The organism is Microbacterium sp. B35-04, from assembly GCF_010634885.1.
Classification (GTDB): domain Bacteria; phylum Actinomycetota; class Actinomycetes; order Actinomycetales; family Microbacteriaceae; genus Microbacterium.
The window spans coordinates 1-115,343 of the sequence record NZ_MWLP01000008.1; the positions used below are offsets into that span (position 1 = coordinate 1).

Consider the following 115,343-nt stretch of genomic DNA (forward strand, 5'->3'; position numbering starts at 1 on the left):
GCTCAACGACCGGGTGGGGACGTCGACTCCCGGCCGTTGAGCGAGCTTGCGAGTCGAAACGCCCCGGACGCCGACCCCGCCTCAACCCGAAAGGACGTGCTGGCGTGAACTTCGACGGCATCCTCTTCTTCCCCGTCACCCCGTTCGACGCCGACGACCGCGTCGACGAAGACCTGCTGCGGCAGCACCTCGACACAACGCTCGCGCACGCCCCCGGCGGCGTGTTCCCCGCGTGCGGCACGGGCGAGTTCCATGCCCTCTCCACCGAGGAGGCCACGCGCGTCGTGCAGGTGGCGACCGAGACGGTCGCGGGCCGCGTGCCCGTCGTCGCCGGCACCGGCGGGCCCCTCGGCCACGCCAAGACGCTCGCCCGGGCAGCCGCAGACGCCGGCGCCGACGCACTGCTGGTGCTGCCGCCATACCTGGTCGGCGGTCCCCAGGCGGGACTCGTCGCCTACGTGGAAGCGGTGGCTGCGGCATCCGATCTTCCCGTCGTGATCTACCACCGCGGCACCGCGCAGTATTCGGTCGACTCGGTGCGCCGGCTCGCGCAGAACCCCAAGGTCGTCGGCTTCAAGGACGGCGTGGGCGACGTCGGTCTCGCCCAGCAGATCGTGCGCGCCGTCGCCGCCGAGGGCCGCGACGACTTCGCGTTCTTCAACGGCCTCCTCACGGCGGAGCTGACGCAGGGCGCGTACCGCGGCATCGGCATCCCGCTGTACTCGTCGGCGGCGTTCGCGATGATCCCCGAGGTCGCGGGCGCCTACTACCAGGCGTACGTCGACGGCGACGAGGTGCGCCGCGCGGCGCTGCTCGACGGCTTCTACTCACCGCTCGTGAAGCTGCGGGACGAGACCCCGGGCTTCGGCGTCTCGCTGATCAAGACGGGCCTGCGGCTCGGCGGCCTGCCGGTCGGCTCGGTGCGTGCGCCGCTGGTCGACCCGACTCCCGCGCAGGAGGAGCGCCTCGCCGAGATCCTCGAGGCCGGGCGGGCGCTGCTGTCATGACGAACCCTGCGGAGGCCGGCGTGGTGGCGGACGCCTCGTCCACGGCCGCGCTCGGCGCGGGCGCGGCGTCGTTCGACGCGGCGCCGACGATCGCCGCTTTCGACGCGCGGCTGCTCCGCGTGCCGCTCACGCGCCCGTGGGGCGCCGACGTCACGACGATCGGCGTCATCGCGACGCACGTCGTCCGGTCGGACGGCGCGGAGGGCTGGGGCTTCTCCTGGACGCCGCAGATCGGCGCCGAGGCGGTGCACGCCCTGCTCGCGAACGACATCACCGCCTTCGCCGTCGGCCGGCCGGCCGACCCCGGCTCGGAGTGGCTCTCGCTCTGGCAGCACCTCCACGAGGCCGGTGGCGGCGGGATCACCACCATCGCCATGGCCGGGCTCAATCTCGCACTGTGGGACGCGGCGGTGAGGGATGCCGGAACCTCGCTCACCGGCTTCCTCGGCGCCCAGCGCGAGAGCGTCCGGGCCTACGGCTCGGGCGTGAACCTCCACTACACGCCGGACGAACTGGTCGCCCAGGTGCGGCGCTGGGTCGCCGCCGGGTTCGACGCGGTCAAGGTCAAGGTCGGAAAGCCCGACGTCGCCGAGGACCTCGACCGCATGCGCGCCGTCCGCGAGGTGCTCGGCCCCGATCGCGCGCTCATGATCGACGCGAACCAGCGCTGGGAGCTCGACCGCGCCACGGCGTCGCTCGAGGTGCTCGCCGAGGTGTCGCCGGCATGGATCGAGGAGCCGCTGCGCGCCGACGATCTGTACGGGCACATCGAGCTCTCGAAGCGGCTCGGCGCGTCGAGCCGGATCCCGATCGCGGTCGGCGAGAACCTGCACAACGTCTTCCGGTTCGACGACTTCCTCCGCACCGGCGCCGCGCAGATCGTGCAGCCCAACATCGTGCGCGTCGGCGGCATCACACCGTTCCTGGGCATCGCGGCGATCGCCGCCGAGCACGGCGCCGCGGTGCACCCCCATCTGCTGCCCGAGCTGTCGGGCCAGCTCGCCCTGTGCCTGCGCGCCGTGCCCGGCGTCCCCGAGCCGATGACCGAGGACGTCGAGGACGCCGGCTTCGGCTCGCTCGGCGCTCTCGTCGACGATTCGCCCGTGCGCATCGCGGACGGCATACTCACCGAGGTCGACCACGCCGGTCTCGGCATCCGCTTCTCATGACCGAATTGCGAGCCTCCGGAGGACTCTCATGACCACCGCCATCACCACCACCTCAGCCACCGAACTCGACGCTCTCGCCGCTGCCGCCGCCGCGGCGGCCCCCGTGTGGCGGGCAGCGGATGCCGTGACCCGCGCGTCGTGGCTGCGTGCAGCGGCCGACGCGCTCGACGCGCACACCGACGAGCTCGTCGCGATCGCCGATGAGGAGACCCGCCTCGGCGAGACCCGCCTGCGCGGCGAGGTCGGACGCACCACGGGCCAGCTGCGCCTCTTCGCGAGCGTGGTAGAGGAGGGCTCGTACCTCGAGCTCACCGTCGATGACGCCGACGCATCGGCCGCCCCGCCGCGTCCCGAGCTGCGCCGCATGCTCGTCGGTGTCGGCCCGGTCGCGGTGTTCTCGGCCTCGAACTTCCCATTCGCGTTCTCGGTCGCCGGTGGCGACACCGCGTCGGCGCTCGCGGCCGGCAACCCGGTCATCGTCAAGGCGCACTCGGGGCACCCCCGCCTGTCGGAGCGCACGGCCGCGATCGTCTCTTCCGCGCTCGTGGCGGCCGGTGCGCCCGAGGGTTCGCTGGCGCTCGTCGAAGGCCGTGAGGCAGGCAACGCGCTGGTGCAGCATCCGGTGATCCAGGCTGCCGGTTTCACCGGCTCGCTCACCGGCGGCCGCGCCCTCTTCGACCTCGCGGCGGGGCGCCACGACCCCATCCCGTTCTACGGCGAGCTCGGCTCGGTCAACCCCGTCGTGATCACCTCGACGGCGGCCGCCGCGCGCGGCGAGGCGCTCGCGCAGGGTCTCGTCGGATCGTTCACGCTCGGCGTCGGACAGTTCTGCACCAAGCCCGGCGTGGTGTTCGTGCCCGCCGGCGCGGGCTTCGAAGAGCTCGTCGCCGGCTTCGCTTCCGGAGCCGCCGGCGGACCACTTCTCACCGACCGCATCACCGACGCCTTCCCGGCCGGCATCGAGCACCTGGAGTCCGACCCGTCGGTGTCGGTCGTCGCGCACGGGCTTCCCGTCGAGGCGGGAGCGGCGCAGCCTGTGGTGCTGACGACGGATGCCGCAGCCGTCGCCGCGCGCCCCGAAACGCTGCTCGAGGAATGCTTCGGCCCCGTCACGCTGCTGGTGCGCTATTCGTCGGCCGAGGAGTTGCAGGCCGCCCTCGAGGCGGTGCCCGGGTCGCTCACCGCGACCCTGCACTCGGAGCCCTCCGACGAGGTGGCGGACGTGCTCGAGGTGCTCACCCGCAAGGCCGGCCGCGTGCTCTTCGCGGGCTGGCCGACCGGCGTCGCGGTGACCTGGTCGCAGCAGCACGGCGGCCCCTGGCCCGCGACGACGTCGCTGCACACGTCGGTCGGTGCCACGGCGATCCGCCGCTTCCTCCGGCCGGTCGTGTTCCAGGACGCACCCGAGGCGCTCCTGCCGCCGGTGCTCCGCGACGAGTCCCTCGAGCGCCTGCCGCACCGCCGCAACGGCGTCCTGCAGACCGGGCGCTGAGCCGGCCGGTCCGCGAGCCGATCGGTCCCTGAGCCTGTCGAACGGCGTCCAGGGAGCGGGCTGGCGCTTCTGGACCGCCCGACGCGTTTCGTCTCGCTCGTTCCTCGCTCGCTCAACGACCGGCACCACCGGAGCGCGTGGAAATCCGGACGCGATCCGTCTCCCGGCGCCAAGGACCGGAGACGCGGAGTACCGGGACTGCGGACGCCGTCGATCTCGCTCGCAACACGCGTGATTCCGGTCGTTGAGCGGAGGGCGCTCTAGCGCCCGCAGACGAAACGCCTTGAACCGCCGCGAAGCCCTGGCTCGGATGCGAGTCAGCGGTCGGAGACGGCCCGCGCGAGCTGCGCGCCTGCCTTTTCGAGCCAGTGCCCGGCATCGGCCATCGCCGCCGCACCGGAGCCGGCGAGCTCCGTGAGCGACGCGGTCGCCGCGAAGCCTGCGACATCGGCGTCCGCTGTGATCCGCCCCGCGACCAGCGCGACCGGCACGCCCGCCGACGCGGCGATCGCCGCCACGTGGGCCGGGACCTTGCCGGCGGCCGACTGGCCGTCGTACGAGCCCTCCCCCGTGACCACGGCGGCCGCGTCAGCCACCGCCGCGGCGAGACCCACGAGGTCGGCGACCGCAGCCGATCCGGGCACGAGCGTCGCGCCCCACGCGAGCAGGCCGAACCCCGTCCCGCCGGCGGCGCCTGCGCCCGCGGCATCCGGATCCGTGCCGGTGAATGCGGCCAGCCCCGCGAGCCGCGCCAGCCCAGCGTCGAGCAGGGCGATGTCGTCGGCCGCCGCCCCCTTCTGCGGGCCGAACACCGCCGCCGCGCCCCAAACGCCGAGCAGCGGGTTCGTCACGTCGCTGAGCACCGTCGCACCGTGGGGCGGGAGCGGCGAGAGTCCCGACAGGTCGGCCGATGCCACCGTGGCGAGACCACGGGCGCCGTCCGCGATCGGCGAGCCCGCGGCATCCGCGAATCGCGCACCCAACGCCGTGAGCATGCCCGTTCCGCCGTCGGTCGACGAGCTCGACCCGATGCCCAGCACGAGCCGCGACACCCCGTGGTCAAGGGCGTCGGCGATGGCCTCGCCGAAGCCGCGCGTGTGCGCGTCGAACGCCCGGAGGCGCGGCGGGGTGCCGAGCAGCTCGATGCCACTGGTGTTCGCGAGCTCGACGACGCCGGTTCCGCGCGGCGCGTCAGGGCTCGGCGGAAGGAGGACCCAGGATGCCGCCACCGCCGTGCCCTCCGGACCGGTCACCGTCACCGGCATCCGGCGTGCCCCGGGCACCGCAGCGGCGAACGCGTCGACCGTGCCCTCTCCGCCGTCCGCCATCGGCAGCAGCCGCACGTGGTCGGAGGGGCGCTCGGCGCGCCATCCGGCGGAGAGGGCCGCTGCCGCGGCCGCGGCTCCGATCGTGCCCTTGAACGAGTCGGGCGCGATCACGACGATGCGGGTCATGGCGTCATTCTCCTCGGGCGTGCCGGCGCGTCACTCGCCCGGGTGACGACCGGGCGGAGACATTCGTGCGGGAAAGCGTTATCCTGCCGATCATGGTATCCATGGACTCTGCGGAAACCCAGCCCGAGCGCCCTCGCGCGACGATCGCCACCGGCACCGGGCGCTACGCCGATCCGTGGCATCCGTTCCCCGAGACGTCCGCGTGCATCGCCGCAGCCCTGCGCGACGACGGCTGGAACGTCACGATCGACGACGACGTCGACCACGCCCTCGCGCGCCTCGACGGCGTCGACCTGCTCGTCGTCAACGCCGGCGACCCGTGGCGCCACGGAGACGTCGAGCTCGAGCACTTCGCCGACCCCGTCGCGGACGCGGGGCTGACGGCCGCGATCGCTCGCGGCATCGGCATCGTCGCCGTGCACGCCTCGCTGTCGACGCTGCGCGACCATCCCGCCTGGCGCGAGGCCATCGGCGGCGAGTGGGAACCCGGACGCTCCTGGCACCCGCCCATCGCCGACGCGCACGTGCGGGTCGTCGACGCCGATCACCCGGTGACGGAGGGGATGCCGGGGATCGACGTGTTCGACGAGCGCTACAGCGACCTGGCCGTCGACGACGGCGCCCGCGTGCTCGCCGAGCACGACGTCGACGGCACCGCCCACGCAGCGGTGTGGGTGCGGGAGCAGCCGACCCGGGCGGTCGTGTCGTCGCTCGGGCACGACGCGCGCGCGTACGACTCCCCCGAACACGTGGCGCTGATCCAGCGCGCGGCGCGCTGGGCCGCGCGGGTCTGACGCCGGGCGCCCTCGACAGGTCAACCGCGCTTCCACAGGAGGCTGAATCGAATCAACCTCCTGTGGAAGGCCGGTTGACCTGTCGAAACGCGGGCCGCGGCATCCGTCCCCCCTGTCAGCGGACAGAGGCGCCGCACCGGAGCGGACACAGGCGCCGCACGAGAGCGGGCAGAATGGGATGCGGCGCCGCTCGGCGACCCGAACCCCACGGAGTGACATGACCTGGCTCGTGACCGGAGGCGCCGGCTACATCGGCGCCCACATCGTCCGCGCTCTCGCCGGCGCCGGGCTGACGCCCGTCGTCATCGACGATCTCTCGAGCGGACACGCCACGTTCGTGCCCGAGGACGTGGCGTTCGTGCGCGGCTCGATCCTCGACGTCGACCTCGTCGAGCGGACGCTCCGCGAGCACCAGGTGGACGGGGTCATCCATCTCGCCGGGTTCAAGTACGCCGGCGTTTCCGTGCAGCGACCGCTCCACACCTACGCGCAGAACGTCGAGGGCACGCGCGTGCTCCTCGAGGCCATGCAGGCGGCGGATGCCGCGAACCTCGTCTTCTCGTCGTCGGCGGCCGTCTACGGCACGCCCGACGTGCCGCTCGTGACGGAGGAGCTGCCCAAGCGTCCGGCCTCCCCGTATGGCGAGTCCAAGCTCATCGGCGAGTGGCTCATCCGCGATCAGGCCATCGCGACCGCCGCCTCCGAGCATGCCCTCCGCTACACCGCGCTGCGCTACTTCAACGTCGTCGGCTCCGGCGACCCCGGCGTCTACGACACCAGCCCGCACAACCTGTTCCCGCTCGTCTTCGAGGCGCTGGTCGAGGGACGCACGCCCCGCATCAACGGCGACGACTACGACACCCCCGACGGCACGAACGTGCGCGACTACGTGCACGTGGCCGACATCGCGGCGGCCCACGTCGCGGCGGCGCAGCGCCTTCTGGCGAACCGGCCGATCGAGCCGGCCTATAACCTCGGGTCGCAGAACGGGCTGAGCGTGCGCGAGATCATGGACGCGATGGCACGCGTGACCGGCATCGACTTCACGCCCGAGATCGCCCCACGCCGCGCCGGCGATCCCGACCGCATCGTCGCCACCGGCGAGCTCGCGGCGCGCGACCTCGACTGGAAGAACCGGTACACGGTGGACGAGATGGTCCGCTCCGGCTGGGAGGCCCGCCAGGCCGCTCGCTGACCCGGCCCCTCGCCCGTCGACAAGCTCAGGGACCGCGTCAGCCGGCTCGGGCGAACTCAGCGGGCGGGCGCCGTGCTCGCCCGCACGACGAGTCGCGTCGGCACCGTCTCGAACGCGGCGGGAGCGCCGGCCTCGATCCCGTCGACGAGCGCGGCGACCGCACGCGCCCCGAGCGCGTCGAAGTCCTGATGCACGGTCGTGAGGGGCGGGCGGTAGTCGGCGGCATCCGCCACGTCGTCGAACCCGACGACGCTCACGTGATCCGGCACCGCATGGCCCGCCTCGGCCAACGCGCGGAGCAGCCCGAGCGCCATCTGGTCGTTCGCCGCGAAGACGGCGGTCACACCGTCGATGAGCAGAGCGGATGCCGCGGCGAAGCCCGACGCGGATGTCCAGTCGCCCCGCACCACCGCCGGCACCGTGGCACCGGCTGCCTCGAGGCCGTCCCGCCAGCCGCGCTCGCGCTCCGCAGCGGCGAACGAGCCCGCGGGGCCGGCCAGATGGTGGACCGTCTCATGCCCGAGTTCGAGGAGGTGGTTCACCGCCCCACGCGCGCCGCCGGCGTGATCGGTCTCGATGATGCCGAAGCGGTCGTCGCGCGGCGAGTCGACCACCACGAGCGTCAGCCCCGCCGCGCGGAGGTCGGCCTCCCGCACCCGCTCGGTCGCCTCGTTCAGCACGATCGCACCGTCGACGCCCTGGTCGGAGAGGCGCTCGAAGGCCGCCGACACGTCGCCGTCGGCGCCGAGCGTCACGACGGTGAGGGCGTAGCCGCGGGCGGCTGCGGCATCCGCCACCGCCTGCAGCATGCGGGAGTTGCCGACCGACGCGAGCGTCGAGACCACGAGCCCGATCGTCTGCGTGCGCCCGGTGCGCAGCGCACGGGCGGCGCGGTGCGGGCGGTAGCCGAGCTCGGCCATGGCGGCCTCGACGCGCGTCCGCGTCTCAGGGTCGACGCGAGGGCTGCCGTTGACGACGCGTGACACCGTCTGGCCGGAGACGCCGGCGCGTGCCGCGACATCGGCCATCGAGACCCGTCTCGCCGTCATCTCCCCCGCTTTCCTGCCCCTGAACGGCCCAGAGGTTCTCGGGCACCGACTCGGTCAAAAAGCCACATCACCCGTCCATGTTGACGCTAACATAGCGCGGTTGGTACCGTGTTGACGTGAACACACCTGAGTTTCTGTCAGACGGTGCCGTCCGCGCCGCCGACATCACGTCGCAGACGCTCGGCGCCGGCGTCGTCAAACGCTCGACACGCCTCGCCGACGGACGCGAGCTCATCTACTACGACGACCCGGGCACGACTCTCGGACCCGAGCGGGCGATCGACGCCCGCGAGCTCGCCCCCCGCCCGGACACCGCCACGATGCGGCGCGACGTACTGACGGGCGACTGGGTGTCGGTCGCGGCAGCGCGGCAGAATCGCGCGTTCCTCCCGCCGGCCGAGCTCGACCCGCTCGCCCCGCAGACGCCGACCAACCCCTCCGAGATCCCATCGCGCTACGACGTGGCGGTCTTCGAGAACAAGTCGCCGTCATTCGGCCCGGCACTCGCCGTCGCGCACGGCGATGCACCGGCGGGCCCTCTTGGCGAAGCTCTCATAGGCACAGACGCGCCGCGCGATCTCGACGACCTCGCCGCTCCCGGACTCGGCCGCACGCGCACCAGCGTCGGCCGCTGCGAGGTCGTGTGCTTCAGCCCCGAGCACTCCGGCTCGTTCGGCTCGCTCACCCCGACGCGGGCGCGCACGATCATCGAGACCTGGGCCGATCGCACCGCCGCGCTGTCGGCGCTGCCCGGCGTCGAGCAGGTCTTCCCGTTCGAGAACCGCGGCGAGGCGATCGGCGTGACGCTCCCCCACCCGCACGGGCAGATCTACGCCTACCCGTACATCACGCCGCGCACGACGAGCCTCCTCGCGTCGATCGATCGCGAGGGTCCCGACCTGTTCGCCCGCATCCTCGACTTCGAGCGCGCCGGCGACCGCGTCATCCACGCGGGCGAGCACTGGACCGCGTTCGTGCCGTTCGCCGCTCGCTGGCCCATCGAGATCCACCTGCTGCCGCACCGCCACGTCGCCGACTTCGCCGAGACGACGGATGCCGAGCGCGACGAGCTCGCACCGCTCTACCTCCGACTGCTCCGCGGCATCGATGCGCTCTACGACTCGCCCACTCCGTACATCGCGGCGTGGCACCAGGCGCCGGTGCACCGCGGGCGCGACACCGCGCGCCTGCACCTGCAGCTCACGTCACCCCGCCGCGCGGCCGACAAGCTCAAGTTCCTCGCCGGATCCGAGGCCGCCATGGGCGCCTGGATCGGCGACATCCCGCCCGAGACGGCCGCCGCAAGGCTGCGCGAGGCCGTCGCATCCGTCCCCGAGGAGACCCTGTGACCACCACCGACACCCGCACGCCGCGGGCGCGCGACACCGCCGACGCCGCCCGCGCGCTCTTCGCCGAGCGCTTCGGCATCGAGCCCGTCGGCACCTGGTCGGCACCCGGCCGCGTGAACCTCATCGGCGAGCACACCGACTACAACGACGGGTTCGTGCTGCCGTTCGCGATCCAGCACCGCACGCACGTCGCCCTCGCGCCGCGCACCGACGGCCTGTTCCGCGTGCGCGTCGCGTCGACGTTCGACGACGCGACGGCCGAGGTCGAGCTGGACGAGCTCGACGCGCTGTTCCCCGACCGGCGCGACGACGTGCCGGAGTGGGCCCGCTATCCCCTGGGCGTGGCGTGGGCGCTGCTCGCAGCATCCGATACCGACCCCTCCACCGTCACCGGCGTCGACCTCGCCTTCGCCTCGAACGTGCCCATCGGCGCCGGCCTGTCGTCGTCGGCGGCGATCGAAGGCGCGACCGCCGTCGCCCTCGCCGAGACGTGGGGTGTGGTCCCACTCGACCTCGTCGCGCTCGCGAAGGTCGGCCGTCGCGCCGAGAACGAGGCCGTCGGCGCGCCCACCGGGATCATGGACCAGATGGCGTCGCTGCTCGGCCGCGCCGACGCCGCGATCTTCCTGGACTGCCGCTCGCTCGAGGCACAGGTGATCGACCTCGGGTTCGCGGATGCCGGTCTCGAGCTCGTCGTCATCGACACCGGTGTGAAGCACTCGCACGCGACCGGAGGCTACGGCGAGCGCCGCGCGGCGTGCGAGCGGGGCGCGGCAGCGCTCGGCGTTCCCGCGCTGCGCGACGTGACGCCCGACGACCTCCCGCGCCTCGCCGAGCTCGTCGACGACGTGACCTTCCGCCGCGTCCGGCACGTCGTGACCGAGAACCAGCGCGTGCTCGACACGGTCCGCACCCTGCGCGAACAGGGACCCGCCGCGATCGGCGACCTCCTCGTCGCGTCGCACGCGTCGATGCGCGACGACTTCGAGATCTCGGTGCCCGAGCTCGACACGGCGGTCGAGGCGGCGCTGTCGGCCGGCGCCGTGGGCGCCCGCATGACCGGCGGCGGCTTCGGCGGCGCCGCAATCGCGCTGGTGTCGCACGACCGCGTGCAGGCCGTGACGGATGCCGCCACCGCCGCCTTCGCCGCCGCGGGATTCGCCGCTCCGACGATCTTCACGGTGTCGCCCTCCGCCGGCGCCGCCCGCGACTGACCCCCTCGACCCCTCGCCTCCTGCCCCGCCCGCCCGCGGTTTCCTCGTCTCGACCCCTTGTTCACTTGCGCTGAACGTACGCCGATCCCGCGTGAGAGCGTACGTTCAGCGCAAGTGAAATCGCGAGGAACGAGGGGACACACCGAGCGCAAGCCCTGGCGGGAATGGATAGGAGCGGCCTAGCGTCGAACGCAGGGCCGCGGCATCCGTTCGCGGCGTGGAAGGAGCGATCGTGGCGTACATCACCGTCGGAACCGAGAACTCGGTCGACGTCGACCTCTACTACACCGACCAGGGGCCCTCCGATGCCCAGCCGGTGGTGCTGATCCACGGCTTCCCGTTGAACGGCGAGTCGTGGGGCAAGCAGCAGGCCGCGCTGCTCGATGGCGGGTTCCGGGTGATCGCGTACGACCGCCGGGGCTTCGGCGCGTCGACGAAGGCGGGTGCGGGGTACGACTACGACACGTTCGCGGCCGACCTGCATGCGCTCATCGAAGACCTCGACCTGCGCGACGCGGTGCTCGTCGGCTTCTCGATGGGCACCGGTGAGATCGCACGCTACCTGGCGCGGTACGGCAGCGGCCGCGTCGCCAAGGCGGCGTTCCTCGGCTCGCTCGAGCCGTACCTGCTCAAGACCGACGAAAACCCCGACGGAGCGGGTCCGCAGGAGTTCTTCGACGGCATCGCCCAATCGGTGCGCGACGACCGCTACGCGTTCATCACCGCGTTCCTGAAGGACTTCTACAACCTCGACGACAACCTCGGCACGCGCATCTCGCAGCAGGCCGTGGACGCCAGCGCACAGGTCGCGAACCTCGCCGGCAACACGGCGATCGCCGCCGCGCCGCTGACGTGGCCGACGGACTTCCGGGCCGACATCGGCGCGGTCGACGTGCCGGCACTCATCCTCCACGGCACCGCCGACAACATCCTGCCGATCGACGCGACTGCGCGCCGGTTCAAGGACCTCCTCCCCGACGCGACGTACGTCGAACTCCAGGGCGCCCCGCACGGGCTCCTGTGGACGCACGGCGCGGAGGTCAACGAGGCCCTGCTGGCGTTCCTCCACCGCTGACCGCACGACGCGACGGATGCCCCGGCACCAGGTGCCGGGGCATCCGTCGTTCCGATGTCAGGACTGCACGCGGCGGCGGCGCAGCACGACCGCGAACGCGCCCGCGGCGATGAGGGCGGCGGCGAGCCCGGCGGTCACCGCCAGTCCGGCGCCGTCGGCCCCGGTTGCGGCCAGAGGGCCGGTCACGGTCACCTCGGTCCAGCCGATGACGTTGCCGTCGGCGTCCAGCACCACCAAGCGGTGCTCGCCCGGGGCGACGCCCGCGGGCAGGGTCACCGTCACGGTGCCTGCGGCGCTCACCACGTGGGCACCGAGCAGGATCGGGGCGGAGTGCAGCCACACCCACACGGTGTCGCCTGCGTACTGCGTGCCGACGGAGAGCGTCACCGTCTGCCCTGGCGCCACCGAGGTGGGCGCGTCCACCTGCCCGCGCGTCGCGTCGGTGAGCTGTGCGTCCGTCACCGGCCCGGGAGTGCCCGGCGTGCCCGGGGTCGGGGTGGGGCCACCCGGCTCACTCGGGCCGCCGGGCTCACCCGGGCCGCCGGTCGCCGGGCACGGCAGGGTGCCCGCGCGCAGCGAGTGCCCGTCGGTGTCGCCGTCGTCGGCCCACACGACCTCCTGGAAGCCGCTGGCGCATGTGGACACGGGTGCGACGGCCATGCCCTCGTTGTTGAGGTTCGCCATCCCGGCCGGCCGCACGTAGGAGTGCGCGACGTCGAAGTCGCCGTCGACGACGGTCAGGAGGTTGTAGACGCCGCCGCAGCCGTCGTCGCACAGCGCCCACAGCGCGGCACGATCCGCGTCGTACGCGACATCCATCGACCACGGCAGGCCGGAGCTCTCGACCTTCACCTCGACCGGTGCCGCTCCGGCGGCGAGCGAGAAGAAGTGCAGCGCTCCCGTGGCCTCGACGGCCGTCACGAACAGTCCGGGCGTGGCGTGGGCGGCGGCCGCGTAGGCGACGCCGTCCACCTTCCAGCCGGACTCGACGAGGAATTCGTCGGGCACGTAGGTGATGCCTTCGAGGCCGAGGTTCGTGCCGGTCGACACGAAGCCGTTCACGTCCCACTCGTGGGTCGCGACGAGCTCGGTCGTGGCCGGCGTCACGGCACCCACGTCGAAGCGGGCGACCTTGTTGTACGACGTGGACTTGGCTCGACCGTTGTCGCGCTCGGAGGTGATGTAGGCGGCGCCGTCCGGGCCGATCGTCACTCCCTCGGCATCCAGTTCGCCGCCCCCGTCGGCGAAGCGGAGCGGGAGGCCGCCGTCCCACTCGGGGAACGCCGCGTACACGCCGTCGACCTTGTGCATCTTGAAGAGGCGGCCCTTGTTCATGACGACCCAGAGGATGCTCGGGTCAGCCGGATCGAAGGCCGCGCCCGACACATCGCCCTCGTCGTTCGCGTCGAGGTCGGTGAAGGCGTCGACCGCGTCGACGACGGACACGGTGGCGGCGCCCGGCCAGGCCTCGGTGACCAGTCCGGGGCACGCGTTCACCGCGCCCCACGTTGCCATCGGGGTCTCGACGTACGAGACGGTGCCGAACAGGTCGCAGCGGCTGTACGAGGCGATGCCGTCCTCGTACCAGGTGTGGGCGACCACGCTGGCGCCGTCGACGGCCCGGCGGATGGTGAGCGAGTCGGCACTGTCGAGGCCGGCGATGTCGTCGCCGACGTAGAAGGCGCCGGCCGCGATCGTGGTGTCGGCGGGGACCGTGTGCACCACCGCGCCGTCGGAGTCGACCAGCTGCCAGCCCGAGATGTCCGCCGTCTCAGCGCCGGTATTGAGGAGCTCGGCCTTGCCACCGACGTTGGAGACCTCGTTGAGCACGACCGCTGTGGTGAGGCGCCGTGACTTCGTCTCGCACGACGGGGTGTTGTCCTGTCCGAAGCTGTTCGCGGTCACGCGCCAGAAGTCGTCCGACGCGTCGGGGCAGGCCGCGAAGGCGCGCGCGTCGGAGTCGTACGTGTCCGAGACGCCGCCGTCGCCGTCGCCGTAGGCCTGCTGGTCGATCAGCTGGCGGGTCGCCGCGTCGGCACCGGGGCCGTAGAGCTTGACGGCGTCACCCTCTCCGGAGAGGCCCTTCTTCGAGCTGAAGGCGACGTAGCCGCCGGCGGGGATGATCCATGAGCCGGCCGGCTCGAACGAATCGCCGTCCCACACCTTGAGGTCCGCGAGGGTCAGCGGCGAGGCGCCCGTGGCCGCACCGCTGTCGGTCTGGTGCCAGCCTTCGATGGTGACGTCGTGGGAGCCGGTGTTGACCAGCTCGACGGCATCGCCGAAGCCCGGATTGCCCGGGTCGTCGTCATTGAGCGAGGCGATCTCGTTGATCTCGATGTCGTCCCAGTTCGGGTCGAGCGCCGGCGCGGGGGTCGGCGTCGGCGTCGGCGTCGGCGTGCACGCGTTGGCGGCGGCAGGGCTCGGCGTCGTCGCCTGGAAGGCGCCGATCCCGTCGGCGCAGCGACCCCACGTGGTCGCATGGACGCCGGCCGGCCACGTGGTGGTGTCGACGAGGGTTGCGGAGTCAGGGAGGTAGAGGTTCGCCTCGTCGCCCTTGCCGAGTCCGGCCGCGGTGTAGTCGACCTTTACGAAGCCGCCCGGCTGGAGCGTGGTCCCAGCAGCGATCGCCTGAAGGTGGGCGGCGTCGGAGAGGCGGGCGTTGTCGGCGAGCAGCCAGCCCGAGATGTCGACGGCGTCGCCACCGGTGTTCGTCAGCTCGATCCAGTCCCCGGGGTCGGAGCTGACCTCGTTGATGCGGATCTGGTCGCCCACCGCCGCCGACGCGGGCGCCGCCGCGAACACGGTGACTGGGACGAAGCCGATGAGTGCGGCCAGAGCGGCGGCGATGCCGCGGTGATGCGTGTGCACGGGGGGTTCCTCGCGAGTCGTGCCGGCCCCAGACCGGCATCCGAATGGACCCCTGGAGCGTCACAGCGCGGGGAGAACGAGAGGTGAACGACGCGCGAACGCCGCCCATACGCGGCACCAACCGCCCACAGGCCCGACCCGTCCGGAGGCGCGAAAGGGTAGATCTCCGCACGGCGAGCGCGCGGAAATCTACCCTTTCGGCGTTCCGGGACGGGCTACTGCTGCGAGGCGTTCGCCATCGCGATGAGGCCGTCGATCATCTCGGGGCTCGTGCCCGCACCGTCGCCGCCTCCGAGCGCGCCCATCATGCCGATGCGGCCGATCGGGAACGACTCCATCATCTTCGACATGTCGACGCCCTCGGGCATGATCGATGCGGCGCTCTGGTCGAGACCGCCCATCATCTGCGCGATCGCGGCCTGCACGATGGGGCCCGCGACCGGGTGGCGCAGCACCTCACCCATCGACGACGTGCGCGACAGCGGCAGGGTGAACTCGTCGCCCGTGACCGCGACCGCGACGGTCGAACGGATGTCGCGGCTCGAGGCTGCGACATCGACCGTGTACTCGCCGCCTTCGACGACCCAGCGGTCGGCGCGGATGTCCCAGTACGCGAGATCCTTGCGACGCACCGTGAGAGTCACGACCTGGGTCTCGCCTGGCTTGAGAGCGACCGAGGCGAAGGCCTTGAGCTCTCGCGGCGCGCGCTGCACCGACGAGCCCGGCAGCGACGTGTAGACCTGCACGACCTCTCGGCCCGCACGCTCGCCGGTGTTGGTGACCGCGACGGTCACCTCGACGTCGCCGTCCGCGTCGACCGCGGCTGCGGCATCCGCGTACGAGAAGCTCGTGTACGAGAGTCCGTGGCCGAACGGGAAGCCCACCTCGAGGCGGCGCGCGTCGTACCAGCGGTAGCCGACGAAGAGGCCCTCACCGTAGCGGGTGTGCGAGAACTCGCCGGGGAAGTCGAGGAATGCCGGGGTGTCCTCGAGGCGCACCGGGATGGTCTCGGTCAGCTTCGCCGACGGGTTGACCGCCCCGAACAGCACGTCGGCCGTCGCGCCGCCGCCGGCCTGGCCGAGCAGCCAGGCCTCGAGGATCGCGGGCACGCGGTCGGCGAACGGCAGCGCCACGACGCCGCCGTTCGAGAGCACGACGACGGTGTTCGGGTTGGCGGCGAGCACGGCGTCGAGCAGTTCGAGCTGTGCGGCCGGCAGGTCGATGTCGTCGCGGTCGTAGCCCTCGGACTCGAGACGGGCCGGCAGACCGAGGAACACCACGGCGACGTCGGCAGCGGATGCCGCGGCCACGGCCCCGTCGCGGAGCGCCACGGTCTCTTCGGCCGAGACCTCCAGCGCGTTGCTGAAGCCCTGCGCGTAGGCGACGTCACCGGTCGAGAGCGCGCTGATCTCGTCGAGCGCGGTGTCGAGGCGCGTCGGGTTGATCATCGACGACCCGGCGCCCTGGTAGCGCGGCTTCGCGGCGAACTCGCCGATGACCGCGAGCTTCGCGTCCTTCGCGAGCGGCAGGACGCCGGCGTTCTTGAGCAGCACGATCGAGCGGCCGGCGGCCTCGCGCGCGAGGGCGTGGTGCGCGTCGACGTCGAGCGGTCCCGCGCCCGCTCCGGCGCCGTCGGTCGCCTTGCGCACGAGGTCGAGCACGCGGCCGGCGGCGACATCCACCACGGACTCATCGAGCGAGCCGTCCTGCACCGCAGCGACGATCTGCGCGTCGGTGACGCCGTTCGACGACGGCATCTCGAGGTCCATGCCCGCGGCGAGGCCCGGGACGCGCTCGTTGACCGCGCCCCAGTCCGACACCACGAGGCCCTCGAAGCCCCACTCGTCGCGCAGCACCTGCGTCAGCAGCCACGGGTCCTCCGACGCGTACACGCCGTTGATGCGGTTGTACGAGCACATGACCGTCCAGGGCTGTGCGTCCTCGACCACCCGCTGGAACCCGCGCAGGTAGATCTCGCGCAGCGGCCGCGGGTCGACGTCCGAGGAGGACCGCATGCGGTCGTCCTCCTGGTTGTTGGCGGCGAAGTGCTTGAGCGAGGTGCCGACGCCCTTCGACTGGATGCCGTTCACGATCGCGGCGCCGAGCACGCCCGAGACGATCGGGTCTTCGGAGAGGTACTCGAAGTTGCGGCCGCACAGCGGCGAGCGCTTGATGTTGATGCCGGGGCCGAGGAGCACCGCGACGTTCTCGATCGACGTCTCGGTGCCGAGCGCTTCGCCGACGCGGTGGATCAGGTCGACGTCCCACGACGAGCCGAGTCCGACGGCCGGCGGGAAGCAGGTGGCCGGCACGCTGTCACCGATGCCGAGGTGGTCACCGCCCTCGCGCTGCTTGCGCAGACCGTGCGGGCCGTCGGTGACCATGATCGCCGGAACGCTCACGCGCTCGACGGGCTTGGTGTACCAGAAGCTCGCGCCGCTGGTGAGCGACGCCTTCTCTTCGAGGGTCAGTTCCGTGACATCGGGGATGCTCATCGGGTTCCTTTCATCGGGAATGCGGGTCGGGGGTCGGGTCGCGGGCGCCCGGGTTCAGCTCAGCGGACGGCCTTGATCGGCCAGATCGCGAAGGCGCCCAGGATGCCGAGCACGATCGCGACCGGGAACAGACCCTGGTAGCCGAACACGAGCACGATGGCGCCCGCTAAGCCCGGGGCGAGGGTCTGCGGCAGTGTCGCAGCGATGTTGACGACGCCGAGGTCCTTGGCGAACGACTTCGCAGACGGCGCTGTCATGGGCGGATCCTTGCTTTCGGGTATCGCGCGACTCGACGGTGAGCCACTCGCGGAAAACCTTACGTCATTTGGTTTTGAAAAATCAAGCGTTGTTCGGGTTTACTGTCCCTATGAGAGACAGCGGCGGCACGGGGCGGCGGGGCTCCTACGCGAAAGGCGTCGCGAAGCGCGAGGAGATCCTCACCCGCGCACTCGACGTCATCGCCCGCGAGGGCTACCGCGGGGCCTCCATCAAAGAGCTGGCGGATGCCGTCGGCCTGAGCCAGGCGGGACTGCTCCACTACTTCGGCAGCAAGGAGGAGCTCTTCACCGAGATCCTCCGAAAACGCGACGAACTGGACTCGGTCGATCAGGGGCTCGCCGGCGACCTGCACCAGGGCCTCGTCGCGGAGGCAACGCCGCTCCCCGACATCCGGGCCGGCTACCTCAGCGTCATCCGCCACAACGCCGACGTCCCCGGCCTCGTGCATCTGTTCGCCCGACTGTCGGTCGATGCCGCCGATCCGGGGCATCCCGCCCACCAGTTCTTCGTCACTCGCGGTGAGAACCTCCGCGGGTTCTTCGCCGAGGCGATCGCCGCCCAGCAGGAGTCCGGCGAGATCACCGATCGGGTCGACGCCGACACCCTGGCTCGGATCTTCCAGGCTGTCGCGGACGGCCTGCAGGTGCAGTGGATGCTGGAACCCGACGTCGACATGGCCGCCACGGTCGACGCCCTGTTCGAGCTGCTGTCCGCCCGCCCCGCCGGCGGCGAGGGTGCGACGGACGACGCCACCGGTCGTTGAGGAAGGGCGGGACGGGCGACACGAGCGCCCTGACCGCCGAGCGGCGCCTGGTCAGATCCCGAGCGGATCCGAGAGGAGCCGCATACGCGCGTCGCGCTGCGCACCGCGCAGAGCGGCGTCAGCCCCCAGCGCGCTGCCGACCACCGGCGCGACCGGAAGCACCGGCGCCCGCGCGATGCGGGGCTGGATCGTGCGGAACACCGCGTCGACGTCGGCCGCGAGCGCTGCGGCGAAGCCGCCGAGCACGATGACGTCCGGCGCGACGGTCAGCGCCACGATCTGCAGCGTGCGCGCGATCTCCGGGACCGCGCCCCGCCACACGCCCACCGCGGGCTCCGTTCCGGCCTGCACCTGTGCGACGAACGCCTCCAGCGCGACGGTCAGCCCCTCCGCGGCCGCCAGAGCGCCGAGGTCCGACCGTGCCAGCAGAACGTCAGGCCCGGCGACGGTGACGAGGCACCCGCGCTGGCCGCACGCGCAGCGCGTGCCGTCCGGCACCACCGGCAGATGACCGAGCGCCGCCCCGAGGACGCGGGTGCCGGCGACCTCGTCGGTCAGGACGATCGCGCCGCCGATGCCCGAGTCGGCCTTGAGGTAGAGGAGCGTGTCGCCGCCCACGGCGGCGTGCTCGGCGAGCGCGGCGACGTCGGAGTCCGGCACCAGCCGGGCATCGCCACCCGCCTCCTCGAACGCGGTGAGCGCGGCTGAGCGAGCGCGTAGGAGCCCGAGGAGGTCGACCTCGCCCCAGTCGAGATCGGTGTCGGCGAGCACCCGGACCGGCGTGCCGCCGACGGGCGCCCACACCACGACGCACACGTCCGCGATCCGTCGGCCCGTCGCGGCGATGCGCTCGGCGGCCTCATCGACGACTCCGGCCAGCACGTCGGCGATGGCGGCGGGGTCGCCCATCGGCCGTCCGTGACGCCGCGAGACGCGGGTGAGCTCCTCCCCCGACAGGGTGCCGGCGACCGCTGTGGCATGGTCGGCGTCGAGCATCACGATCAGCACGCACGGGGCGGATGCCGCGAGCACGAGCATCGTCCGCGGCCGGCCCATCCCGGCCGGCGCCACGACGTCGCTCTCTTCGACGAGCCCGGCATCGATGAGCTCGGCGACCAGGGACGTCACCGAGCCGCGCGACAGCCCGGTCGCATCGGCGATGTCGGCGCGCGCCTCCCCGGCGCCCTCGAGCACACGCCCCAGCACGAGGCCGAGGTTGTGCCGGCGGACGTCCGGGGTCGCGAGAGGCATGATCGCCATCGTAGGCCGGGGCGGGCCCGGCGACGCCCGCCCCGCCCCGGTCAGGTCACGGCTGCGCCGCGAAGTGCGTGTCGTTGACCGTCTTGACGGTCCACCTGCCGGCCGTGTAGGTCAGCAGGTTGACGGCGCCGTTCGCCAGCCCGGTCGGGGGCAGGAGGTGCGCCGCGCCGAGGTCGACGAGCAGGCACGAGATGGACAGACCGCTCGAGACCACCAGCACGTTGTCGTCCCGATGCTTCGCGGCATCCTCCGCGATCGCGTCCAGCGAGTCCTGCATGCGGTCAGAGACCTCCTCGCAGTCCTCGGCGGGCAGTGCCGGCACCGGGTTGGTGGCCTTGATCGCGTCGGTCAGCTGCCCGAGCGTCGGCTCGGTGATCCCCTGCTGCGCCAGGCCGCCGAACACGGCGGCGCCCATCTCGCTCTGCTTCGCACCCTCCCAGCCGCCGAAGTTCAGCTCGCGCAGACGCTCGTCTCGCGTGGCCGACAGCTTCGAGCCCATGCCCTCCAGCATGAGCGTCGCGGTCTCATGGTGGCGCACCATGTCGGACGAGTACGCGGCATCCATCTGTCCGGTCTCGGTGCCGAGGTTCGCGCCGATCGTCGTCGCACTGGAGCGACCGGCCGCGGTCAGCGGCGAGTCCGACCAGCCCTGCACCAGGTGCAGCGCGTTGAGCATCGTCTCTCCGTGGCGGGTCAGGTACACCTGCACGACGGCGTCGCGGTTCGAGGTCGGCGGGTTCGCTGCGGTGGTGGCCGTCGCTTCGACAGGGGCCGCCGCCCAGCCGCCGAGCGCGGTGGCTCCCAGCACGGCGGCAGTGGCGAGGGCGATCCGCGCAGTCTTTCGGGTCATGTCATCTCCTTCGATAGGACGGCCAAACGCTAGCGAGTTTCGGGATTGGCGCGAGGGGTCGTTGCACGATCGTTACACATAATTCAGATATTGAATTTTGTACGCCATTGCGGCACACTGATCCCGAATGCCGTTCGCATTTCGCGCCTCACCCCCGAGACGTCTCGACGACGAGGAGTCACCATGACCGCACAGCCCGCGCCCGATCCGGCCATCGACATCGCCCCGACCGGGCTCATCCGGTCCGCGCCGCCCGCACCGGGCGAGCCGCCGGCCAGCCCCCCGGCCCGCAAGGCGCTGCTGCCCAGCATGCTCGTAGCCGCGCTGACGCTCTTCGCCACGTACGGCGGCCTGATCGCGATCCTCCTGCCCACGCAGATCCAGCTGCTGTTCGGCGACGACCACAAAGAGGCGAACCTCGCGATCGTCACCACCACCTCTTTCGTCTTCACGCTCTTCGCGCAGCCGATCGCCGGCGCCTTCAGCGACCGCACCCGCTCGCGGTTCGGCCGCCGCGCACCGTGGATGGTGCTGGGTGCGCTGGTGGGCGGCATCCTGCTCTTCGGAATGGGATCCCTCACCGACCTCATCTGGATCACCGTGTTCTGGGTCGTGATCCAGGTCGCCCTGAACTTCCTGCAGGCGCCCCTCACGACCATCACGGCCGACCGGTTCCCACGCTCGAGGCGCGGCGGGGCGAGCGCCATGATCGGGCTCGGAACCCAGGTCGGCATGACCGTCGGCATCATGGTCGCAAGCGCCCTCGCCGCACAGTTCGGCGTCGCGTACTCGATCTTCGGCGGCGCGGTGATCGTCGTCACGCTGCTGTTCGTGCTGATCAACCGCGACTGGTCGTCGAAGGACGCCGCCGTGCAGCCGTTCCGCTGGGGCGCGTTCTTCCGAGGCTTCTGGGTGAACCCGCGCACGCACCCTGACTTCTTCTGGGCATTCACGGCGCGGTTCCTGCTGATCCTGGGCTACTTCGTCGTCGCGACGTACCAGCTGTACCTGCTGCAGCAGTACGTCGGTCTGTCGCTGCCCGAAGCGCAGGGCGCCGTCCTCACACTGACGCTCGTCGCCTTCATCCCGACGCTCATCGCCATCGGCCTGTCGGGGTGGTGGAGCGACAAGGCCGGCCGCCGCAAGGCCTTCATCTACGCCGCCTCGGCGATCATGGTGGTCGGCCTCGCGATGCCGCTCCTCATGCCCGACATGACCGGCATGATTCTGATGAGCATCATCAACGGCGTCGGCTTCGGCGTGTACATGTCGGTGGACGCCGCCCTCATGACTGAGGTACTGCCCAGCGAGGGCACCGACGCCGGCAAGGACCTCGGCATCCTCAACGTCGCGACGAACATTCCGCAGGCGCTCAGCCCGTCGATCGCGCTGCTCATCATCTCGTCGCTCGGCGGGTACGCCATGCTGTTCGTGTTCGCGATCGTGTTCGTGATCCTCGCAGCGATCGCCACGGCGCCCATCAAGGGCGTCCGCTAGAGTCCGCAGGAAGGGACCCGCTCCATGACAGACACCACGACGACCATCCGCCATGCGGAGGCCGACACCGTCACCGGAAGGGTGCGCGGCCTCTGGCGGGGCGAGCCCGGCGCCGGCGGTTCCGCCGCATTCCTCGGCATCCCCTTCGCGAAGCCGCCCGTCGGCCCGCTGCGGTTCGCCGCCCCGGAACCGGCCGAGCCCTGGACGGGCGTGCGGGACGCGCTGGAGTTCGGGCCGACCGCGCAGCGGGGAGATCCCGGGGTGACACTCATCCCCGAGCCGTCCATCCCGGGGGAGGCCACGCTGAACGTGAACGTCTTCACACCGGTGCCGGGCGACAAGGCTGCCGCTCTGCCGGTGCTCGTGTGGATCCACGGCGGCGGCTACTTCGCCGGCTCGCCTGCGAGCCCCTGGTACGACGGACGCTCGTTCAACCGCGACGGCGTCGTCACCGTGTCGATCTCGTACCGACTCGGCTTCGACGGCTTCGGCTGGATCGAGGACGCGCCGTCGAACCGCGGTGTGCGGGACTGGCTGCTCGCACTGCAGTGGGTGCAGGACAACATCGCGAACTTCGGTGGGGACCCGTCGCGGGTCACGATCGCGGGGCAGTCCGCCGGTGGCGGGGCGGTGCTGACGCTGCTCGGGATGCCGGCGGCCCAGCACCTCTTCCACTCGGTGTGGGCGCTGTCGGGCGCGACGGCCGATGTCGCCACCGATCGCTGGGAGGCCCTCGGACGCGACATCGCCCGCCGTGCCGGCGTCTCTCCGACGCGTGCGGCCCTCTCGATGGTGTCGGAGGAGGGCCTCATCGAGGCGCAGAAGGCGGCGACCGCGGTGGCCGGTCCCGACGGCTTCACGAAGCTGCTCGACGACGGGCTGCAGCTCGGCCCGTCGATCGACGGCGATCTCATCACGCGCCCGACGGTCACCTCGCTCGCGGCAGGCGTCGGCGCCGACAAGCCGCTGGTGCTGGGCGCGACGGACGACGAGTTCTCGATGGTCGTGGCGGGGCGGGCGAAGACGCTCCGCTGGATCCCGCTGGGCCTGCTGCTCGGCAAGTCCGGTCTCAAGGGCGCGCAGCGGAAGGCGTACATCGCCGCCAACCGCGATGTCGTGACGCGCGGGCACGCCGCCCTGCTCGGCCGCTACATCACCGACCGCATGTTCAAGACCGCCGTGGTCCGGACGGCGCGGGCGCGCGGCGCCGCTCCGACGTGGGTGTACCGCTACGCCTTCCGCTCGAGCCAGCCCGGCATGGTCCACGACGCGGCGGTGCACTGCATCGACGTGCCGTTCTGGTTCGACTGCCTCGACTCCGTGCAGATCGAGCCGCTGACCGGCCCGAACCCGCCGCAGGCGCTCGCCGACAAGACGCATGCGGCCGCGGTCGGGCTCGTCGTGGGCGGCGACCCGGGCTGGCCGTCGTGGTCGGCCGTTCCCGGCACGACGCGCGTGTTCGGCGCCCCCGCCGGCGCGCGTGACATCGACCCCGACGGCTACGCCTCGGTCGCCCCTCTGCTCTGACCTCCGCAGTCACTTCCTGCCGCTCGGGCCCTGCCCGCACGCCCGAATCTGACTGCGGGACCGGACGTCATCACGCTCCGCAGTCAGAAGACGCCGCGACGTGCCGAGGTGCGCGGGCGGAAGCCGACGGCGGAGCGTGGGGGCTTGGGGGGCGCAGGGGGGTGCGGGAGAGTGCGGGTGGTGTCAGGACAGCGCGCTGACGACCTCACGCTCGAACAGCTCGACGCCTGACAGGTCGTACGCCGCCTCGGGGAAGTAGTGGATGGCGTACGTGATGCCGTGACGCTCGCGCTCGGCGAGACGCTCGACGACCTGGTCCACCGCGCCGAAGGCGGGCGAGGTCACGTAGTCGTGCTCGATCTGATCGGCGCGCTCCTGACCGACGTGCGGCAGCAGGCGCTCCTTGACGACGGCGAGACGCTCGTGCGCCTCGGCCTCGGTCGCACCCACGATGGTGTTGAAGTTCGAGGTGCGCGTGATCTCCGAGAAGTCGCGGCCGAGCGCATCGCAGTGCTCGCGCAAGACCACGCTCTTGCGGTCGATGTCTTCGAGCGACCCCGCGTAGTTCGTGTACGACGCGTACTTCGCCGCGATCTTGAGCGTCACCTTCTCGCCGCCGCCGGCGACCCAGATCGGGATGCCGCCGTCCTGCAGCGGCAGCGGCTGCACGATCGCGCCGTCGACCTGGTAGTGCTTGCCGTCCAGGGTGGCACGGCCGGTCGTCCAGGCCTGCTGCATGATGTCGACGCCCTCGCGCAGCATCCGCAGCCGCTCCGGCACCGGCGGGAAGCCGTAGCCGTACGCCTCCCACTCGTGCTCGTACCAGCCGCCGCCGATGCCCATCTCGGTGCGCCCGCCCGACACGATGTCGACCGTCGCGGCGACCTTCGCCAGGTAGGCGGGGTTGCGGTAGCCCATGCACGTGCACATCTGGCCGAGCCGGATGCGGTCGGTCGTCGCGGCGAACGCGGCCATGAGCGTCCACGCCTCGTGCGTCGCCTCGTCGGAGTGCACCGGGGTCGTGTGGAAGTGGTCGTACACCCACAGCGACTCCCAGGGGCCCTCATCGGCGCGCTGCGCGAGCCCCTTCATCACCGCCCAGTGCTCCGCGGGGTCGATGCCCACGAGATCGAATCGCCAGCCTTGGGGGATGAAGGTTCCGAAACGCATGGTGCTCAGCCTATGGGGATGACGGATGCCTCGGCCCGGCGCCCCGGACCCTCGCTGCTGGAACCGCGAAAGGGTATGTCTCCTCCCCGCGCCCGTGCGGAGATCTACCCTTTCGCGGTTCTCTTCTCGGGAGGGCTCGGGACCTCAACCGGAGGGGAGGACGCGGGCGTGCGGCATCCGCTCGCGCATCACGGCGACCGCCTCGGGGTTGTGGTCGACGAGCACGGCGTCGCGACCGAGCGCCGAGGCGACGGCGCCGGTCGTGCCGCTGCCCGCGAAGAAGTCGAGCACACGATCGCCCGGCCGCGACGAAGCCTGCACGATGCGGCGGAGCACCCCCTCGGGCTTCTGCGTCGGGTACCCGGTCTTCTCGCGCCCGGTCGTCGGCACGATCGTGTGCCACCACACGTCGGTCGGGAGCTTGCCCCGCTCGGCCTTCTCGGGCGTGACGAGCCCGGGCGCCATGTAGGGCTCGCGGTCGACGGCATCCGAGTCGAACCAGTACGCCTTCGGATCCTTCACGTAGACGAGGATCGTGTCGTGCTTGGTCGGCCAGCGCTTGCGCGTCTTCGCACCGTAGTCGTAGGCCCAGATCAGTTCATTGAGGAAGCGCTCGCGCCCGACCAGCGCGTCCATCAGCACCTTGGCGTAGTGCGCCTCGCGGTAGTCGAGGTGCAGATACAGCGTGCCGTCGTCGGCGAGCAGCCGCCACGCCTCGAGCAGCCGGGGCTCGAGGAACCCCCAGTAGTCGTCGAACCGGTCGTCGTAGGCGCGGAGGTCGCCGCGGATCCGCTCGTACTCGCGCCCGTGGAACCCGCGCCGCACGATGCCGTCGCCGCGCGGCTCGGGGCCCGACACGGGGGACGGATGCCGCGACCTGGCCGTCTCGATCGAACGCTCCTGCGGGCGGCCGGTGTTGAACGGCGGGTCGAGGTAGATCAGGGTGAACGCGCCGTCGGGCAGCCGCCGGATGACCTCGAGGTTGTCGCCCTCGTGGATCTCCACGGAACCCGGAACCGGAGCCCCGCCCGCCGCTGAGGCCGCACCCGGACCTCGCGCGCTCCCGGGGGCCGCCGCGCTGCCACGGGCCTCAGCCCCAGCCGCAGCCGTCGCGCTCCCGGGGGCGGTCGCACTGCCGGGGGCATCCGTTCCGCCCGCAGCCGAGCTCACGCGCGCCGGCCCGTCACGGGACCCGGCGCAGCCACGCGTCGGTCGCGAACTTGGACTCCACGAGCGCCTCGGCCTCGGCGTACTCGTCGTCGGTGATGCGACCGGGGACGGCGCCGTAGAGGTTGGCGAACGTCTCCTCGAGCTTGGCGATGATGGCCTCGCGAGGCAGGCCGGTCTGGCGGCGCAGTGGGTCGACGCGCTTGGCCGCCGAGGTCGTGCCCTTGTCGCTGAGCTTCTCGCGGCCGATGCGCAGCACCTCGGTCATCATCTGACCGTCCATGTCGTAGCTGAGCGTCGCGTGGTGCAGCACTCCCCCGTTCGCGAGCCGCTTCTGCGCCGCGCCGCCGATCTTGCCCTGGGGCGAGGCGATGTCGTTGAGCGGCTGGTAGGTCGCCTCGACACCCAGCGCCCGCAGCGCCTGCAGCACCCAGTCATCGAGGAACGCGTACGAGTCGGCGAACGTGAGTCCGGCGACGAGGGATGCCGGCACGTAGAGGGAGTAGGTGACGATCGAGTTGGCGCCCATCATCATCGCGCCGCCGCCCGAGATGCGGCGGACCACGTCGAAGCCGTGCCTCGAGGCGCCCTCGGGATCGACCTCGTTGCGGAGGGACTGGAACGAGCCGATCACGACGGCGTTCTCGTCCCACTCCCAGATCCGCAGCGTCGGACGCCGTCGACCGTCGCCGACGCGGCCGGTGAGGACCTCGTCGAGCGCGAGGTTCATGCGCGGCGAGACGGGCTTGTCGTGCACGATCTCCCAGTCGAAATCCCGCCAGCCGGGCGCGGTCACGAGGGCCCGGCGCACCGCGGTGCCGACCGCCTCGGGGGTGAAGCCCAGCAGCTGCGCCCCGCGCGGAAGGGCGGACCGCACAGCGGCGGCGATGGTCGCGACGTCCGACTCGATCGGCAGTCCGTTGACGGCGGCATCGATGTCGCCGAGCGCGTCGTCGGGCTCGAGGAAGAAGTCGCCTGCGAGGTGGAAGTCCGCGATGCGGCCGTCGCGCTCCTCGAGGTCGACGACGACGAGCTTTCCGCCGGGCACCTTGTATTCGCCGTGCATGCGTTCAGCCTATTGCCGGGGCGCCGGAGGCCGGGCGGCCACCCAGGGCGCGCAGGCCGGGCGCCGCCCGAAGGCGACGCCCGGCCGACCAGGTCAGTTGATCCCGGGGATCACCAGCCACCGGTTGACGAGCACGATCCACAGCGCGATGACCGCGAGAGCCGCGATCGCGATGCCGATGCCCTGACGGCCGCGGAGCAGGAGCCCCACGACGATCACGATGAGCGTCGCGATCGCCAGCACGAGCGACCCGAACGGGATGCCGGGCAGGAACAGCGACAGGATGAAGAGCGCCGCGACGACGATCTCGATGATGCCGACGACGGTGTTGCCCTTGCCGCGCACCCGGAGGATGCCGTCGAAGAGGGCGAGCGCGCCGCCGATGAGCGCGATGAGCAGGAGCCAGCTGAGGGTGATCAAGGTGGGGGGAACCTTTCGCGAGGGATGCCGCGGCAACCGCCGCGGCGCCGGTCAGCCTATCGACGCGCGGCACCGGGCCTCCGAAACAAGCCGGGGCTGGACGCGGCACCCGCGGGACTGGTAAGAGGCGGCGACGACGGGGCGAGGCATCCGTCATCGCCGCCTCTCAGGAGTGCGGCACGCGCCTTGCTATGAGGTGCAGGCCCGCCCGTCGAGAAGGAACTGCCACGGCGTGCTCGCCGCGCCCTTCGCGTGGATCACCGTGTCGGGCGCGTTGCCACCCTTCTTGGTCGTGCCCGAGACGCTCACCGTGCCGTCGGACTGCGTGACGGTGGCGCGCGTGGCCTTCGTCACGGTCTGGCCGTCCGGTACGGCGAACGCGAGCGTCCACCGGTCGGCGACGACGCCCGACAGGCGCACCGTCGCAGAGAAGGCGACCTCCTCGCCGTCGGCGGCCCACTCGACGTGGCAGTCGAGCGGCGCGATCGGCGGGTTCGCGAGGGCGATGAGCTCGCGCGCCTGCTCGACGAACCACTGACCGGCCGCGGGGTCCTCCATGCCGCGCCCCGGATCGAGCGGTCCCGCCGTGCCGCGGTAGCACTTGCCGTCGGACTCGCCCGGCACCTTGATCCACAGGTACGCGTCCACGAGGGGCGCACCCGTCGTCGTGTCGGGGCGGGTGCCCAGGCCGCGATCCGGCGGGTTGCACCAGTCTTCGTGCGTGTCGCCGTACAGGCCTTCGTGGTTCCAGGGCCCGAGGCCGTTGCGGCTGGTGTCGATGACGAAGTGCGTGGTGGCCTCGACATCGCCGAGGATCGCCGCGTAGCGCGAATCGACGCCACTCGTGTTCAGCGCGGGGTCGGCGGCATCTGCGCTCCATTCGCCGTACGGCGACATGGCCACACCTTGCCAATCGGTCGCAGGGCCGCCGTTCCAGTACTGGTTGCCGCACGAGCCGAAGTCACCCGGGTTGACCTGCGCGGCGTAGGCGATGCACTGCGACACCCAGGTGCCGTATGCGGTGTTGTTCGCGGTGAACTGGTAGTTGGACGCGTTGAGGAAGAACCCGTCTGCGTCCTGCACGCCGGCCTTGATCAGACGGTCCGAGATCTCGCCGACGTTGAGCCACGCCGAGCTGGTGCCGTCGAGATATACGGATGCTTCGGGCAGAGCGCCGATCGCATCCACGGCGTGGTTCAGCTGGGTGAAGCGGTCGGCGGCGGCGGTGTCGGCGGGCACCTCGGCCGGCTGGCACCACTCCATCTGCCCGTCGAGCGTGACGTAGTGCGGGATGATGCCGAGGCCGTCGGGCTCGAGGATCACGGTGGCGGCACGATCCCCGATGCCGGCGGTGAACCCGTCGATCCAGGCGTTGTACGCCGCGGTGTCCGCCGCTCCGCCCGCCGAGTACTGCGCGCAGTCGCGGTAGGGCAGGTTGTAGGCGACGAGCACCGGCATGCGGCCCTGCGCGGCGGCAGCGGTGACCACGTCATCGACCGCCGCCTCGACCTCGGCCGGCGTGCCCGAGGTGAACCAGTTCGCGGACGGGATCGAGCCCAGCAACTGGGCGTCGTCCCGCGCCTGTCCGGTGAGGGACTGGGCGGCTTCGAGGGTCGTGCTCCACGGGTTGACGTAGAGCTCGGAGCCGACGAGGTCGCCGTCCGGTTCGTCGGCGGCAGCCGCGGTCGCGCTCAGCGGCACGGCGAGCCCCACCGCGAGTGCGGCAGCGGCGCCCAGTGCCCAGGCGCGCTGTGGCGGACGCGCGCGGAGTCTGGCGAGTGGGTGGGTCATGTGGGTCTCCTGGTCGTCGTCGACCTCCGGGCACCGTCGCCCGGGGAGCGGCACTGCGGGACCGACGGCTCGCCGGGCATCCGAACCCGGCGTGGGAGCGCTCCCACGGTGACCACTGCCGCCAGGATGACTCATCAGCCGCCGGTCGTCAACGGTGGAAACGGGACAGCCGAGCCAGCCGGAGGCAGCGGCCGGGTTCAGTCCCGGGCGGGCACGGTCCGATCGAGCCAGGCGAGCAGATCGGCGCGGACATCCTGCTGCATGACTTCGTTGAAGATCTCGTGGCGCGCCTCCGGGTAGACGAGCGTCGTCACGTCGGTGAAGCCGGAGCGCGTGCGATACGCATCGGCGAGCCTGTGCACGCTGCGCGGCCCGCCCACCGTGTCGTCGCGGCCCACCATGAGGAGCGTCGGGATGTCGCGACCGAGGTTCTTGCGGGGCAGACCGTACATGCGAAGCGAGTCCAGCACGCCGATCAGCTTGATCGGCTCTTCGCTGGTCGTGAGCGGATCGTCCAGGAAAGCACGCCCCACCGACAGATCACTCGAGAGCCACTCGGTGCCCATCGCGTCGGGACCGTCCCAGGGCTTGTTCAGTCCGCTGGTGTGGATCGATCCCGGCATGCGCAGCGCCGAGCCTGTAAGAATCAGTCCGTCGTACGACTGGGGATGCAGGTTCACGAGCATCTGAGCGAGCACCGACCCGCCGGAGTGCCCCAGCAGCACGAGCGGCAGATCGGGGTTCTCGGCGCGGACCTGCTCGGTGAACTGCCACATCGCGGCGAGCGCTGCCCGCAGGCCACCGGGCCCGAGATGTCCGAGCAGGGCGACGTCGCCGCCGTGCTGGGTCATGCCGGTGCGACCGTGGCCGCGGTGGTCGGCGGCCCACACGGCGTAGCCGTGCGCGGTGAGCGCGTCAACCAGCACGGCGTACCGCCCGGCGTGCTCGCCGACGCCGTGCAGCAGCTGCACGACCGCCCGCGGTTCGGTCTTCGCCGGGTGGACGTCGAAGAAGATCGTGATGCCGTGCGCATCGATGAACTCGGGCATGCGCAGAAGTCTAGGTGCGGGACGCCGACGCCCCGCGCACGAACCCGGGAGGCGGCACCGGTCCATTTTCTTTAGCAGGACTAATGAGCTATGCTAAGTAATCGCATGAACAGCAACGTGATCCCCATTCCAGCCACCGGCACCGACCCGGGCGACCAGCCCGACCTCTCCCCCGCCGCATCGCAGCTGCGGATCGCCACGTTCCGCCTGGCCCGGCGGATGCGCACGCAGCGCGCCGTCGACTCGATGAGCGACGGCCAGTTCGCCGTTCTGGCGGCCCTGCGCGTGCACGGCGCGCACACCCTCGGCGAGCTCGCCGAGCGCGAGCGCGTGTCGGCGCCTTCCATGAACCGCACCGTCAACTGCCTGCAGGAATCCGGCTACATCGTCCGCGCCGCCGACGAGCGCGACGGCCGCAAGGTCGTCATCTCGCTGACGCCCGACGGCGAGGCCGTGGTCGAAGAGACGGCACGCCGCCGCGACGCGTGGGTCGAGGCATCCCTCGCCGAACTCACGCCCGCCGAGCGCGACACCGTCGCCGCAGCCGCCGAGATCATGCAGCGGATGGTGGCGCGATGAGCGCCATGTTCCGGTCGTTCTCGGCCTTCAACTACCGCGTCTGGTTCATCGGCGCCCTGGTGTCGAACATCGGCGCATGGATGCAGGCGACGGCCATCAGCTGGGTCGTGCTGACCGAGCTGACGTCCAACGACGCCGCCGCCATGGGTGTCACGATGGCGCTGCAGTTCGCTCCGCCGCTGCTGCTGGTGGGCGTCACCGGGCTCGTCGCGGACCGCTTCGACCGCCGCAAGCTCCTCCTCCTCACACAGAGCCTGCTGCTGCTGCTCGGCGTCGCCATCGGCGCGCTCATCTTCGCCGGCGTGATGACGCTGCCGATCATGTACGGCTTCGCGCTGGCACTCGGTGTCGTCGCGGCCTTCGACAACCCGGCGCGACAGACATTCGTATCCGACCTCGTCGCGCGTGAGAACGCCTCCAACGCCGTCGCCCTGAATGCGGCGTCGTTCAATGGCGCGCGCATGATCGGCCCCGCGGTGGCGGGCATCGTGATCGTCGCCATCGGCACCGGGTGGGTGTTCGTGGCCAACGCCGTGACCTTCCTCGCCATGCTCGGCGCCCTCGTCCTGATCCGCACGAACGAGCTGGTGCCGCGCGTGAAGGCGCCGCAGTCGTCGCGCCTCGCCGACGGCGTGAGGTACGTCGCCCGGCGTCCCGACTTCATCGTGACCTTCGCGATGGTCTTCCTCATCGGCGCGTTCGGCATGAACTTCCCCATCCTGGCGTCGACGATGGCGGTCGAGTTCGGCAAGGAGGCCGACGGCTTCGGCCTGCTCAGCTCGATCCTCGCGATCGGCTCAGTCGCGGGCGCGCTGCTGGCCGCCCGTCGTGATCGGGCCCGCCTGCGCGTGCTCATCGTGGGCACGGCGATGTTCGGCGTCGCCGCGGTGGTGTCTGCGTTCATGCCCACGTACTGGATGTACGCCGCGACGCTGGTGTTCACGGGTTTCTCCGTCGTGACGATGATGGCGACGGCGAACGGCTACGTGCAGACCACGACCGACCCGGCGCTGCGCGGCCGCGTGCTGGCGCTGTACATGGCGATCCTGATGGGCGGGACGCCGATCGGCGCACCGATCGTCGGCTGGGTCGCCGCCGAGTTCGGCCCCCGCGCCGCGATCCTGGTCGGCGCTGCGGCCGCCTTCGTCGCCTTCGCGATCGGCGCGACGTGGCTGCTCGTCTCCGGCCGCCTGCACCGCCACGAGCGCAAGCGGTTCCGCCTGACGCTCGACGAGACGCGGCCGCTCAGCGTCGTCGTGCCCGAGGAGTTCAGCGACGAGGTCGCCGGCACCACGCCGATCCCGCTGCCGCGAGACGACGACGAGCTGCCCGCCCGCACCCGCGCTGCAAGCTGACCCCCTCCCGCCCCCGCACGCGGACGCGCGAAAGGGGAGATTTCCGCACGCTCCGGCGTGCGGAAATCTCCCCTGTCGCGGCTCCCGGCGGGGGGCGTCAGCGTGGGGCGGAGCTGGAGACGGCGAGGGACGCGACGGCGGGCGCGAGGCCTTCGGCAGTGACGGTCACGGTCGCCCGGCCCGGACCCGTCGGCCGGACGATCGCGAGCGCGCGCCCGTTGAAGGTCGTGACCGACGGACCGGCGAACGACTCCTCCGTGCGGATGCGGCCGGTGCCGAGGCCGACCAGTTCGGCATCGCCCTCGACCGACACCGTGACGAGGCGATCGGCGTCGGACGCGATGACTCCGTCGGTGTCGGCGAGCGAGACGGCCACGAACCCGAGACCGTCCACCGTGATCTGGGACTGCTCGACGGATGCCGTGAGCACGGGCTCTCCCGCCGTGCGCAGCGCCGTCCTGCCGACCTCGCGGCCACCGCTGCGGGCGACCGCGACGAGCTCGCCGGGCCGGTACTCCGTCTCGAACCGCGCGCGGAACGCCTTCTCGGCGCCGACCGTCGCCACGCCGAGCGAGACGCCGTCGCGGAGCAGCTCGACCTCCTCGGCGGGCGCATAGACGTCGACCGTGACGGGGACGCCGAGCTCGGCATCCCACGTCCACGACGACACCGAGTCGTCCCACGACCACGGCGTCGTCGCGGTCGGGCGGCCGTGGTGTCGCGGTGGATGCACCGTCAGATACGGCTCGGTGCGCAGCCCGAACACGATCTCGCGGTAGTACGAGACCGGGCGGCGGTGCCCGGTGATGTCGATGTCGCCGCAGCCGGCGAGCAGGTGCGGGTACGGGCCTGCCGTGCCGGTCGGCTCGTAGCCCGGCTCGTCGGTGTAGTCGACGCGGCCGATGCCGGCCTCGCCGAGATAGTCCCAGCCAGTCCACGTGAAGTCGCCGATGACGTGGTCGAGGCGCTCGACGAGCTCCCACATCTTCTCGATGCGCGACGGGAACGTCTCGGAGCCCACGATGATGCGGTTCGGGAACAGCTCGCCGTCCAGTTCATAGCGCGATTCGGCGTAGTTGAAGCCCACGACGTCGAGCACCGACGCCGATTCCTCGGTCGACTGCGTCACGAGCTCCGACGCGTTGGCCGCGGCCATCATGTCGCCCATCGCGGCCATCATCGTGTTCGGGTCGGAGGCGTCTGGCGCGGCCTCATCGCCGGGCGCGGCATCCGTCTCGAAGCGGCCGAGGTTGGCGATGATGCCGTTGATGCCGTTCGTCACCAGGCGGGTGTCGTCCAGGTCGCGGATCGCCTCGGCGAGGCGCCGGCTCCACGCGGACCCGGCCGGCGTCGCGAGCTCGAGGATCTCATTCCCGATCGAGTACATGATGACGCTCGGGTGGTTCAGGTCCTTCGCGACGAGGGCGTCGACGTCGTGACGCCAGCGTGCCGAAAAGCCCGGAGCCGCGTCGAAGGCGACCTTCGAACGGGTCCAGGTGTCGGTGAGCTCGTCCATCACGAACACGCCGTGCCGGTCGCACGCGTCGAGCATCGCGCGGCTCATCGGATTGTGGGCGCTCCGCAGCGCGTTGAACCCCGCCTCCTTGAGGAGGCGCACGCGCCGGTCCTCGGCGTCGGCGAACGTCGCCGCCCCGAGCGGCCCGCTGTCGTGGTGCACGCAGGCGCCCCGCAGCTTTACGCTCTCGCCGTTGATCCGCAGTCCGTGCCGCGCATCGACCTGCAGGCGACGGATGCCGAAGGTCGCGGCATCCGTGTCGATCACCTGTCCGTCCTCGTCGGCGAGGCTCGTGCGCACGCGGTGAAGCGAGGGCGACTGGTCGCTCCAGAGCGCGGGGCCCTCGACGGCGAGGCGCACGCGCGCCACCGCCTCGGAGCCGGGGAGCACCGTCACCGGCGCCGTGCCCGACGCGACGTCGGAGCCGTCCGGCGCCATCACCACCCAGGCGACGCGCAGCGTGCGGGTATGGCGCGAGGCGTTCCGCACCGTCGTCGCGATGCTCGCGATCGCGCGCTCGGCGTCGATGTCGGGCGTCGTCACGCGCGTGCCGTCGAGCGGGATGTGCACCGGATCGGCCACCACGAGGTGCACCGGCCGATAGATGCCCGCTCCGGAATACCACCGGCTGTCGCGGTGGACGCGAGCTTCCACGGTGATCCGGTTCTGCTCCCCGTAGCGGAGGTAGGGGTCGAGCACGGCCTCGAACGCGTTGTAGCCGTTGGGCTCGTGCACGACCGCGTCGCCGTTCAGGAAGACGACGGCGTCGCGGTAGACGCCCTCGAACTCGAGCCGCACGGTCTTCTCCCGCCAGGCGTCCGGCACCTCGAACGTCTTGGCGTACTCGAACACGCCCCCGGGGACGTAGCCGGTGTGCACGCCCTGGTCGCTGTCGGCCGAGCGGGGAAGGTCGCGGACCGCATCGTGCGGCATGCGCACGGCGCGCGGCGCGGACTCGGCTGTCGCCGCCTCGAACGCGCCGAGCTTCGGCCCCACGGTCCAGCCGTCGAGGAAGGGCTCGCGGATCATGCCTCTGCTGCCTCGGTCGCTGCGCCGGTCGCCGGGAGGGCGGCAGCGCTGGTCTCGACGGCGTCGACGGATGCCGCAGCCGCCGACCGCGCGTCGAGCACCTGCTCGAGGCCGGCGAGGTCGTAACCGCTGACCATGCTGCGGAACGCCTCGGCGAGCGCCTCCGCCATGTCGGTGGACCCGGGGTCCAGCAGCCACTGCACCTGGAGCCCGTCCATGAGGGCGATGGTCGCTACGGCCGCGCGGCCGGGGTCGACACCCGGGTTGAGGCGTCCCGCCTCGGCGACGCGCCGGAACGACGCGGTGATGCTCTCGCGCACGGATTCGTAGCGATTCACGAAGTAGGCATGCGCCGGATGCGCCGGAGAAGTGGCCTCGGCCGACAGGGTGCAGTACAGCTCGACGACCCCCGGAATCGAGGCGTTGTGCTCGGCGAGCGTGACCAGGCCGCGAAGCGCCTCGATACCGTCGGGCAGGTCGAAGTCGACGAGGGCGCGCGCCAGTTCGTCACGGTGATCGAGTACGGCCATCAGCAGCGCGCTCTTGCTGCGGAAGTGGTGCAGCAGTCCGGCCTCGCTCATGCCCACGCGCTCCGCGACCTCCCGCAGGGAGCCCGCCCGATAGCCGGACTCGGCGAACACTTCGAGGGCAGCGTCCAGGATCGCGGTGCGGGTCGCGGCGGATTTCGCATACTCGCCGCGGGGCTTGCGCATCCTCGTGGGAGCGGTCCCCTCCCGCTTCGCGGCGGAGGTCGTCTCGGTCATCGTCTCACCGTATCCCCGGGTCGTCTCGCGCACCGCCATCGGTGCCCGCCGGGGTCCTTCCTCTCCGTTCTATAACGAATTCCGAGTCTTCGCTAGTTTTTTGTTCTAAAAACCTAGCGCTCACTCGATATTGCTGTTAGCGTCTCCCGGCAAGTAGGCGATCCGCAGGGGTATCGCCACAGATGAAGGGACCAAGGATGTTCCGTTGGAAGGCCACAGCAGCCACCATCGCGATCGCCGCGATCGCCCTCACCGGCTGCGCCGGTGGCGGGGATGACTCCGGCACGAGCGATTCCGGCCGAGCCGACCGGCTCACCCTCACCGCCATCATCGGCCCGACGAGCTACGACATCGGTCAGGGCGCCGAGTACGGTAACCGCAGCCCGTTCTTCCAGGCGGTGTTCGACACGCTGCTGCAGAAGAACGGCGAGGGTGAGATCGAGCCCTGGCTCGCCACCGACTGGGAGTACAACGAAGACAACACGGTGCTCACGCTGACGCTCCGCGACGACGTCGAGTTCACCGACGGCACTCCGCTCGACGCCGAGGCCGTCGTCGGCAGCCTCGAGCGCTTCCGCGACGGCACCGCGCCGCAGGCCGCGACGCTCGTGGGCAAGGAGTTCGCGGCCGTCGACGCCACCACCGTCACGATCACCCAGCCCGCGCCCGACCCGTCGCTGGTCAACCTGCTGTCGATCGCACCCGGGCTGATCCAGGCACCCTCGACGTTCGACGACCCGGATTCGGCGACCGAGCCTGTCGGCTCCGGCCCCTACGTGCTCGACACGGCCGCCAGCGTCACCGGCACCACGTACGTCTACACGGCCAATCCCGAGTACTGGAACCCCGACGTGGTCAAGTACGACAACCTGACGATCAACGTCATCGAGGACCCCACCGCCACCCTGAACGCCCTCAAGGCGGGCGAGGCCAACGGCGCGAAGATCGTCAACAACGACACGATCCCCGAGATCGAGGCATCCGGCTGGACCATCGAGGCCAACGAGCTCGACTTCCAGGGCCTGCTGCTGTTCGACCGCGCCGGCACGATGGCGCCCGAGCTGGCCGACGTCAACGTCCGCAGGGCGATCAACATGGCGTTCGACCGCGAGGCGCTCCTCGAGGCGCTGCAGGCGGGCTACGGCACGGTGACCGAGCAGGTCTTCCCGACCACGTCGGTCGGCTACGACGAGGCACTCGACAGCACCTACGGGTACGACCCCGAAGGCGCCAAGGAGCTCCTTGCCGAGGCTGGCTACCCGGACGGGTTCACGCTGAACATGATGTCGACCGCCGCATTCCAGACCACCTTCGACCTCGTCGCGCAGCAGCTCGCCGACATCGGGATCACGGTGAACTACACCGACCCCGGCACCGGCAACTTCATCACCGACATGCTCGCGCCGAAGTACCCGGCGACGTGGATGGCGCTGGAGCAGAACCCCGACTGGCAGCTGATCAACTTCATGATCGCGCCTGACGCGACCTTCAACCCGTTCCACTCGCAGGACCCACAGGTGGACGAGTACATCAGCACCATCCAGAACGGCACACAGGAAGAGGCCGACCAGGCGACGACGGACCTGAACGCCTGGATCGTCGAGAACGCCTGGTTCGCCCCGTTCTTCCGGGTGCAGGGAACCTACGCGGTCGACGCGAACACGGACCTCGAGTTCTGGCCGTCGAACGCCTACCCCTCGATCTTCGGATTCTCGCCGAAGAACTGAGTCCTCGCCCCGCCCGCGCGTCGCGCGCGGGCGGGGCGACACCACCCACGGGAAGCGACAGACATGCTTGCATTCATCCTCAGACGCCTGCTGTCCGGCGTCATCCTCATCGCGGTGATCTCCTTCCTCGCGTTCGTCCTCCTCTACGCGGCCGGAGGCGACATCCCGCGCCGCATCCTCGGAGAGAACGCGACCGCCGACACCGTCGCCAAGAAGGCCGAGGAACTGGGCCTCAACCGGCCGCTGCTGACCCAGTACTTCGACTGGCTGACGTCGGCGTTCACCGGCGACCTCGGCCGCAGCTGGTTCACCGGTGAGCTGGTCACGACGAGCGTCACCAATCGCGTCGCCGTGACGTTGTCGATCGTGATCGGCGCGACGGTGATCTCGGCGATCATCTCCGTCGTCGTGGGTGTCCTCGCCGCCCGGCGCGGCGGGGCCGTAGACGGCACCGTCCAGGTGTTCTCGCTCATCGGCTTCGCGATCCCCGGCTTCCTCATCGCCCTCTTCCTGGTGCTCGTCTTCGCGATCAACCTCGGCTGGTTCAAGGCGACGGGGTACATCCCGCTTGCGACATCGGTGCCAGGGTGGCTGTCGTCGGTCACGCTGCCGATCATCGCCCTGTCGATCGGCGCGATCGCGACCGTCACCCAGCAGGTGCGCGGCTCGGTCATCGACGCCATGTCCCGCGACTACGTGCGGACGCTCCGCTCGCGTGGGCTGAGCGCGAACTCGGTGGTCTACCGCCACGTGCTCCGCAACGCCGGCGGCCCCGCCCTCGCGGTGCTGGCCGTGCAGTTCATCGGCCTTCTCGGCGGCGCGGTGATCGTGGAGCAGGTCTTCGCCATCCCCGGCATGGGCCAGCTCACCGTCCGGGCGACGACGCTCGGCGACATCCCCGTCGTCATGGCCCTGGTGATCGTCTTCGCGATCATCGTCGTCGTCGTCAACCTCCTCATAGACCTCGCCCAAGCGGCGCTGAACCCGAAGGTGCGACTGTCATGACCGCTGTCGACGTTCCCCTCGCTGTCCCCGTCGCGCCGGTGCGCGTTGCGCTCTGGCGACGTCTCGTGCGGCGCCCCCTGGGACTCGCCTCCCTCCTCTTCCTCGCGTTCGTGGCGGTCATCGCGATCATCGGACCGTGGATCGCACCGCAGGACCCCAACTACGCCGACATCCGCAACGTGCTCTCGCCGCCCAGTGCCGAGCACATCCTCGGCACCGACGGCAGCGGTCGCGACGTGCTGTCGCGCCTGCTGGTGGCGACGCAGATCAGTGTCTCCGCCGCCCTCCTCGCTCTCGTCGTCGCCGTCGTCCTCGGCGTGACCAGCGGTCTCATCGCGGGCTACTACCAGGGCTGGTTCAACAGCACGGCGACGTGGGTGACCGAGCTGAACATGGCGCTTCCCGGCATCGTCGTGCTGCTGGCAGCCCGCGCGGTGCTGGGCCCGTCGGTGTGGATCTCGATGTTCATCTTCGGCATCCTGCTCGCCCCGGCGTTCTACCGCCTCGTGTACGCCTCCGTCACCGCGGTGCGCTCGGAGCTGTACGTCGACGCCGCACGCGTCTCGGGGCTCAGCGACACCCGCATCATCGGTCGCCACGTGCTGTCGGTCGTGCGCGCGCCCATCATCATCCAGGGGGCGATCATCGCGGGCATCGCCATCGCGATCCAGTCGGGACTGGAGTTCCTCGGCCTCGGCGACATCAGCGTCCCCACGTGGGGCCAGATGCTCAACGACGGGTTCAAGAACATCTACAAGGAGCCCATCCTGATGCTCTGGCCGTCGCTCGCGATCGGGCTCACGTGCATCGCGCTGACGCTCCTGGCCAATGTGATGCGCGACGAGCTCGAGCGCACGGTGTCCGTGCGGCGCAAGCGCCGCCGCGCCGTCGCCACCGCCACCGGCTCCATCGCAGCCGTCACCACGTCGCTCTCGACCGGCGGCGGAGACGTCGTCGACCTCGACGAGCCGCCGATCTTCGAGAGCTCCGGCGTCATCGTCCATCAGGACGACGTGCGCAGCAAGGCGAGCGAGAAGGTGCTGGAGGTCCGCGATCTCCGCGTCGGGTACGACCAGCCGGACGGCTCGCACATCGAGGTCGTCCACGGCGTCTCGCTCGACATCCGCAAGGGCGAGGTGCACGGTCTCATCGGCGAGTCGGGCTCGGGGAAGACCCAGACGGCCTTCGCCGTGCTGGGCCTGCTCCCCCGCGGCGGTCACGTCACCGCCGGCTCGATCCTGTACGAGGGCACCGAGCTCGCCGACGGCGACGAGCGCGCGTACGCCGGCGTCCGCGGCCAGCGCATCGGTTACATCCCGCAGGAGCCGATGTCGAACCTCGACCCCGCGTTCACGATCGGCAGCCAGCTGGTCGAGCCGCTGCGCAAGAACCTCGGGCTCTCGAAGAGGGCCGCGACCGACCGCTCGCTCGAGCTGCTGGCGCGGGTCGGCATCCCGAACCCCAGGCGCACGTTCGACGCGTACCCGTTCGAGGTCTCGGGCGGCATGGCGCAGCGTGTGCTCATCGCCGGTGCTGTCTCGACCGATCCTGACCTGATCATCGCCGACGAGCCGACCACGGCCCTCGACGTGACCGTTCAGGCCGAGGTGCTCGAGCTGCTGCGCGACCTGCAGGCCGAGCGGCACATGGCCATGCTCCTGGTGACGCACAACTTCGGCGTCGTCGCCGACCTCTGCGACCACGTCACCGTCATGCAGAGCGGCCTGTTCGTCGAGCAGGGACCCGTGCGCGCGATCTTCAACGACGCGCAGCACCCCTACACGCGGGCGCTGCTGGACGCGATCCTCGACGAGGGTCCCGCCCGAGGCCCGCTCGTCGCGGTGCCCTCGAGCACAGCGCCGTCGAGCGCAGCGCCCTCGAACGCACTGCCGTCGACCGAGAAGGGAGCACGAGCATGAGCACTCCGACGCCGCAGACACCGCTGCTCGACATCAAGGACCTCGTCGTCGAGTACCCGGGCAAGGGCTTCCGCGCCCAGCCGTTCCGGGCGCTCAAGGGCGTCTCGCTCGACATCCTTCCGGGCGAGACCGTGGGACTTGTGGGCGAGTCGGGATCCGGCAAGACCACGCTGGGCCGGGCCGCACTGGGCCTCGCACCCGTCACCGAGGGCTCGATCCGCTACGAGGGCAAGGAGATCGCCCACCTGAAGAGGCAGGAGCGGCGCGCTCTCAGCTCCGAGATCCAGGTGGTGTTCCAGGACCCGTACTCGTCGCTGAATCCGTCCATGACGATCGAGCAGATCCTCACCGAGCCGCTGACCGCGGCCGGCGTCGCCGGGAAGGAGGCGAAGACCCGCGTGCACGACCTGCTCGACCAGGTCGGCCTCCCCGCCGACGCGCGCGGGCGCCTGCCGCGCGAGTTCTCGGGCGGCCAGCGCCAGCGCGTCGCGATCGCCCGGGCCCTCGCCCTGCGGCCGCGGCTCATCGTGTGCGACGAGCCGGTGTCGGCGCTGGATCTCTCAACCCAGGCGCGCGTGCTCGACCTGTTCATCGACATCCAGGACCGCACCGGCGTCGCCTACCTGTTCGTGACGCACGACCTCGCGGTGGTGCGCCACATCAGCCACCGGGTCGCCGTCATGTACCGCGGCGAGATCGTCGAGTCGGGCGACGGCGAGCGGGTCACCTCGCAGCCGGAGCACCCGTACACGCAGCGCCTGTTCATGGCCGCGCCGGTCCCCGACCCCGACAAGCAGGAGCAGCGTCGCATCGCGCGTCGCGCACTGCTCGCCTCCGAAGCGGCCGCCGGCGCCGTCTGACGACTCGGATGCCGCAGCTCGGCCCGGCCCGTGGGTGGCGAGCTGCGGCATCCGTCCTCCTGACCCTCCTCTGAGAAAGAACCTCCCCCGATGACCGACATCGCTACGCACCCCGACGCGGTGCGCCACCTCGTTCCGCTGCTCGAGCGCCTGACACTCGAGCAGAAGGCGGCGCTCGTGCAGGGCGCCGATTTCTGGACCACCGTCCCGCTCCCCGAGATCGGGCTGCGCGCGATGACGCTGTCGGACGGCCCGGCGGGCGTCCGCGGTCCGCGCTGGGACGAGCGCGAGCCGTCGCTGAACCTGCCCTCGGGGTCGGCGCTGGCCGCGTCGTGGGACGTCGACCTGGCGTACCGGTACGGGGCGGCCGCGGCATCCGAAGCCCGCCGCAAGGGCGTCGACGTCGTGCTCGGGCCGACGATCAACCTCCATCGCTCGCCGCTCGGCGGCCGTCACTTCGAGTGCTTCAGCGAGGACCCGGAGCTGAGCGCCGAGCTCGCCGCCGCCTACGTGCGCGGCCTGCAAGACAACGGGGTCGCGGCCACGCCCAAGCACTACGTGGCCAACGACTCCGAGACCGACCGCTTCACCGTCGACGTCCAGGTCGCCGAGCGTGCGCTGCGGGAGCTGTATCTCGCGCCGTTCGAACGCGCAGTCGAGGCCGGCGCCTGGACCCTCATGAGCGCCTACAACGCCGTCGACGGCGTGACGATGACCGAGAACGACCTGCTCGAGACGCCGCTCAACTCCGAGTGGGGATTCGACGGCGTCGTCATCAGCGACTGGACCGCGGTGCGCTCGCTCGACGCCGTGCCCGCCGCACAGGACCTCGCAATGCCGGGTCCCGCCCCCGCGTGGGCGGACCTCGTCGCGACGATCCGCGACGGGCACCTGAACGAGGCCGACCTCGACCGCAAGGTGCTGCGCCTGCTGCTGCTCGCGGAGCGGGTCGGCGCGCTCGGCGATGCCGCCCCGATCGAGCCGGCGCCGCTCGACGGCCCCCGCTTCGCGCGTGCCGCGGCGATCGAAGGCACCGTGCTCCTGCGCAACGAGGGCGTTCTTCCCCTGGATGCCGCCTCGCTCGGTCGCGTCGCCGTCATCGGCCAGAACGCGCGCGAGGCCCGGACGCAGGGCGGCGGCAGTGCCACCGTGATCCCCGAGGCCGTGGTCTCGCCCCTCGACGCGATCCGCGGCGCCGTGCCGGAAGCCGACGTGAGGTACGAGATCGGCGCCGTCGTGCAGGAGGGCGTCGGCGAGATCCCGCTCGCACAGCTGCGAAATCCGGCAACGGGCGAGGCGGGCATGCGCGTCGCGTTCTTCGACGCCGACGGCACCGAGCTCTTCGCGGAGAACCGCCTCTCGACCGCCCTGGTCTGGTTCGGCGGCGACGCGCCGATCGCGGCGAGCGCGACGGTGGTGTTCGAAACGCTGTACACGCCCGCCGAGACCGGCGACATCGAGCTCGGCTTCGCCGGCGCGAACCCGGGGCGGCTGTTCGTGGACGAGCGCCTCGTGCTCGACGACGCACCCGTCATCGAGGGTTCCGACCTCGGCGCCGCGTTCCTGAACCCGCCGTCGATCACGGCGACGGTGGCCGTCGAGGCCGGCCGCGAGACGGCCGTGCGCGTCGAGTTCACGCGCGCCGCCGGCGGTGCGCTGTCGGGGGCGCTGAGCGCGACGCTCGGCATCGCCCCCGAGCGCACCGATCCCGCGGAGCTCATCGCCCGTGCGGCGGCGGAGGCCGCGGCATCCGATGTCGCGATCGTCGTCGTGGGCACCAACGCGAAGGTCGAGTCGGAGGGCTACGACCGCACCAGCCTCGACCTGCCCGGCCACCAGGACGACCTGGTGCGCGCGGTCGCGGCGACCGGGACGCCGACAGTCGTCGTGGTCAACGCCGGCTCGCCGGTCGCGCTGCCGTGGGCCGTCGACGTCGCGGCGGTCGTGCAGGGGTACTTCGGCGGGCAGGAGTTCGGGCACGCGATCGCCGACGTGCTCACCGGCGCCGCCGAGCCCGGCGGGCGACTGCCCACGACCTGGCCGGCCGCGCTCGCGGACGTGCCCGTCACGGAGGTGGTGCCCACCGACGGTCGTCTCGAGTACCGCGAGGGTCTGCACATCGGCTATCGCGCGTGGCTGAAGACGGATGCCGAGCCGGCGTTCCCGTTCGGCCACGGCCTCGGCTACACGACGTGGTCGTGGGGTGCGGCCCAGCGCGTGGGCGACGCCCTCGAGGTGACGCTCGCGAACACCGGCGACCGCGCCGGCAAGCAGGTCGTGCAGGTCTATGCCGAGCGCGCGGACTCCGCGGTGGAGCGCCCCGTGCGCTGGCTCGTCGGATTCGCGACGGTGCAGGCCGAGGCGGGCGAGACCGTCACCGCGCACGTTCCGGTGCCGGGGCGACGCCTGGCGCACTGGGACGGCGAGTGGGTCATCGAGCCCGGCGAGTACACGCTGCACGCCGGCGCATCGGTAGCCGACCTGCCGCTGTCCACTCCGTGGAAGATGGGCTGAGAGCTTCGGGGCATCCCGGTGCGCGGCGGAACGAACGCCGCGGACTGCACTGCGCCCGCCCCCTCGAGCACCTCGCCTCGACCACCTCGCCGAAAGGAATCCGATGAAGGACCTCGCCACCGAGCGACTGCGGGGCCGCGCCGACGAACGCCTCGACGAGATCGTCGCCCGCATCGACGGCTACCTGGCAGCCGACCCGGATCTGTCGTTCCAGGTCGCCGCGTTCCACGACGGCGTCGCGGTGCTCGATGCCTGGGGCGGCCCGCACCTCTCCGAGGAGTCGGTGATGGTGCCGTACTCGGTCACGAAGAACACCATCGGCCTCTCCGTCGGGCTCCTCGTCGAGCGCGGTGAGCTCGACCTCGACGAACGCGTCGCGCACTATTGGCCCGAATTCGCGGCGAAGGGCAAGGGTGCCGTCACGGTGCGGCAGCTGCTGTCGCACCAGGCCGGCATCCCGCAGGCGACCCCGCCGCTCACCTGGGAGGAGCTGCTGGATCATCACGCCGCGGCCGAGCGGCTCGCGGCCAGCCCGCCGTTCTGGCACCCGGGCTCGGCCTTCGGCTATCACGCGGTCACGATCGGAAACCTCGGCGACGAGCTCGTCTTCCGCGTGACGGGCCGCACGCTGCACGAGTACTACGAGCAGGAGATCCGCGCTCCGCACGGCATCGACTTCTTCCTCGGCCTGCCCAGCGGCCACGAGGAGCGACGGGTGCCGGTCCTGCCGATGATCCGTCCCGTGGCCGACACGACGACGATGCAGCCGACCGCCATCGGTCTGCACACCTGGGTGACGCCGGGGCCGCAGGTCGATCTCGCGAACGACGAGGCGAGCTGGCGATACGGCCATCCCGCGGGTTCGGGCACGGGCACCGCGCGGGGACTCGCGCGCCTCTTCGCCGCCGCGGTCACGGGCGTCGACGGCAGCGCGCCCTTCCTCTCCCCCGACACCGTGTGGCAGATCGGCCAGCAGCAGGTGCACGGCACCGACGAGGTGCTGGGGCTGCCGGATCGCGCGCACGCGATCGTCTTCCAGAAGTCGACGTCGACCGTCTCCTTCGGCGGGCCGCGCGCGTTCGGCCACGACGGCGCGATGGGCGCGCTGGCGTGTGTCGACCCCGACACCGGCATCGCCTTCGCCTGGACCATCGCCCGCGGCGCGTGGCCGGGCGGCGCCGACCCGCGCGCGGCCGCGCTCGCCGTCGAGCTCGGCCGCATCCTGCCTGCCTGAGCCACCTGCCGACGCATCCACCCGCCCACCCACCCACTACCCGCCCGATCCGAGAGGCACCCGTGACGACGCTGCACAACCCGCTGATCAACGGCTTCCACCCCGACCCGTCCGTCGTGGCCGTGGGCGGCGCGTACTACCTCGCGACCTCGACGTTCGAGTACCTGCCGGGGATCCCCATCCACCGCTCCGCCGACTTCGAGACCTGGGAGCTGATCGGACACGTCGCCACGCGCCCCGGCCAGCTCGGCGTGGACGGCGTGCCGACGGGCGGCGGCGCCTGGGCCCCGACGATCCGCCACCACGGTGGCGTGTTCCACCTCGTCATCACCGACGCGATGGGGCGGGGCATGCTGCACTTCACGGCGACGGATGCCGCCGGGCCCTGGAGCGACGGCGACCTCCTTCTGAAGGCGGACGGCTCCGGCACGATCGAGGGCATCGACCCGGACATCGCATGGGATGCCGCGGGCACCTGCTACGTCACCTTCTCGGGCCTGCAGCTGAGCGGCGCTCTGGATCCGAACCAGCCGGCGCACCTCGGCATCCAGCAGGTGCGGGTCGACCTCGAATCGCATCGAGCCCTCGAAGAGCCGCGCTCGCTCTGGTCGGGCACGGGGCTGATGTTCCCCGAGGCGCCGCACCTCTACGAGATCGAGGGCGCGTGGTATCTCCTGATCGCGGAGGGCGGCACCGAACGCGGTCACGCCATCTCGATCGCGCGGGGCGACGCGCCCACGGGGCCGTTCACGGGGGCTCCGGACAACCCGCTCGTCTCGGCGCGGTCGACGCCGCGCCCGGTCCAGAACACCGGCCACGGCGACCTTGTGCGCGGCCCCGGTGGTGAGTGGCTCTGCGTGCTGCTCGGTGTGCGGCCGCGCAGCGGCACGCGTGCGTTCTCGGCGCTCGGCCGCGAGACCTTCGTGACGCCGGTGACGTGGACCGACGGATGGCCGTCGATCGCCCCCGTGGAGCTCGCCCCGCGGCCCGGCACGCACGTCGAGATCGACTTCTCCCAGCCTCTCGACGGCGAGTGGATCGCGGTCCGCCGACTGCCGTCCGACGTCTCGACCGTCACCGACGGACGCCTGGTGCTGACCGCGGACGGCAGCACCCTCGCCGACCCGCAGCCGGTCTTCGTGGGACGCCGTCAGGAGCACCTGACGAACGAGATCACCGTGGCCCTCGACGTCTGGAACGGGATCGGCGGGATCGCGGTCCGGTACGACGAGGGCTTCCGCATCGAGCTCGAGGCCGGCGGCGCGGCGATCACCGCCCGCGCACTGATCGGCGGCCTGCGGCAGGAATGGGCGCATCCGTTCCAGGGCGGGTCGGTCGTCCTCCACCTCGCTTCCCGCAAACCCGCAGGCGGAGGCGGCATGCTTCCGACCAGCGACGTCTTCCATCTCGCCGCGACCATCGACGGCGAGCGCATCGAGCTCGCCGAGATCGACGGGCGCTTCCTGTCGTCCGAGGTCACCGAGTCCTTCACCGGCCGCGTCATCGGCGTCTACGCCGTCGACGGCGAGGTGGCCGTGTCGAGCTGGGTGGCCGACGGCGACGACGACTGACGGATGCCTCCACCGTCCGGGTGGCGCAACACGCGGCATCGGGCGTCCGTAGCGGCGCGTCGTGCCACCCGAGCACGAGCCTCGACGTGAACGGGTCGGACGCTAGGCGCCGGTGACGGTGACGATGACGCGCTGGTACGACTTCAGGGGGTACCCGGCAGCATCATCGGATGCCTCGGCGATGACGTGGATCGTGTCGCCGGGGTTCGCGCCGGCAGGCACGTACACGGTCGTCTCGGGCCCGTCGACGGCGGCGAGCGCGGCATCCGTCGTCCCCGCGTCGTCGTAGATCCACCAGCGCACCCGCACGATGTCGCCGTCGGGGTCGTCGACGAGAGCCGACAGCCGCACCTCACCACCCGCCTCGACGCCGTGGTCGATCCCCTGCTCGATCGCCAGGACCGGGTGGTGGTTGGCGTCTTCGAAGCGGCGCGTGACACTCCACCGAAGGCGCGCGGCGAAGTCGGCCTGCGCATCGGCGAACCAGCGCACCACGGACCCCTCGTCGCCGCCGGGTCCGTTCGCGAGGTCGGCACCGTCCGGGTGGAAGGCGGCGTCGGTGAGACCCCACGTGTCGGCACCCTCTGACGTCGGCTCGTATCTGCCGCCCCAGCCGCCATAGGACGGATGCTCGTGCCCGCGCAGGCTCGGAACGAGCAGGTTCAGCATGTTCGTGCTGTCGCCCTCCGAGATCCACTCGCCGGCGGGCTGCGGGTCGATCCACACCTTGTACCCCTGTGCGCGGAGATCGTCGGCGGACACCCCCGACGGGTGGAAGTAGTCGGTCATGTCGCCCGGCACCATCTGCCGCCCGTCGCCCCAGACGCGGTACAGCGCGCCGAGCGGGCCGACGCTCGTGACGTTCTCGCGCATCCACTCGGCACTCAGCAGCCCGTGCTGGGCGGCGGGGATGGTCCAGCGCGCCATGTAGCCCCAGGCGAGCGTGGCCACCTCGAGCACCCGGATGCCGGGCCAGACCGGCGCGATGTAGTCGTCGAACGTGCCGTCCTGCGAGGCGAACTTCGTGATGACCGCCTTCGCCGACACGGTGGCGTGCACGGCTTCCCAGTCAGGGGTGTCGCGGAACCGCTCCTCGATCGACCGCAGCGCACGGGCGACGGTGCTCGGTCCGGCCCACAGCTGCAGGAAGACGGGGCCCGGGCGATCGTCCAGCAGCACGTCGGCGATGAGGCGCGACCCGGGCGTCTCAGCGGAGGTGTCGCCCTCGAAGTCGACGTTGCCCTCGCGGATGACCGACCGCAGCCGCTCCGGGCTCGGAAAGCGCGGGTCATGCACCACGAGATTCGCGTGCGCCTGTGCGTAGGCGTCGACCGCATCGTCGATGAACCGCTCGCCCGGTGCCCATCGCCATGAGGTCTGCGGCTCGTCGTACTCGCGGTCGGGCAGGAAGAAGCTCGTGCCCGCTCCGTCGCCGCGCCAGTGGAACCGGCTGCTCGCGTAGATCAGGCCCTCGATCTCGAGCTCGTTGCTGTAGAGCAGGAACCGGATCATCGAGTTCAGGTCGTCGAGCTCGGGATCGGCGGTGACGATCGTCCGCGGCCGGGGGATGGTCGACGCGACGGGTGCGGGTGCCGTCATGAGAGCACCTCAGGCTCCCCCGGGGCGGCATGCGGCGCCGCCTGCCACCGTTCGAACTCGGCGAGCTTCAGATACATGTCCTCGAACATCAGCCGCGTGTCGACCCAGGTGTAGACCCGCATCGGCCGTGCACCGGCGACATCGCTGTAGGCACCGTCCTCGCCGAGCGCGGGCGTCGGTCGCCGGACGTATCGGCTCGAAGAGGGATCCGGCTCGAACACCGACTGCAGCGCGGTGAGCAGCACCAGCGGCGAGTCGCCGAGGGCGTACGTCTCCGACGCTCCGCCCAGATGCGAAGCGACCATCGCGCACACGTACGCGACCTCGTCGTAGAGGTAGCGGCCGAGCGGACCAGCCCCCGCCACGCGGACGCGCAGCTCGGCATCCGACACGAGACACTGGCGGTAGACGTCCCGCGGCACCTGCCACAGCGGGATCGTCGAGTCGTTGAACACGACCTGCCCGGCGACCGGGTCGATGAGCAGGTTGTACTCGACCGGCATGGGGTTCGGCGGCGGCACGGCAAGGCCGTCGTGCTCACCACCGCCGATCCACACGAGCGTCAGGCGCTCCGCGATGCGCGGATCGGTGAGGTACGCGGAGGCGATGTCGGTCAGGCCGCCGCCGGCGACGTAGAACAGCGGGCTCGAGACGTCATCGCGCAGGGCCTCGGCGATGATGGCGGCGACGGCCGGGGCGGGCTGTGGGCTCGAGCGGTCCGGCAGCGGGTCGTCCGACCCCGCGACGATGACGTCCGTGGACGTGATTCCCATCCGCGAGAACACGTCACGGGCCACAGCCTCGGCGTTCTGCGCGCTGCGGCCTGAAGAGTCGAACGGGTCGTCGCCGCGCAGGTGGGAAGCCACGACGAGCCGGATGTCGACGCTCGGCGAGAGCAGATGGTGCACCAGCTGGTAGAGGTCGTCGGGGTCGCCCACGAAGTCGTTGTCGATGATGACGCGCGCACGCGGCCCGCCGACGGGAGGGATCTGCTGCCAGGGCGTCTCGCCCAGGCTCCAGGTGCGCGCGGGGCGGCCGGTCGGGCGGGGGCTTCCGCTCGGAATCTGCGTCATCGTCGACTTCCCTTTCGCCGCGTCGTCACGAACGATCTCGTCCGTAACTGTAACACCGGTTGACCAATCGCCGATGGTCCGCGGCCCTCCTCGGGGACGCCGGCGTCAGCGCCGCTCGCGCACCCCGACGCGCTCGAGGTGCGCGTTCGTGAAGCGCCCGTCGGGGTCAAGACGCTCGAACACCGCGCGGGCGTCGGCCAGGCGCGGGTGGACGCGCTCCATGGCGGCACGGTCGAAGCCGTGCACCTTGCCCCAGTGCGGCCGCGCGTCGAACGGCTCGAGCGCCGCCTCGATGCGCCCCAGCGCGGCGGCCACGTCGTCGGGGTGGTTGAACCACGTGAAGTGGATGATCACGACGTCGCGGCGGTAGGCGGGGCTCAGCCACAGCTCGTCGGCGGCAGCGGTGCGCAGCTCGGTCCAGATGAGATGGGAACGGATGCCGTCGTCCGGTGCTGACTGCTGGAACACGGCGCGCACCGCCCTCAGGGCGGCGGGCGCATCGGCGCGGGCGACGAAGTACTCGCTCTGGATCTCGTCGCCGAACGAGGGCTGGGCGTCGAGGCGGAAGTGCGGCAGCCGCAGCATCCACGGCCCCGGGACGCCGGCCAGTTCGGTGACGTTGTCCTCGACCCCGAGCGGCGAGTCGCCGGTGAGGGCACGGACGCCGTCGAAGACCGTGTCGGGCACGAGGTCGTCGTCGGCGTCGACGCGCGTCTTGATCCACACGTAGCCGACCGATGGCTCCTCCCAGCGCGAGAAGACCGACACGCTGTACCCCGCCGAGGTGAGCTCGTCGTAGTGAGCGAGCGCGGCATCCCAGCTCACGCCGGTGTAGATGTCCTGCCGGACGCGGAAGGCGGGCTCGATGTCGAGCGTCAGCGACACGACGATGCCGTAGGCGCCGAGACCGACGACGAGCGCGTCGAAGTCGGGACCCCCCCGGCGCACCTCGTGCACCTCGGCGTCGGCGCCGACGTAGCGCAGGGCGCGGACGGATGCCGAGAGCACCGGATTCGCGTCGCCCGACCCGTGCGTACCCGTGGCGGTCGCACCGCCGACGTTGATGTGCGGGAGCGACCCCATGTTGCGCAGCGCCCAGCCGCGGTCGTCGAGCCATACGGCCAGCACGCCGTAGCGGATGCCGGCGGGCACGGTGACCGCCTGCGCGGCCCCGTCGAGCTCGAATTCGGCGGCGAACCCGGTCACGTCGACGAGCGTGCCGGTGGTGTCGGGCAGATCGGTGAACGAATGGCGCGTGCCCAGGGCGCGGACGCGCCCCGGCTCGCGGAGTACGCGGCGCACGTCGTCGGCCGACGTCGCGTCGACGATCCGCGGCGCGGAGTACTCGTACGTTCCAGCCCAATTGCGCGGCATCGCGCCTCCTTACGGCTTGATGCGGGGGGTCAGGGAGCGGCTTCGGCGGCGAGGCGCTGCGATGCGGTCGCCATGTGGGTCGCCATGGCCGAGGCCGCGGCATCCTCATCCCCCGCCTCGATCGCCCGGAAGACGGCACCGTGCTCGTCGACGGCGATGCGCGCCTCGGCGTCGTCGTGCACCGCACGGTCGGCGTACACCTGCAGCAGCGAGCGCACGACGTGCAGCAGGTCGACGAGGGTGTCGTTGCCGGCCGCGGTCGCGAGCGCGTTGTGGAAGTCGAGGTCGGCCCGGGCGAAGGCCTTGAGGTCGCCGACGCCGCTGCGCATGCGGGCGAGCGAGCCCGACAGCGAGGACAGATCGGATGCCGCGGCCCGGCCGGCGGCCAGCCGGGCCACGTAGATCTCGAGCCCCGAGCGCAGCTCGAGCAGCTCCGCGGTGTTCTTGCTGCCGATGAGCAGGCCCCAGCGGAGCGTCTGCGGGAGCAGTTCGCTTGCGGTGCCGCGCAGGTACGTCCCCGAGCCGGGGCGCACGTCGACGATGCCCAGGATCTCGAGTGCGGCGAGGGCCTCGCGGACCGCCGAACGCCCCACGCCCAGTGTCGAGGCGAGCTGCCGCTCGGGAGGCAGCCGCGTGCCGGCCTCCAGGTCGCCGGTCGTGAAGAGGTCCATCAGGCGACGGGCGACCTCCGACACCGGAGTGCCGGAGGGAAGGGCGCCGAGGGCCGCCGTGATCTCGGCCGAGCGGTCGTCGGGGTAGGCGGGCATGCGAACAACTTACGGCAGTCGCGCGAGATCCGGGATTGATTTCGGTCAACCGGTTTGTCAGACTGTGGCGAGGCGACGGCAGTCGCCTTTCTCACGGCCCCGTGAGAAAGCGTTTCCTGAAGCTCGATGACGAGAGGCATGACGATGAAGTTCCGGAGCAAGAAGCCCATGGCGGCCACGGCGGGAGTGGGTCTGGCAGCCCTCGCCGTCCTGACGGGATGCGCCTCGAGCCCGCCGGCGAGCACGCAGCCGACCCTCGACCCCGATGAGGAGGTGTCGATCACCTTCACCTTCTGGGGCAACGACGTACGCGCCGAGCTCTACAACGAGGCGATCGCCGTCTTCGAGGAACAGCAGCCCAACATCGACGTCGACATCATCTTCCTCGCGCCGACCGATTACTGGGAGAAGCGTCAGATCGAGGCGGCCGGCAACGGCCTGCCCGACGTCGTCACCATGGACCTCGCCTACCTCCGGCAGTACTCGCAGAGCGGGTCGCTGCTCGACCTCGAGCCCTACCTCGGCTCCATCATCCAGACCGACACGATCGAGCCGCAGGTGCTCTCGGCCGGCGTGGTGGACGACGTCACCACCGCCGTGCCACTGTCCACCAACTCGTGGGGCATGTTCCTGAACACCACCCTGCTCGACGAGCTCGGCGTGGAGCCGTTCACCGACGGCAGCTGGGACGACTACTACGAGTGGATCGCCGACGTGAGCGACGCGGCGCAGTCGGCGGGCGTCGACGCGTGGGGCGGCGTCGACCCGACGGCCCGCATCGAGAACTTCGAGCTGCAGCTGCGCGCAGAGGGTGCGAACCTGTTCGACGAGGACGGAACGCCCGGCTTCGACGAGGACCGCCTCGCAGAGTTCTGGGACTCCGCCTCGGCCGCCCGCGAGGGCGGTGAGTTCGTTCCCCAGCAGCGGATCGCCGAGGTGCAGCCGCTCACGGCCTTCGACAGCGCGCTCAGCGCGAGCGACGCGACCTGGGACAACACCGGTGCCGGCTTCCTCGCCAACCTCGGGGAGGGCTACGAGATCCAGCTGATCGCTCCCCCGCTCTCGGTCAAGGAGGGGCAGGACCTCTATCTCAAGGCGTCGCAGATGTACTCGATCGCCGCGAACTCCGAGCACCCGGCGGCGGCGGCCACGCTGATCGACTTCCTCATCAACTCTCCCGAGTCCGGCGAGATCTTCGGCACCAACCGCGGTCTGCCGGCCTCGGAGACGGCACGCGAGGCCGCCGATCTCGACGAGCTGAGCCAGACGATCGCCGACTACGAGGCATCCATCGCCGACCGACTGGGCGACGCTCCGCCGGTGCCGATCGTCGGCTACGGCTCGCTGCACGAGAAGTTCCGCGAACTCGGCGAGGAGCTGAACTTCGGCACGATCTCGGTCGACGAGGCGGTCGCGCAGTTCTTCGCCGAGATGGACGTCGTCGTCAGCAGCCAGTAGTGCACGCGATGCGGAGGCCGACCGTGACGGCCGGCCTCCGCGTCCGTTCGCCACAGACCCGAGGAGCCACACGTGCCCACGTCCGATCCGCTTCCCGATCCCCCGGACCGCGCGCCGGCATCCCGGCCGTCGCTCGGCATCCAGGGTCCCGTCGTCGCCTTCCACGACCCGTGGGCGGGCGACGCCTCGGACGCGGTCATGCGCACGGGCACCGGCATCCCCATCGCCTCGCAGGATCCCGCGCCGACGCCCCGCGAGTTCGTGATGGCGCTGCGGGAGCTCGGCGCGGACTTCTACGTCCACCACGTCATCCCGACCGTCCACGACCACGGCGCCCTGCTGCGCGACCTCGACGACGCCGGAATCGACGTCGTGCTCGGCAACGAGTACGGCAACATCAACGGTCCCTACGTCGACGGCACCAACCGGTACGACCTTCCCGCGGAGCTGGTCCGTGATGCCGCGGCCTCGGGCAGGCTCGCCGGCGTGCTGTACGACGAGCCCGAGCACCTGCAGATCCACGCCGACCAGTACCGGCGCGACGCGCATCTGCCGCATTTCGGCCAGACCGAGGGTCTCGACGCGGAGGATGCGATCGGCGTCATCGACGCCGCGGTGCGGGCCATCGTGCGCGACGTCGATGCGGCGACGGCGGAGGGCGGGGGCGCTCCGGTGCCCGTGCTCGCCGAGCAGGTGTTCCCCGTCATGTTCCACACGCTCGCGCGGGCGGGGATGACTCCGGCGCCGAAGGTCATGAAGGAGTCGTTCCAGCCGCTGCAGCTGGGCACCGCCCTCGGCGCGGCGGTGCAGTACGACCGCGAGCTGTGGATCTGCGCCGACCTGTGGGGCCCCGACATCGGGCCATGGCTCACCCGGGCCCCCGGATTCCCCGGCCACTCGCCCGCGGAGTTCGCCTCGGCCCTGCGCCTCGCCTACCTCTTCGCACCCACACGGCTGTTCGTCGAGAACGTCGACGTGCTGGTGAGCCACCGCGCGTCAGGTGCGTTCGAGCGCACCGCCCATGGGGAGGTGTGGCACGAGTTCGTGCGCGACTTCGTGCCGCGGCATCCGCTCCATTGGAGCCACCGCGATGCGCGTGCCGACATCGCGCTCGTGCACGCCGACGACAGCGACTTCGGGCGCGGCCACCGGCCGTTCGGCAACCGCGACGCGACGGCGCCTGCCACATCGCGCAGCGTATTCGCCGCATGGCACGCGCTGAGTCACGGGCAGCTCCCCGACCACGGCAGCTGCCTGCACATCCCGGGGTACGAGTTCCCGCGCCACGAGCTCGACGGGATCGCGCGACCGCACTTCCCTCTCGAGGCGGGCGCCGCCGCGCAGACGCATCTGCACGGCCTCTTCCAGGCGACGCGGAGCGTTCTCGTGTTCGACGAGCACGTGCGATCCGATCAGCTCGCGGATGCCGGACTCGTCGTCGTCGCCGGCAGCCGGCTTCCCCTCATGACGCGGGACGCACTCCGCGCACGGGCGCGGGCCGGAGCGACGGTGCTCATCGCCGCATGGCTCTGCGGCGCGGAGCACGCGGCGACCGAGCGCGTCGGCGACGGGCGCTGGGTCGTGTACGAGAGCTTCGACGACCCCGACGCGCAGGAGACGATCGCCGAGCACGCCGGATCCCCAGACGTCTGGACCCAGCGTTTCGGCGACGTCGAACTCCGCATCCGTGCTGCGAGCGCCGGCGGAGAAACGCTCGAGTTCGAGATCGCGGATGCCCTGCGTTCGCGGGTGGGCTGACTTCCGGCATACGGACGCCTGCTTGCAATTGGTCAACCGGTTTGCCACAATAGTCGGCAGTCATCTCGATCACCGTCGACGAGCAGGAGTCACAGTGGACCAGAACCAGAACACCGCGGAAGCGCCGCCGGTCGCGCGCTCGACCATCCGCAAGGTGTCGACCCGCCTCGTGCCGTTCGTGGCGCTGATGTTCTTCATCAACTACCTCGACCGCACCGCGATCGGGTTCGCCGCCCCCAACGGCATGAACGACGACCTCGCGCTCAGCGCCGCTCAGTTCGGCTTCGCGTCGGGCGTGTTCTTCATCGGCTACATCCTGCTCGAGGTGCCGTCGAACCTCGCCCTGCACAAGTTCGGCGCCCGGCGCTGGCTGTCGCGCATCATGGTCAGCTGGGGCATCGTCGCGCTGCTCTTCACCTGGGTTCAGAACTTCGAGCAGCTGGTCGTGCTCCGCTTCCTCCTCGGCGTCGCCGAGGCCGGGTTCTTCCCGGGCGCGATTCTCTTCCTCAGCCTCTGGGTGCCCGCGCAGTACCGCGGCCGCATCCTCATGCTCTTCTACCTGGCCCAGCCCCTCACCACGGTGATCGGCGCTCCGCTCGCCGGCTGGCTGATCCAGCAGAACGAGGTGTTCTTCGGCCTCGAGGGCTGGCGGTTCATGTTCTTCGGCGTCGCCATCCCGGCGATCGTCGTCGGCGTCATCGCGTGGTTCTACCTCAAGGACAAGCCGACCGACGCCAAGTGGCTCACCCGCGAGGAGCAGGTGTGGCTCACGGATGCTCTCGACCGCGAGAAGGCCGCCACACAGAAGAAGGAGCACGGCCACGTCTCGGCCCGCTTCGCCTTCAAGAGCGGTCGCGTGTGGGTGCTGTCGTTCATCTACTTCGGCTTCATCTACGGCCTCTACGCCCTGGCCTTCTTCCTCCCCACGATCATCGAGGGCTTCCAGGAGCAGACCGGCCAGACCTTCGACGTGTTCCAGAAGGGCCTCATCACGGCCATCCCGTACCTGCCGGCCGCCATCATCATGTACTTCTGGTCGCGCGACGCCTCCAAGCGCGGCCTGAAGACCTGGCACATCGCGATCCCCGCGCTCGCCGGCGCCGTCAGCATCCCGCTCGCCCTGTTCGCGGGCTCCCCCGCCGCCACGATCGCGGTCATCACGATCACCGCGAGCGCCATCTTCGCCGCGCTGCCGAACTTCTGGACGCTTCCCACGCGCTTCCTCACCGGCGCGGCCGCGGCGGCCGGCGTCGCACTCATCAACACGATCGGCAACCTCGCCGGGTTCTCGGCGCCGTTCATCACCGGAGCGGTGCGCGACTGGACCGGCGGCTACGAGATCCCGATGTTCATCGTCGGCTTCGTCATGCTGGTGTCGGCGGTGCTGATGGTGCTCCTGGCCCGCAGCAACCGCATCAACCCGGTCACCGTCGACGCGGCCGCCGACGACGTGCCCACGGTGGACGCGGCCGCCCTCGGCGCGGCCGCCGACCCGAAGGGCGACGCGCGATGACCCGTCTGTGGAACGAGCCGGCGGACTTCGCCGACGAGATGATCGACGGCTTCGTCGCGGCCAACGGGCGCTACGTGCGCCGGGTCCCGGGTGGCGTCGTGCGCAGCACGGCGTCGCCGGCCGGCCAGGTCGCGGTCGTGATCGGCGGCGGCTCGGGCCACTATCCCGCTTTCGGCGGACTCGTCGGCCCCGGACTCGCGCACGGCGCGGCGATGGGCAACCTGTTCGCCTCGCCGTCGACGCAGCAGGTGTTCTCGGTCGCCAAGGCGGCCGACAACGGCGGGGGCGTGTTCTTCAGCTACGGCAACTACGCCGGCGACGTGCTGAACTTCGATGCCGCGCAGGAGCGGCTGCGGGCCGAGGGCACCGCGTGCGAGACCGTGACGGTCACCGACGACATCTTCAGCGCGACGGTGGACGAGAAGCACAAGCGCCGCGGAATCGCCGGCGACCTCACCGTGTTCCGCATCGCCGGAGCCGCCGCGGCGTCCGGCGCGGATCTCGCCGAGGTCACGCGGCTCGCGCAGCACGCCAACGAGCGCACGCGGTCGTTCGGCGTCGCGTTCACCGGCTGCACGCTGCCCGGCGCCGATGATCCCCTGTTCACCGTTCCCGAGGGCCGGATGGCGATCGGGCTCGGCATCCACGGCGAGCCGGGCATCGACGAGACCGGCATCCCCACGGCCGACGGCCTGGCGGAACTGCTCGTCGAGAAGCTCCTCGCCGAGGTGCCGGATGGGGTCGACGCGGTCCGGGGGGCCCGCGTCGTCCCCATCCTCAACGGCCTGGGCTCGCTGAAGTACGAGGAGATGTTCGTCGTCTACCGGCGCATCGCACAGCTGCTCGCGGATGCCGGCATCGACATCGTCGACCCGCATGTGGGCGAGTACTGCACGAGCTTCGACATGGCCGGCACGTCGCTGACGCTGTTCTGGCTCGACGACGTGCTGGAGTCGCTGTGGGAGACCCCGGTCGACACCCCGGCCTACCGGCGCGGCTCGGTGGCTCCGCAGGAGCGGTCCGACGCGGCCGCCACGGCCGACGTGGCCGATGTCATCGAGCCGGGCGACGAGGCATCCCGTGCCGCCGCCGCGACGGTGCTGGCCGCCGTGCGCACGATCGCCGAGACCGTCGACGCCCACGTCGGCGAGCTCGGCCGGCTCGACGCGATCGCCGGCGACGGCGACCACGGCATCGGCATGCAGCGCGGTTCGCACGCCGCGCTCGCCGCTGCGGAGACCGCGGTGGACGCCGGAGCCGGCGCCCGCACCACGCTCGCGCGCGCGGCCGACGCGTGGGCCGACAAGGCCGGAGGCACGTCCGGCGCACTGTGGGGCGTCATCCTGAACGCGATCGCCGCGAAGCTGGGCGACGAGGGCAGCCCCGACGCCGCAGCCGTGGCTGCGGGCGTCGCCGCCGGATCACGAGGCGTCACCGACTACGGCAAGGCCGAGGTCGGCGACAAGACGCTCGTCGACGCGCTCGTGCCCTTCACCTCGACGCTGACCCAGGCCGTCGACGCCGGCGCGAGGCTCACCGACGCGTGGCGAACGGCGGCGGATGCCGCGACCCGGGCCGCCGACGCGACCGCCGATCTGCTCCCCCGCATGGGCCGCGCGCGTGCGCACGGCCAGAACAGCGTGGGAACCCCCGACCCGGGCGCGATCTCGCTCGCGCTCATCGTGACCGCCGTGGGCGAGCTGCTCACGGCCCGGAAGTCCCCGAAGGAGAACGCCCATGCCTGAGTCCCAGACCGCAGAGCCGCTGCGGATCGTGATCGGCGCCGACGACGCCGGCTTCGACTACAAGGAGATCCTCAAGAAGGACCTCGAGCAGAACCCCGGCGTCGCCTCCGTGGTCGACGTGGGCGTGGACGCCGACGGCCACACCCCGTACCCGAGGGTCGCGATCGAGGCCGCCCAGCAGGTCGCCGCCGGCACCGCCGACCGCGCGCTGCTGATCTGCGGCACCGGGCTCGGCGTCGCGATCGCGGCGAACAAGGTCTCCGGCATCCGCGCGGTCACGGCCCACGACTCGTACTCGGTCGAGCGCGGCGTGCTCTCCAACAACGCCCAGGTGCTCACGATGGGCCAGCGCGTGGTCGGCGTCGAGCTCGCCCGGCGCCTGGTGCGTGAATGGCTGACCTACCGCTTCGACACCTCGTCGGCCTCGGCCGACAAGGTCGCCGTCATCGACGAGTACGAGACCACCGGAAGCTGCTGATGTCCAGGCACGAACTCCGCAGAAACCAGCCCATCTCTCACGATTCCCGTCAGAATCTGCGAGGGTCGCTCGGTTCTGAGGAGTTCGTGTCCGTTCGCAGCGGGACCGACGCGCAGGTCACGGTGGGGGTGAGCCTGAAGACGTACTTCGGGCATGAGCAGGCGCGGGCGTGGTTCGCCGCTGTCGCTCGCCGCGCCGGCGCGCACCCCGCCGTGGCATCGGGCGACGTGCGGTTCTTCGTGATCCCGACTTACCTGCAGATCCCCGCCGCGATCGAGGCGTTCGCCGGCACGCCGGTGCTCGTGGGCGCGCAGGACGTCTCGGAGTTCGAGCCCGGCGCGTACACGGGCGAGGTGGCCGCCGCCGAGCTCGCCGAGATCGGTGTGGCGGTCGCCGAGATCGGGCACGCCGAGCGCCGCCGCCTGTTCGGCGAGACGGACGCCGTCACGGCCGCGAAGGCCGCCGCGGCCCTCGCCCATCGGATCACGCCGGTGGTCTGCATCGGCGAGGCGGAGCGCCTGGCGAGCACGGCAGCCGCGCTCGCCAACGTCGAACAGCTGGCGGCGAACCTCGAGAACGTGCCCGTCGGTCCGGCAATCGTCGCGTACGAGCCGGTGTGGGCGATCGGCGCCGCCGAGCCCGCTCCCGACGAGCACATCGTCACCGTGACGCGCGCTCTCCGCGCCGCGATCGACGCCGACCCCGACCGCACCGGCAGCGTCGTGATCTACGGCGGCTCCGCGGGCCCCGGCCTCCTCACCCGCCTGGGCGACAGCGTCGACGGACTCTTCCTCGGCCGCTTCGCGCACGACCCGGACGCCCTCGTCGCGGTGCTGGAGGAGGCATCCGCTCTCGCCGCCCGCTCCTCCGTCGTCGACGCCCGCTCCTCCGTCGCCGAGCCCGTCAAGGCGCGGGCCCTTCGACAGGCTCAGGCACCGGAAGCTCACGCGCAGGGACCGGTAGCTCAGGCACCGGGCACGGAGGTCGGCGCATGATCGGCCTCGGGACGTACGCCTTCTTCTGGCAGCACTCCGACCAGGTGCCGGAGCCGCTCTCGCTCGTCGGCGCGTTCGAGGCCACCATGGCCCTGGATGTCGGTGTCTTCCAGATCTGCGACTATGCGCCGCTCGAGTCGATGGACGACGCGGAGCTGACGGATGCCGCGGCCGCCGCCCGCGACCTGGGCCTCACGATCGAACTGGGCACGAAGGGCATCGAGCCCGACCGCCTCGCCCGCTTCCTCGAGCTCGCCGGCGTCTTCGACGCCCGGCTCGTGCGCAGCATGCTGTACTCCCCCGACAACCGTCCGACGCTCGCGCAGGCAGAGGAGTGGCTGCGCTCCGCGCTGCCCGCGTACGAGGCATCCGGAGTCGAACTCGCTCTCGAGACGTACGAGCAGGTCGCAACCGCCGACCTCGTCGGTCTCGTCGACCGCATCGGCAGCGAGCACCTCGGCATCTGCCTCGACCCGGCGAACGTCGTGGCACGTCTCGAGCTGCCCCGCGACTGCGTCGAGGCCACCGCTCGCCACGTGAAGAACGTGCACGTCAAGGACTTCGCCTTCGCCCGGCAACCCGGCTGGGTGGGCTTCACGTACGGCGGCGCGCCGATGGGCGACGGCCTGCACGACTACCCCCATCTGCTCGAGACCGTCCAGCCCCGCGAGAACGGGGTCAACGAAATCGTCGAGCACTGGCTCTCCTGGCAGACAGACGCCGCGACCACCGTCCGAACCGAGCGGGACTGGACCCGCCGAACCATCGAATATCTGAGGAGCACGACATGAGCACCACCTCGACCGAGACGTACAAGATCGCCGTCGTCGGCGCCGGCGGCAAGATGGGCATGCGGGTGTCCGACAACCTCGTCAAGACCGCCCACCAGGTCGCGTACGTCGAGAACTCGCCCGCGGGTCAGCAGCGCACCCTCGACGCAGGACGAGAGCTGACGGATGCCGGCACCGCCGTCGCCGACGCCGACATCGTCGTCCTGGCCGTGCCCGACCTCGCGCTCGGCCCCGTCACCGCCGACCTCGTGCCGCAGCTCAAGTCGGGCGCGATCGTGCTCACGCTCGACCCGGCCGCCGCCTACGCGGGTCTACTCACCACGCGTGAGGACGTCATCCAGGCCGTCGCCCACCCCTGCCACCCATCGATCTTCCTGCAGCGCCAGACGCCCGAGGAGTGGGCCGACACGTTCGGCGGCATCGCGGCCCCGCAGGACGCGATCGCGGCGATCGAGTCGGACGATCCCGAGAAGCAGGCGATCGTCGAGGCGACCGTCCGCGCCATCTATGCGCCCGTCATCGACGTCCACTGGGTCACGATCAAGCAGCTCGCCCAGCTCGAGCCGACGCTCGTCGAGACGGTCGCGTGCATGATCGGCGCCCTCCTCAACGAGGCACTGCAGGAGGCCGTGAACACCATGGGCGTTCCCGAGGCGGCGGCCCGCAGCATCCTGTACGGCCACACGCAGGTGGCGCTCGCCAACGGCCTGCGCGGCGACAACCCGTTCTCGGACGCGTGCCTCATCGCCATGGACTACGGCCGCGAGAGCATCATCAAGGAGGACTGGAAGAAGATCTTCCGCGACGACGAGCTCGACAAGAACCTCGCGCGCATGCTGCACCTCGACCACATCGAGCGCTGAGGACGACGATGACCAGACTCGAAGGCAAGACCGCCCTCGTCACCGGTTCGGGCACCGGCATCGGCCGGGCCGTCGCGGAGCGGTTCGCCCGTGAGGGAGCTCGCGTGGTCATCGCCGACAGGGATGCCGCTGCCGCGAGCGCGACGGCGGATGCGATCGGGCTCGCCGCCCGGGCTGCTGTGATGGACATCTCCGACGAGGCGTCGGTCGAAGCCGCCTTCGGGTTGCTGAGCGCCGAGGGCTGGGCGCCGGACGTCGTCGTCGCCAACGCCGGTGTGCAGCTGTTCGGGCAGGACGCGGCCGCGGCCGACCTCGATCTCGACGTGTGGAAGCGCACGATCGACGTCAACCTGACCGGCACCTTCCTCACCGTCAAGCACGCCGTCCGTTCGATGCTGGAGACCGGCGGCGGCTCGATCATCCTCACCGGCAGCCCGACCGGGATCAACGGCGAGGGGCAGGACTTCACGGCGTACAGCGCATCGAAGGCAGGCATCCACGGCCTCGGACGCACGGTCGCGGCGGCCTACGCCGATCGCGGCATCCGGGTCAACACCGTCGTCCCGGCGTATACCGAGACCTCGCTCGTCAACACCATCACCAGCGACCCTGTGGCGCGCGCGGCGATCATCGGCCGCATCCCGATGGGTCGTGCGGGAGCGCCGGGCGATGTCGAGGGGATCATGGTGTTCCTCGCGTCGGACGACGCCGCGTTCGCGACGGGCGCGCTCTTCGCGGTCGACGGGGGCATGACGATCTGACCCGCTGTCGACTCCCCTGGCGCCATAGGCGCGCTGGGCGTGCGGAACACGACAGGGGAGGCGCATCGGCACGCCGAAGACGAGGATGGAGCGCATGACCGACGTGTGGAGCGGCGCACCAGCGACCGCGTGGCGGAGCGGACCGTGGTCGCTCGAGCTGCGCGACGACGAATTCGCCGACATCGCGTACGACGGTCACGTCGTGCTGCGGTCGGTGCGCGCCGTGGTGCGCGACCGCAACTGGGACACGGCGGGCCTGGTCGTCGACCGCGTCGACGGATCCGACCTCGCACTGACGCTGCACGTGCACTCGACGGGCCTCGGCTCGGACCTGCGCGGGATCGTCCGCGCCGAGGTGCGCGGGCCCGGGCGCCTGCGGGTGCTCACGGACCTCGAGTCTCAGACGGATTTTGCGACCAACCGCACCGGTCTCGTCGTGCTGCACCCGCCCGCGCTGGCGGGCGTGGGCCTGCACATCCGGCACTCCGACGGCGCGGTCGCGCACTCACGGTTCCCCGAGCGCATCAGCCCGCATCAGCCTGCTCTCGACATCGCGGGCCTGTCGTGGTCGCACGAGGGGCTCGAGCTCGACATGCGCTTCACCGGCGACGTCTTCGAGATGGAGGACCAGCGCAACTGGACGGATGCCTCGTACAAGACCTACAGCCGCCCGCTCGCCCTGCCCTTCCCGTACACGGTCGCCGCCGGCGAACGGGTCGTGCAGGCGATCGACGTCGCCGTGTCGGGCACTCCCACGGCCACAGCTCCGGATCCCGTCACCCGCATCCGGCTCGAGGAAGGACCCCCGCTCCCCGCGATCGGCGTCGCGGCCTCGACGGCGCCGGACCCCGCCCCGGCGGACCGGTGGCCGGCGGACGGCGGCGTCTGGCCTGCGGCGGTGCTCGTCGAGCTCGACCTCGCGACCCGCAACTGGCGCGCGGCCCTCGGTCGCGCGGCAGGCCGGCATCCCGCCGACCCCCGCCCCCAGTCGCCGAGCGAGCGCGAGCGAGGCGTAGACGCCCGCACCGATCCGAGCTCGCTGAGCGAGCGTCCCCGAGACGAGGGGCCTGCTGCTGCGCTCGACGTGCGCTTCGTGCTCGACGACTCCGACCCTTCGAGCATCGACGAGGCCGTGCACGCGCTCCGCGGCCTCCCGATCGTGCGCGTCACCGCGTTCCCGCCCACCGGCCCGGCGCGCCACGTCTCCGATCTCGACGCGATCGCCCGGCTGCGCCACGCGCTGACCGAGGCGGGTCTCGACATCGCCGTGGTGGGCGGAGTGCGCTCGCACTTCACGGAACTCAACCGGGAGCACCATCGCCTGCCACGCGGGCTCGCCGGCATCGTGTTCAGCAGCACGCCGCTGTTCCACAGCCTCAGCACCGCACAGCTGATCGAGGCGCTGCCGATGCAGCGGATCGTCGCCACGCAGGGTGTGGGCATCGCCGCAGGACTCCCCGTGCACGTCGGCCCGATCTCCCTGCGTCCGCACTTCAACGACGTGGCGACGACGCCCCCGCCGATGCCCGCGCACGACGACCTGCGCGACGGCTACGGCTCGGCATTGCTCGACGCCGGCGATGTGCGGCAGTCGGCACCGCAGCTCGCCGCGTGGACCGTGGCCAGCGCCGCGGCCCTCGCCGTGCCCGGCGTTGCCACGCTCGCCTACTTCGAGGAGTGGGGGCCGCGCGGCGTCCGCACGGCCGACGGCACCGCCCTTCCTGTGCTCGCCGCGGTCTCGGCACTCGCCGCGCTGGCGGGCGCGACGGGCCTACGCGGCGACTCCCCCGACGGTCTCGTCTGGGCGCTCGGCGCCCGCACCGCCGGCGGCGACACCGTCCTCGTGGCCAACCTCGACGATCGCCCGCGCCGGGTCGAGGTCGAGCTTCCCGGCGGCGCGACCCGCACCGCCGAGGTGCTGCCCGGGTCGTTCCTGCCGCTCTGACCGTCGCTGCCCCCACCCTCCACGCGCCGCGCTCCACGCGCCGGCCGCTCCCGCCGCCCGCTCCCGCCGTCCCCGCTCACCCCCGTTCACTTGCGCTGAACGTACGCGAAACCGGCCGATGGGCGTACGTTCAGCGCAAGTGAACTGATTCAGCTCGACGCCGTGCCGCGCCCGAGGTCACACGACGTGTGAGTTCGACGCCGTGACGGCCGGCGCCTCGCGCCAGATCCGCACATCCCAGGGTGCGAGCTCGACCTCCGTGCCCGCCCGGTGCACCGCGTCATCCAGGACGGATGCCGCGTCCGCCGCGACCCGGACGGTGCGGGTCTGCGGTGACCAGTTGTGCACCACCCACACGCGACCCTGAGCGCCTGTCAGGGAGTGCGCGGTGACCGAGGTCGGGCGCGCCGCGAGGATGGCGGAGGCACCGGCGTTCGCAGCAGCCACGGCCGCATCGCGCCCGGATCCGTGGGCCGCGGCATCCGTCATCACGTCCGCCAGCGTCGCACGGTCGAGGAGCGTGCCGACCGTCGTGATCGCGCCCGCACCGACCTCGCGGCGCGTGACCGCCCCCCATCGGCCGAACAGCGGATGCCGGTACCCCAGGACGACGTCGGCGCCGTCCGGCTGGAGCCCGTCGGCCCAGCCGTGCGCGGTGCCGACCACCGCGCCGTCGCGCACAACCTCGATCGGCTCGGCGAGCGCCCCGAACTCCCGGTAGCCGACACCGGCCGCCGGTCCGACGATCGCGGGCGCCCGCTCGAGTCGCATATGGCCTTCGTCGTCGCCATACCCGGTGCGCGGGCCGATCACGAGCCGTCCGCCGAGACGGGCGTACTCGACGAGCGTCTCGAGCGTCGGATCGGATGCCGCGATCAGCCCCGGCACGACGAGCACCGGGAACCGCCGCACAAGCTCGCCCGCGTCGGGCAGCTGCCGTTCGTTCACGAATCCGACCTGCAGCCCCGAATCGACCGCTGCGCGACCGAACGCGCCCACGATCCGGGCGTACGCGCCGCGGTCGGCATCGGCGCCGCGCGCGAGCGGCGGCTCGAAAGCCATCATCCACTCGCTGTCGTGCGCGTACACGAGACCGACGTCGGCGTCGGGCTCGGCATCCGTCAGCCACGGCGCCGCCGCGGCGAACTGCCGGCCGATCGCGGCGATCTCGGCATGGATGCGCCCGGGCTCGAGGTCATGGCCGAGGATGCCGCCCCAGTGCACCTCGGCGCCCGAGTGCAGCGTGTGCCAGTGCCAGTAGGACACGAGCCGCGCCCCGCGCGCGACGAGCAGCCACGCCGCCTGAGCGAGCTGACCGTCGTACGGCGGGCGGGTGAGCCACGCGGGGCCGATGGAGGCCGCACCGGTCTCGGTGACGAGGAACGGCTCCTGCCGAGAGGCCCGCATGCGGTCGGCCATGAGCACGAACTGCGGCACGTCGTCGGCGTACCACTGGCCGCCCGCGCCCTCGCGCTCGAGGTCCATCGCGTCCTGGGACAGGTAGTAGGCGTTGCCGCTGGCGATGTCGAGCCGCGCAGCTACGGCGACGTCGTCCATCGCCGGGCGCTGGTAGGCGATGCAGGTCGTGAGGAACGTGTCGTCGGCCACGAGCGGGCGGACGAGGTCGGCCTGCCAGCCGATGAAGTCCGCGGTCAGCTCGGCCTGGAACCGCCGCCAGGCGAGGTCGTAGGCGGGAGTCGTGTTGCCCGACGGCGCCCACAGCTCGTCCCACTCGGCGATGCGGTGCGACCAGTACGTCAGCCCCCACGCGCGGTTGAGCGTGTCGACATCGCCGTAGCGGTCCGCGACCCAGTCGCGGAATCGTCCGACGACGTGGTCGTTGTGGATCAGATGCAGGCCGGCCTCGTTGTCGAGCTGAACGCCGATGACCGCCGGATGCCGGCCATGCCGGCCGATCACCGCGCGGATGACACGCTCCGCGTAGCCGCGGAACAGCTCCGACGTGTAGTCCACCTCCTGGCGGCCGCCCCACGGCACGGTGCTGCCGTCCTTGCGCACGACTGCGAGCTCGGGGTGTGACCGCGCGAGCCACGGCGGCACGGCGTAGGTCGGCGTGCCGAGGATCACGTCGATCCCGTGCGCGTGCGCCGCGTCGAGCACGGGCGTCAGCCACTCGAGATCGAACTCTCCGTCGCGCGGCTCCCACGTGGACCACACCGATTCACCGACGCGGATGCACGTGATGCCGGCATCCGTCATGAGTCGCAGGTCGGTCTCGAGCCGCGACGGGTCGGGCAGGTACTCGTTGTAGTACGCCGTCCCGAGTCGGGGGCCGCCCCGCCAGGCTTTCAGGCGATCGGATGCCGCGGCCCGGCCCTCGTCAGGCGCCCCTGGCACGCGCGAGTCTGCCACGGGTCAGCCCGCCACGCGCGTGATGCGCAGCGCCAGCGCCTCGCCGGCGGGCAGCTCGACGGCTGCGGAGGCCCGGTCGTACGCATCGTTGCGCTGGACGTCGTCGAGCGTGAAGCGCCGGCCGACGGGCGTGACCGTCATGTTCCACGTGTCGATGACATCGACGTCGAAGGTGTCGCCCGGCTCCGGCCGCTCGCCCGGGAACCCGATCGGCAGCCGGAAGTCCCACGTCGCCGGCGCCGACCGACCGAGGTACTGCACGTACAGCTGCCGCGGGATGCCGGCGACAAAGGCCGGGTCGTCCCACTTGTCGATGGGATCGAGCCCTGCGCCGTGCACCCCTTCGAGGACGCGGCGGAGGAACGCCAGCCGCGTGGGCGACGCGCCCCGCAGTGGCCCGCCCTCGACCATGTGGAGGCTCCCCGAGGCGGTCACGAAGCTCTCGCCGTGCGAGGCGTAGCAACCGGCCACCGTGGTGATCCAGAACTGATGCACCAGCTCCTCGGCGCTGAGGTGGCCCCACCGGTCGGGGATGTCGCCCTCGTACTTGATCTCGTCGAGGACGACCGGCTTGCCGTACACGTCGCGGTACAGGTTGGCCCGCCCGAAGTCCGTCGTGGCCGAGCCGTTCTGGAGGGACGCGTGGGTCACCCACGGCTGGTTGTTGTCGTACAGCTCGATCCAGTTGTGGATCGAGCGGAGATGATCGTACGGGTCGATCTCGGCCAGCAGCGCGCCGGTGCGGTCCCAGCGGTCGGCCGGGCGCTCGAGCTGGTCGAACTCGTTGCAGAGCGACCACCACACGTGCGGGTACGCGGCCAGGCGCGCCACGAGGTAGCGGAGGTAGACGGCATCCTCCTCCTCGGTGAGCTCGTCGAGACCGAACTGGCCGCGGTCGTAGGCGTTGTAGATGAGCACGTCGGCCTGGATGCCGCGCTCACCCAGCGCCTCGACGGCCCGGTCGAGGCGCTGGAAGAACGCGGGCACCGGCTTGGTCACGTCCCAGCGCCCGTCGGTCTTCTCGAACGGCATCAGGCTCGGGACATGCTCGATGTAGCCGCCGCCCTGTGGGAACACCATGAACCGGAACTTGTTGAAGCCGGCCTCGGCGATCGCGTCGACGGTCGACGAGAACAGCGGCTCGTCCTGGTGCAGCCAGTTGTACGCGGTCGCTCCGACCGGGCGGAACGGCGTGCCGTCGGCGTGGGCGAAGTGGAAGCGGTGGGCGACGCGCACCGGCCCGTGCTCGGCGCCGCGTGAGACCTCGAACGCGCCGGTCCGGCCCGCGAGCGCGGCATCCGCGCTCTCGGTCATCCACGACCACTCCCCCTCCAAGTCCGGTGCGAAGCGGACCCGGTAGGTGGTGCCGCCGTCCCAGAATCCTGGCACCGCGATATCGCCGGCATCTGCGTGCCGGAAGGTCACGGTGAGCGGGGCTTCCAGGCCGACGGCGAGAGCGGACGGCGCCTCGAACGCCAGCTCCACAGGACGGTACAGCGAGTGGGACATCGTCATCCTTCCGAATCTACGGCGATCGTCACCGACTATTGAAACGTACCAAAGTCGTGCATAATCTGCAGGAGATGAATGAACATGCACCCTCCACGGTTGTTACCGGTAACACCCGAAACGGCTGGCAGGGGCGCTCACTCCACCCGGACATTCCAGAAGCGGAGAAGACAATGAAGGTTTCTCGCAAGATCGCAGCCGGCGCCGCCGGCCTCCTCGCCGTCAGCCTGCTGGCCGGCTGCAGTTCAGCCGGCTCGGGCGCCGGCGACGCAGGCGAAGACGTGGCGCTCACCCTGTGGGCCCGAGGCAACTCGGTGCCCGACGATGTCGAGCAGATCCTCGCCGACCAGTTCCCGGACTACGACATCACCTTCGAGAACATCCCCGACATCGAAGACAAGCTTCGCGCGGCCCTGCGTTCGGGCAGCGGCCTGCCCGACGTCGTCATGATGGGCGGCAGCCTGCCGTCGTTCTTCACGGTAGCCGACGAATTCGTCGACCTGTCTGACCAGGCCGCCGAGAGCGACGCCGTCGAGTGGGGCCTCGAACTCGGCCAGGCGCCCGACGGTCGTCAGGTTGCGCTCCCCACCGATATCGGCCCGTGGGGCTTCTTCTATCGGGCCGACGTGCTCGAGACGCTCGGCTATCCGACGGAGCCCGAAGAGGTCGCTGCGGCCGTCGACTCGTGGGACGCCTACCGCGAGCTCGCCACCGCCGCGGCGGGAGCCGGCAGCTTCGTGTGCGACCACGCCGGCCAGGTCTACCAGGCGCGCCTGGCCCAGGAGGGATACGCGTACTTCGAGCAGGAGGACGGCGAGGACGTCAACATCGTCGACTCGCCCATCTCGCACGACGCGTTCGTCGAGACCGCCTCGCTCGCGCAGGACGGCCTGTGCGCCAACGCTGAGCCGTACACGCCCGAGTTCAACGCGGCCCTGACGCAGGAGGACATCGTCGGCTTCGTGGGGCCTGCGTGGGAGGACGGCCTGCTGAAGTCCGCGGGCGAGCTGCAGTCCGGCAACTGGCGCGTCACGACTGTTCCGGGCGGCGCCGCCGCGACCGGCGGAACGTTCGTCTCGGCGCTGTCGGCGAGCGAGCACCCCGAGGCCGCGGCGGAGCTGGCGGCGTTCATCGGCGGCACCGAGTTCCAGAAGATCGGCTACCTCGAGAAGGGCCTCTTCCCGGCGTCGACCGGCGTGGCCGCCGACCCCGACGCCGCCTCGCCGCAGGAGTACTACGGCGGTCAGGACACGCTCGGCGCGCTCGCACAGACCGCCGTGGAGGCGCCGCTGGTCTACCAGGCGCCCGACAGCGGAACAGTCGCCTCGCAGTTCTTCGTCGCGCTGAACGACCTCTCGTTCAACGACGACGACCCCGAGAAGGTGTACTCCTCGCTCGTCGAGAAGAACTCCGCCGAGTGACACCGGCGGGGGCGGCCGCGCGCCGCCCCCGCCTTCCAGGGAGCATCATGACCTCGACCGCAACTTCGACGGCGACTCCGCCCTCGACGACGCCGGCACCCGTGCCGCCATCCCGACGCCGTCGCCCGGCACTGCTGCACTACTGGCGCGAGTATCTGGCGATCTCGCCGTTCTACATTCTGTTCGCGGTGTTCGGGCTCTTCCCGCTCGTGTTCGCCGTTTACCTCTCGATGGTCTCGTGGGACGGCCTCGGCGAGCCGGAATGGGTCGGCCTCGAACAGTTCGAGCGCCTGTTCAGCTCGGGCGAGTTCGCGGGAGCACTGAGCAACACCGTGATCATCTTCGTGATCGCACAGGTTCCGGTGATCCTCGCCTCCCTCGGCGCCGCGGCACTGCTGAGCTCGCCGAGGCTGCGCGCCAAGGGCCTCTACCAGACCCTGTTCTTCCTGCCGCAGGTGACCTCGGTCGTCGCGGTGGCCATCGTCTTCCAGTCCGTCTTCTCGAACGAGTACGGCATCATCAACGCGTTCCTCGAGGCGATCGGATTGTCGGCTGTTCCCTGGATGACCACCGAGTGGGGCGTGCGGCTCGTGGTCGCGCTCATGATCTTCTGGCGCAGCTTCGGCTACTTCGTGGTGATCTTCCTCGCCGGCATCTCGTCGATCCCGCCGTCGCTGTACGAGGCCGCGCGCCTGGACGGCGCCGGGCCGTGGCGCATCCTCCGCTCCATCACGGTTCCGATGATCTGGCCGACGATCCTCTTCGTCGCCGTGACCGGCACGATCAGCGGCTTTCAGATCTTCACCGAGCCGCAGGTGCTCACCAACGGCCTCGGCGGACCCGGCAACTCCGTCGTGACGCTGATGTTCCTCCAGGTGGGCTACATGGGGGCGACGCTGCCTACGGTGCGACCCGACCTCGGCTTCGCAACCGCCATCGGCTGGGGCATCTTCGTCGTGCTGATCCTCCTGGCCATCCTCAACTCCCGCGTCATCGCCCGACGCCGAAACGAGATGTGATGAAGACCCCTCGTCGCGCCTGGCTGCAGCATCTGGTTCTGATCCCCGCCGCCGCGCTGTTCGCGTTCCCGTTCTACTGGCTGATCGTCATGTCGACCAGCACGACGTCCGACATCTTCTCGAGCCCTCCCCGGCTGATCCCCGGACCCGAGCTCTTCGAGAACATCGGGCGGCTCTTCGAGAGCATCGACTTCGGCCAGGCCTTCCTCAACTCCGTCGTCGTCTCGGTGATCGCCACGCTGGTCACGGTGACGATCGCGGCGCTGTCCGGGTTCGTGTTCGCGATGTACCGGTTCCCGGGCCGCAACTGGCTCTTCGGCATCCTGCTCGCCACCATGACGCTGCCCACCGGTGTGATGCTCGTGCCGATGTTCCAGATCTATGTCGACCTGGGCTGGCTGAACACCTACCTGCCGCTCATCGTGCCAGGCGCTGCCAGCGCCTTCGGGATCTTCTGGATGCGGCAGGCCGCGCGCGAGGCCGTGCAGTACGAGGTGATCGAGGCGGCCCGCGTCGACGGAGCCGGGTTCCTGCGCGTGTTCTGGCATGTCGGCGTGCCGGCGCTGCGCCCCGCCATCGCCGGGTTCACCGTCTTCCAGTTCATGTGGAACTGGAACGAGTACATGTGGCCGCTGCTGGTGCTCAACGACTCCGATCTGTACACACTCCCTGTTGCGCTGCAGCAGCTCAACGGCAACTACGGCACCAGCGATTACCCCGTCGTCATGGTGGGGACACTGCTCGCGACATTGCCGCTCATCGTGGTCTTCCTGCTGTTCCGCAAGCAGGTCATGAGCAGCGCGACCTCAGGCGCGGTCAAAGGATGAGCAGCATCGACCCCGCAGCGGCGATCGACAGACACGCGGTCGTCGACCGGCATCGGATCCGCCGAACGCGCGTCGATGCGGAGGCACCGCTCACCGTGGGCAACGGCGAGTTCTGCTTCACCGCCGATGCCACGGGCCTGCAGACGTTCGCCGACTGGCACAGCCGTGCGGCGGCGCGCGCCGACGCGCGGAGCGCGACGCCGCTGGGAACCCAGGCGCAGTGGGCGTTCCACTGGGCCCCCAATCCCGCCGGGCTCACGCTCGACGACACGATGGTGCGCTTCGAGCGACCCGACGGCTCGCCCGTCGACTACCCGACGACCTACGATTGGCGCCTGACCGAGGCCGAGGCCCGTCGCCTGCAGCCGGCGGGCTACTACTACTGGGTGAACCCCCAGCGCCTCCACCTCGGGCGCGTCGCCTACGTCCTGCGACATCCCGTGACCGGTGAGCCCGTCTCCGATCCCGGCGAGCTCACCGGCACCGCCCAGACGCTCCATCTGTGGAGCGGACTGCTCGACAGCACGTTCGCCCTCGGCGGGCTCCGCACGCGCACGCGCACCGCCGTGCACCCGGACCGCGACATCCTCGCCGTCTCCGCGTCGTCCGAGCTCTTCACCGGCGGCGCGGCGGCGCTGCGCATCTCGTTCGCCACCATCCAAGACACCTGGGAGGCCGACGAGGACTGGACCCGCCCCGGCGCCCACTCCACCGACGTCGAGGTCGGTCACGACGGCATCGTGCGCATCACCCGCCGTGTGGACGAGGCGTCGTACACCGTGCGGGTGCGGGCGAGCGGATGCCGCGTCTCGGCCTCCGCGCGGCATTCGATCGACCTCGTGCCCGAGGCCGACGACATCGAGCTCGTCGTCGAGTTCGGGCCCGAAGCATCCGATCTTCCCCTCCCCACCGCCGACGAGACCTTCGCGGCCGCCGTGGAGCATTGGCGTGCGTACTGGAGCGAGGGCGCCTTCGTCGACCTGTCGCGATCAGAAGACCCGCGCGCGCACGAGCTCGAGCGACGGATCGTCCTGTCGCAGTACCTGACCGCGATTCAGTGCGCCGGCTCGCTGCCGCCCCAGGAGAGCGGTCTGGTCTGCAACTCGTGGGGCGGCACGTTCCACCTCGAGATGCACTGGTGGCACGCCGCGCACTTCCCGATGTGGGGCCGGCCGGCGCTTCTCGAACGCAGTCTGGCGTGGTACCAGCGCATCCTGCCGGTCGCCCGCGAGAACGCGTACCGCAACGGCTACCCCGGCGCGCGCTGGCCCAAGCACGTCGGGCCGGAGGGGGTCGAGAGCCCCAACGAGATCGGACCGCTGCTGCTGTGGCAGCAGCCGCACCCGATCTCGTTCGCCGAGCTCATCTACCACGCCCGCGACGAAGATGCCGGCGTGCTCGAGCAGTACGCGGAACTTGTCGATGAGACCGCCGAGTTCCTCGCCGGCCTCGTGTGGTGGCAGGACGGCACCGCTCACCTCGCGCCGCCGCTCATGCCGGCGCAGGAGCGCTACGAGGCCGCGACCACGTGGGACCCGACATTCGAGCTCGCCTACGTGCTGTGGGCGCTGCAGACCGCGTGCGAGTGGCGGCGGCGCCAGAGCCGCGACGTGCCCGAGGCATGGACCCGCGCCGTCGACGGCATCGCGCCGCTCCCTGTCGCGAACGGTCGGTACGAGGCGGTGCGGGGGCAGACCGCGCTCTTCGACCATCCGTCGCTCGTCGGCGCGTACGGCTTCGTCCCGCCGACCCGCCTCGTCGACCCCGAGGTCATGGCGAACACGCTCGACCACGTGCTCGAGGCGTGGGAGTGGGGCTCGACGTGGGGCTGGGACTTTCCGCTGCTGGCGATGTGCGCGGTGCGACTCGGCCGTCTCGACACCGCGTTCGATCTGCTGCTGACGGACCTCCCCCGCAACCGCTCGCTGTCGAACGGGCACAACTTCCAGGTGCCGAACCGCCTGCCGCTGTACCTGCCCGGCAACGGCGGTCTGCTCGCGGCGATCGCGATGCTCGCGACCGACGACGACGGCAGCCCGCGCGACCGACTTCCCGAGGGCTGGACGATCCGGGCCGAGGGCTTCGCGCCGCGGCCCTGATCCCCCGTCGACCCCGATCTCACCTCACGGAGACACCGAATGATCGATGTGCACGATCTCGCCGACAGCGTCCGTCCGACCGCGAAAAGCGGAGCTCTCGTCGTCGCCCCCACCCACCGGGCGGGCGACTGGAACAGCCACGGCGTGGACTGCCCGTTCGTCTTCCGCAAGGACGGCGCGCTCGGCATGACGGTCGTCGGGTGGGACGGCCGCGGCTACCAGACCGGGCTCGCGTGGCACGACGGCGCGCAGTGGTCGGCGCCGCAGTTGGTGTTCCCGCGTGATCCCGCGTCGGCCCACCGACGCCACAACGCCGCGCTCACCTCGATCCTGCGAGATACCGAGCTGTACGGCGCGGGCGAGCTTCTCCCGATCGACGGCTGGTACTACGGGACCTATCACGCGTACCCCGACGCAGGCTACGAACAGGGCTCGGCCGTCATCGGATTCGTCCGCAGCCGAGACCTCGTCGAATGGGAAGAGGTCGGCGATCTGCTCCGTCCCGAGCACGGCGGTGCCTGGGAGCGGGGCGGGCTGTACAAGTCGTACCTGCTGCGCCATGACGACCGGTTCTGGCTCTTCTACAACGCCAAGGACCGGGCCACCGGTCGCTGGATCGAGCAGACCGGCGCCGCGGTGTCGGACGACCTCGCCTCGTGGCACCGCGTATCGGATGCCCCGCTGCTGCCCGTCGGCACTGCAGGCGCCCCCGACGACCGGTTCGCCTCCGACCCGTTCGTGCTGCGTGCTCCGGACGGAACGTGGCTGATGTTCTACTTCGGGCTGTGCGCGGGCGGCCCCGCGGTCGATCTGCTCGCCACCTCGCCCGACCTCATCGCCTGGACGAAGTCACCGACCGTGCTCGTGGCACCCGGCGAGGCCGGCGCGCTCGACGACTGGCACGCGCACAAGCCCGCGGTCATCCGCACCGGCGATCGCCTCGAGCACTACTACTGCGCGGTGCAGCGCCTCGGCGCCCCCGTCGCGATCGGCGGCTACTCCCAGCCCGAGATGCGCGGCATCGCGCTTGCCTGGTCGCCGGTGGTCGCAGCGCCGATGGAATCGGTCCCTGTGGCTCCGGCGGCCGCCGGCTGAGCGCCGCTCAGACGCCCCCGGACCGCAAAGCCAGCGGTGCTCTCGCGGACGATGAGCCGCGGCTGGAGCACGCGGTGAATCTGCGCCAGAGCCCGCCCCTCCAGCGTCTCGAAGAGCATGTCGACCACCGTCGAGCCGACGTCCCGGTGCCGGCGGCTGATGCTCGTCAGCGGGATCAGCGACGCTTCGGCGAACTCGTTGTCGTCGTAGCCCACGAGGGCCAGTTCCTCGGGCACACGGATGCCGCGCGCTACGAGTTCCCGCAGCATCCCGAGCGCGAGCAGGTCGTTGACGGCGAAGATCCCGTCGGGTCGCTCCCGCGCTGGCCGCGCCGCAATCGCCGCTCCCGCCTCACGTCCGAACGCGAGCGAGCGCTCGCCGACCGCGATCACCTCGAGGTCGACGCCGCGGGCGCGAGCTTCGGCACGCGCTCCATCGAGTCGCGCGGCTACGTACACGACGTCGTCGGGCCCCCCGACGAACGCCAGGCGGCGGCATCCGCTCTCCGCGAGGTGAGCGATGGCCAGGCGACCGCCGGCGACCTCGTCGACCGACACCGACGGCTGCTCGGGCGACTGCGCCCGCTGGCCGACGAGGACGGTCGGCGTGCCGCGACGGCGCAGCAGCGCGAGCCGCTCTTCGACCGGATGGTGCGAGGCGACCAGAAGGCCCCGTACATGATGCTGCGCGAAGGCATCGAGGTACGCATCCTCCTGCGCGGGGTCCGCCTGAGAATCGGCGAGGAAGACGGAGAGGCCGAGCTCTGCGGCTCGGTGCTGCACGCTCTGAGCGATCTCGCCGAAGTGCGGATTGCCGATGTCGGCCGCGAGATAGCCGATGACGGTGCTCACGCCCAGTCGCAGCTGGCGGCCCGCGTTGCTCGGCACGAAGCCGAGTGTGTCGATGGCGTCCGCCACGCGGCGGCCCATCGCCGCCGACAGCCTGTCGGGGTGGTTGAGGTAGTTCGAGACCGTGCCGATCGAGACGCCCGCGAGCGCCGCGACGTCCCGAATGCCCGCCGGCGCCATCAGCGCCAGTCGTGCTCGGCGGCGAAGCCGAGTCGCTCGCGGATCTTCCGCGTCGACATGAGCGACTCGAACTCGCCGAGGTCTTCGGCGATGGGTGTACCCGGGAACCAGCGCGCCGCGACCTCGCGTGAGCGCTGCGCGTTGCCCGAGTCGGGCGCGGCCACGTTGAACACCTCGAAGCCCGGCTGCGCCGCCGCCAGCGCCAGCGCCACCGCCACCGCGCCGTCGCGGGCGTCGATCCAGGAGCCGACGAGGTCGCGGCGGTAGTCCGGCTCGGCCGCGCGGTCGAACGTCGCGTATTCGTCGCCGGCCACCACGTTGGTGAACCGCAGGGCGGTGATCGAGGTCTCGGGATGCCACCGCGCGAGCTGGGCCGCGATGGCTTCCTCGGCCACCTTGCCGAGTCCGTACGTGTTGTTGGCGCTGGTGTACGTCTCATCGACGGGGAGCGCCGGCGGCGCCTCCTCGAACGGGAAGCCCATCGCGGTGATGCTCGAGGCGAGAACGATCGTGCGGATGCCCGCGCGATGCGCCGCGAACAGGGCGTTGAACGACACGGTCATGTTGTTGTGGAAGGTGGCGGCATCCGGCACCAGGCCGTTCACCGGGATCGCCGCGAGGTGCACGAGGGCGTCGAGTCCGTCGTGGCGCGCGGTCACCGAGAGGAACGCGTCGAGCGTCTGCCCGAAGTCGGTGAGGTCGACGCGGGTGAAGCCCGTTCCGGGGGTTCCGGCGAGGTCGAAGCCGATCACGTCGTGCCCGTCGGCCCGCAGTCGCTCCATCGCCGCGCGGCCGAGCTTGCCGCCGCTGCCTGTCACACCGATCGTCATCGAATCCTCCTCTGCCGCCCGGGGTCACGGCTCCCTCGACAGCGTACTTGAAACGTTTCGAAATCGGTGTCAAACTCCCATCTTGAAACGTTTCGCAACGCCCCGGCCACAGCGCAAGGAGACAGCACGGATGTCCGTCACCGTCGACGCACCCCGCATCGAACACCACCGCGAGCCCGTCGGGATCGGCGAGCGGATGCCGCGCCTCTCGTGGCGCGTCGCCTCCGCGCCGTCCGGCTGGCGGCAGACCGCGTTCTCCGTCGAGGTCGATCGCGACGGCGACGTCACGACGTACGTGGTCGACTCGCCCGAGCAGGTGCTCGTGGACTGGCCGGCCGCCCCGCTGCGCTCGCGCGAGATCGTCACGGTGCGCATCGCGGTCAGGGGTGAGGACGGTGCGTGGTCTGCGGCATCCGTCCCCACCGTCTTGGAAGCCGGCCTGCTCGAGCCCGGCGACTGGGTCGCGCGTCCGGTCGGCGCCTTCCGCAACGAGAACCCACACTCCGACGAGCGCCGCCCCTCGCTCGTGCGCCGCGGGTTCGAGGTGCGCGACGACATCGTGCGGGCACGGCTCTACGCGACGGCTCACGGGGTCTACGAGGCCGAGCTCAACGGCGAGCGCGTCGGCGACGACACGCTCTCGCCCGGCTGGACCGTGTACGGCCGGCGCCTGCGGTACTACACGTACGACGTCACCGACCTGGTGCGGCCCGGAGCGAACGCGCTCGGCGCCTGGCTCGGCGACGGCTGGTATCGGGGCCGGCTCGGCTGGCGCGGCGGCTTCCGCAACGTCTACGGGTACGACCAGTCCTTCCTCGGCCAGCTCGAGCTGACCTATGCCGACGGCAGCCGCGAGGTCGTGGCGACCGACGCGTCGTGGCGCTCGGCGCCGAGCCCCATCCTGCACAGCGGCCTCTACGACGGCGAGGACTACGACGCGCGAGAGGAGCAGCCCGGCTGGTCGACAGCGGACTTCGACGATTCCGGCTGGGAAGCGGTGCAGGAGCGCCACCGGGACCCCGCCACCCTCGTCGCGCCGACGGCTCCGCCGGTGCGGGCGACCCAGGAGCTGCGGCCGATCGCGGTGCTCGCCGGCCCCAGCGGCTCGCGCATCCTCGACTTCGGGCAGAATCTCGTCGGCCGCGTGCGCATCCGGGTCTCGGGCGATGCCGGCACCACAGTGACGCTGCGCACCGCCGAGGTGATGCAGGACGGCGAGATCTACACGCGGCCGCTGCGCGCGGCGCGCTCGACCGACAACTACACGCTCGCCGGCCGCGACGTCGAGGAGTGGGAGCCGCGGTTCACCTTCCACGGCTTCCGCTACGTCGAGGTCACCGGCTGGCCGGGCGACCTGGACGCGGATGCCGCAGCCGGCGCATTGGTGGCCCGGGTGTACCACACCGACCTCGAGCGCACCGGGTGGTTCGAGTCGTCCGACCCTGCTCTGAACCGCCTGCACGAGAATGTTCTCTGGGGCATGCGCGGCAACTTCGTCGACATCCCCACCGACTGCCCGCAGCGCGACGAGCGCATCGGCTGGACCGGCGACATCCAGGTCTTCGGCCCCACCGCCTCGACGCTGTACGACGTGTCGGGGATGCTGTCGGGCTGGCTGCGCGACCTTGCGATCGAGCAGCTCCCTGACGGCACCGTGCCGTGGTACGTGCCCGTGATCCCCGCCGTCGACAAGTGGACGCCGATGCGACCGGGCGCCGCGTGGGGCGATGTCGCGACCCTGCTGCCGTGGACGCTGTACGAGCGCTTCGGCGACGTCGGCGTGGTGCGCACCCAGTTCGACAGCGCCAGGCGCTGGGTCGATCTGCTCGAACGCCTCTCGGGCCGCTCGCGGCTGTGGGACACCGGCTTCCAGCTGGGCGACTGGCTCGACCCGGCCGCCCCGCCGGACGACCCGGCCGACGCACTCACCGACCGCTACCTCGTCGCGACGGCCTACTTCGCCAAGTCGGCGCGCACCGTCGCGCGCATGGCGGAGGTGCTGGGGCTCGGCGACGAGCGGGCGCACTACGACGCGCTCGCCGACGAGGTCGCGGCCGCCTTCGACGGCGCCTACGTGAACGACGACGGCACCATGACCAGCGATGCTCAGACGGCGTACGCCCTCGGCCTGCGGTTCGACCTCATCACCGATCCGCAGAAACGGGATGCCGCGGCCGCACGACTCGCTCAGCTCGTACACCAGGCTGGCAACCGCATCGCGACCGGCTTCGTGGGCACGCCGCTCGTATCGGACGCCCTCAGTGCGGGCGGGCACGTGCCGACCGCCTACGACCTGATCCTCGAGCGAGAGTGCCCGTCGTGGCTCTACCAGGTGGAGCAGGGGGCGACCACGGTCTGGGAACGGTGGGACTCGCTGCTCCCCGACGGCACGGTCAACCCCGGCCAGATGACGTCGTTCAACCACTACGCGCTCGGCGCGGTCGCCGATTGGATGCATCGCGTGGTCGGCGGCCTCGCGCCGGATGCCCCCGGTTACCGCCGCATCCGCTTCGCCCCTCGCCCCGGCGGTGGGCTGACCTCAGCTTCGGCCCGCCAGCTCACCGCCTATGGCGAGGCGGCGATCTCGTGGCGCACCACGCACGGGCAGATCCACGTCGAGGTCACGGTGCCCGTCGGCGCCGAGGCGGTGCTCGACCTGGAGGGCTCTCCCGAAGAGAGGCTGAGCCCTGGCACCCACACCCGTGTCGTCGACGTCCCGGTGGAGGTCGGGGCGGCCGGCTGATCCCGGCCCGGCACGGGAACGTCTGAGTTCTGACACCTCTGGGATTGCGGATGCCGCGCGGCGCGGCATCCGCAGTCCGCATCGTTCGCGCGCGCAAGCCTGGGTCGGCGATCTCACCACCGGCCCCGCCGCCATGTACGCCTCTGGGCGCCGATCAGGCGTTTCGTCGGAACTCGGGCTGGCTTCACAGGCTCCGACTGAATATCCTTTCGTTAGCGAATCCGAATACACCCCCTCGGATCGCCACGATCGGAGATCGCCGTGCCCCTGACGCCCTACACCCGGCCCGCAGACGGCCAGGTGCGCCTGCTCACCAAGGTCGCGCGCATGTACCACGAGCGGGGCGTGCGCCAGGCCGACATCGCGGCCGCGCTCAATATCTCACAGGCAAAGGTCTCGCGTCTGCTCAAGCGCGCGGAATCCGTCGGCATCGTGCGGACGATCGTCACCGTCGCTCCGGGCGTCTACGCCGAGCTGGAGGAGCAGCTCGAGGAGAAGTACGGGCTCGCGGAGGCCGTCGTGGTCGACGTCGACCACGACGCCGACGAGGGCGAGCTGCTCGCGTCGCTCGGGGCCGGAGCGGCCGCCTACCTGGAGGCGACGCTCTCGGGGAGCGACCGGATCGGCGTCTCGTCGTGGAGTCAGACCATCCTCGCGATGGTCGACCGCATGCGCCCCTTCACCGTCCGTGGTGCGACCGAGGTGGTGCAGCTGCTCGGCGGCGTGGGCGCACCCGAGGCGCAGAGCCACTCGAATCGCATCCTCGGCGAGCTCGCTCGCACACTGGGCGCCGAGCCGGTGTACGTGCAGGCGCCGGGCGTCGTCGGCGACCCCGCGATCCGCGACAGCCTGTTGCGCGACCCCTCGATGCAAGAGGTCGCCCGGCACTGGAACGAGCTCACGATGGCGATCATGGGCATCGGCAGCATCGAGCCGTCCGACGTCCTCGCGACGAGCGGCAACGCGTTCGCCGCCGAGGAGCGCCAGGACCTTCTCGGGCAGGGCGCCGTCGGCGACATCTGCCACCGCATCTTCCGCGGCGACGGCTCGCTCGTGCGCGGAGCGCTCGACGACCGCATCATCGCGATCACGGTGGAGAACCTGCGCCGCATCCCGCGCCGCGTAGGCATCGCCGGCGGCGAGCGCAAGCTCGAGGCGATCCACGGCGCCCTCGCCGGCGACTGGGTCACGACGCTCGTCACCGACCTGCGCTCGGCCGAGGCCCTCGCTGAGCGGTGAGAATTGAGACGTAAGGCCTCCCGTCGTGAAGCTGTCTCGCTTCTCGACGGGAGGCCTTCGCCGGTTGCGCTCCTACTTCGAGGCGTCCCAGGCCGTCTGATAGATCTCGACGTAACGATCGCTGCCGTTCGAAGCGAGGGCGTCCTGGAATGCCTGCCAGTCGGCGTCGCTCTCGATGTCGCGCACACCGGTCACGAACTCCGCGCTGGCCTGCTGCACGAGCGACTCGACGTTGGTCTGCACGGTCGACAGCTCGGATGAGTCATCCTCGGAGATCCAGAGATTCCAGTACGGGAAGGCCTCGGCCGGGCTGTTCGCCGCGTAGGGCTCGGTGGCCTCGAACAGACGCCGGTCATACCCGGCGAGATCGTAGATGTCCTCCGACACCACCTGCGCGCCGCGGAACTCCGTGCTTCCGTAGTACTGCGAAAGCGGACCCCAGGCCACGTTGGCGTTCTGCGTGGCTTCGGCACCACTGAGCCGGTGACGCAGGTACAAGGGCTCGAGCGACTCGTCCAGCGCGACATCGCCGGCGGCAGGCCGGTCCCATGCGACGCCCTCCTCACCCCATTCGGCTCGAAGGTGGTTGTCGTAGTCGATCATCCAGTCCACGATCTTCACCAGGTTCGCGGCGTCCGCGTCACTGGCATTGTTGGTGATGACGAGCGACGCACCAGGCACCGACGAGAGCAACTCGGAAGCCGGCGAGCCGTTCGGTCCGGTCAGCGGCGGGACCGCGTCGTACTGCTTGTCACGACCATCCTCCTGACCGATCGTGACGAAGACACCGGGGTGTCCGACGGAGGCCGCCCCGAGGATCGGGTCACCGGCGACGTCTCCGAGGGCGAGGAGCGCGTCCTGGTTCTGCGTGAACGCGGACTCGTCGACGAGACCTTCCTCGTAGAGCGAGTTCACGAAGCGCAATCCGTCGCGCCATCCGTCCGAGGCAGGCTGCAGTGTCACCGTGTCGCCGTCCAGAGCAAGGGAAGCAGGGATCGAGGCGTCGGCCGTAGCCGCCGGCACGTAGACGAACGGGTTCATCAGGTACGGCAGCACCGAGTTGGCTCCTGGCGTGCCGGACAGCGGCACCTCATCGGCCTGGTCGTTGCCGTTGGGATCCTGGTCGCGGAAGGCTGTCAGCACCGCGCGAAGCTCGTCGGGCGTCGTCGGCTGTTCCATGCCCACGGCATCGAGCCAGGCGGAATTCATCCAGAGCTTCGACGGGTAGCTGCAGTGGAAGCAGTCGTTCCACTGAGGCAGCCCCCAGACCTTGCCGTCCGGCGAGGTCGCCAGCTGCTCCCATTCAGGAGTCTCTTCCCACGCCTTGACCAGGTTGGGCGCGTTCTCCTCGAGAAGATCGTTCAGCGGCCGGATCACACCCTGGTTTCCGAACTTGATCAGTTCCGCCTGGGTGAACTGATCGACCCACGGGATCATCAGGAACGCGTCCGGGTAATTCCCGCTGGCGAGCGCGATCTGACGAGCCTCCGAGGCGGAGCCCCCATCCCACGTGGTCGTCTCGAACTGCAGGTCGACGTCGAACTCCTCCTCGAGGAAGAGCGTGAACTCGTTCGTGTTGAGATCCGAATCCGCTCCCTGCGGACTGAAGATCTTGATCACGCCGTCGTCGTCCGGCTTCTCCGGCTGCGCTGTGCACGCGCCCAGCGTCAGCGCGAGCCCGCCGGCGGCGATAGCCGCCGCGGTTCGGTTGAAGCGATTCATGTGTTGCCTCTCTTCATCGTGAGGTGGGAGCCACCGGGACCCGGCGTCCTGGCGGCCCGGAGGGGATCAGCCCTTCACAGCGCCCAGGAGCAGTCCCTTGGTGAAATAGCGCGCTACGAACGGATAGATGAGCATCATCGGGACCGTGGAGACCACGATGAGCGAGTACTTGAGAAGGTTCGACAGCTGCTGTCTCTCCAGCGCCGAGGTCGCATCCCCGCCGGCGTCGTTGTTGAGGATCAGGATGTTCCGAAGTACCAGCTGAAGCGGGTAGAGGCTGTCGTCACGGAGGTAGATCAGAGCGTCGAAGTAGGAATTCCACTGCACGATCGCGTACATCAGCGCGATGACGGCGATCATCGGGCCCGACAGCGGCAGTACCACTTTCCACAGGATGCGCAGATCGCTCGCGCCGTCGATCTCGGCCGCCTCTCGCAGCTCGTCCGGAATCGCCGTGCGGAAGTAGGTGATGGCGAGGATCGTCGGCCACACCGCGACCGCATTCGGGATCAGCATCGCCCACCGAGTGTCGAGCATTCCCATCGATTGCACCACGAGATAGGTCGGGATCAGCCCGCCGGCGAACAGCATCGTGAAGACGACAGCGCCGGTGAGCACCTTGCGTCCCACGAAATCGACCCGCGAAAGCGGATAGGCGATCATGACGGTGAGGGCGACGCTGATGGCCGTGCCGACAACCGTGTAATACAGCGAATTCGCGAACCCGTTGAGGATCTGTGGGCTGCTCAGTGCGACCTCGTACCCGCGCAGCGTGAAGTCGACCGGCCAGAGGAACACCTCTCCGGCTGACACGGCGGCGGGGCTGCTGAACGAGCTCACGACGATGAACCACAGCGGCAGCAGCACGACGAGCAGGAAGGTCGTGAGGAGGATGTAGACACCGATGAGGAAGAACCGGTCCACAGTGGATTCGCGCACCTTGATCGATCGGCCGAGGCCGCGCTGAGCCGTCTTCGCGTTGTTCACCACAGTCCGTTCCCCGTCACGCGTTTGGACACGGCGTTCACGACGAGCAGAAGCGCAAGATTGATCACCGAGTTGAACAGCCCGACGGCCGTCCCGAGGCTGAAGTCGGCATTCTGGATGCCGATCTTGTAGGTATAGGTGGCGATGATCTCGGACTGCGAGAGATTGAGCGGGTTCTGCAGCAGGAACGCCTTCTCGAACCCCACGACCATGATGCTGCCGACCGAGAGGATCAGCACGACCACGATCGTCGGCGTGATGCTCGGCAGATCGACATGCCAGATCTTCTGGAGCCGATTGGCCCCGTCGACCTTGGCCGCCTCGTAGAGGGCCGGGTCGACGCCGGCGAGCGCGGCCATGTAGATGACCGCCGAGTAGCCGGCGGTCTGCCAGACCTCGCTCCACACGTATACATGCCGGAAGAAGTCCGGCTGCGCCAGGTAGTCGACCGCGGGCAGGCCGAAGAATCCGGTGACCGTGCTCAGCATCCCGATCCGCGGCGAGAGGATGAGGATCGCCATCGAGACGATGATGACTGTGGAGATGAAATACGGCGCGTACGTCACCATCTGAACCGTGCGCTTGAAGAAGCGTCCGCGGATCTCGTTGAGCGCGAGCGCGAGGATGATCGGAATGGGAAGGCTCGCGATCAGGGCATACAGGCTGAGCAGGAACGTGTTGCTGACGATCGTGCCGAACGCCGGATTGGAGAAGAGGCGTTCGAAGTGCTCGAAGCCCGCCCACGCACTGCCCCAGATGCCCTCGATGACGTTGTAGTCCTTGAACGCGATGACCGCGTTCGCCATCGGCACGTACTTGAACAGGGCGAAGTACAGCAGCGGCGGAATCACGAGCAGGTACAGCTGCCAGTGGCGCCGGATGGACCTGCGCAGCCGACCAGGTCGGCGCCGTGACGCGTTCCGTCCGGCGGACGAGGATGCCGTCGCCGGCGCCTCCGCCTTCCGCACGCGCGCCGTGGGCGCTTCCACGTCGATCTGCACCACCGCTGACTCCTTGTCGATGAGCTGGGCCTATGGCGCGTACCACCGTCCCCCAAGGGCGGGATGCGTCGAGACCTCGTCGTCCGAAAAATCGATTGCCTGAATCCTAGTCATCGAATCAACAGGGATGCAACCCTGCCTAAATATTCAACCTGCCTCCTGATGGATGCCATTTCCGCGAGATATCGGACCGAACGATGTTGCGGCATCCACCGGTGCACCGTCTAAGGTGTCCTTGATCAGTAAAACGATTATCTGAGGTGAGGAAGTTGTCAGAGTTGTCATCCCCGATGCATCGGCTCGCGTTCGCCAGCCCGGCCGCTGAGTGGGTCGAAGCGCTGCCCATCGGCAACGGCCGTCTCGGCGCCATGGTCTACGGCCGCGAGGAGCACGAGCTGATCTGGCTCAGCGAGGGGTCCGTCTGGTCGGGGCCGGGTCGCCGTCCGGACCCGCACCCCGTCAGCGCCGAGACCGCCCGGGCAGCGATCTCGGCGTCGCGAGCGGCGATCGCCGCCGGTGACTATGTGGCGGCAGAGGACTCCCTGCGCCTGCTGCAGCACTCCTATCCTCAGTCGTTCCAGCCGCTGGCCCGGCTGCGCCGGACGATCGGCGCCCCGGCGCCTGAACCATCGCCACAGGGCGATGTCGTCCCCGAACGGGACGGCCCCGCGATGCTCGACGACGGCATCCAGCGCCCCGCCGGCTACGCGCGCGGGCTCGACCTGCGCGCAGCGGTCGCGTGGACTCGAGGCTCCGGCGTGGACCAGCGGACGTTCGTGAGCGATCCGCATCAGGTCCTCGTCATCGAGGTCTCCGCTTCGCAGCGCCCGGTGTCCTTCGTGCTCGACTCGCCTCTGCACCTCGAACATGCAGAGGCCGACGGGCCGGAAGCGTGGGCAGTGCTTCGGGCGCCCGATGACGTGGTCCCCGCCTACCAGCGCGTACCCGATCCCGTGCGATGGGCCGAGGAGCGCCGAGGGGTGCAGGCCGCCGTCGTCCTACGGGCCCTCGGCGGCTCGGTGCGCACCCGTTCGACGTCTGCCGGCCTCGCCGTCGAGGTCGACGGCGACACCACGCTGATCGTCGCGGTGCAGACCACCTTCACGGAGCTGGGGCGCGATCCCGAACCGGATGCCGCCGGTGCCGTGGCACGTGCCAGGGGGCTGTGCCAGACGGCCGCCGGAATCGGCGTCGGCCGACTCCACGATGAGCACGCGGCCGCGCACTTCGAGCTCTACGACAGAGCCGAGCTACGGCTCGGGAATTCCGACGCAGCCCGGGAGCGCGAGGCGATCGTGGCGGACACGGACGCGCTCGTCGACGCCGCCGCCAAGGGTTTCGCTGACGCTCCAGAGCTGGTCGCCCTCCTGTTCAACTACGGGCGCTACCTGCTGATCTCGAGCTCACGGGCCGGCGGGACCCCCGCGAACCTGCAGGGGCTGTGGAACCAGCAGATGCAGCCGCCGTGGAGTTCGAACTTCACGATGAACATCAACCTCGAGATGAACTACTGGTTGGCCGAGACCACCGGTCTGGCCGAGTGCGCAGAGCCCCTGTTCGACCTCGTCGCGGCGCTGTCCGAGCGCGGACGCGAACCTGCCGCACGCATCTACGGATCATCGGGCTGGGTGTCGCACCACGCGAGCGACATCTGGGCGTTCGCGGATCCGATGGGCGACGGAACACACGACCCGGCTTGGGCATTCTGGCCGTTCGCCGGCGTCTGGCTCAGTTCCCATCTGGTGGATCGGATCACCTTCACGCACGACGACGCTGCCGCACGCCGTTTCTGGCCCATGCTGACGGGCGCGGCACGGTTCGTCCTCGACTGGCTCGAGCCCCGCGCCGACGGCTCACTCGGCACCTCGCCGTCCACCTCACCGGAGAACCGGTTCGTGGCACCGGACGGAGCTGTCTCGTCCGTGGCGGCCGACTCCACGATGGACCTCGAGCTCTCCCGGAATCTGCTGCGTTCCCTGCTACGGGCCGCCGACGACTACGGACTGCGTTCGGAGTCCGAGGATCTGTGCGCGGAAGCGGAAGCCGCGTTGACCAGGCTTCCCGAGATCGGAATCGACAGCGACGGGCTGCTGCGGGAGTGGGCCCACCTCGACGAGATGCACGATCCGCATCATCGCCATATCGCTCATCTGGTCGGTCTGCATCCGACCAACGCGCCGCCGACACCCCGCACCGCGGAAGCGGCGAGCCGAAGCCTGGATGCCCGCGGTGATGAAGGCACCGGCTGGTCGCTCGCCTGGAAGATGGCGATGCGGGCACGACTGCACGAACCGCAGGCGGTGGGCCGTCTGCTGGACCTGCTCGTCCGCCGCAACATCGAGGTCGAACCCGCTCCCGGTGGCGGACGTTGGCGGGGCGGCCTTTACCGCAACCTGTTCTCTGCCCACCCGCCGTTCCAGATCGACGGCAACCTCGGCCTGGTGGCCTCACTCGTCGAGTGCCTCGTCCAGTCCCACGCCGGTTACCTCGAACTGCTCCCCGCGCTGCCATCCGGCCTGCGCGACGGTGAAGTTCGAGGCCTGCGTGCACGCGGCGGGCTCGTCGTGGATCTCCGCTGGAGCGCCGGCGCGCTGACAGAGGCCACGATCACGCCGCTGCCCGAGGGGGCAAAGAGCGTGCGGGTGGTGCACGGCTCCCGAGAGCGCGTCCTCGACCTCACCACCGGGCGACCCGCGCGCCTCACCTTCACCGGCATCTCTCAGGAGCACGCATCATGACCGCCCCGCAGCAAGGGTCTCTCCGTCCGCTGGACGGTTTCCTGGTTCTCGACTTCAGCCAGTTCCTCGCCGGCCCCGTGGCCGCTCTGCGCCTCGCTGATCTCGGCGCGCGGGTGATCAAGATCGAGCGCCCTGTGATCGGGGATATCGGCCGCGGGCTGGCGTTCGCCGGTGCACGAGCGGGCGCGGATACGGTCTCATTCCATGCCATGAACCGCGGCAAGCAGAGCGTAGCGGCCGACCTCAAGAATCCGGATGACCTGGCGTTCGTGCGTCGACTCGTCGAGCAGGCCGATGTGGTCGTGGAGAACTTCCGGCCCGGCGTGATGCGGCGGCTCGGGCTGGATTACGACACCGTCCGCGCCGCCAACCCCGGCGTGGTCTACGGTTCGATCACCGGCTATGGCGACGAAGGACCGTGGCGCGACCGCCCCGGCCAAGACCTGCTCGCGCAGTCGATCGCCGCTCTGCCGTGGCTGCAGGCGGATCCGGAGCCCCGCCCCGTCGGGATCGCCATCGCCGACCACCTCGCTTCCTGCCATCTCGCCCACGGCATCACGGCGCTGCTGCTGCGCCGGCTGCGGACTGGCATCGGCGGCCAGGTGCAGACCTCGCTCCTCGAGGCGATGCTCGACCTGCAGTTCGAGATGCTCTCGGTGCGACTCACGGAGCCGGACGCGGTCGACGCGCAGCGCCCGCGGGGACCGCACAGCGCGCACACGTTTCTCCCGGCGCCGTACGGCGTATATCCGACCGCCGACGGATACCTGTCGATCGCGATGAACCCCGTGCCACAGCTGGGCGCACTGCTGCAGATCCCTGAGCTCGTGGAGCTGACCGATCCCGCATCCTGGTGGGATCAGCGCGGTCGCATCGAGACACTGATCGCCGACCGCCTCCGGACGCGCAGCACGGCGAGCTGGCTCACGGTGCTCGATGCCGCCGACATCTGGTGCGCTCCATTGCACACCGTGGATGAACTTGTCGAGCACGACGGCTTCCGGGCGATCGACATGGTCCAGACGCTCGAACGCGAGGAGAGCGACGGGGCCCGCACCACAGTAACGACGACCCGGCTGCCCTTCCGTCTGGACGGTGAGCGGCTCTGGGGCACCGGCGCAGCGCCCGTGCTCGGCGCGGACACCGATCGGATCCGCGACGAACTGGCCCCGGCCAGGGAACCGGTCGGCGGGAGCGTATCGTGACCGTCCGCCTCCGAGGCATCACCTGGGACCATGAGCGCGGCCGGAACAGCATCGTGGCTGCCTCCCACGCCTACGCGGACGCCGGGCACGACGTCGAAGTCGAATGGGAAGCACGATCCCTGCAGGCATTCGCCGACCAGGACCTGGAATCCTTGACGCGGTCGTACGATCTGCTCGTCATCGATCACCCCCATATCCCCCACGCCGCGGACGCAGGGCTGCTCGCTCCCCTCCCGGACGCCGAGGGACCGGACGCATTCGTAGGGCGCTCCGATGAGAGCTATCACTGGCAGAACGCTCGGTACGCCCTCGCCATCGACGCCGCCGCGCAGGTCGCGGCGTACCGCCCCGACCTGCTCCCCGAGCCGCCGCGCACGTGGACCGAGGTCCTGGACCTGGCACGCGACGGTGGGGTGCGCTGGCCTGCGAAGCCGATCGATGCATTCGCGTCGATATTCACGCTCTCCTCGGGGCTGCAGGATGCCGACGCCGGTCGGACCGGCTTCGCTGAACCGACGGCGTTCGCGCAGGCATGGGACGTGCTCAGCCGTCTGCGCGATCTCGTACCCGCCGAGTGCCTCGACGAGAACCCCATCCAGACCGCCGACCGCCTGTCCGCGTCGAGCAGCTGGGCCTATGCCCCGCTGCTCTACGGGTACAGCAACTACGCGAGGACGGGCTTCCGCGAGCACGTGCTGCGCTGGACGGACATCCCTGAGATCGATGGGCAGCCCCGCGGATCGATGTTGGGCGGCGCAGGGCTGGCCGTCTCGGCCCGCACCGAGCACCGCGCGGAGGCTATCGCCTTTGTGACGTGGGCCGCCACGGGCGACGTGCAGAGGGGTGTGTATGCGCGCGCAGGCGGACAGCCCGGCCATGTCTCCGCCTGGACCGATGCCTCGCTCGACGAACTGACCGGCGGGTTCTTCGCCGCCACACGCCGCACGATGGATCTGGCCAGCCTGCGCCCGCAGCATCCGGCGTATATGACGGTGCAGAATGCCGCGTGCGAGCGGGTGCACCGTGGCCTGCTGAACCGCGACCCCGCGCCCGACCTGCTCGCGGATCTGGATCGGCTATTCGAATCGTTGGGAGCCGTGAATGCTGGTCGTTGATCGATACCTGGAGGACTACGTCCCCGGGGAGGTGCGACGCACGCTTGGGCGCACCATCACCGAAGCCGATGTCGTCTTGCACGCGGGGCAGACCGGCGACTTCTTCCCGCATCACATGGATGAGAACTGGTGCGTGAACGAAGCAGGGCTAGGCGGACGGATCGCTCATGGCACCCTGGTGATCGCGATCGCGGTCGGGATGACCGCCGGCGATGTGAATCCGCAAGCGATGAGCTACGGCTACGACCGGATCCGGTTCATCAAACCGGTCTTCCTCGGCGACACCATTACCGTGGAGGCGGAGATCGTCACGATCGCCGATCACCCGCGCCGCCCCGAACTCGGCCGGGTGGACGAGCAGGTGCGGGTCACCAACCAGCACGGCGACGTCGTCTTGTCGCTCGTGCATCTGTACGTCGTCAACAAGGCGGGGTGAACGCACGTGATCGACACGCATCTGCATGTGTGGGCCCGTGCTCGTTCGTCGTACGACTGGCTCGACGACGCGCCGGAGCCGCTGCGCGCCGATCACTTCTTGGAGCAGGGCCTCGCGGCGGTGGCCGCACACGGGTTCGATCGTGCGGTGCTCGTCCAGGCCGATGACACACTCGACGAGACGCAGTACTTGCTCGAGCTGACGGCTTCCGACCCTCGGGTTGCGGGTGCCGTCTGCTACCTGCCGCTGGAGGCGCCGGCGATCGTCGCAGATCAGCTGCCGAGACTGACGGCAGACCCCGGCTTCGTCGGCGTGCGCAATCTCACCCACGATCGCCCCGACCCGGATTGGATCCTCGGTGAGAACCAGCGCCGCAGCCTCGCCCACCTCGAAGCCTCCGGTGTACCGCTCGACTACGTCGCCGTGTCGCCTCGTCACCTTCAGAACCTGACCACGCTCGCGCGCCGGCATCCTGACCTGACCATCGTGCTCGACCACCTGGGCAAGCCGCCGGTCGGGTATTCCGCCGATCACGCCCGATGGACCGCTCAGATCGCAGAGGCCGCCGCCCTGCCGAACGTCGTCGCGAAGGTCTCCGGGATCTATCCGGCCGCTCCATGCGACGCGGATGCCTCCGACACGGCCGAGCAGCTGCGGGCGATCCTGGCGACCGCGCTCGCGTCCTTCGGACCGGATCGGCTGATGCTCGGCAGCGATTGGCCCATGGGCACCGTCGCCGGCGGGACGGATGCGGCGCTGAGCATGCTCATGGCCGCGGTGGATGCGCTCGAGCCCGATCAGTCGGCCGCGCTGCGTCAGCGGACGGCCATCCGCGTGTACGGACTGACACCGTGAAACGCCTGGAACACTCCCCTGACCCCGCCTACGCCGCCGGTCCGCCGAGCCATCCGCTGCCGATCGTCCTGATCGGTGCGGGCGGAATCGCCCGCGACGCGCACCTGCCGGCCTACCGGAAGGCCGGCCTGCCGGTCGCGGCTGTCGTGGACCTCGACTCTGATCGCGCCATCGATCTCGCCAGGGCCTTCGACGTGTCGAGCACCTATACGGACATCGCGTCTGCAGTCGCCGCCCACGGCACGGCAGCGGTGTACGACGTCGCCGTCATGCCGGATGCGTTCGCCTCGATCATCCACGGGCTGCCCGACGAAGCTGCCGTGCAGCTGCAGAAGCCATTGGGCTACACCCTTGCGCAGGCGCGCGACCTGATCGAGATCATCCGACGAAAGCGACTCACGGCTGCTGTGAACACTCAGCTGCGGTTCGCTCCGCAGGTTGCAGCGGCGCGCGCCCTGATCGCCGAGGGCGCCATCGGGGAGCTCGTCGATATCGAGGTCCTGGTGAGGGTCGAGACGCGTTGGGCGCTGTTTCCCAGCGTGTTCGGTCTCGAACGCATGGAGATGCCGATGCACTCGGTGCACTATGTCGACCTCGTGCGTTCTTTCGTGGGGGATCCGAGCGGTGTCAGCGCCGTGACGGTCGGGCATCCCGGGAAGCCGCTGGCCAGCACGCGAACCGGCTACCTGCTCCATTACGCCGACCGACCGTTGCGCGTCACCATCAGCACCAATCACGACCACACGTTCGGCCCGGAGCACCAGGCGTCTGCCGTCATCTGGCACGGCACGGACGGAGCCGTCCGTGCCCAACTGGGGCTGTTGCTCGACTATCCGCGTGGCGGACCTGACCGACTCGAACTCACCACCGGTGACGGCTGGCGGGATGTCGCGGTCGAGGGAAGCTGGTTCCCCGATGCCTTCGCCGGAACCATGGGCGCCCTTCAGCGATACGTCACCGGCGAGTCGAGCTCGCTGCCGACCTCCGCGGATGACGTGCTGCGCACGATGGCCGTGCTGGAAGCGGCGCACGAGGCGAGTCGTGCCGGCGGTCACCCGATCCCGGACTCCTGACGCCCGCGGGAACGCGTCATGCCGCCGGCGGCGCGGTCGATGCACGCAGGACCAGCTCCGGGGCGGGATCGTCGACGACTCCGCTGGTGGGGCGCGCGGGACTTCCGCCTGCCCCAGCCGCCTCGAGTCCCGCGAGCAGGAGGTCCACCGCGGCCGCTCCGAGATTCGCCATCGGCAGGCGGACGGTGGTCAGTGCGGGCGCGCACGTGATCGCCGGCCAGATGTCGTGAATCGCCACGACCGACAGGTCCTCCGGCACGCGCATGCCCATCTGAGCCGCCTCCGTCAGCACGCCGATCCCGGCGTTCACGTTGCCGACGACGACGGCGGTCGGCGCCGGCTGACGACCGAGCAGCAACCGCGCGGCATCCCCAGCCGATCTGTAGGTGTAGCCCAGGGCAGTCGTGTGCAGCGGCGCCAGTGACAGCCCGACTGCAGCGAGTGCATGCTCGATACCGGTTCGTCGTCGGTCGCTGGTGTCGGACGTCGGAACGCCGCCGACATAGCCGATGCGGGTGTGTCCGAGCTCGAGCAGGTGTCGAGCCGCCAGCGCACCCGCGGCGACATCGTCGATCGCGACGGTGGTCACGCCGTCGACGGGACCGGAATTGATCAGCACGGTCCGCTCTGGGTGCGAGAGCGCTCGCGCCACAAGGTCGAGGGGCGCCTCGTCCCCCTTCTGCAGCAGCACGCCATCGACCAGGCGCTCGTTCAGCAGCCGGGCGAACCCGTCGCTGCCGGGTTGCATCCGCGGACTCGACGCCAGCACAACCGAGTAGTCATGATCCAGCGCCCGCGACTCCACCCCGTTCACGAGATCCGTGAAGGTGGCGTTGGTGACATCCGGGACCACGAAAGCCAGCATGTGCGTACGCGAACGACGCAGAGAGCGCCCCGCGGAGTTCGGCGCGTATCGGAGCAGCTGCGCCGAGTCGAGGATCCGTTGCCGAGTCTCCGGACGGATCCTGACGGACGGATCGGAGTTCAGCACGCGCGAAACCACCGAAACCGAGACCCTGGCGTGGCCGGCGACATCCCGCAGAGTAACCATCCTCGGATGGTAACCGGAGGAATGCAGCTCGCGCAAACGATTCACCGCGATCAATCCCTTGTCGTAGTGCTCTGAGCGAACGAATCGGCGGCTCGCTCGTATAACGATTTTTCTGTCCGTCGGCGTGGACTACGCTCGTCAATCGTGGCGCATGATCTCCGACCCGACACCCAGCCCGACGCCTGGCGCGGGGCGGTGGGCTGGGAAGAGCGCGACGGAGCGATACGCGCATGGAGGCTCCTGCCAGAGCTCGTGAACAGGGCGTTCGCTCCCGATCTGATCACGAACGCGCGCCAATCTGTGGGAGTGCGGCTGGACATCGACACGGACGCTGAGAGCGTCACGCTCCATGGCGATCTGCTGCTCGACATCCCCCGCGACTCGCGCATCGATGTCCTGGTCGATGGCGAACTGCATCGCCGTATCGACCTCGTCTCGGGACCGTTCACCGTCGTGGTCCCCCTGCCCACCGGCGCGCACCGGGTTCAGGTGTGGTTGCCGCAGGTCGGCGAGACGTGGATCAGGTCGGTACAGCTGAGCGGTTCGACCGTCTCCGCCACGACTGCATCCACCCGATGGACGACCTACGGATCCTCGATCTCGCAGTGCAACGCTGCCAGTGGTCCGAGCGAGACGTGGCCGGCCCTCGTCGCACGTGCTCTCGACTGGGACCTGACCTGCCTCGGCTTCGGCGGCCAGTGCCATCTCGACCCGATATCGACCCGCACGATCGCGGCGGTGCCGGCCGACATCATCAGCCTGTGCCTGGGGATCAACGTGATGGGTGGCGCTTCGATGTCACCGCGCACCTTCGCCCCACAGGTCGCAGGGCTGATCGACCAGGTCCGCGCAGCGCACCCGTCGGCCCCGATCGCCGTGATCACTCCGATCGTGGCGCCGGGACTGGAGAACACCCCGAACGCCGTTGGCACCACGCTGGCGGGGATGCGGGACGCCATAGCAGAGGTGGTCGCCGGCACGGCCGACGACCTCCTGCACCTCATCGACGGCCCCGGCATTCTCGGCTTCGACGAGACTCACCTGCTGTCAGACGGCGTCCATCCCGATGCCGCAGGCTATCGGCTGATGGGCGAGCGCCTGACGGCCGCGCTCAGGCGGCTGCAGAGGTAGAAGCGAAAGACGATCTGGACCGACGCATTCAGGCCGCGATGACTGTCCGACTCGCGACGGGAATCAGCTCTCGTCGAACGACGCGGCGAGGCGCTCGACCCCGAGCCGCGGGCTGGTGAGCACCGGAACGTCGACCGAGACGGCCTCGGCGGCAGTCGCCATGGATGCCTGGGCCAGCACGACGACGTCGACCTCGGCCGCCCCCCGCTCGATCGCGGCCGCGACGAGCCGGTCGTGCGTGGCTCGGTCGCCCCCGGCGACTGCTGCGAACGCACCCTCGATGACTTCGCTCGTGAACTCCGGCTCCACACCGGCCAGCGCGGCGCGCTCCTCCAGGAGCCGCAGCGTCGGTCCGCACGTCGTCGGCAGCGTCGCGAGGACGCGCACGCGGCGTCCCGCCTGCACCGCGGCATCCGCCATCGCCTCGTCGACACGCAGCACCGGCACCCCGGCGGCAGCCGCGGCAGGCGCGGCGAGCTCCGAGATCGAGGAGCACGTGAACATGACGGCATCCGCTCCCCCGGCCGCAGCCGCGCGCACGAGGTCGTCGACGCGGGCAGGCACCGAGCCCGCGCGCTCCTGGTCGCCGAGGTCGGCGACGATGCGGTCGTCGAGGTAATTCACGATCGTCGCATCCGGTAGGAGCTCGGCGGCGAGCGCCCCGAACGGAGCGATGTTGACGGCTCCGGTGTGCAGGAACGCGATGCGGGGTGCGGACGAGGTCATGCGAACAAGCCTTCCAGCTTCTCAGCCCTTGAGGGCGCCGCCGGCCATGCCGGCCATGATCTTCTTGTTGAGCGTGAGGAACAGGATCAGCAGCACGACGATGTTGATGCTCACGGCGGCGAAGAGCGGGCCGTACTGCGTCGAGCCGTACTCGTCGCTCAGGCTCAGCAGGCCCACCTGGATGGTCGCCAGGTCGGGCCGCGTCGTGAAGGTCAGCGCGATGAGCAGGTCGTTCCACACGCTGAAGAACTGCACCAGGGCGACCGTGATGATCGAGTTCTTCATCATCGGGATGCCGATCACGAAGAACGATCGCAGCGGCCCGGACCCGTCGACGGTCGCCGCCTCGAAGATCTCCCGCGGCACCGATCGGAAGTAGGTGGCCATCAGGAACGTCGTCAGGGGCAGGCCCATGACGGTGTACGTGATGATGAGCGGCCACAGCGTGTCGGTGATGCCGATGCGGAAGTAGGTGATGAAGAGCGGCACGAGGATCATCTGGCCGGGCACCATGATGCCGGCGAGGATGTAGAGCAGGACCCCGTTGCGGCCCCTCCAGATCATCACCTCGAGGGCGTAGCCCGCGGCAACGCCGATGAAGACGATGAGCAGCACCGACGGGATCGTCACCAGCACGCTGTTGAGCCAGTTGCGCGCGACGTTGCCGTTCGTGAGCGCGGTGACGTAATTGTCGAAGTTCCACGTCTCGGGAAGCGACAGGGCGGGGTTGGAGAGGAACTCGGACTGCGTCTTGAACGAGCCCAGCACCATCCAGACCTGCGGATACAGCACCACGACCATGAGGATCGCGACGAGGATCCACACCGGGAGCCGGCGCAGGGCCTTCGTGAGCCCGCGCCGCGTGCGGCCGGGGCCCGTCCTGCGGACGGTGGGTGTGGCGACCGTAAACGCGGTGTCAGTGTGCGTCAGAGTCATTTCAGACCTCCGCCTTGCGGCGCGACGATCGGAAGATCGCGAGGGTGAACACGAGGCAGAGCGCCGTGAGGATCACGGCGATGGTGGAGCCGTAGCCGTACTCGGCGTACTCGAACGCCGTGCGGTACATGTACAGCGTCATCGGCGCGGTCGAAGTGCCGGGCCCGCCGCCGTTGAGGGCGAGCAGGCTGTCGAAGACCTTGAGGGTGGCATTGAGGCTGAAGATGATCGACGACAGCAGGATGGGCAGCGACAGCGGCACCACGATGTGACGGACGAGCTTGAACCCATTGGCTCCGTCGAGTCGGGCCGACTCGATGACCTCTTCGGGGATGTCGAGCAGGCCGGCGTAGAGAAGCACGGCGTAGAAGCCCATCGAGCTCCACAGCGTCATGGCGATCGCCGTGGTCATCGTGCCGACGGTCGACGCCAGCACCTCGACGCTCTCACCGCCGAAGAAGTTGATGATGTCGTTGATCGGGCCCTGGTTGTCGCCGACGGCCACGAAGCTGCGGAACAGCATGGCCACAGCCACGGTCGGCAGCACGGTCGGGAAGAACACGAGCGTCCGCACCAGAGTCGAGCCCTTGCGAAGGACGAAGACGTAGAGGAGGGCCAGACCGTAGCCCAAGGCGACCTGCAGAGCGGTGGCGACGATCGCGAAGAAGACACTCACCCACATCGATTGGAGAGCGGCCGGGTCCGTGAAGAAGGTGGTGAAGTTCTGCAACCCCACCCAGTCGAAGCCGCGGAGGGAGTTGCCCTCGAAGAACGAGAGGCCGAGGGACCAGCCCACCGGCACGACCTTGAGGAGGGTGTACAGCAAGAGCGCCGGTGCCAGCAGGATGAAGATCGTCTTCCGATCTCCGAAGATCGAGTTCATCTGCGAACTGCTTTCTGTCGTGAACCGGCTCCCCGAGCGACCGCCCGGGGAGCCGGTGCGGGGTCTCAGCCGTTGGCGTCGATGCTCGCCTGCAGCTGGGCCATGTAATCCTCGGCGGTCAACTGGCCGGTGGTGAGCAGTGTCACGTTGGTCGACGCCAGCGAGTTGCTCTTCGAGTCCATCAGGGCCTCGAACCACAGTACGGTCTCGTCGATGCCCGCGATCCGCTCCTGGATCTCGGCGGTGTTCTCCGAGATGTCGGTGACATCGCCGTTGACCTTGAAGCCCGAGATGACGCCGGCATCCTGCAGCGCCTGCTGGCCGTAGTTCTCGGCGATGCAGCTCACCCAGTCGACGACCTTCGGACCGAACTGCTCGGCGTTGATGATCATCGGGGCGCCCGCGTTCGCCGCATACTGGTCGATCGAGCCGTTGCCGCCGTCGACCTCGGGGAACGGCATGAAGCCGACGTTCTCGCCGCCGATCTCGTTGCGCTCGGGGTCGTTGATCGCGCTCAGCAGCCACGAGCCGTCGTACGTCATCGCGGCCTGGCCGGTGAGGAACATGTTGGACGAGGTGTCGCCGTCGCGGGTCGAGAAGCCCTCGCCGAAGTAGCCGGCCTCGGCGAAGTCGGCGAGCGCCTGCGCGCCGGCGACGTACTCGGGGTCGGTGAGCTTCGCCTCGCCGTCGCGGATGGCGGCCATGGCGTCGGGACCGACGTTGCGGAAGATGTACATGCCCATGATGCGGGTGAGCGGCCAGCCGTTGGCGCCGGCCTCGGTCATCGGGACGACGTCGGCGCCGGCGAGGGTGTCGGCCGCCTCGACGAGCTCATCCCAGGTCTGGGGCTCTTCGATGCCGTTGTCGGCGAGGATGTCCTTGTTGTAGAAGATGCCCTCGATGTTGTACTGGTAGGGCATCGAGTACACACCGCCGTAGACCTGCTCGACGGTGGAGGCCGCGGCCGGCAGCACGTTGTCCCACGTGCCGGCGTCTTCGAGGGCGGCCTTCAGGTCACCGACGAGGCCGGCCGCGTTGAGGTCGCCATCGGGACGGATGAGCGCCGTGCCCGCGATCGTGTGGGTCGGCAGCGCGCCCTGGCTGGCCAGCAGCGTGACCTTCTGCACGGTGTCGGCCTGCGCCACCTTCTGGTGCTCCAGCGGCAGCGCCTCGTTCTCGGCCTCGCAGGCGCCCTCGGAGAGCGCGGTGAGCTGCTCCTCGAGAACGGGGTTCTCGTTCGCCGTCATCACGGTGAACGTCTCGGGGTCGGTCCCGCCGGCGCCGGCGCCGCCCTCCGAGGATCCGTTGTCGGTTCCGGTGTCTCCTCCGGCGCAGGCGGCCAGCGGCAGCACCGCGGCGAGTGCGATGCCGAGCGCCGCGATGCGGCGACGGTTGCTGCGTGTGTTCATAGCGTCCTCCTTGACGACGACCATGCGGGTGAAAGGTACGAGCACGACAGTAGGCACGATTTCGATGTGTGTCAACAGTCAGTACTGAAATTCTATTCACTTTGAGACGATTCAAGGGTTAGACTGCATTTCCATGCAGCGTTGCGAGAATTTTCAGGCCTGCCTAATGTGACCTGCACGGAACCTGGCTTGCCGCGATGCAGCAGCGAGCACGAGACTGAACGCCACTCGGAAGGAACAGCCATGACCGCCACCACCGCGACCCGGGCTCACGCCCGGCTGCGACCCCTCGGCGCCGCAAGCGCGCGCTGGGCGAGCGGCTTCTGGGGAGACATCCACGATCGCACGCGCGACGTGACGATCCCCCAGATCTGGTCCTCCCTGAGTGACCCCGCGGTCAGCGCCGGGCTCACGAACTTCCGCATCGCCGCAGGCCTCGACAGCGGCGAGCACGCCGGCCCGCCGTTCATGGACGGCGACTTCTACAAGTGGCTCGAGGCCGCCATCGCCCGCCTCGAGACCGATCCGGACCCTGAGCTCGCGGGCCGCATCGAACAGATCGCGCAGCTGATCGCCTCGGTGCAGCGCGACGACGGGTACCTGCACACGCCGACGATCATCTCGAGCCGCAACCACGAAGACGCGATCGCGCTCGCCGACCGCTTCAACTTCGAGACGTACAACCTCGGTCACCTCATCACCGCCGGCGTGCGCCACTACGAGGTGACCGGGTCGACCACTCTGCTGGATGCCGCGCGCAAGGCCGCCGGCTTCCTCGAGGACCTCGCGACGAACAAGCCGCTCGAACTCGCCCGCAGCGCCATCTGCCCGTCGCATTACATGGCCGTCATCGACCTCTACCGTGCGACCGGCGACGAGCAGTACCTGCGCCTGTCGGAGGCCTTCATCCGGGTGCGCGACGACTTCGAGGGCGGCGACGACAACCAGGACCGCCTTCCGGTGCGCGAGCAGACCGTCGTCGCAGGGCACGCCGTGCGCGCCAACTACCTGTACGCCGGTCTCGCCGACCTCATCGCCGAGAACGGCGACCAGGAGCTCGAGGCGGTGCTCGAGCGGCTGTGGCACGACGTCGTCGACACCAAGCTCTACATCACAGGCGGCGCGGGAGCGCTGTACGACGGAGCGTCGCCCGACGGCTCGCCGTGGCAGGACCAGATCAGCCGCGTGCACCAGGCCTACGGCCGCTCGTACCAGTTGCCGCACACCACCGCGCACAACGAGTCGTGCGCGAACATCGGCCTCATCCTGTGGAGCGAGCGGATGCTGTCGCTCACGGGCGACGCCAAGTACGCCGACGTCATCGAGCAGGTGGCCTTCAACAGCCTGCTCTCGAGCATCAGCCTCGCCGGCACGGAGTACTTCTACACCAACCCGCTGCGCCAGGTGCGCGAGCTTCCCTTCCCGCTCCGCCGCCCGGGCGATACGGCCCTCCACCCGACACCGCCGCCCCCGCCGTCCGACGAGCGGCTGCGCGAGCCGTACCTCAGCTGCTTCTGCTGCCCGCCGAACATCGCGCGCACCCTGGCACGGTTCCACGAGCGTGCGGCATCCGTCGGCGAGGAAGGACTGTACGTCCACCTGTACGGCGGCAGTGCCCTCGACGTCACCACCGAGGACGGTGGCCGGCTCGCCCTGCGCGAGGACGGCGACTATCCCTGGAGCGAGAGGATCGCCTTCACCGTGACGGATGCCGCGGGCCGCGGCATCCCGCTCCATCTGCGCATCCCCGGCTGGTCGTCGGGCGCGACCCTCACGGTCAACGGCGAGCCGGTGACGGTGAGCGAGCCCGGCACATACACGCGCATCGAGCGCGAGTGGCAGCAGGGCGACCTCATCGAGCTGACGCTGCCGATGCCGGCCCGGGTGCTCCGCGCCCACCGCCTCGCCGAAGAGGCCACCAACCAGGTCGCAGTGCGCCGCGGACCCGTCGTCTACTGCGTCGAGAGCGCCGATCTGCCCGACGGCGTCGTGCTCGAGCAGGTCGCGCTGCGCCGCGGCGCAGCGCTCACGCCGGCCGAGACGGAGATCGCCGGTCACCGCGTCGTCGCCCTCGAGACCGAGGCGGTCGTGCTGCCGGGCACCGCCGAGACCGCGCTCTACGACGACGTCGCCGACGCCGATCTCGCCACCGCGCATGTACGGCTCGTCCCCTACTTCGCGTGGGGCAACCGCGGCGCCGGCGAGATGTCGGTCTGGCTCCCCCTGGTGTGGTGACGCGCATGTCTGTTCAGCACGTCACAGCGACCTACGTCATCGAGACCTCCCTGCCGCTGCAGCACGCCGCCGAGGTGCTTGCCGGCGAGCAGTCCACCGGCACCTTCGTGCGCGTCGAGCGCGAGTCCGACGATCTGCGTGCGCGGTTCGCCGCCCAGGTCGAATCGATCGACGAGCTCCCCCTCACCAGCGCCTCGCCCCTGCCCGGATCCGTCGGCGATCCCGCGCTCCGCCGCCGCGCCCGGCTGCGGCTGCGGTTCCCGCTCGACAACTTCGGCCCCTCCCTGCCGAACCTCATGGCGGCGGTCGCGGGCAATCTGTTCGAGATCAAAGAGCTGTCTGCCATCCGCCTCATGGACCTCGAGCTGCCGCCGGCGTTCGCCGAGCGCTACCCCGGTCCGGCGTTCGGCGTCGAGGGCACGCGACGGCTAATGAGTCGGCCCGAGGGCGCGATGATCGGCACGATCGTCAAACCCAGCATCGGGCTCTCGCCGGACGAGCTCGCCGAGGTGGTGTCGCAGCTCGCCGAAGCAGGCATCGACTTCATCAAGGACGACGAGCTGCAGGGCAACGGCCCGAGCGCACCGCTCGCGGCCCGCGTCGCCGCGGTCATGCCCGTCCTCGAGAGCTATGCCGATCGCACCGGCCGCAAGCCCATGTACGCGTTCAACATCACCGACGACATCGGACGGCTCGAGGCGAACCACGACCTCGTCGTCGGCGCGGGGGGCACGTGCGTGATGGCCTGCGTGAACCTGATCGGCCTGCCGGGTCTGGAGTTCCTCCGGCGCCACAGCGACGTGCCGATCCACGGTCATCGCGCCATGTTCGGCTCGTTCGGACGCTCCGAGCAGGTGGGGATAGGGTTCCGTGCGTGGCAGAAGCTCGCGCGCCTCGCCGGCGCCGATCACCTGCACACGAACGGCATCAGCAACAAGTTCTACGAGACGGACGACCAGGTGCTCGACTCCATCGCCGCGGTGCGCGAGCCGCTCCTCGGCCTCACGCCGACGCTTCCGGTGCTGTCGTCGGGACAGTGGGGCGGCCTCGCCCACGCCACCTACGCCGCGGTCGGCACCACCGACCTGCTCGTGCTCGCCGGTGGCGGCATCCACGGCCATCCGGACGGTGCGACCGCCGGGGTGGCGAGCATGCGCGAGGCGTGGGCATCGGCCGCGCGCGGCGAGAGCGCGGACCACGCGTTCGAGAACTCGTCCGCCCTCCGCCGCGCGGCGGAACTGTTCGGCCCCGTCCGTGTCTAGGGCCCGCGTCGCCTTCTACGGCGACGACTTCACCGGCAGCGTCGACGCGCTCCTGCAGTTCGCACGGCGCGGCTGGACCGGGCGCCTCTTCACGGGACTGCCGGATGCCGCCACCCTGCGTCGAGCGGCGGACGAGGTCGATGTGGTCGGGGTGGCCGGGATCTCGCGGTCCCTCGCGCCGGCGGACATGGACGACGAGCTTCGACCGGTGTTCGCCGCCTTCGCGGACCTCGAGCCCCAACTCGTTCAGTACAAAGCCTGCTCGACCGCGGATTCCGCACCGCACGTCGGCAGCCTGGGCCGGGTCGTCGAGCTCGCCCGCGAGGTCTTCGGCGGCCGCGCCGTACCGATGCTCTTCGCCCAGCCGGACTTCGGCCGCTACACGCTCTTCGGCCAGCACTTCGCCGCCGAGCGAGGCACGGTGTACCGGCTCGACCGGCAGCCGACGATGTCGCGGCATCCCTCGACCCCGATGACCGAGGCAGATCTCGCCGTGCACGTCGGCCACCAGACGGCGCTTCCGATCGGCTCGGTGCCGCTCGTCGAGTTCGACGACCTCGCGGCGCGGCTTCAGGACGCGGCGGAAGCCGGCCTAGTACTCGACGCCCTCACCGACGAGCATCTCCTCACGATCGGCGAGGCGCTGGGCGCGTTGCCCGCGCCGGTGTTCGCGATCGGCTCGGGCGGACTCTCGCACGGCGTCGCCGCCGCAGCGCCGGGCGAAGCACCGGCCGTGCCCACCTCCACCGCGGCGCGCGGTCCGGTGCTCGTCGTGTCGGGCAGCCGCTCCGCGCAGACGCGTCGGCAGGCGGATGCCGCGGCCGCCGCGGGCTGGCTGGTCCAGCCTCTCCCCCTCCGTGCCTCCGAACGAGACGTCGCGACCGCCGAGGTCGTCCGCGTGCTGCTCTCGGGTCGGGGTGTCGTGCTGACCTCCGACGACATCGACGCCGCGACAGCAGGCGACCGGCCGGTGCTGGAGGCGATCGCGGAGGCCGCGGCATCCGTCATCTCCACTGTCGCGCGCCACGGCGCATCACGGCGAGTGATCGTGTGCGGCGGCGACACGTCGAGCCGTGTCACCCGGCTGCTCGGGGTCGAGTCGCTGTCGATCGCCGCGAATCCGTGGGGCAACGTCGTGCTGCTGCGCGCCCAGTCGGGCGACCCCGCGATCGACGGGCTGGAACTGCTCCTCAAAGGCGGTCAGGTCGGCTCGGACACCCTCTTCACCGACATCGCCGCCCCCTGACGTCGACCTGCTGGGCGAGGGAGTTCGGCGCGCCCGCGGTCAGCCCGTCGCGAAATCGCGGCCGGTCTGCGATGCTGTCTCCCACCGGACATTGGACGCCGTCGTGAAGCCATCACCAGGGGTTTCTCCACAGACCGCGAGCCTGCCGCCGTACAGGCGCACACTCGCGGGGGTCGTCGGCGGCCTCGTCGGCCTCGTGGCGCTCAGCATGATCGCCGGATTGCTGATCGTCGCTCCTCTGGCCCCGGTCATCGCGATCTCCGGGCATGCGGCGAGTAGTGCCGTCTCGCTGTTCGACGGCATGCCCAGCTACCTGGCGATCGACCGCCTCATGCTGCCCACGACGATCTACGCGCGCGATCCGGCTACCGGACAAGACGTCGAGCTGACGTCGTTCTACGACCAGAACCGCGTTCCCGTGGCGTTCGACCAGGTCGCGCCTGTGATGTACGACGCGATCCTGGCGTCTGAAGATCCTCGCTACTACCAGCATGGCGGTGTCGACATCGTCGGCACGACTCGCGCCCTGATCCGGAACGCGCAGGGCGGCGCCGTCCAGGGCGGCTCCTCGATCAGTCAGCAGTACGTCAAGAACGTGCTGGTGCAGCGGTGCGAGCGTGATGCCGTCAAGACCGACACGCAGACACGTGACGAGGTGCTGCGGGCCTGCTGGCTCGACGCGACGCAGGCGCGCGGTGCGGAGGGGTACGAGCGCAAGCTTCAGGAGATCCGCTACGCCGTCCAGGTCGAGAAGGAGTACTCCAAGAACGACATCCTGCTGGGCTACCTGAACATCGCGAATTTCGGCGGCACGACCTACGGCATCGAAGCCGCGGCCCGCTACTACTTCAGCACGACGGCGGCGAACCTGACCCTGGTACAGGCGGCGACACTCGCCGGCATCGTGCAGAATCCCAACACGTTCCGCATCGACCGGCCCGGCGGGTCCATCTTCGGCGTGGACGGGAGCACCTACAACAAGGTGGCCGACGGGACGATCGACGATGTGACACCCGGAACTCTCGCGGGGTTGGATACGCTCCTCGCCGAGGGCACGATCACGCCGGAGCAGCACCTCGCCGCCGGTGATGCGTACAGTGCGACCAAGGGGCGCCAGCTCTACGTCCTCGACCGGATGCGCGAGGACGGCCGCATCACCGCCGACCAGTATGTCGCGGCCGCGGTGGAGCCCATCGCGCCGGCGCTGCAGCCCGCGCATGTCGGGTGCGTGGCGACCTCCGCACCCTTCTTCTGCCAGTACGTGGTGAACACCGTGCGCTCGGATCCGGACTACGCGAGTGCCTTCGGCGCGACAGCGCAGGAGCGCCAGAAGTCGCTCACGCGCGAGGGTCTGCACATCTACACGACGCTGGACTGGCGGCTGCAGAACGCGTCGCAGGAGGCGATGCGGCGGTACGCGCCCGAGACCGTGCCGGGCATGGACTTCGGGTCGGCTGCGGTCAGCATCGAAGCCGGCACCGGGCGCATCCTGGCGATCAGCCAGAACAACCGGTTCACCGAGGACGCAGACCTCTCGGCCAACGACCCGGCCTACACCTCGCTGGTCTACGCGGGCGACCTGGTGCACGGCGTCTCCACGGGATTCGAGACCGGATCGACGTTCAAGCTCTTCACCCTGGTCGACTGGCTCGAGAGGGGCCACACCCTGTTCGAGAGCGTCAACGGCAGCCTCCGGGCCATCCCCCGCCTTCAGGATCGCTGCGAAGGAACATGGATCAACCGCGAGAACCACGTCGTGCGCAACTTCGGCAACGTCCCCGGCTACACCGGGACGCCGATGCAGTTCACGGCGCAGTCGCTGAACAGCGGCTTCCTCGGTATGGCGGAGAAGCTCGACCTCTGCGACATCGAGGACGTCGCGGCCCGCATGGGCGTGACCCGCGGCGACGGCCTGCCGGTGGACCTCGAGGGTTCCGCCTCGATCATCGGGACGAACAACATCGCACCGGTCGCCATGGCTGGGGCGTTCGCCACCGTCGCGAACAACGGCGTCTACTGCGTTCCGCGGGTGATCGAGCGCGTGGTCAACGCCGACGGCGTCGAGCTTCCCGTGCCCGGTAACCGATGCTCGCAGAACATCAGCCCCGAGGTGGCTGCGGCGACGGCGTTCGCGCTGCAGGGCGTCATGGTGCCCGGCGGCACAGGATCGGGAGGCAACCCGAACGACGGCACGCCGATGCTCGGCAAGACCGGCACCCACGAGCAGATCCAGACCTGGCTGGTCGAGTCCAGCACCCGGGTGACGACCGCGGTATGGGCGGGCAACGCCGACGGAAAGGCCGACGTCTTCCGTGCCGCGCACAACGGTCGCATCCTGTCGACGATCCGTCTCCCGATGGCCCGCGACATCCAGAGCGTCGCCAACCAGCTCTACCCCGGCGGCCCGTTCGCCGCGGCCCCCGGCGAGCTGCTGCGGCGCGCGCCCGCGCCGGTCCGCAGCCCCGAGCCGAACGACGGCTGATAGACGTTCACCGCGATTCGAGCCGCACGCTCCACGCGGTGCGCTCGCGCGCAATCCGGTACCGCTCGGGAAGAGCCGGACCGACGGATGCCGAACCCAGCCCCTGCTGCGCGTGATCGATGTTGAGCCACACGCGCCCCGCGTCGACCAGCTGGTGCGGCTTGGCCGCACCGTCGAGATCGTGAGAGGTCCAGCGGCGGGCGGTGAAGTCGAAGTGCGGACGCCCCTCGACCCGCAGCGACGGGATGCCGGGGCCCGCCACCTCGAGCCGGCGCGTCTGCACATGGTTGCCGTTCTCCTGCGGCACCGGATAGGGCACCTGCAGGTCGTCGATCGAGCGTTCGAACCGCCCCACGCGCGATCCCTCGTAGGAGTCGGCGTACGTCTCGCCTGGCCCTCGGCCGAACCACGTGACGCGCTCAGCAGCACCCGGCAGCCCGAAGAGAAGGCCCAGTCGCGGCACCCGGATGTCGCGGTGCATGTACGGCGTATCAGCCCACGGCCCGACGAAGTCGACCTCGACGTCGAGCAGGAGTCCGTCGCCGTCCGGGGTCCATGTCATCGTCCAGTCAACCCCATGCGGGTGCGTCCGCGGCGCCGTCCGCCCCGTCACCCGCAGCCGCCCATCGCCCGCGGCGACTGCGTCCACCCGATGCAGCAGCCGGTGCAGCATCGTCTTGCGCCACACCGCCGCGACGTTGTTGAGGTCGCCCTGCCCTTGGTCGTTCTCCGTGGGTGCGCGGTACAGGTCGAGCACGGGGCCGTCGATCTCGAGGTCGCCGAGCCGCACCAGACGACCGGTCTCAGCGTCGAATCGTCCCGCTCCGAGTGGGATGGCGGAGCCGCGATCCGCGGCAGCTGTGCCGTCATCCTCGCTGCGCCGCTCATCGGCAGCGCGCACACCACCCGGGGGCCCGGCAACGACCGTTGCGGGGGTCTCCCGCGGTGACGGCAGCTCGCCGCCCAGAGGCGCGGGCGCCGTCCCGCCCGCAACCGCAGCAGACGCGAAGCGCTGGGCCCAGGCGATCACGTGACCCGCCGGAGCCCAGAGCGCCTCGGCAGCGAGAGCGGCCTCGACAGTGAGCACGATCTCGCCGGCTCCGGACGCGTCGGGGTCGGCGAGAGCGGCGGTCGCGGCATCCGGAATCTCCACGCCCAGCGCTTCGCCCGACGCCACCGTCTGCGCCGGCAGCACTCCGCTCGCGACGGTCTCGCCCGCGGCCTCGACGGACCAGCGGAAGACGAGATCGGATGTGTCTGCACAATGTCGGTTGTTCGTGATGTACACCCGGCGATCGTCGAACTTCATCGACACCGGCTCGTGCGCCTTGGCCAGCTCGACCAGGCCCGGAGTCGGCGTCCGGTCGCTGAACACGAGGCCGTGCAGGCTGAAACGACCGCCCCGCGGCTCGTACTCGACGTCGTCGCCGTGCATCACGAACGGCACGCCGTCGGCGGTCACCGCGTGGAAGCCGTGATCGATCCACTCCCAGACGAACGCACCGCACAGCCGCTGGTGCCCGTTGATGATGCGCCAGTAGTCCTGCAACGAGCCGGGGCCGTTGCCCATCGCGTGGGCGTACTCGACGAGAAGGAACGGCAGCCCCCGCCGACGCTCCTCGTCGGCCTCGGTGACGCCATCGGGCAGCGGCGCCATCGCATCCCCCTCGCCGAACACCATGCCGTGCATGCTGAGCCGCCCGCCGCGCGGCTCCTCTCGCCGGCCGATCTGCTCGAGCAGCTCGAGCGACGGGTACATCAGCGAATAGAAGTCGGAGTCGCGATAGCTCGGGTCGCGCTCGTACAGCACCGCCCTCGAGGGGTCGCGCTCATCGAGCCACCGCCGCATGTCGCCGAAGCCGTCGCCGGTCATGCTCTCGTTCGCCAGCGACCACACGACGACGCTCGGGCGGTTCTTGTCGCGCTCCACGGTGCGCCGCAGTCGGTCCATGAGGGCTTCGCGCCACTCGGGCAGGGCCGGCGGATTGTGCGCCCATCCCTCGTAGATGAAGCCGTGGGTCTCGAGGTCGACTTCGACCACGACCCACAGGCCGTACTCGTCGCAGAGCCTGAGGAATTCCGGATGCGGCGGGTAGTGGCTCGTGCGCACGGCGTCGATGTTCGCGCGCTTCATCATCACGATGTCCTGGATCATCGTGTCGCGGTCGAGCGCACGGCCGGTGTCGGGGTGATGCTCGTGCCGGTTGACTCCGCGGAACGTCACAGGGCGACCGTTGACGGTGAACACTCCGTCGACGATCTCGACGCGGCGGAACCCGACGGCGAGTTCGATGGTCTCGCCGCTCGAGCGCAGGGTGCCCCGGTACAGGCGCGGGCGGTCAGCGCTCCACGGCTCGACGTCGACCGTCGCGGTCTCTCCGGCGGACATGCGGATGCCGAGCTCGGGGATCTCGACGACGGCATCGGTGGAGGCATCCACCCGCAGCGTGCCGACGCCCGTCGCGGCGTCGTAATCGGCGTGCACGAAGTGGTCGTCGATCGCGCCGGCCGGACGCGAGAGCAGCTCGACATCGCGGAAGATGCCGGGGAGCCACCACATGTCCTGGTCTTCGAGGTAGGTGCCCGCCGACCAGCGGTGGACCCTCACGCACAGCACGTTGCGGCCGGCGCGCACCGGTGCGTCGAACTCGAACGGCAGGCGGCTGCCCGTCGACCAGCCGAGCTCCTCGCCGTTGAGCCATACCTTGGCGCAGGAGTCGACGCCTTGGAATCTCAGCACCGCAGGCCCGAAGTCGGCCGCGACGTCGAAGACGAGCCGATAGTCGCCGGTCGGGTTCTCGGTCGAGACCCGCGGCGGATCCAGCGGGATCGGGTACGCGGTGTTCGTGTAGAGCGGGCCCTCCTCGGTGCCGAGCATGCGGCGGGCGGCACCCCCGGCGAGCGGCGTGAACTCCTCGAGCACCCAGTGCGACGGCACCGGCATCGCATCCCACGTGGAGTCGTCGAACTCGGCGGAGAGGAAGGCGACGCCTGTGCCGGCGGCCGTCGGCCAGAGCCGGAAGCGCCACTGCCCGTTGAGGCTCAGCACCGCGGCATCGCCGGTCGCGTCGGCGCGGGGCATCCGTCTGCCCGCTCCCGGGGTCGTGCTCTCCCAGTACGGACGGTCCGGTGTGGAAGCCTCGGCTGATTCCGGCCCGCTGGAGAAGGCGGTCGTCGATCGGCTAGTCTGCATGTCCATAGGAGCTTGCATATCCATTCTCTCTTGAATGCGATTGCAGTCTAGCTCAGCGAGGAGTCCCCATGCGAAGGAACGCCGGTGCCTCGGCCACGCCCGCGGCCACGCCCGCCGCCGCGACGCTGTCCCCGGCCCACGTACCCGACGCCATCGCCCGCACCGTGGCCGAGGCGTCACGTCTCAAGACGCGCGCCATCGACCGTGTCGCGTACGCGAGCGACGCCTCGCACTTCCTCCTCACCCCGCAGGCTGTGCTGGTCGCCGCCGACGCGGCGGAGGTGGGCCGCGTCATGCGCGCGGCGAGCGCCGGCGCGACCCCGCTCACGTTCCGCTCCGGCGGCACGAGCCTGTCGGGTCAAGCATCCACCGACGGGCTGCTCGTGGACGTGCGCCAGCGGTTCCGGCACATCGACGTGCTCGACGGCGGCCGTCGGGTGCGCGTGCAGCCGGGTGCGACCGTTCGCCAGGTGAACGCCCGCCTCGCTCGGCACGGCTATCGGCTCGGACCCGACCCGGCCAGCGAGCTCGCCTGCACCATCGGCGGCGTCGTCAACAACAACTCCAGCGGCATGGCATGCGGCATCACCGAGAACACCTACCGCACCCTCGAGTCGCTCGTGTTCGTCCTGCCCTCGGGCACGGTCGTCGACTCGGGCGCACCCGACGCCGACGCGGCGCTCCGTGCCGCCGAACCCGACCTCGTAGACCGCCTCGTGCGGCTGCGCGAGCGCGTCGTCTCCGATCCGCGGTCGGTCGACATCATCCGGCGCCAGTTCGCCATGAAGAACACGATGGGCTACGCGATCAACGCGTTCCTCGACTTCGACGCGCCCGCGCAGCTGCTCGCCCACCTCGTCGTCGGCAGCGAGGGCACACTGGCCTTCGTCGCCGAGGCGACCTACCGGACCGTGCCGATCCTGCCGCGCATGGCCACGGCCCTCACCGTCTTCCCCGATCTGGATGCCGCGACCCAGGCCCTGCCCGAACTCGTCGCGACGGGTGCGGCAACCCTCGAGCTCATGGATGCCACCTCACTGCGCGTCGGGCAGTCGCTCGCGGGTGCCCCGCGCGAGATCACGGGCCTGACGGTGCGCGACCAGGCCGCGCTCCTCGTCGAGTACCACGGGCACGACGAGGACGAGCTGACAGCGCTCGTGGCGGGCGGCGCACGCGCACTCGCCGCACTCCCGCTCGAAGCCGCCGCGTCGTTCTCGACCGATGCGGCCGTGCGGGCTGCCGCGTGGAAGCTCCGCAAGGGTCTGTACGCGTCGGTGGCGGGAGCGCGTCCCAGCGGGACGACCGCCCTCCTCGAAGACGTCGTGGTGCCGGTCGAGCGCCTCGCCGCGACGTGCGCCCGTCTGCAGTCGCTGTTCGAGCAGTACGCCTACCGCGACAGCGTGATCTTCGGGCACGCCAAGGACGGCAACATCCACTTCATGCTGACCGACCGCTTCGAGTCGCCCGACCAGCTCACGCGCTACTCGGCGTTCACCGAAGACATGGTCGACCTCGTGCTCGGCGCCGGCGGCAACCTCAAGGCCGAGCACGGCACGGGACGTGTGATGGCGCCGTATGTGCGTCGCCAATACGGCGACGAGCTGTACGAGGTCATGCGCGAGCTCAAGGCGCTCTGCGACCCGAGCGGGATCCTCAACCCGGGCGTGATCATCGACGACGATCCGAGCGCCCACCTCCGGCACATCAAGCTGGCCGACCCGATCGAGCCCGAGGCCGACCGCTGCGTCGAGTGCGGGTACTGCGAGCCGGTCTGCCCGAGCAAGGATCTGACGCTCACGCCCCGGCAGCGCATCGTCACGCGCCGCGCGATCGCCCGGGCGGAGGCATCCGGTGATCAGGCCCTCGTCCGCGAGCTGGAGCGCGACTACGACTACGCCGGCATCGACACCTGCGCGGTGGACGGCATGTGCCAGACCGCCTGCCCCGTGCTGATCAACACCGGGAGCCTCGTCAAGCGGCTGCGACGGCAGGACGCCGGCCCAACGGCGAGCGCGGTATGGAAGGGCGCTGCCCACGCTTGGGGCGCCGCGACGCGCGTCGCGAGCGCCGGTCTCACGGTGGCCGAGAGCCTTCCGGCCGGGCTCGTCACCGCGACGACCGACCTCGGCCGCGCCGTCCTCGGCGCCGACACGGTTCCGCGCTATTCCGGCGACCTGCCCCGCGGCGGGCGGGCACGCGCGCGTCTCGGCGGCAGCGTCGGGGCGGGCGAAGGCGCGCCGGTCGCCGTGTACCTGCCGGCATGCGTCAACACCATGTTCGGACCCGCGGGCGACGGCGTCGGCGTGACCGAGGCGTTCCGCAGGCTCGCCGAGCGCGCGGGAGTGCGGCTTCTGGTGCCCGAGCAGGTCGACTCGCTGTGCTGCAGCACGCCGTGGACGTCGAAGGGCTACGCGGGTGGTCGCGAGGTGATGGCGGGGCGCGTGGCCGCGGCGATCGTGGAGTCATCGCGCGATGGCGAACTGACTCTCGTGACGGATGCCTCCAGCTGCACCGAGGGCTTCATCCATCTGCTCGCCGATGCCGGGGTCGACATCCGCGTCGAAGACGCCGTGGCGTTCACCGATCGCGTCCTGCTGCCCCGGCTCGGTACCCCGACGCCGCTCGTCGGCACGCTCGCCCTGCATCCGACGTGCTCGTCGACCCAGCTCGGGCTCGACCCGGCGCTGCGCCGCGTCGCGGGAGCCGTCGCCGACGAGGTCGTCGTGCCGGACGCCTGGTCGTGCTGCGGATTCGCGGGCGATCGCGGGATGCTGCATCCCGAGCTCACGGCGTCGGCCACGGCGTCCGAAGCGACGGAGGTGCGGGCGCTCGGCGCCGATGCGCACGCGTCATGCAACCGCACGTGCGAGCTCGGCATGACCCGCGCGACCGGCTCGGACTACCGGCACGTGCTTGAGCTCCTCGAGGAAGCGACCCGCCCGTAGCCGGCGCCGCCGACCCGATCGGCCTCAGCCGGCGGTCGACTCGCGGACGACGAGTTCCGGCTGGAAGCGCACCGTGCGCTCGTGCTCCCCGCCTGGAGCCTCGATGTCCTTGAGGAGCAGGTCGACGGCGGTGTAGCCGATGAGATGCGCCGGCTGGCGGATCGAGCTCAGCGGCACCACGGTGGCCGACGCGAAGTCGATGTCGTCGTAGCCGATCAGCGCGATGTCGCGCGGCACCTTCAGGTCGGACATGAGCGTGAAGGCCTGCAGCGCGCCGACCGCGAGCAGGTCGTTGGCCGCGAACACCGCGTCCGGACGGTCCGCCGCGGTCCGGGCCCGGAGCAACTCGCCCGCCTCGCGTCCTTGCAGCACCGAGAGGGCCGACATCTCGATGACCTCGAGGGTCGCACCGGGCACCTCGGCGATGGCGCGTCGCGCGCCCTCGAGGCGATCCGCCACCTGGCGGATCGAACCCGGGCCGCCGATGAAGGCGACGCGCCGGCGGCCGGTCGACAGCAGATGCGACACCGCGAGGTAGCCCCCCTCGACGTCGTCGACGGAGACCGACCCGAACGCCCGCGCCGAATCCTCGTGGTCGACGAGCACGACGGGCACACCGCCGGTGCGGAGACGCTCGAGCCGCCCGAGGTCGCCGTCGACCGGTGTGACGAGCACCCCGTTGACCCGCTGCTCACGAAACAGCTCGACGTACGCGTCCTCGCGATCGGAGCGCTCGTCGCTGTTGCCGAGCAGCACGCTCATGCCCGCCTCGGCGGCCCGGTCCTCCGCCCCGCGCGCGACTTCCGCGAAGAACGGGTTGCCCGCGTCGAGCACGATGAGCGCGATGCTGCGGCTGCGCCCCGCCCGCAGCTGACGGGCGGCGTCATTGCGCACGAAGCCGAGCTCCTCGATCGCCTGCGTCACGCGCTCGACGGTCGCGGGCGACACCTTCTCCGGCCGGTTGAGCACGTTCGACACCGTGCCGACGGAGACGGATGCCGCAGCCGCGACATCCCGCACACTCACCACCATGGCGCCCCTCCGACTTCCTGCCGCTGTCCGCGAGTGTAGGGCACAGCCGCGCCTCGGCATCGACGGGCCGCGGGCGGCGCGGCCGGGGAGGCGGTCGCCCGCCTCCCCGGCGGCCGGTCAGGCATCGACCCTCGCCTCCTCGCGCTGCGCCGACAGCTCGGCGAGACGCTCCGCGATCCGGCGCTGCGTGCCGGGTCCGGCGTGCATGAACAGCGCCTCGCCGAGCTCGCGGCGCTGCGACCACTTGGTGTTCGTGCGGAAGGCGTGCGCCGCCTCAGGCTTCGCCGCCTCGAGCACCTCGACGATCGCACGATATGCCTCCCGGTCGTCGATGACCTCCGCCAGAGTCGACTCGAGGCCGACGCGGGTGGCGGCGACCGGCGGTGCGGCATCCTGCACCTCCCACTCGTGGGTCCCCGACCCGACCTCGAGCTCGCGCCCGTCGGGGAGCACGACCACCGCCGTCGTGTTCGGCGGGACGACCGCCTCGACCCGCACCACGCCATCCCGGCGGCTCCAGCCGGCACCGGCGGTGCCGTAGGGGGTGAGGTGCTCGGCCCACGCGTGGTCGAAGTCCGTGAGCGGGTGCGGCTCGATGCGCAGCCGCGCGTACCCGGGCTCCTCCGGCGCGAGACCGGCGACGACGCGGTGCAGCCAGTCGCCGATCGCGCCCAGCGCATAGTGGTTGAACGAGGTCATCTCGCCCGGGTTGATCGAGCCGTCAGGCAGCATGGAGTCCCACCGCTCCCAGATCGTCGTCGCACCCATCGTCACCGGGTACAGCCACGACGGGTTCTCGGTCTGCGTGAGCAGGCGCCGCGCCGTCTCGAGGTGCCCGGTGCGGGTGAGGGCGTCCTGAATGATCGGCGTGCCGACGAATCCCGTGCCGATGCGGTAGCCCGACAGGCGTGTGAGCTCGGCCAGTCGCGCACCGAGCACCTGCTGCTGGTCGGCGGGCGCGATGTCGAACACGATCGCCATCGCGTACGCGGTCTGGGCGTCCGACATCATGCGGCCGGCCGGGGTCACGTACTCGGTGAGGAACGCGGTGCGCACCTCCTCGGCGATCGCCGCGTACTGCCGGGCCTCGTCGTCCTTGCCGAGGAGCGCCGCCGCGCGGGCGACGGCATCCGCCGACCGGAGGAGGTACGCCGACGCCACGATGTCGGCATCCGTCTTGGCGTTCGCCGGAAGGTGCGGGGGCGCATCGGGATCTAGCCAGTCTCCGAACTGGAACATGCCCTCCCACAGGCGACGCGGACCTGCGAGCTCGATGAGCGCGTCGGCCCAGCCCTTCATGCTCGGGTACTGGCGTCCGACGGTGGCGACATCGGCGTAGCGCTCGTGGAGCACCCACGGCACGATCGTCGCCGCATCGCCCCACGCGGCGGCGGGCCGGGCGGCGCCGAGCACGTTGGGCACGACGAACGGCACGACGCCGTCCACCTGCTCCAGCGCGAGGTCGCGCAGCCAGGAGTCGAGGAACCCGCGCACGTCGTAGAGGAACGACGCGGTGGGTGCGAACACCTGGATGTCGCCGGTCCAGCCGAGGCGCTCGTCGCGCTGCGGGCAGTCGGTCGGCAGGTAGAGGAAGTTGCCGCGCAGCCCCCACACGATGTTCTCGTGCAGCTGGTTGACGAGTGGATCGGATGCCTCGAACCAGCCGGTGCGCTCCATGTCGCTGTGGATCACGACCGCTGTGACGGCCGCCGGGTCGAACTCGCCGGGCCATCCCTCGACCTCGGCGTAGCGGAACCCGTGGAAGGTGAACTCGGGCTCCCATTCCTCGATCCCGTCGCCCGCGAGCGTGTAGTGGTCGGTCGCCGCGGCGGCACGCAGCGGCCGCGTGCCGAGCTCACCGTGCTCAAGCACCTCGGCATGCTTCAGCGTGACCTCGGCGCCCGCCGGACCCGACACCCGGATGCGCAGCCGCCCGACGAGGTTCTGCCCGAAGTCGAGCACCGTCTTGCCGCTCGGGGTGGTGATGACCTCCTGAACGCTCAGCTCTTCGATGCGCCGCACGAACGGCGACACCCGTGCCTCGGGCGCGTGGATCGGCTCCTGTTCGGCAGCCGCCTCCCAGCCCTCGGCCGCGAAGCCCGCCTCGGCGAAGCCGCGGCCCTCGCCGTCGACGAGCGCCAAGCGGGCGTCGTAGTCCTCGCCCGCGTAGAGCCCGCTGGCGGTGATCGGTCCGGTCGACGCCTGCCACGAGGCATCCGTCACCACCCACTCGCTCGATCCGTCGGCGTACTCGACGAGCAGCTGCGCGGCGAACCTCGGCTGGTCGCCGTAGAGCGGGCGCGCACTGTCGCGGAACCCGAAGCGCTCGGTCGCCCACGCTCCGGCCACCCGCACGCCGATCGCGTTGCTCCCCTCCGCGATGAGGGCGGTGACGTCGGTCGTCTCGTGGATCGTGCGCTGCTCGTACGGCGTCCAGCCCGGCTTCATCACCTGGTCGTCCACGTCGACGCCCCCGATCGCCACCTGGTACACGCCGACCGCGGTCGCGTAGAGGGTGGCGCGGGCGACCGGACCGGTCGCCTCGAACTCGGTGCGGAGGTACGCGGGCTGCGCGGTCTCGGACGGCGAGGCCAATCCGATGGTCGCCGCCTGCCATTCGTCGGCGCCGAGGAAGCCGGCCACGACGCGGCGCGGCGCGCTCCACTCACCCTGCGCACGGTCTTCGCCGGTCACCCGCACGCGCAGCGACACCTGCTCGCGCGGCGCGAGCGGAGCGAACGGCCAGGCGACGCGCGTGGAGGCGCGCCCGTCGATGTGGTGCGTCGACGGGTCGCCGTCACGCGTGAGCTCGATGTCGGCGCCCGCCTGCAGCCAGTCCGGCGTCGTGGTCTCGGTGCGCCAGCCGAGCTCGGGGGCGGGCGACGCGACGACGTCGCTGCCGTGCGGTGCGTCGATGACGATGTACGGAACGGGGCTGCTCATGGCACTCCTCTGGGGATGGTCGGTGTGGTGGGGATCGTCTGGGGGCACGGATGTCGAGATCAGGCCGGCACGACGGCGCCGGATGCCGCGACCGCGGGTGCGGTGACGACGATGCGGTGCGTGCCGTGGCGGAGCTCGGCGGGCGCCGGGGCCCCGCCGACGGTGGCGGTGGATTGCGCCGTGACGGGGAGATCGAGCAGGGCGCGCGCGCCGAACGGCACCTCGAGCGTGGCTTCGAACACCCCGCCGTCGACGCGCCAGTCGATCGCCAGACGGCCCTGTGGGGTGTCGATCGACGCCGACGCGTGCGACAGCCCGACCGCGGGCCGCGGGGCGACGTGCACGGTGCGATACCCGGGATCGTCGGCATCCGGAGCGAGGCCCGCCACCGTGCGGTACACCCAGTCGATCATCGCCCCATAGGCGTAGTGGTTGAACGAGAGCATGCCGGTGTCGTCCTCGGACGCGTCCTCGGTCGGCAGGGCGTCCATCGCGCCCGAGTGGATGCTGCCGTCGGGCAGGATCGCGTCCCAGCGCTCCCACACGGTCGTCGCGCCGCGGTCGACCTGGTACAGCCACGACGGCGCCTCACGGCGGAGCAGCATGAGGTACGCCTCGTCGAGGTGGCCGCTGCGCGACAGCGCGAAGAGCACGAGCGGGGTGCCGAGGAAGCCCGTGGCGATACGGCCGCTCTCACGGCGCACGTTCTCGGCGAGGCCGTCGGCGATCTCGGCCCGGCGTCCGGTGGGCGCGAGTCCGAATTCGAGGGCGATCGCGGCACCGCTCTGCGTGAGGACCGCCTCCTCACCCCAGCGCTCGAAGGTGGCGGCGGTGACGCGGTCGGCGAGCGCGTCGTACTCCGCGGCGCTGTCCTCGTCACCGAGGATCCGCTCGGCGCGGGCGAGCAGACGAGCCGAGTGCGCGTAGAACGCGTTCGACACGAAGTCGCTCGAGACCTTCGCCTCCCACGGCCGGTCGCCGGGCGCATCGGGATCGAGCCAGTCGCCGAACTGGAAGTCGCCGGTCGGCAGCACGATGCCGTCGCCGGCGCGGCGGCGGAGGTGCTCCACCCAGCGCCGCATGCTGCCCCGCTGGCGCGCGAGCACCTCCGTCGATCCGTACGACTCGTACACCGCGAGCGGCACGATGGTCGCGGCATCCGCCCATCCCGCACGGCCCATGTTCTCGGTCGGCACGCCGCCCATCAGCATGTCCTGCGGGCGGATGATGTCGGGCACGACCGCCGGCACGCCGCCGGAGTCGGTCTGGTCGATCTCGAGGTCGCGCAGCCACGACATCCAGAACGCCTCGGTGTCCATGAGCGTGTTCACCGTCGCGGCGAACGCCTGGGCGTCACCGGT

The 115,343-nt window shown here is 70.6% G+C and carries 84 protein-coding genes (1 of these 84 running past the window's edge); 49 read left to right on the top strand and 35 right to left on the bottom strand.

The window, feature by feature from the left end:
* Positions 1-104 precede the first annotated feature (104 nt).
* The 3 genes from B1729_RS02085 to B1729_RS02095 are packed head-to-tail and all read left to right on the top strand — an operon-like array spanning position 105 to position 3,668.
* On the top strand, positions 105-1,007 hold the full coding sequence (locus tag B1729_RS02085) for a 5-dehydro-4-deoxyglucarate dehydratase (protein WP_163630438.1): 903 nt from the start codon (positions 105-107) through the stop codon (positions 1,005-1,007).
* Positions 1,004-2,176, top strand: a complete 1,173-nt coding sequence (locus tag B1729_RS02090; RefSeq protein WP_163617730.1) for a mandelate racemase/muconate lactonizing enzyme family protein — start codon at positions 1,004-1,006, stop codon at positions 2,174-2,176. The genes B1729_RS02085 and B1729_RS02090 overlap by 4 nt, the downstream gene beginning before the upstream one ends.
* A gap of 28 nt (positions 2,177-2,204) precedes the next feature.
* Positions 2,205-3,668, top strand: coding sequence for an aldehyde dehydrogenase (NADP(+)) (locus B1729_RS02095; protein WP_163630440.1), 1,464 nt, complete (start codon positions 2,205-2,207; stop codon positions 3,666-3,668).
* Between the two features lie 317 nt (positions 3,669-3,985).
* Here B1729_RS02095 and B1729_RS02100 read toward each other — a convergent pair whose 3' ends face one another.
* The gene (locus B1729_RS02100) at positions 3,986-5,122 is read right to left on the bottom strand and encodes a glycerate kinase (protein ID WP_163630442.1); all 1,137 of its coding nucleotides are present in this window, start codon (positions 5,120-5,122) and stop codon (positions 3,986-3,988) included.
* A gap of 101 nt (positions 5,123-5,223) precedes the next feature.
* Here B1729_RS02100 and B1729_RS02105 point away from each other — a divergent pair, with 101 nt between their 5' ends.
* Entirely contained in the window at positions 5,224-5,916 is a 693-nt protein-coding gene (locus tag B1729_RS02105) for a ThuA domain-containing protein (RefSeq protein ID WP_163630443.1), read from the top strand.
* A gap of 217 nt (positions 5,917-6,133) precedes the next feature.
* The gene (galE, locus tag B1729_RS02110) at positions 6,134-7,111 is read left to right on the top strand and encodes a UDP-glucose 4-epimerase GalE (RefSeq protein WP_163630445.1); all 978 of its coding nucleotides are present in this window, start codon (positions 6,134-6,136) and stop codon (positions 7,109-7,111) included.
* A 56-nt stretch (positions 7,112-7,167) separates the two neighbouring features.
* On the opposite strand, the gene B1729_RS02115 is transcribed toward galE, so the two are convergent.
* Positions 7,168-8,160 carry a LacI family DNA-binding transcriptional regulator gene (locus tag B1729_RS02115; protein WP_163630447.1) on the bottom strand — a complete coding sequence of 331 codons (993 nt, stop codon included), beginning with the start codon at positions 8,158-8,160 and terminating at the stop codon, positions 7,168-7,170.
* Between the two features lie 164 nt (positions 8,161-8,324).
* Between B1729_RS02115 and galT the strand changes: the two genes are divergently transcribed.
* The 3 genes from galT (at position 8,325) to B1729_RS02130 (ending at position 11,798) form a co-directional block, all read left to right on the top strand.
* The gene (galT, locus tag B1729_RS02120) at positions 8,325-9,509 is read left to right on the top strand and encodes a galactose-1-phosphate uridylyltransferase (RefSeq protein WP_204318842.1); all 1,185 of its coding nucleotides are present in this window, start codon (positions 8,325-8,327) and stop codon (positions 9,507-9,509) included.
* Positions 9,506-10,723 carry a galactokinase gene (gene galK, locus B1729_RS02125; RefSeq protein WP_163630449.1) on the top strand — a complete coding sequence of 406 codons (1,218 nt, stop codon included), beginning with the start codon at positions 9,506-9,508 and terminating at the stop codon, positions 10,721-10,723. Before galT ends, galK begins: the two co-directional genes overlap by 4 nt.
* A gap of 232 nt (positions 10,724-10,955) precedes the next feature.
* Positions 10,956-11,798, top strand: coding sequence for an alpha/beta hydrolase (locus B1729_RS02130; protein WP_163630451.1), 843 nt, complete (start codon positions 10,956-10,958; stop codon positions 11,796-11,798).
* A gap of 57 nt (positions 11,799-11,855) precedes the next feature.
* Here B1729_RS02130 and B1729_RS02135 read toward each other — a convergent pair whose 3' ends face one another.
* The 3 genes from B1729_RS02135 to B1729_RS02145 all read right to left on the bottom strand — a co-directional run bounded on the left by B1729_RS02135 (position 11,856) and on the right by B1729_RS02145 (position 17,418).
* Positions 11,856-14,666 carry a lamin tail domain-containing protein gene (locus tag B1729_RS02135; RefSeq protein WP_163630453.1) on the bottom strand — a complete coding sequence of 937 codons (2,811 nt, stop codon included), beginning with the start codon at positions 14,664-14,666 and terminating at the stop codon, positions 11,856-11,858.
* Positions 14,667-14,881: 215 nt separating this feature from the next.
* Entirely contained in the window at positions 14,882-17,161 is a 2,280-nt protein-coding gene (locus B1729_RS02140; RefSeq protein ID WP_163630454.1) for a glycoside hydrolase family 3 C-terminal domain-containing protein, read from the bottom strand.
* A 59-nt stretch (positions 17,162-17,220) separates the two neighbouring features.
* The gene (locus B1729_RS02145; RefSeq protein ID WP_239539324.1) at positions 17,221-17,418 is read right to left on the bottom strand and encodes a hypothetical protein; all 198 of its coding nucleotides are present in this window, start codon (positions 17,416-17,418) and stop codon (positions 17,221-17,223) included.
* A 110-nt stretch (positions 17,419-17,528) separates the two neighbouring features.
* Here B1729_RS02145 and B1729_RS02150 point away from each other — a divergent pair, with 110 nt between their 5' ends.
* Positions 17,529-18,203 carry a TetR/AcrR family transcriptional regulator gene (locus B1729_RS02150; RefSeq protein WP_163630456.1) on the top strand — a complete coding sequence of 225 codons (675 nt, stop codon included), beginning with the start codon at positions 17,529-17,531 and terminating at the stop codon, positions 18,201-18,203.
* 51 nt (positions 18,204-18,254) lie between these two features.
* Here the strand turns inward: B1729_RS02150 and B1729_RS02155 are convergent, their stop codons facing one another.
* Both B1729_RS02155 and B1729_RS02160 read right to left on the bottom strand, forming a co-directional pair.
* A complete protein-coding gene (locus B1729_RS02155; RefSeq protein ID WP_163630458.1) occupies positions 18,255-19,454 on the bottom strand; it encodes an ROK family transcriptional regulator in 1,200 nt (399 codons plus the stop codon).
* A 55-nt stretch (positions 19,455-19,509) separates the two neighbouring features.
* Positions 19,510-20,313, bottom strand: a complete 804-nt coding sequence (locus tag B1729_RS02160) for a histidine phosphatase family protein (RefSeq protein WP_163630460.1) — start codon at positions 20,311-20,313, stop codon at positions 19,510-19,512.
* A 183-nt stretch (positions 20,314-20,496) separates the two neighbouring features.
* Here B1729_RS02160 and B1729_RS02165 point away from each other — a divergent pair, with 183 nt between their 5' ends.
* Together B1729_RS02165 and B1729_RS02170 are read left to right on the top strand one after the other, a co-directional pair.
* Positions 20,497-21,810 (top strand): MFS transporter, encoded by a 1,314-nt coding sequence (locus tag B1729_RS02165; protein ID WP_163617743.1) that lies wholly within the window; start codon positions 20,497-20,499, stop codon positions 21,808-21,810.
* 24 nt (positions 21,811-21,834) lie between these two features.
* A complete protein-coding gene (locus B1729_RS02170) occupies positions 21,835-23,337 on the top strand; it encodes a carboxylesterase family protein (RefSeq protein WP_163630462.1) in 1,503 nt (500 codons plus the stop codon).
* A gap of 183 nt (positions 23,338-23,520) precedes the next feature.
* Here the strand turns inward: B1729_RS02170 and B1729_RS02175 are convergent, their stop codons facing one another.
* The 6 genes from B1729_RS02175 to B1729_RS02200 form a co-directional block, all read right to left on the bottom strand.
* On the bottom strand, positions 23,521-24,507 hold the full coding sequence (locus B1729_RS02175; RefSeq protein ID WP_163630463.1) for an LLM class F420-dependent oxidoreductase: 987 nt from the start codon (positions 24,505-24,507) through the stop codon (positions 23,521-23,523).
* A gap of 144 nt (positions 24,508-24,651) precedes the next feature.
* The gene (locus tag B1729_RS02180; RefSeq protein ID WP_163617746.1) at positions 24,652-25,512 is read right to left on the bottom strand and encodes a site-specific DNA-methyltransferase; all 861 of its coding nucleotides are present in this window, start codon (positions 25,510-25,512) and stop codon (positions 24,652-24,654) included.
* Between the two features lie 178 nt (positions 25,513-25,690).
* On the bottom strand, positions 25,691-26,740 hold the full coding sequence (locus B1729_RS02185; RefSeq protein WP_163617747.1) for a biotin/lipoate A/B protein ligase family protein: 1,050 nt from the start codon (positions 26,738-26,740) through the stop codon (positions 25,691-25,693).
* A gap of 93 nt (positions 26,741-26,833) precedes the next feature.
* On the bottom strand, positions 26,834-27,160 hold the full coding sequence (locus B1729_RS02190; RefSeq protein WP_163617748.1) for a hypothetical protein: 327 nt from the start codon (positions 27,158-27,160) through the stop codon (positions 26,834-26,836).
* A gap of 189 nt (positions 27,161-27,349) precedes the next feature.
* Entirely contained in the window at positions 27,350-28,951 is a 1,602-nt protein-coding gene (locus B1729_RS02195) for a glycoside hydrolase family 6 protein (protein ID WP_163630465.1), read from the bottom strand.
* 197 nt (positions 28,952-29,148) lie between these two features.
* Positions 29,149-30,000 carry an alpha/beta hydrolase gene (locus tag B1729_RS02200; RefSeq protein ID WP_163617750.1) on the bottom strand — a complete coding sequence of 284 codons (852 nt, stop codon included), beginning with the start codon at positions 29,998-30,000 and terminating at the stop codon, positions 29,149-29,151.
* A 105-nt stretch (positions 30,001-30,105) separates the two neighbouring features.
* Between B1729_RS02200 and B1729_RS02205 the strand changes: the two genes are divergently transcribed.
* Positions 30,106-30,579 (top strand): MarR family transcriptional regulator, encoded by a 474-nt coding sequence (locus tag B1729_RS02205; RefSeq protein ID WP_163630467.1) that lies wholly within the window; start codon positions 30,106-30,108, stop codon positions 30,577-30,579.
* Positions 30,576-31,934: an MFS transporter gene (locus B1729_RS02210; protein ID WP_163630469.1), complete on the top strand. Its 1,359-nt coding sequence runs from the start codon at positions 30,576-30,578 to the stop codon at positions 31,932-31,934. Before B1729_RS02205 ends, B1729_RS02210 begins: the two co-directional genes overlap by 4 nt.
* A gap of 97 nt (positions 31,935-32,031) precedes the next feature.
* On the opposite strand, the gene B1729_RS02215 is transcribed toward B1729_RS02210, so the two are convergent.
* Complete coding sequence (locus tag B1729_RS02215; RefSeq protein WP_163630471.1) at positions 32,032-34,479, bottom strand: glycoside hydrolase family 2 TIM barrel-domain containing protein; 2,448 nt, start codon at positions 34,477-34,479, stop codon at positions 32,032-32,034.
* Positions 34,476-35,243: a TetR/AcrR family transcriptional regulator gene (locus B1729_RS02220; protein WP_239539327.1), complete on the bottom strand. Its 768-nt coding sequence runs from the start codon at positions 35,241-35,243 to the stop codon at positions 34,476-34,478. The genes B1729_RS02215 and B1729_RS02220 overlap by 4 nt, the downstream gene beginning before the upstream one ends.
* Before the next feature lie 197 nt (positions 35,244-35,440).
* Between B1729_RS02220 and B1729_RS02225 the strand changes: the two genes are divergently transcribed.
* From B1729_RS02225 to B1729_RS02255, 7 genes are all read left to right on the top strand, one after another.
* Positions 35,441-36,970, top strand: coding sequence for an ABC transporter substrate-binding protein (locus tag B1729_RS02225; protein ID WP_163617754.1), 1,530 nt, complete (start codon positions 35,441-35,443; stop codon positions 36,968-36,970).
* Between the two features lie 63 nt (positions 36,971-37,033).
* On the top strand, positions 37,034-37,975 hold the full coding sequence (locus tag B1729_RS02230; protein ID WP_163617755.1) for an ABC transporter permease: 942 nt from the start codon (positions 37,034-37,036) through the stop codon (positions 37,973-37,975).
* Positions 37,972-39,894, top strand: a complete 1,923-nt coding sequence (locus B1729_RS02235; protein ID WP_163630473.1) for a dipeptide/oligopeptide/nickel ABC transporter permease/ATP-binding protein — start codon at positions 37,972-37,974, stop codon at positions 39,892-39,894. The genes B1729_RS02230 and B1729_RS02235 overlap by 4 nt, the downstream gene beginning before the upstream one ends.
* Positions 39,891-40,754: an ATP-binding cassette domain-containing protein gene (locus tag B1729_RS02240; protein ID WP_163630475.1), complete on the top strand. Its 864-nt coding sequence runs from the start codon at positions 39,891-39,893 to the stop codon at positions 40,752-40,754. Before B1729_RS02235 ends, B1729_RS02240 begins: the two co-directional genes overlap by 4 nt.
* A 90-nt stretch (positions 40,755-40,844) precedes the next feature.
* Positions 40,845-43,268 carry a glycoside hydrolase family 3 C-terminal domain-containing protein gene (locus tag B1729_RS02245; RefSeq protein WP_163630477.1) on the top strand — a complete coding sequence of 808 codons (2,424 nt, stop codon included), beginning with the start codon at positions 40,845-40,847 and terminating at the stop codon, positions 43,266-43,268.
* Between the two features lie 103 nt (positions 43,269-43,371).
* Positions 43,372-44,502, top strand: a complete 1,131-nt coding sequence (locus tag B1729_RS02250; protein WP_163630479.1) for a serine hydrolase domain-containing protein — start codon at positions 43,372-43,374, stop codon at positions 44,500-44,502.
* Positions 44,503-44,564: 62 nt separating this feature from the next.
* On the top strand, positions 44,565-46,073 hold the full coding sequence (locus B1729_RS02255) for a glycoside hydrolase family 43 protein (protein WP_163630481.1): 1,509 nt from the start codon (positions 44,565-44,567) through the stop codon (positions 46,071-46,073).
* Positions 46,074-46,175: 102 nt separating this feature from the next.
* Here B1729_RS02255 and B1729_RS02260 read toward each other — a convergent pair whose 3' ends face one another.
* The 4 genes from B1729_RS02260 to B1729_RS02275 form a co-directional block, all read right to left on the bottom strand.
* Entirely contained in the window at positions 46,176-47,672 is a 1,497-nt protein-coding gene (locus B1729_RS02260) for a DUF1593 domain-containing protein (RefSeq protein ID WP_163630482.1), read from the bottom strand.
* A complete protein-coding gene (locus B1729_RS02265) occupies positions 47,669-48,745 on the bottom strand; it encodes a nucleoside hydrolase (protein ID WP_163630484.1) in 1,077 nt (358 codons plus the stop codon). The genes B1729_RS02260 and B1729_RS02265 overlap by 4 nt, the downstream gene beginning before the upstream one ends.
* A 105-nt stretch (positions 48,746-48,850) precedes the next feature.
* Entirely contained in the window at positions 48,851-50,119 is a 1,269-nt protein-coding gene (locus B1729_RS02270; RefSeq protein WP_163630485.1) for a D-arabinono-1,4-lactone oxidase, read from the bottom strand.
* Between the two features lie 29 nt (positions 50,120-50,148).
* Positions 50,149-50,886: an FCD domain-containing protein gene (locus B1729_RS02275; protein ID WP_163617764.1), complete on the bottom strand. Its 738-nt coding sequence runs from the start codon at positions 50,884-50,886 to the stop codon at positions 50,149-50,151.
* Between the two features lie 138 nt (positions 50,887-51,024).
* Here B1729_RS02275 and B1729_RS02280 point away from each other — a divergent pair, with 138 nt between their 5' ends.
* The 10 genes from B1729_RS02280 to B1729_RS02325 all read left to right on the top strand — a co-directional run bounded on the left by B1729_RS02280 (position 51,025) and on the right by B1729_RS02325 (position 63,193).
* The gene (locus B1729_RS02280) at positions 51,025-52,344 is read left to right on the top strand and encodes an extracellular solute-binding protein (protein ID WP_239525854.1); all 1,320 of its coding nucleotides are present in this window, start codon (positions 51,025-51,027) and stop codon (positions 52,342-52,344) included.
* Positions 52,345-52,416: 72 nt separating this feature from the next.
* Positions 52,417-54,102 carry a hypothetical protein gene (locus B1729_RS02285; protein WP_163617765.1) on the top strand — a complete coding sequence of 562 codons (1,686 nt, stop codon included), beginning with the start codon at positions 52,417-52,419 and terminating at the stop codon, positions 54,100-54,102.
* Positions 54,103-54,196: 94 nt separating this feature from the next.
* Complete coding sequence (locus tag B1729_RS02290) at positions 54,197-55,615, top strand: MFS transporter (RefSeq protein WP_239525855.1); 1,419 nt, start codon at positions 54,197-54,199, stop codon at positions 55,613-55,615.
* The gene (locus B1729_RS02295; protein ID WP_163617766.1) at positions 55,612-57,360 is read left to right on the top strand and encodes a dihydroxyacetone kinase family protein; all 1,749 of its coding nucleotides are present in this window, start codon (positions 55,612-55,614) and stop codon (positions 57,358-57,360) included. Before B1729_RS02290 ends, B1729_RS02295 begins: the two co-directional genes overlap by 4 nt.
* Entirely contained in the window at positions 57,353-57,838 is a 486-nt protein-coding gene (locus B1729_RS02300; RefSeq protein WP_163617767.1) for a ribose-5-phosphate isomerase, read from the top strand. The genes B1729_RS02295 and B1729_RS02300 overlap by 8 nt, the downstream gene beginning before the upstream one ends.
* Before the next feature lie 86 nt (positions 57,839-57,924).
* Positions 57,925-58,833 (top strand): triose-phosphate isomerase family protein, encoded by a 909-nt coding sequence (locus B1729_RS02305; RefSeq protein WP_345770800.1) that lies wholly within the window; start codon positions 57,925-57,927, stop codon positions 58,831-58,833.
* The gene (locus B1729_RS02310) at positions 58,830-59,624 is read left to right on the top strand and encodes a TIM barrel protein (protein WP_163630489.1); all 795 of its coding nucleotides are present in this window, start codon (positions 58,830-58,832) and stop codon (positions 59,622-59,624) included. Before B1729_RS02305 ends, B1729_RS02310 begins: the two co-directional genes overlap by 4 nt.
* Positions 59,621-60,487, top strand: a complete 867-nt coding sequence (locus B1729_RS02315) for a phosphogluconate dehydrogenase C-terminal domain-containing protein (protein WP_163617770.1) — start codon at positions 59,621-59,623, stop codon at positions 60,485-60,487. Before B1729_RS02310 ends, B1729_RS02315 begins: the two co-directional genes overlap by 4 nt.
* 8 nt (positions 60,488-60,495) lie before the next feature.
* On the top strand, positions 60,496-61,248 hold the full coding sequence (locus B1729_RS02320; protein WP_163630490.1) for an SDR family NAD(P)-dependent oxidoreductase: 753 nt from the start codon (positions 60,496-60,498) through the stop codon (positions 61,246-61,248).
* Between the two features lie 94 nt (positions 61,249-61,342).
* A complete protein-coding gene (locus tag B1729_RS02325; RefSeq protein WP_163630492.1) occupies positions 61,343-63,193 on the top strand; it encodes a hypothetical protein in 1,851 nt (616 codons plus the stop codon).
* Between the two features lie 177 nt (positions 63,194-63,370).
* Here B1729_RS02325 and B1729_RS02330 read toward each other — a convergent pair whose 3' ends face one another.
* Positions 63,371-65,551 (bottom strand): beta-galactosidase, encoded by a 2,181-nt coding sequence (locus B1729_RS02330; protein WP_163630494.1) that lies wholly within the window; start codon positions 65,549-65,551, stop codon positions 63,371-63,373.
* 18 nt (positions 65,552-65,569) lie between these two features.
* Positions 65,570-67,081: a DUF4038 domain-containing protein gene (locus tag B1729_RS02335; RefSeq protein ID WP_239525856.1), complete on the bottom strand. Its 1,512-nt coding sequence runs from the start codon at positions 67,079-67,081 to the stop codon at positions 65,570-65,572.
* Between the two features lie 167 nt (positions 67,082-67,248).
* Between B1729_RS02335 and B1729_RS02340 the strand changes: the two genes are divergently transcribed.
* Genes B1729_RS02340 through B1729_RS02360 form a run of 5 tightly spaced genes read left to right on the top strand, consistent with a single transcriptional unit; the run spans position 67,249 to position 73,536 of the window.
* On the top strand, positions 67,249-68,496 hold the full coding sequence (locus tag B1729_RS02340; protein WP_163617774.1) for an extracellular solute-binding protein: 1,248 nt from the start codon (positions 67,249-67,251) through the stop codon (positions 68,494-68,496).
* Positions 68,497-68,543: 47 nt separating this feature from the next.
* Positions 68,544-69,515, top strand: coding sequence for a sugar ABC transporter permease (locus tag B1729_RS02345; RefSeq protein ID WP_239539329.1), 972 nt, complete (start codon positions 68,544-68,546; stop codon positions 69,513-69,515).
* Positions 69,515-70,342 carry a carbohydrate ABC transporter permease gene (locus B1729_RS02350; protein ID WP_163630496.1) on the top strand — a complete coding sequence of 276 codons (828 nt, stop codon included), beginning with the start codon at positions 69,515-69,517 and terminating at the stop codon, positions 70,340-70,342. Before B1729_RS02345 ends, B1729_RS02350 begins: the two co-directional genes overlap by 1 nt.
* Positions 70,339-72,441 (top strand): hypothetical protein, encoded by a 2,103-nt coding sequence (locus tag B1729_RS02355; protein WP_163630498.1) that lies wholly within the window; start codon positions 70,339-70,341, stop codon positions 72,439-72,441. Before B1729_RS02350 ends, B1729_RS02355 begins: the two co-directional genes overlap by 4 nt.
* A 39-nt stretch (positions 72,442-72,480) precedes the next feature.
* The gene (locus B1729_RS02360; protein WP_163630500.1) at positions 72,481-73,536 is read left to right on the top strand and encodes a hypothetical protein; all 1,056 of its coding nucleotides are present in this window, start codon (positions 72,481-72,483) and stop codon (positions 73,534-73,536) included.
* On the opposite strand, the gene B1729_RS02365 is transcribed toward B1729_RS02360, so the two are convergent.
* A complete protein-coding gene (locus tag B1729_RS02365) occupies positions 73,437-74,564 on the bottom strand; it encodes a LacI family DNA-binding transcriptional regulator (protein ID WP_163617778.1) in 1,128 nt (375 codons plus the stop codon). The genes B1729_RS02360 and B1729_RS02365 overlap by 100 nt on opposite strands.
* Complete coding sequence (locus tag B1729_RS02370; RefSeq protein ID WP_163617779.1) at positions 74,564-75,394, bottom strand: NAD(P)-dependent oxidoreductase; 831 nt, start codon at positions 75,392-75,394, stop codon at positions 74,564-74,566. Before B1729_RS02370 ends, B1729_RS02365 begins: the two co-directional genes overlap by 1 nt.
* A 130-nt stretch (positions 75,395-75,524) precedes the next feature.
* Here B1729_RS02370 and B1729_RS02375 point away from each other — a divergent pair, with 130 nt between their 5' ends.
* Positions 75,525-78,137 carry an alpha-L-rhamnosidase gene (locus tag B1729_RS02375; protein WP_163617780.1) on the top strand — a complete coding sequence of 871 codons (2,613 nt, stop codon included), beginning with the start codon at positions 75,525-75,527 and terminating at the stop codon, positions 78,135-78,137.
* Between the two features lie 261 nt (positions 78,138-78,398).
* Positions 78,399-79,376, top strand: a complete 978-nt coding sequence (locus B1729_RS02380; RefSeq protein WP_163617781.1) for a sugar-binding domain-containing protein — start codon at positions 78,399-78,401, stop codon at positions 79,374-79,376.
* A 72-nt stretch (positions 79,377-79,448) separates the two neighbouring features.
* Here the strand turns inward: B1729_RS02380 and B1729_RS02385 are convergent, their stop codons facing one another.
* The 3 genes from B1729_RS02385 to B1729_RS02395 form a co-directional block, all read right to left on the bottom strand.
* Positions 79,449-81,098, bottom strand: coding sequence for an extracellular solute-binding protein (locus B1729_RS02385; RefSeq protein ID WP_163617782.1), 1,650 nt, complete (start codon positions 81,096-81,098; stop codon positions 79,449-79,451).
* Positions 81,099-81,164: 66 nt separating this feature from the next.
* Positions 81,165-82,088, bottom strand: a complete 924-nt coding sequence (locus B1729_RS02390) for a carbohydrate ABC transporter permease (protein ID WP_204260050.1) — start codon at positions 82,086-82,088, stop codon at positions 81,165-81,167.
* Positions 82,082-83,089: an ABC transporter permease subunit gene (locus tag B1729_RS02395; protein WP_239525859.1), complete on the bottom strand. Its 1,008-nt coding sequence runs from the start codon at positions 83,087-83,089 to the stop codon at positions 82,082-82,084. Before B1729_RS02395 ends, B1729_RS02390 begins: the two co-directional genes overlap by 7 nt.
* A gap of 287 nt (positions 83,090-83,376) precedes the next feature.
* Here B1729_RS02395 and B1729_RS02400 point away from each other — a divergent pair, with 287 nt between their 5' ends.
* The 6 genes from B1729_RS02400 to B1729_RS02425 are packed head-to-tail and all read left to right on the top strand — an operon-like array spanning position 83,377 to position 90,508.
* Positions 83,377-85,824, top strand: coding sequence for a glycoside hydrolase N-terminal domain-containing protein (locus B1729_RS02400; RefSeq protein WP_163617783.1), 2,448 nt, complete (start codon positions 83,377-83,379; stop codon positions 85,822-85,824).
* On the top strand, positions 85,821-87,029 hold the full coding sequence (locus B1729_RS02405; RefSeq protein ID WP_163617784.1) for a CoA transferase: 1,209 nt from the start codon (positions 85,821-85,823) through the stop codon (positions 87,027-87,029). Before B1729_RS02400 ends, B1729_RS02405 begins: the two co-directional genes overlap by 4 nt.
* On the top strand, positions 87,026-88,144 hold the full coding sequence (locus B1729_RS02410; RefSeq protein ID WP_163617785.1) for an extracellular solute-binding protein: 1,119 nt from the start codon (positions 87,026-87,028) through the stop codon (positions 88,142-88,144). The genes B1729_RS02405 and B1729_RS02410 overlap by 4 nt, the downstream gene beginning before the upstream one ends.
* Positions 88,131-88,580 carry a MaoC family dehydratase gene (locus B1729_RS02415; RefSeq protein ID WP_163617786.1) on the top strand — a complete coding sequence of 150 codons (450 nt, stop codon included), beginning with the start codon at positions 88,131-88,133 and terminating at the stop codon, positions 88,578-88,580. Before B1729_RS02410 ends, B1729_RS02415 begins: the two co-directional genes overlap by 14 nt.
* 6 nt (positions 88,581-88,586) lie before the next feature.
* Complete coding sequence (locus B1729_RS02420; RefSeq protein WP_163617787.1) at positions 88,587-89,435, top strand: amidohydrolase family protein; 849 nt, start codon at positions 88,587-88,589, stop codon at positions 89,433-89,435.
* The gene (locus tag B1729_RS02425; RefSeq protein WP_163630502.1) at positions 89,432-90,508 is read left to right on the top strand and encodes a Gfo/Idh/MocA family oxidoreductase; all 1,077 of its coding nucleotides are present in this window, start codon (positions 89,432-89,434) and stop codon (positions 90,506-90,508) included. The genes B1729_RS02420 and B1729_RS02425 overlap by 4 nt, the downstream gene beginning before the upstream one ends.
* A 16-nt stretch (positions 90,509-90,524) precedes the next feature.
* On the opposite strand, the gene B1729_RS02430 is transcribed toward B1729_RS02425, so the two are convergent.
* Complete coding sequence (locus B1729_RS02430) at positions 90,525-91,373, bottom strand: substrate-binding domain-containing protein (RefSeq protein ID WP_239525860.1); 849 nt, start codon at positions 91,371-91,373, stop codon at positions 90,525-90,527.
* 330 nt (positions 91,374-91,703) lie between these two features.
* Here B1729_RS02430 and B1729_RS02435 point away from each other — a divergent pair, with 330 nt between their 5' ends.
* On the top strand, positions 91,704-92,690 hold the full coding sequence (locus B1729_RS02435) for a GDSL-type esterase/lipase family protein (RefSeq protein WP_163617790.1): 987 nt from the start codon (positions 91,704-91,706) through the stop codon (positions 92,688-92,690).
* A 63-nt stretch (positions 92,691-92,753) separates the two neighbouring features.
* On the opposite strand, the gene B1729_RS02440 is transcribed toward B1729_RS02435, so the two are convergent.
* The 4 genes from B1729_RS02440 to B1729_RS02455 all read right to left on the bottom strand — a co-directional run bounded on the left by B1729_RS02440 (position 92,754) and on the right by B1729_RS02455 (position 96,644).
* Positions 92,754-93,416 (bottom strand): aspartate/glutamate racemase family protein, encoded by a 663-nt coding sequence (locus B1729_RS02440; protein ID WP_163630504.1) that lies wholly within the window; start codon positions 93,414-93,416, stop codon positions 92,754-92,756.
* Between the two features lie 21 nt (positions 93,417-93,437).
* Positions 93,438-94,352: a carbohydrate ABC transporter permease gene (locus B1729_RS02445; protein ID WP_163617792.1), complete on the bottom strand. Its 915-nt coding sequence runs from the start codon at positions 94,350-94,352 to the stop codon at positions 93,438-93,440.
* Between the two features lies 1 nt (position 94,353).
* The gene (locus B1729_RS02450; RefSeq protein ID WP_163617793.1) at positions 94,354-95,235 is read right to left on the bottom strand and encodes a sugar ABC transporter permease; all 882 of its coding nucleotides are present in this window, start codon (positions 95,233-95,235) and stop codon (positions 94,354-94,356) included.
* Between the two features lie 65 nt (positions 95,236-95,300).
* Entirely contained in the window at positions 95,301-96,644 is a 1,344-nt protein-coding gene (locus B1729_RS02455) for an extracellular solute-binding protein (protein ID WP_163630506.1), read from the bottom strand.
* Positions 96,645-96,887: 243 nt separating this feature from the next.
* On the opposite strand from B1729_RS02455, the gene B1729_RS02460 reads away from it, so the two are divergent.
* From B1729_RS02460 to B1729_RS02475, 4 genes are all read left to right on the top strand, one after another.
* Positions 96,888-98,879 carry a glycoside hydrolase family 127 protein gene (locus B1729_RS02460; RefSeq protein ID WP_163630507.1) on the top strand — a complete coding sequence of 664 codons (1,992 nt, stop codon included), beginning with the start codon at positions 96,888-96,890 and terminating at the stop codon, positions 98,877-98,879.
* Positions 98,880-98,884: 5 nt separating this feature from the next.
* On the top strand, positions 98,885-100,141 hold the full coding sequence (locus B1729_RS02465) for a RuBisCO large subunit C-terminal-like domain-containing protein (protein ID WP_163630509.1): 1,257 nt from the start codon (positions 98,885-98,887) through the stop codon (positions 100,139-100,141).
* Entirely contained in the window at positions 100,134-101,387 is a 1,254-nt protein-coding gene (locus B1729_RS02470) for a four-carbon acid sugar kinase family protein (protein WP_163617797.1), read from the top strand. The genes B1729_RS02465 and B1729_RS02470 overlap by 8 nt, the downstream gene beginning before the upstream one ends.
* 103 nt (positions 101,388-101,490) lie before the next feature.
* Positions 101,491-103,869, top strand: coding sequence for a transglycosylase domain-containing protein (locus tag B1729_RS02475; RefSeq protein WP_239539331.1), 2,379 nt, complete (start codon positions 101,491-101,493; stop codon positions 103,867-103,869).
* A 7-nt stretch (positions 103,870-103,876) separates the two neighbouring features.
* Here B1729_RS02475 and B1729_RS02480 read toward each other — a convergent pair whose 3' ends face one another.
* Positions 103,877-107,068 (bottom strand): glycoside hydrolase family 2 TIM barrel-domain containing protein, encoded by a 3,192-nt coding sequence (locus B1729_RS02480; RefSeq protein WP_239539334.1) that lies wholly within the window; start codon positions 107,066-107,068, stop codon positions 103,877-103,879.
* A gap of 62 nt (positions 107,069-107,130) precedes the next feature.
* On the opposite strand from B1729_RS02480, the gene B1729_RS02485 reads away from it, so the two are divergent.
* On the top strand, positions 107,131-110,007 hold the full coding sequence (locus B1729_RS02485; protein ID WP_163617798.1) for an FAD-binding and (Fe-S)-binding domain-containing protein: 2,877 nt from the start codon (positions 107,131-107,133) through the stop codon (positions 110,005-110,007).
* Between the two features lie 24 nt (positions 110,008-110,031).
* Here the strand turns inward: B1729_RS02485 and B1729_RS02490 are convergent, their stop codons facing one another.
* The 3 genes from B1729_RS02490 to B1729_RS02500 form a co-directional block, all read right to left on the bottom strand.
* A complete protein-coding gene (locus B1729_RS02490) occupies positions 110,032-111,039 on the bottom strand; it encodes a LacI family DNA-binding transcriptional regulator (RefSeq protein ID WP_163617799.1) in 1,008 nt (335 codons plus the stop codon).
* A 117-nt stretch (positions 111,040-111,156) separates the two neighbouring features.
* Positions 111,157-113,982 (bottom strand): alpha-L-rhamnosidase, encoded by a 2,826-nt coding sequence (locus tag B1729_RS02495; RefSeq protein ID WP_163630511.1) that lies wholly within the window; start codon positions 113,980-113,982, stop codon positions 111,157-111,159.
* A gap of 59 nt (positions 113,983-114,041) precedes the next feature.
* Positions 114,042-115,343 carry part of the coding region annotated (locus B1729_RS02500; protein WP_163630512.1) for an alpha-L-rhamnosidase on the bottom strand (this coding region is incomplete at its 5' end). Its footprint extends 888 nt past the window's final position, so 1,302 of the 2,190 annotated nt are shown.

What these genes read in the sequence shown, in the direction of transcription:
- B1729_RS02495 (WP_163630511.1), bottom strand. Translation starts at nt 113,982, where the DNA reads ATGAGCAGCCCCGTTCCGTACATCGTCATCGACGCACCGCACGGCAGC.
- B1729_RS02450 (WP_163617793.1), bottom strand. Translation starts at nt 95,235, where the DNA reads ATGAACTCGATCTTCGGAGATCGGAAGACGATCTTCATCCTGCTGGCA.
- B1729_RS02300 (WP_163617767.1), top strand. Translation starts at nt 57,353, where the DNA reads ATGCCTGAGTCCCAGACCGCAGAGCCGCTGCGGATCGTGATCGGCGCC.
- B1729_RS02185 (WP_163617747.1), bottom strand. Translation starts at nt 26,740, where the DNA reads ATGCACGGCGAATACAAGGTGCCCGGCGGAAAGCTCGTCGTCGTCGAC.
- B1729_RS02115 (WP_163630447.1), bottom strand. Translation starts at nt 8,160, where the DNA reads ATGACGGCGAGACGGGTCTCGATGGCCGATGTCGCGGCACGCGCCGGC.
- B1729_RS02280 (WP_239525854.1), top strand. Translation starts at nt 51,025, where the DNA reads ATGACGATGAAGTTCCGGAGCAAGAAGCCCATGGCGGCCACGGCGGGA.
- B1729_RS02170 (WP_163630462.1), top strand. Translation starts at nt 21,835, where the DNA reads ATGACAGACACCACGACGACCATCCGCCATGCGGAGGCCGACACCGTC.
- B1729_RS02430 (WP_239525860.1), bottom strand. Translation starts at nt 91,373, where the DNA reads ATGCTGGCTTTCGTGGTCCCGGATGTCACCAACGCCACCTTCACGGAT.
- B1729_RS02265 (WP_163630484.1), bottom strand. Translation starts at nt 48,745, where the DNA reads ATGACGCAGATTCCGAGCGGAAGCCCCCGCCCGACCGGCCGCCCCGCG.
- B1729_RS02335 (WP_239525856.1), bottom strand. Translation starts at nt 67,081, where the DNA reads ATGACGATGTCCCACTCGCTGTACCGTCCTGTGGAGCTGGCGTTCGAG.
- B1729_RS02155 (WP_163630458.1), bottom strand. Translation starts at nt 19,454, where the DNA reads ATGCCTCTCGCGACCCCGGACGTCCGCCGGCACAACCTCGGCCTCGTG.
- B1729_RS02320 (WP_163630490.1), top strand. Translation starts at nt 60,496, where the DNA reads ATGACCAGACTCGAAGGCAAGACCGCCCTCGTCACCGGTTCGGGCACC.
- B1729_RS02215 (WP_163630471.1), bottom strand. Translation starts at nt 34,479, where the DNA reads ATGATCCGCGAGCCCTTCCTCGACGGCTGGACCGTGGGGCCGAAGCTC.
- B1729_RS02310 (WP_163630489.1), top strand. Translation starts at nt 58,830, where the DNA reads ATGATCGGCCTCGGGACGTACGCCTTCTTCTGGCAGCACTCCGACCAG.
- B1729_RS02465 (WP_163630509.1), top strand. Translation starts at nt 98,885, where the DNA reads ATGTCTGTTCAGCACGTCACAGCGACCTACGTCATCGAGACCTCCCTG.
- B1729_RS02445 (WP_163617792.1), bottom strand. Translation starts at nt 94,352, where the DNA reads ATGACTCTGACGCACACTGACACCGCGTTTACGGTCGCCACACCCACC.
- B1729_RS02325 (WP_163630492.1), top strand. Translation starts at nt 61,343, where the DNA reads ATGACCGACGTGTGGAGCGGCGCACCAGCGACCGCGTGGCGGAGCGGA.
- B1729_RS02145 (WP_239539324.1), bottom strand. Translation starts at nt 17,418, where the DNA reads ATGACAGCGCCGTCTGCGAAGTCGTTCGCCAAGGACCTCGGCGTCGTC.
- B1729_RS02295 (WP_163617766.1), top strand. Translation starts at nt 55,612, where the DNA reads ATGACCCGTCTGTGGAACGAGCCGGCGGACTTCGCCGACGAGATGATC.
- B1729_RS02220 (WP_239539327.1), bottom strand. Translation starts at nt 35,243, where the DNA reads ATGACCGAGACGACCTCCGCCGCGAAGCGGGAGGGGACCGCTCCCACG.
- B1729_RS02275 (WP_163617764.1), bottom strand. Translation starts at nt 50,886, where the DNA reads ATGCCCGCCTACCCCGACGACCGCTCGGCCGAGATCACGGCGGCCCTC.
- B1729_RS02250 (WP_163630479.1), top strand. Translation starts at nt 43,372, where the DNA reads ATGAAGGACCTCGCCACCGAGCGACTGCGGGGCCGCGCCGACGAACGC.
- B1729_RS02245 (WP_163630477.1), top strand. Translation starts at nt 40,845, where the DNA reads ATGACCGACATCGCTACGCACCCCGACGCGGTGCGCCACCTCGTTCCG.
- B1729_RS02400 (WP_163617783.1), top strand. Translation starts at nt 83,377, where the DNA reads ATGCATCGGCTCGCGTTCGCCAGCCCGGCCGCTGAGTGGGTCGAAGCG.
- B1729_RS02355 (WP_163630498.1), top strand. Translation starts at nt 70,339, where the DNA reads ATGAGCAGCATCGACCCCGCAGCGGCGATCGACAGACACGCGGTCGTC.
- B1729_RS02345 (WP_239539329.1), top strand. Translation starts at nt 68,544, where the DNA reads ATGACCTCGACCGCAACTTCGACGGCGACTCCGCCCTCGACGACGCCG.
- B1729_RS02440 (WP_163630504.1), bottom strand. Translation starts at nt 93,416, where the DNA reads ATGACCTCGTCCGCACCCCGCATCGCGTTCCTGCACACCGGAGCCGTC.
- B1729_RS02195 (WP_163630465.1), bottom strand. Translation starts at nt 28,951, where the DNA reads ATGACCCACCCACTCGCCAGACTCCGCGCGCGTCCGCCACAGCGCGCC.
- B1729_RS02490 (WP_163617799.1), bottom strand. Translation starts at nt 111,039, where the DNA reads ATGGTGGTGAGTGTGCGGGATGTCGCGGCTGCGGCATCCGTCTCCGTC.
- B1729_RS02385 (WP_163617782.1), bottom strand. Translation starts at nt 81,098, where the DNA reads ATGAATCGCTTCAACCGAACCGCGGCGGCTATCGCCGCCGGCGGGCTC.
- B1729_RS02200 (WP_163617750.1), bottom strand. Translation starts at nt 30,000, where the DNA reads ATGCCCGAGTTCATCGATGCGCACGGCATCACGATCTTCTTCGACGTC.
- B1729_RS02375 (WP_163617780.1), top strand. Translation starts at nt 75,525, where the DNA reads ATGTCCGTCACCGTCGACGCACCCCGCATCGAACACCACCGCGAGCCC.
- B1729_RS02460 (WP_163630507.1), top strand. Translation starts at nt 96,888, where the DNA reads ATGACCGCCACCACCGCGACCCGGGCTCACGCCCGGCTGCGACCCCTC.
- B1729_RS02260 (WP_163630482.1), bottom strand. Translation starts at nt 47,672, where the DNA reads ATGACGGCACCCGCACCCGTCGCGTCGACCATCCCCCGGCCGCGGACG.
- B1729_RS02315 (WP_163617770.1), top strand. Translation starts at nt 59,621, where the DNA reads ATGAGCACCACCTCGACCGAGACGTACAAGATCGCCGTCGTCGGCGCC.
- B1729_RS02455 (WP_163630506.1), bottom strand. Translation starts at nt 96,644, where the DNA reads ATGAACACACGCAGCAACCGTCGCCGCATCGCGGCGCTCGGCATCGCA.
- B1729_RS02270 (WP_163630485.1), bottom strand. Translation starts at nt 50,119, where the DNA reads ATGCCGCGCAATTGGGCTGGAACGTACGAGTACTCCGCGCCGCGGATC.
- B1729_RS02365 (WP_163617778.1), bottom strand. Translation starts at nt 74,564, where the DNA reads ATGGCGCCGGCGGGCATTCGGGACGTCGCGGCGCTCGCGGGCGTCTCG.
- B1729_RS02105 (WP_163630443.1), top strand. Translation starts at nt 5,224, where the DNA reads ATGGACTCTGCGGAAACCCAGCCCGAGCGCCCTCGCGCGACGATCGCC.
- B1729_RS02160 (WP_163630460.1), bottom strand. Translation starts at nt 20,313, where the DNA reads ATGACCCGAAAGACTGCGCGGATCGCCCTCGCCACTGCCGCCGTGCTG.
- B1729_RS02415 (WP_163617786.1), top strand. Translation starts at nt 88,131, where the DNA reads ATGCTGGTCGTTGATCGATACCTGGAGGACTACGTCCCCGGGGAGGTG.
- B1729_RS02235 (WP_163630473.1), top strand. Translation starts at nt 37,972, where the DNA reads ATGACCGCTGTCGACGTTCCCCTCGCTGTCCCCGTCGCGCCGGTGCGC.
- B1729_RS02150 (WP_163630456.1), top strand. Translation starts at nt 17,529, where the DNA reads ATGAGAGACAGCGGCGGCACGGGGCGGCGGGGCTCCTACGCGAAAGGC.
- B1729_RS02225 (WP_163617754.1), top strand. Translation starts at nt 35,441, where the DNA reads ATGTTCCGTTGGAAGGCCACAGCAGCCACCATCGCGATCGCCGCGATC.
- B1729_RS02350 (WP_163630496.1), top strand. Translation starts at nt 69,515, where the DNA reads ATGAAGACCCCTCGTCGCGCCTGGCTGCAGCATCTGGTTCTGATCCCC.
- B1729_RS02100 (WP_163630442.1), bottom strand. Translation starts at nt 5,122, where the DNA reads ATGACCCGCATCGTCGTGATCGCGCCCGACTCGTTCAAGGGCACGATC.
- B1729_RS02205 (WP_163630467.1), top strand. Translation starts at nt 30,106, where the DNA reads ATGAACAGCAACGTGATCCCCATTCCAGCCACCGGCACCGACCCGGGC.
- B1729_RS02210 (WP_163630469.1), top strand. Translation starts at nt 30,576, where the DNA reads ATGAGCGCCATGTTCCGGTCGTTCTCGGCCTTCAACTACCGCGTCTGG.
- B1729_RS02480 (WP_239539334.1), bottom strand. Translation starts at nt 107,068, where the DNA reads ATGGACATGCAGACTAGCCGATCGACGACCGCCTTCTCCAGCGGGCCG.
- B1729_RS02230 (WP_163617755.1), top strand. Translation starts at nt 37,034, where the DNA reads ATGCTTGCATTCATCCTCAGACGCCTGCTGTCCGGCGTCATCCTCATC.
- B1729_RS02360 (WP_163630500.1), top strand. Translation starts at nt 72,481, where the DNA reads ATGATCGATGTGCACGATCTCGCCGACAGCGTCCGTCCGACCGCGAAA.
- B1729_RS02370 (WP_163617779.1), bottom strand. Translation starts at nt 75,394, where the DNA reads ATGACGATCGGTGTGACAGGCAGCGGCGGCAAGCTCGGCCGCGCGGCG.
- galE (WP_163630445.1), top strand. Translation starts at nt 6,134, where the DNA reads ATGACCTGGCTCGTGACCGGAGGCGCCGGCTACATCGGCGCCCACATC.
- B1729_RS02485 (WP_163617798.1), top strand. Translation starts at nt 107,131, where the DNA reads ATGCGAAGGAACGCCGGTGCCTCGGCCACGCCCGCGGCCACGCCCGCC.
- B1729_RS02090 (WP_163617730.1), top strand. Translation starts at nt 1,004, where the DNA reads ATGACGAACCCTGCGGAGGCCGGCGTGGTGGCGGACGCCTCGTCCACG.
- B1729_RS02095 (WP_163630440.1), top strand. Translation starts at nt 2,205, where the DNA reads ATGACCACCGCCATCACCACCACCTCAGCCACCGAACTCGACGCTCTC.
- B1729_RS02175 (WP_163630463.1), bottom strand. Translation starts at nt 24,507, where the DNA reads ATGCGTTTCGGAACCTTCATCCCCCAAGGCTGGCGATTCGATCTCGTG.
- B1729_RS02240 (WP_163630475.1), top strand. Translation starts at nt 39,891, where the DNA reads ATGAGCACTCCGACGCCGCAGACACCGCTGCTCGACATCAAGGACCTC.
- B1729_RS02165 (WP_163617743.1), top strand. Translation starts at nt 20,497, where the DNA reads ATGACCGCACAGCCCGCGCCCGATCCGGCCATCGACATCGCCCCGACC.
- B1729_RS02405 (WP_163617784.1), top strand. Translation starts at nt 85,821, where the DNA reads ATGACCGCCCCGCAGCAAGGGTCTCTCCGTCCGCTGGACGGTTTCCTG.
- B1729_RS02340 (WP_163617774.1), top strand. Translation starts at nt 67,249, where the DNA reads ATGAAGGTTTCTCGCAAGATCGCAGCCGGCGCCGCCGGCCTCCTCGCC.
- B1729_RS02140 (WP_163630454.1), bottom strand. Translation starts at nt 17,161, where the DNA reads ATGAGCATCCCCGATGTCACGGAACTGACCCTCGAAGAGAAGGCGTCG.